General features: G+C 68.5%; 108 protein-coding genes and 1 pseudogene (2 of these 109 running past the window's edge). 55 read left to right on the top strand and 54 right to left on the bottom strand.

The window, feature by feature from the left end:
• Positions 1–744, bottom strand: partial view of a glycogen synthase gene (glgA, locus tag AB0I35_RS20260; protein WP_357397647.1) — the 5' portion only. It extends 423 nt beyond the left edge of the window; only the first 744 of its 1,167 coding nucleotides appear in the window; its start codon is at positions 742–744; the stop codon falls past the left edge of the window.
• 110 nt (positions 745–854) lie between these two features.
• On the opposite strand from glgA, the gene glgC reads away from it, so the two are divergent.
• Positions 855–2,072: a glucose-1-phosphate adenylyltransferase gene (gene glgC / locus AB0I35_RS20255; RefSeq protein WP_357397632.1), complete on the top strand. Its 1,218-nt coding sequence runs from the start codon at positions 855–857 to the stop codon at positions 2,070–2,072.
• Between the two features lie 29 nt (positions 2,073–2,101).
• Here glgC and AB0I35_RS20250 read toward each other — a convergent pair whose 3' ends face one another.
• Positions 2,102–2,734, bottom strand: a complete 633-nt coding sequence (locus AB0I35_RS20250) for an O-methyltransferase (RefSeq protein WP_357397630.1) — start codon at positions 2,732–2,734, stop codon at positions 2,102–2,104.
• A 280-nt stretch (positions 2,735–3,014) separates the two neighbouring features.
• Between AB0I35_RS20250 and sigE the strand changes: the two genes are divergently transcribed.
• The 7 genes from sigE to AB0I35_RS20215 all read left to right on the top strand — a co-directional run bounded on the left by sigE (position 3,015) and on the right by AB0I35_RS20215 (position 9,079).
• Positions 3,015–3,683 (top strand): RNA polymerase sigma factor SigE, encoded by a 669-nt coding sequence (gene sigE, locus AB0I35_RS20245; protein WP_084456750.1) that lies wholly within the window; start codon positions 3,015–3,017, stop codon positions 3,681–3,683.
• Positions 3,684–3,819: 136 nt separating this feature from the next.
• Entirely contained in the window at positions 3,820–4,188 is a 369-nt protein-coding gene (locus AB0I35_RS20240; protein ID WP_067485782.1) for a hypothetical protein, read from the top strand.
• A gap of 10 nt (positions 4,189–4,198) precedes the next feature.
• Positions 4,199–5,737 (top strand): trypsin-like peptidase domain-containing protein, encoded by a 1,539-nt coding sequence (locus AB0I35_RS20235; protein ID WP_357397629.1) that lies wholly within the window; start codon positions 4,199–4,201, stop codon positions 5,735–5,737.
• 33 nt (positions 5,738–5,770) lie between these two features.
• Complete coding sequence (gene tatB / locus AB0I35_RS20230; protein WP_357397627.1) at positions 5,771–6,193, top strand: Sec-independent protein translocase protein TatB; 423 nt, start codon at positions 5,771–5,773, stop codon at positions 6,191–6,193.
• Between the two features lie 182 nt (positions 6,194–6,375).
• Positions 6,376–7,233 (top strand): hypothetical protein, encoded by an 858-nt coding sequence (locus AB0I35_RS20225; protein WP_357152361.1) that lies wholly within the window; start codon positions 6,376–6,378, stop codon positions 7,231–7,233.
• Between the two features lie 116 nt (positions 7,234–7,349).
• Positions 7,350–7,922: a hypothetical protein gene (locus AB0I35_RS20220; protein ID WP_357397625.1), complete on the top strand. Its 573-nt coding sequence runs from the start codon at positions 7,350–7,352 to the stop codon at positions 7,920–7,922.
• Between the two features lie 77 nt (positions 7,923–7,999).
• A complete protein-coding gene (locus AB0I35_RS20215; protein ID WP_357397624.1) occupies positions 8,000–9,079 on the top strand; it encodes an XdhC family protein in 1,080 nt (359 codons plus the stop codon).
• Between the two features lie 47 nt (positions 9,080–9,126).
• On the opposite strand, the gene AB0I35_RS20210 is transcribed toward AB0I35_RS20215, so the two are convergent.
• From AB0I35_RS20210 to dapE, 7 genes are all read right to left on the bottom strand, one after another.
• Positions 9,127–9,792 (bottom strand): hypothetical protein, encoded by a 666-nt coding sequence (locus tag AB0I35_RS20210; protein ID WP_357397622.1) that lies wholly within the window; start codon positions 9,790–9,792, stop codon positions 9,127–9,129.
• A gap of 129 nt (positions 9,793–9,921) precedes the next feature.
• The gene (locus tag AB0I35_RS20205) at positions 9,922–10,860 is read right to left on the bottom strand and encodes a glucosyl-3-phosphoglycerate synthase (protein WP_357397621.1); all 939 of its coding nucleotides are present in this window, start codon (positions 10,858–10,860) and stop codon (positions 9,922–9,924) included.
• Positions 10,857–11,723, bottom strand: a complete 867-nt coding sequence (gene folP / locus AB0I35_RS20200; protein ID WP_357397619.1) for a dihydropteroate synthase — start codon at positions 11,721–11,723, stop codon at positions 10,857–10,859. The genes AB0I35_RS20205 and folP overlap by 4 nt, the downstream gene beginning before the upstream one ends.
• Before the next feature lie 2 nt (positions 11,724–11,725).
• Positions 11,726–13,492 carry a long-chain-acyl-CoA synthetase gene (locus tag AB0I35_RS20195; protein ID WP_357397618.1) on the bottom strand — a complete coding sequence of 589 codons (1,767 nt, stop codon included), beginning with the start codon at positions 13,490–13,492 and terminating at the stop codon, positions 11,726–11,728.
• A gap of 9 nt (positions 13,493–13,501) precedes the next feature.
• Positions 13,502–14,056 (bottom strand): TIGR00730 family Rossman fold protein, encoded by a 555-nt coding sequence (locus AB0I35_RS20190; RefSeq protein ID WP_225278779.1) that lies wholly within the window; start codon positions 14,054–14,056, stop codon positions 13,502–13,504.
• Positions 14,050–14,853: a TIGR00730 family Rossman fold protein gene (locus AB0I35_RS20185; protein ID WP_357397616.1), complete on the bottom strand. Its 804-nt coding sequence runs from the start codon at positions 14,851–14,853 to the stop codon at positions 14,050–14,052. Before AB0I35_RS20185 ends, AB0I35_RS20190 begins: the two co-directional genes overlap by 7 nt.
• A gap of 10 nt (positions 14,854–14,863) precedes the next feature.
• Complete coding sequence (gene dapE, locus AB0I35_RS20180) at positions 14,864–15,964, bottom strand: succinyl-diaminopimelate desuccinylase (protein ID WP_357397614.1); 1,101 nt, start codon at positions 15,962–15,964, stop codon at positions 14,864–14,866.
• Positions 15,965–16,082: 118 nt separating this feature from the next.
• Here dapE and dapD point away from each other — a divergent pair, with 118 nt between their 5' ends.
• From dapD to AB0I35_RS20165, 3 genes are all read left to right on the top strand, one after another.
• Positions 16,083–17,033: a 2,3,4,5-tetrahydropyridine-2,6-dicarboxylate N-succinyltransferase gene (gene dapD / locus AB0I35_RS20175; RefSeq protein WP_357397613.1), complete on the top strand. Its 951-nt coding sequence runs from the start codon at positions 16,083–16,085 to the stop codon at positions 17,031–17,033.
• 135 nt (positions 17,034–17,168) lie between these two features.
• Complete coding sequence (locus AB0I35_RS20170; protein WP_067485760.1) at positions 17,169–17,786, top strand: hypothetical protein; 618 nt, start codon at positions 17,169–17,171, stop codon at positions 17,784–17,786.
• Between the two features lie 138 nt (positions 17,787–17,924).
• Positions 17,925–18,593 carry a molybdopterin-dependent oxidoreductase gene (locus AB0I35_RS20165; RefSeq protein WP_357397611.1) on the top strand — a complete coding sequence of 223 codons (669 nt, stop codon included), beginning with the start codon at positions 17,925–17,927 and terminating at the stop codon, positions 18,591–18,593.
• On the opposite strand, the gene AB0I35_RS20160 is transcribed toward AB0I35_RS20165, so the two are convergent.
• The gene (locus AB0I35_RS20160) at positions 18,590–20,017 is read right to left on the bottom strand and encodes an acyl-CoA synthetase (RefSeq protein ID WP_357397610.1); all 1,428 of its coding nucleotides are present in this window, start codon (positions 20,015–20,017) and stop codon (positions 18,590–18,592) included. The genes AB0I35_RS20165 and AB0I35_RS20160 overlap by 4 nt on opposite strands.
• A gap of 114 nt (positions 20,018–20,131) precedes the next feature.
• Here AB0I35_RS20160 and AB0I35_RS20155 point away from each other — a divergent pair, with 114 nt between their 5' ends.
• Entirely contained in the window at positions 20,132–20,983 is an 852-nt protein-coding gene (locus tag AB0I35_RS20155; protein WP_357397646.1) for an oxygenase MpaB family protein, read from the top strand.
• Between the two features lie 40 nt (positions 20,984–21,023).
• Here AB0I35_RS20155 and AB0I35_RS20150 read toward each other — a convergent pair whose 3' ends face one another.
• The 4 genes from AB0I35_RS20150 to fdxA all read right to left on the bottom strand — a co-directional run bounded on the left by AB0I35_RS20150 (position 21,024) and on the right by fdxA (position 26,048).
• Entirely contained in the window at positions 21,024–22,676 is a 1,653-nt protein-coding gene (locus tag AB0I35_RS20150) for a GMC oxidoreductase (protein WP_357397609.1), read from the bottom strand.
• 215 nt (positions 22,677–22,891) lie between these two features.
• Positions 22,892–24,511, bottom strand: coding sequence for a serine/threonine-protein kinase (locus tag AB0I35_RS20145; RefSeq protein ID WP_357397608.1), 1,620 nt, complete (start codon positions 24,509–24,511; stop codon positions 22,892–22,894).
• Positions 24,512–24,612: 101 nt separating this feature from the next.
• Entirely contained in the window at positions 24,613–25,728 is a 1,116-nt protein-coding gene (gene dapC, locus AB0I35_RS20140; protein ID WP_357397607.1) for a succinyldiaminopimelate transaminase, read from the bottom strand.
• The gene (gene fdxA / locus AB0I35_RS20135; protein WP_022566345.1) at positions 25,725–26,048 is read right to left on the bottom strand and encodes a ferredoxin; all 324 of its coding nucleotides are present in this window, start codon (positions 26,046–26,048) and stop codon (positions 25,725–25,727) included. Before fdxA ends, dapC begins: the two co-directional genes overlap by 4 nt.
• A gap of 439 nt (positions 26,049–26,487) precedes the next feature.
• Between fdxA and AB0I35_RS20130 the strand changes: the two genes are divergently transcribed.
• Positions 26,488–26,802 carry a ribbon-helix-helix domain-containing protein gene (locus tag AB0I35_RS20130; protein ID WP_357397606.1) on the top strand — a complete coding sequence of 105 codons (315 nt, stop codon included), beginning with the start codon at positions 26,488–26,490 and terminating at the stop codon, positions 26,800–26,802.
• 13 nt (positions 26,803–26,815) lie between these two features.
• Here AB0I35_RS20130 and AB0I35_RS20125 read toward each other — a convergent pair whose 3' ends face one another.
• Both AB0I35_RS20125 and AB0I35_RS20120 read right to left on the bottom strand, forming a co-directional pair.
• On the bottom strand, positions 26,816–26,944 hold the full coding sequence (locus AB0I35_RS20125) for a hypothetical protein (protein WP_357397605.1): 129 nt from the start codon (positions 26,942–26,944) through the stop codon (positions 26,816–26,818).
• A 2-nt stretch (positions 26,945–26,946) separates the two neighbouring features.
• Entirely contained in the window at positions 26,947–29,547 is a 2,601-nt protein-coding gene (locus AB0I35_RS20120; protein ID WP_357397604.1) for a bifunctional FO biosynthesis protein CofGH, read from the bottom strand.
• A 150-nt stretch (positions 29,548–29,697) separates the two neighbouring features.
• On the opposite strand from AB0I35_RS20120, the gene AB0I35_RS20115 reads away from it, so the two are divergent.
• Both AB0I35_RS20115 and AB0I35_RS20110 read left to right on the top strand, forming a co-directional pair.
• On the top strand, positions 29,698–30,195 hold the full coding sequence (locus AB0I35_RS20115) for a PH domain-containing protein (protein WP_357397603.1): 498 nt from the start codon (positions 29,698–29,700) through the stop codon (positions 30,193–30,195).
• A complete protein-coding gene (locus AB0I35_RS20110) occupies positions 30,192–31,796 on the top strand; it encodes a PH domain-containing protein (RefSeq protein ID WP_357397602.1) in 1,605 nt (534 codons plus the stop codon). The genes AB0I35_RS20115 and AB0I35_RS20110 overlap by 4 nt, the downstream gene beginning before the upstream one ends.
• Positions 31,797–31,877: 81 nt before the next feature.
• Here the strand turns inward: AB0I35_RS20110 and AB0I35_RS20105 are convergent, their stop codons facing one another.
• Positions 31,878–33,266 carry an MFS transporter gene (locus tag AB0I35_RS20105; protein ID WP_357397644.1) on the bottom strand — a complete coding sequence of 463 codons (1,389 nt, stop codon included), beginning with the start codon at positions 33,264–33,266 and terminating at the stop codon, positions 31,878–31,880.
• 277 nt (positions 33,267–33,543) lie between these two features.
• Between AB0I35_RS20105 and AB0I35_RS20100 the strand changes: the two genes are divergently transcribed.
• On the top strand, positions 33,544–34,278 hold the full coding sequence (locus AB0I35_RS20100; protein WP_357397601.1) for a TetR/AcrR family transcriptional regulator C-terminal domain-containing protein: 735 nt from the start codon (positions 33,544–33,546) through the stop codon (positions 34,276–34,278).
• On the opposite strand, the gene AB0I35_RS20095 is transcribed toward AB0I35_RS20100, so the two are convergent.
• The 4 genes from AB0I35_RS20095 to typA all read right to left on the bottom strand — a co-directional run bounded on the left by AB0I35_RS20095 (position 34,279) and on the right by typA (position 39,486).
• Positions 34,279–34,725 (bottom strand): hypothetical protein, encoded by a 447-nt coding sequence (locus tag AB0I35_RS20095; RefSeq protein WP_357397600.1) that lies wholly within the window; start codon positions 34,723–34,725, stop codon positions 34,279–34,281.
• Positions 34,726–34,812: 87 nt separating this feature from the next.
• Positions 34,813–35,700, bottom strand: a complete 888-nt coding sequence (mshB, locus tag AB0I35_RS20090) for an N-acetyl-1-D-myo-inositol-2-amino-2-deoxy-alpha-D-glucopyranoside deacetylase (RefSeq protein ID WP_357397599.1) — start codon at positions 35,698–35,700, stop codon at positions 34,813–34,815.
• Positions 35,697–37,442: an ABC transporter family substrate-binding protein gene (locus tag AB0I35_RS20085; RefSeq protein WP_357397643.1), complete on the bottom strand. Its 1,746-nt coding sequence runs from the start codon at positions 37,440–37,442 to the stop codon at positions 35,697–35,699. The genes mshB and AB0I35_RS20085 overlap by 4 nt, the downstream gene beginning before the upstream one ends.
• A gap of 139 nt (positions 37,443–37,581) precedes the next feature.
• Entirely contained in the window at positions 37,582–39,486 is a 1,905-nt protein-coding gene (gene typA / locus AB0I35_RS20080) for a translational GTPase TypA (protein ID WP_357397598.1), read from the bottom strand.
• Between the two features lie 124 nt (positions 39,487–39,610).
• Here typA and AB0I35_RS20075 point away from each other — a divergent pair, with 124 nt between their 5' ends.
• Together AB0I35_RS20075 and AB0I35_RS20070 are read left to right on the top strand one after the other, a co-directional pair.
• On the top strand, positions 39,611–39,787 hold the full coding sequence (locus AB0I35_RS20075; RefSeq protein ID WP_166655726.1) for a hypothetical protein: 177 nt from the start codon (positions 39,611–39,613) through the stop codon (positions 39,785–39,787).
• A gap of 53 nt (positions 39,788–39,840) precedes the next feature.
• Entirely contained in the window at positions 39,841–40,131 is a 291-nt protein-coding gene (locus tag AB0I35_RS20070; protein WP_357397597.1) for a 4a-hydroxytetrahydrobiopterin dehydratase, read from the top strand.
• 46 nt (positions 40,132–40,177) lie between these two features.
• Here AB0I35_RS20070 and AB0I35_RS20065 read toward each other — a convergent pair.
• A pseudogene (locus tag AB0I35_RS20065) lies at positions 40,178–41,356 on the bottom strand (mannosyltransferase); the annotation flags it as partial.
• A gap of 319 nt (positions 41,357–41,675) precedes the next feature.
• Here AB0I35_RS20065 and AB0I35_RS20060 point away from each other — a divergent pair.
• Entirely contained in the window at positions 41,676–42,449 is a 774-nt protein-coding gene (locus tag AB0I35_RS20060) for a hypothetical protein (RefSeq protein WP_067485726.1), read from the top strand.
• 144 nt (positions 42,450–42,593) lie between these two features.
• Positions 42,594–42,953, top strand: a complete 360-nt coding sequence (locus AB0I35_RS20055) for a hypothetical protein (RefSeq protein WP_357397595.1) — start codon at positions 42,594–42,596, stop codon at positions 42,951–42,953.
• A 1-nt stretch (position 42,954) separates the two neighbouring features.
• On the opposite strand, the gene AB0I35_RS20050 is transcribed toward AB0I35_RS20055, so the two are convergent.
• From AB0I35_RS20050 to AB0I35_RS20040, 3 genes are all read right to left on the bottom strand, one after another.
• The gene (locus AB0I35_RS20050) at positions 42,955–43,665 is read right to left on the bottom strand and encodes a DUF1906 domain-containing protein (RefSeq protein ID WP_357397593.1); all 711 of its coding nucleotides are present in this window, start codon (positions 43,663–43,665) and stop codon (positions 42,955–42,957) included.
• A gap of 156 nt (positions 43,666–43,821) precedes the next feature.
• Positions 43,822–44,970: a hypothetical protein gene (locus AB0I35_RS20045; RefSeq protein WP_357397592.1), complete on the bottom strand. Its 1,149-nt coding sequence runs from the start codon at positions 44,968–44,970 to the stop codon at positions 43,822–43,824.
• Positions 44,971–45,157: 187 nt separating this feature from the next.
• The gene (locus AB0I35_RS20040; RefSeq protein ID WP_357397590.1) at positions 45,158–45,742 is read right to left on the bottom strand and encodes a CHAP domain-containing protein; all 585 of its coding nucleotides are present in this window, start codon (positions 45,740–45,742) and stop codon (positions 45,158–45,160) included.
• A gap of 345 nt (positions 45,743–46,087) precedes the next feature.
• On the opposite strand from AB0I35_RS20040, the gene AB0I35_RS20035 reads away from it, so the two are divergent.
• Positions 46,088–46,849 (top strand): helix-turn-helix domain-containing protein, encoded by a 762-nt coding sequence (locus tag AB0I35_RS20035; RefSeq protein WP_357397589.1) that lies wholly within the window; start codon positions 46,088–46,090, stop codon positions 46,847–46,849.
• A 22-nt stretch (positions 46,850–46,871) separates the two neighbouring features.
• Positions 46,872–47,195, top strand: coding sequence for a hypothetical protein (locus tag AB0I35_RS20030; RefSeq protein WP_357397588.1), 324 nt, complete (start codon positions 46,872–46,874; stop codon positions 47,193–47,195).
• Positions 47,196–47,200: 5 nt separating this feature from the next.
• Here the strand turns inward: AB0I35_RS20030 and AB0I35_RS20025 are convergent, their stop codons facing one another.
• Positions 47,201–47,506: a hypothetical protein gene (locus AB0I35_RS20025; RefSeq protein ID WP_357397586.1), complete on the bottom strand. Its 306-nt coding sequence runs from the start codon at positions 47,504–47,506 to the stop codon at positions 47,201–47,203.
• 457 nt (positions 47,507–47,963) lie between these two features.
• On the bottom strand, positions 47,964–49,163 hold the full coding sequence (locus AB0I35_RS20020) for a DoxX family membrane protein (RefSeq protein WP_357397585.1): 1,200 nt from the start codon (positions 49,161–49,163) through the stop codon (positions 47,964–47,966).
• Between the two features lie 114 nt (positions 49,164–49,277).
• On the opposite strand from AB0I35_RS20020, the gene AB0I35_RS20015 reads away from it, so the two are divergent.
• Positions 49,278–49,883 carry a class I SAM-dependent methyltransferase gene (locus tag AB0I35_RS20015; protein ID WP_357397583.1) on the top strand — a complete coding sequence of 202 codons (606 nt, stop codon included), beginning with the start codon at positions 49,278–49,280 and terminating at the stop codon, positions 49,881–49,883.
• Positions 49,884–49,944: 61 nt separating this feature from the next.
• Here AB0I35_RS20015 and AB0I35_RS20010 read toward each other — a convergent pair whose 3' ends face one another.
• The 4 genes from AB0I35_RS20010 to AB0I35_RS19995 form a co-directional block, all read right to left on the bottom strand.
• Positions 49,945–50,892: an alpha/beta hydrolase gene (locus AB0I35_RS20010; RefSeq protein WP_357397582.1), complete on the bottom strand. Its 948-nt coding sequence runs from the start codon at positions 50,890–50,892 to the stop codon at positions 49,945–49,947.
• A gap of 190 nt (positions 50,893–51,082) precedes the next feature.
• Positions 51,083–51,271: a DUF1737 domain-containing protein gene (locus tag AB0I35_RS20005; protein WP_357397581.1), complete on the bottom strand. Its 189-nt coding sequence runs from the start codon at positions 51,269–51,271 to the stop codon at positions 51,083–51,085.
• 13 nt (positions 51,272–51,284) lie between these two features.
• A complete protein-coding gene (gene ychF, locus AB0I35_RS20000) occupies positions 51,285–52,364 on the bottom strand; it encodes a redox-regulated ATPase YchF (RefSeq protein WP_357397580.1) in 1,080 nt (359 codons plus the stop codon).
• 195 nt (positions 52,365–52,559) lie between these two features.
• Positions 52,560–53,471 (bottom strand): zinc-binding dehydrogenase, encoded by a 912-nt coding sequence (locus AB0I35_RS19995; RefSeq protein ID WP_357397578.1) that lies wholly within the window; start codon positions 53,469–53,471, stop codon positions 52,560–52,562.
• Positions 53,472–53,804: 333 nt separating this feature from the next.
• Between AB0I35_RS19995 and AB0I35_RS19990 the strand changes: the two genes are divergently transcribed.
• From AB0I35_RS19990 to AB0I35_RS19960, 7 genes are all read left to right on the top strand, one after another.
• Positions 53,805–54,647, top strand: coding sequence for a helix-turn-helix domain-containing protein (locus AB0I35_RS19990; RefSeq protein ID WP_357397577.1), 843 nt, complete (start codon positions 53,805–53,807; stop codon positions 54,645–54,647).
• Positions 54,648–54,651: 4 nt separating this feature from the next.
• A complete protein-coding gene (locus AB0I35_RS19985) occupies positions 54,652–55,062 on the top strand; it encodes a VOC family protein (protein WP_357397576.1) in 411 nt (136 codons plus the stop codon).
• Positions 55,063–55,183: 121 nt separating this feature from the next.
• On the top strand, positions 55,184–57,439 hold the full coding sequence (locus AB0I35_RS19980; RefSeq protein WP_357397574.1) for a carbon starvation CstA family protein: 2,256 nt from the start codon (positions 55,184–55,186) through the stop codon (positions 57,437–57,439).
• Positions 57,436–57,684, top strand: coding sequence for a YbdD/YjiX family protein (locus tag AB0I35_RS19975; RefSeq protein WP_084456758.1), 249 nt, complete (start codon positions 57,436–57,438; stop codon positions 57,682–57,684). The genes AB0I35_RS19980 and AB0I35_RS19975 overlap by 4 nt, the downstream gene beginning before the upstream one ends.
• A gap of 46 nt (positions 57,685–57,730) precedes the next feature.
• Positions 57,731–59,218: an AlkA N-terminal domain-containing protein gene (locus AB0I35_RS19970; RefSeq protein ID WP_357397573.1), complete on the top strand. Its 1,488-nt coding sequence runs from the start codon at positions 57,731–57,733 to the stop codon at positions 59,216–59,218.
• 14 nt (positions 59,219–59,232) lie between these two features.
• The gene (locus AB0I35_RS19965; RefSeq protein WP_357397572.1) at positions 59,233–59,736 is read left to right on the top strand and encodes a methylated-DNA--[protein]-cysteine S-methyltransferase; all 504 of its coding nucleotides are present in this window, start codon (positions 59,233–59,235) and stop codon (positions 59,734–59,736) included.
• Between the two features lie 132 nt (positions 59,737–59,868).
• On the top strand, positions 59,869–60,489 hold the full coding sequence (locus tag AB0I35_RS19960) for a hypothetical protein (protein WP_357397571.1): 621 nt from the start codon (positions 59,869–59,871) through the stop codon (positions 60,487–60,489).
• 27 nt (positions 60,490–60,516) lie between these two features.
• On the opposite strand, the gene AB0I35_RS19955 is transcribed toward AB0I35_RS19960, so the two are convergent.
• Positions 60,517–61,146, bottom strand: a complete 630-nt coding sequence (locus tag AB0I35_RS19955) for a helix-turn-helix domain-containing protein (RefSeq protein ID WP_357397569.1) — start codon at positions 61,144–61,146, stop codon at positions 60,517–60,519.
• 77 nt (positions 61,147–61,223) lie between these two features.
• Between AB0I35_RS19955 and AB0I35_RS19950 the strand changes: the two genes are divergently transcribed.
• Positions 61,224–62,648 (top strand): MFS transporter, encoded by a 1,425-nt coding sequence (locus AB0I35_RS19950; RefSeq protein WP_357397567.1) that lies wholly within the window; start codon positions 61,224–61,226, stop codon positions 62,646–62,648.
• Between the two features lies 1 nt (position 62,649).
• On the opposite strand, the gene AB0I35_RS19945 is transcribed toward AB0I35_RS19950, so the two are convergent.
• Positions 62,650–66,183, bottom strand: coding sequence for an SMC family ATPase (locus AB0I35_RS19945; protein ID WP_357397566.1), 3,534 nt, complete (start codon positions 66,181–66,183; stop codon positions 62,650–62,652).
• A gap of 13 nt (positions 66,184–66,196) precedes the next feature.
• Positions 66,197–67,372 carry an exonuclease SbcCD subunit D gene (locus tag AB0I35_RS19940; protein WP_357397564.1) on the bottom strand — a complete coding sequence of 392 codons (1,176 nt, stop codon included), beginning with the start codon at positions 67,370–67,372 and terminating at the stop codon, positions 66,197–66,199.
• 122 nt (positions 67,373–67,494) lie between these two features.
• Here AB0I35_RS19940 and AB0I35_RS19935 point away from each other — a divergent pair, with 122 nt between their 5' ends.
• Both AB0I35_RS19935 and AB0I35_RS19930 read left to right on the top strand, forming a co-directional pair.
• Positions 67,495–68,643: a DNA recombination protein RmuC gene (locus AB0I35_RS19935; protein WP_067485693.1), complete on the top strand. Its 1,149-nt coding sequence runs from the start codon at positions 67,495–67,497 to the stop codon at positions 68,641–68,643.
• A gap of 51 nt (positions 68,644–68,694) precedes the next feature.
• The gene (locus tag AB0I35_RS19930; protein WP_357397563.1) at positions 68,695–69,516 is read left to right on the top strand and encodes a DUF6542 domain-containing protein; all 822 of its coding nucleotides are present in this window, start codon (positions 68,695–68,697) and stop codon (positions 69,514–69,516) included.
• 52 nt (positions 69,517–69,568) lie between these two features.
• Here the strand turns inward: AB0I35_RS19930 and AB0I35_RS19925 are convergent, their stop codons facing one another.
• A complete protein-coding gene (locus tag AB0I35_RS19925) occupies positions 69,569–70,570 on the bottom strand; it encodes a 4-hydroxy-3-methylbut-2-enyl diphosphate reductase (protein WP_357397562.1) in 1,002 nt (333 codons plus the stop codon).
• 104 nt (positions 70,571–70,674) lie between these two features.
• Here AB0I35_RS19925 and AB0I35_RS19920 point away from each other — a divergent pair, with 104 nt between their 5' ends.
• From AB0I35_RS19920 to AB0I35_RS19910, 3 genes are all read left to right on the top strand, one after another.
• Positions 70,675–71,271, top strand: a complete 597-nt coding sequence (locus tag AB0I35_RS19920; RefSeq protein WP_357397561.1) for a lipid droplet-associated protein — start codon at positions 70,675–70,677, stop codon at positions 71,269–71,271.
• An 84-nt stretch (positions 71,272–71,355) separates the two neighbouring features.
• Positions 71,356–72,636, top strand: coding sequence for an exodeoxyribonuclease VII large subunit (gene xseA / locus AB0I35_RS19915; RefSeq protein WP_357397560.1), 1,281 nt, complete (start codon positions 71,356–71,358; stop codon positions 72,634–72,636).
• A gap of 2 nt (positions 72,637–72,638) precedes the next feature.
• Positions 72,639–72,887: an exodeoxyribonuclease VII small subunit gene (locus AB0I35_RS19910; RefSeq protein WP_067485990.1), complete on the top strand. Its 249-nt coding sequence runs from the start codon at positions 72,639–72,641 to the stop codon at positions 72,885–72,887.
• A gap of 109 nt (positions 72,888–72,996) precedes the next feature.
• Here the strand turns inward: AB0I35_RS19910 and AB0I35_RS19905 are convergent, their stop codons facing one another.
• Positions 72,997–73,563, bottom strand: a complete 567-nt coding sequence (locus AB0I35_RS19905; RefSeq protein WP_357397559.1) for a DUF4245 domain-containing protein — start codon at positions 73,561–73,563, stop codon at positions 72,997–72,999.
• 128 nt (positions 73,564–73,691) lie between these two features.
• On the opposite strand from AB0I35_RS19905, the gene glpX reads away from it, so the two are divergent.
• Together glpX and AB0I35_RS19895 are read left to right on the top strand one after the other, a co-directional pair.
• Complete coding sequence (glpX, locus tag AB0I35_RS19900; protein ID WP_181696587.1) at positions 73,692–74,735, top strand: class II fructose-bisphosphatase; 1,044 nt, start codon at positions 73,692–73,694, stop codon at positions 74,733–74,735.
• Positions 74,736–74,847: 112 nt separating this feature from the next.
• Complete coding sequence (locus tag AB0I35_RS19895; RefSeq protein WP_357397558.1) at positions 74,848–76,254, top strand: class II fumarate hydratase; 1,407 nt, start codon at positions 74,848–74,850, stop codon at positions 76,252–76,254.
• A gap of 51 nt (positions 76,255–76,305) precedes the next feature.
• On the opposite strand, the gene AB0I35_RS19890 is transcribed toward AB0I35_RS19895, so the two are convergent.
• The 3 genes from AB0I35_RS19890 to AB0I35_RS19880 all read right to left on the bottom strand — a co-directional run bounded on the left by AB0I35_RS19890 (position 76,306) and on the right by AB0I35_RS19880 (position 79,384).
• Complete coding sequence (locus tag AB0I35_RS19890; RefSeq protein ID WP_357397557.1) at positions 76,306–77,160, bottom strand: acyl-ACP desaturase; 855 nt, start codon at positions 77,158–77,160, stop codon at positions 76,306–76,308.
• 72 nt (positions 77,161–77,232) lie between these two features.
• On the bottom strand, positions 77,233–77,859 hold the full coding sequence (locus tag AB0I35_RS19885) for an esterase (protein WP_357397556.1): 627 nt from the start codon (positions 77,857–77,859) through the stop codon (positions 77,233–77,235).
• A 184-nt stretch (positions 77,860–78,043) separates the two neighbouring features.
• A complete protein-coding gene (locus tag AB0I35_RS19880) occupies positions 78,044–79,384 on the bottom strand; it encodes a PhoH family protein (protein WP_357397642.1) in 1,341 nt (446 codons plus the stop codon).
• Between the two features lie 322 nt (positions 79,385–79,706).
• Between AB0I35_RS19880 and AB0I35_RS19875 the strand changes: the two genes are divergently transcribed.
• On the top strand, positions 79,707–79,979 hold the full coding sequence (locus AB0I35_RS19875; protein WP_067485986.1) for a hypothetical protein: 273 nt from the start codon (positions 79,707–79,709) through the stop codon (positions 79,977–79,979).
• 1 nt (position 79,980) lies between these two features.
• Here AB0I35_RS19875 and AB0I35_RS19870 read toward each other — a convergent pair whose 3' ends face one another.
• On the bottom strand, positions 79,981–80,394 hold the full coding sequence (locus AB0I35_RS19870; protein WP_067637804.1) for a limonene-1,2-epoxide hydrolase family protein: 414 nt from the start codon (positions 80,392–80,394) through the stop codon (positions 79,981–79,983).
• A gap of 9 nt (positions 80,395–80,403) precedes the next feature.
• Positions 80,404–81,126 carry a TetR/AcrR family transcriptional regulator gene (locus AB0I35_RS19865; RefSeq protein WP_357397555.1) on the bottom strand — a complete coding sequence of 241 codons (723 nt, stop codon included), beginning with the start codon at positions 81,124–81,126 and terminating at the stop codon, positions 80,404–80,406.
• A gap of 139 nt (positions 81,127–81,265) precedes the next feature.
• On the opposite strand from AB0I35_RS19865, the gene AB0I35_RS19860 reads away from it, so the two are divergent.
• On the top strand, positions 81,266–82,453 hold the full coding sequence (locus tag AB0I35_RS19860) for an FAD-dependent monooxygenase (RefSeq protein WP_357397554.1): 1,188 nt from the start codon (positions 81,266–81,268) through the stop codon (positions 82,451–82,453).
• Between the two features lie 34 nt (positions 82,454–82,487).
• Entirely contained in the window at positions 82,488–83,471 is a 984-nt protein-coding gene (locus AB0I35_RS19855) for an LLM class F420-dependent oxidoreductase (protein WP_357397553.1), read from the top strand.
• Between the two features lie 4 nt (positions 83,472–83,475).
• Here the strand turns inward: AB0I35_RS19855 and AB0I35_RS19850 are convergent, their stop codons facing one another.
• The 3 genes from AB0I35_RS19850 to AB0I35_RS19840 form a co-directional block, all read right to left on the bottom strand.
• On the bottom strand, positions 83,476–84,774 hold the full coding sequence (locus tag AB0I35_RS19850) for a hypothetical protein (RefSeq protein WP_357397551.1): 1,299 nt from the start codon (positions 84,772–84,774) through the stop codon (positions 83,476–83,478).
• Positions 84,771–84,986 (bottom strand): hypothetical protein, encoded by a 216-nt coding sequence (locus AB0I35_RS19845; RefSeq protein ID WP_067485666.1) that lies wholly within the window; start codon positions 84,984–84,986, stop codon positions 84,771–84,773. The genes AB0I35_RS19850 and AB0I35_RS19845 overlap by 4 nt, the downstream gene beginning before the upstream one ends.
• Positions 84,987–85,112: 126 nt before the next feature.
• Complete coding sequence (locus AB0I35_RS19840) at positions 85,113–85,700, bottom strand: TetR/AcrR family transcriptional regulator (protein WP_357397550.1); 588 nt, start codon at positions 85,698–85,700, stop codon at positions 85,113–85,115.
• 69 nt (positions 85,701–85,769) lie between these two features.
• On the opposite strand from AB0I35_RS19840, the gene AB0I35_RS19835 reads away from it, so the two are divergent.
• A complete protein-coding gene (locus AB0I35_RS19835) occupies positions 85,770–86,519 on the top strand; it encodes an MBL fold metallo-hydrolase (RefSeq protein WP_357397548.1) in 750 nt (249 codons plus the stop codon).
• A 57-nt stretch (positions 86,520–86,576) separates the two neighbouring features.
• Here the strand turns inward: AB0I35_RS19835 and glyA are convergent, their stop codons facing one another.
• Positions 86,577–87,872: a serine hydroxymethyltransferase gene (gene glyA, locus AB0I35_RS19830; RefSeq protein WP_067485658.1), complete on the bottom strand. Its 1,296-nt coding sequence runs from the start codon at positions 87,870–87,872 to the stop codon at positions 86,577–86,579.
• A gap of 151 nt (positions 87,873–88,023) precedes the next feature.
• Between glyA and AB0I35_RS19825 the strand changes: the two genes are divergently transcribed.
• Positions 88,024–88,167, top strand: coding sequence for a hypothetical protein (locus tag AB0I35_RS19825; protein WP_357397546.1), 144 nt, complete (start codon positions 88,024–88,026; stop codon positions 88,165–88,167).
• Here the strand turns inward: AB0I35_RS19825 and AB0I35_RS19820 are convergent.
• Positions 88,129–89,358, bottom strand: a complete 1,230-nt coding sequence (locus AB0I35_RS19820) for a DUF885 domain-containing protein (protein ID WP_357397545.1) — start codon at positions 89,356–89,358, stop codon at positions 88,129–88,131. The genes AB0I35_RS19825 and AB0I35_RS19820 overlap by 39 nt on opposite strands.
• A 199-nt stretch (positions 89,359–89,557) precedes the next feature.
• Between AB0I35_RS19820 and coaA the strand changes: the two genes are divergently transcribed.
• Positions 89,558–90,490, top strand: a complete 933-nt coding sequence (gene coaA, locus AB0I35_RS19815; protein WP_181696599.1) for a type I pantothenate kinase — start codon at positions 89,558–89,560, stop codon at positions 90,488–90,490.
• Here the strand turns inward: coaA and AB0I35_RS19810 are convergent.
• The 4 genes from AB0I35_RS19810 to AB0I35_RS19795 all read right to left on the bottom strand — a co-directional run bounded on the left by AB0I35_RS19810 (position 90,487) and on the right by AB0I35_RS19795 (position 93,803).
• Positions 90,487–91,572 (bottom strand): hypothetical protein, encoded by a 1,086-nt coding sequence (locus AB0I35_RS19810; protein ID WP_357397543.1) that lies wholly within the window; start codon positions 91,570–91,572, stop codon positions 90,487–90,489. The genes coaA and AB0I35_RS19810 overlap by 4 nt on opposite strands.
• 78 nt (positions 91,573–91,650) lie before the next feature.
• The gene (locus AB0I35_RS19805) at positions 91,651–92,217 is read right to left on the bottom strand and encodes a hypothetical protein (RefSeq protein ID WP_067637819.1); all 567 of its coding nucleotides are present in this window, start codon (positions 92,215–92,217) and stop codon (positions 91,651–91,653) included.
• A 28-nt stretch (positions 92,218–92,245) separates the two neighbouring features.
• Positions 92,246–93,025 (bottom strand): isoprenyl transferase, encoded by a 780-nt coding sequence (locus tag AB0I35_RS19800; protein WP_067485647.1) that lies wholly within the window; start codon positions 93,023–93,025, stop codon positions 92,246–92,248.
• Between the two features lie 136 nt (positions 93,026–93,161).
• Positions 93,162–93,803, bottom strand: coding sequence for a TetR/AcrR family transcriptional regulator (locus AB0I35_RS19795; RefSeq protein WP_357397541.1), 642 nt, complete (start codon positions 93,801–93,803; stop codon positions 93,162–93,164).
• A gap of 100 nt (positions 93,804–93,903) precedes the next feature.
• On the opposite strand from AB0I35_RS19795, the gene AB0I35_RS19790 reads away from it, so the two are divergent.
• The 3 genes from AB0I35_RS19790 to AB0I35_RS19780 all read left to right on the top strand — a co-directional run bounded on the left by AB0I35_RS19790 (position 93,904) and on the right by AB0I35_RS19780 (position 96,738).
• Complete coding sequence (locus tag AB0I35_RS19790; protein ID WP_357397540.1) at positions 93,904–94,305, top strand: Dabb family protein; 402 nt, start codon at positions 93,904–93,906, stop codon at positions 94,303–94,305.
• A gap of 185 nt (positions 94,306–94,490) precedes the next feature.
• On the top strand, positions 94,491–95,138 hold the full coding sequence (locus AB0I35_RS19785) for a hemolysin III family protein (protein ID WP_357397538.1): 648 nt from the start codon (positions 94,491–94,493) through the stop codon (positions 95,136–95,138).
• Positions 95,139–95,256: 118 nt separating this feature from the next.
• Positions 95,257–96,738 carry an adenylate/guanylate cyclase domain-containing protein gene (locus tag AB0I35_RS19780; protein WP_357397537.1) on the top strand — a complete coding sequence of 494 codons (1,482 nt, stop codon included), beginning with the start codon at positions 95,257–95,259 and terminating at the stop codon, positions 96,736–96,738.
• A gap of 117 nt (positions 96,739–96,855) precedes the next feature.
• Here the strand turns inward: AB0I35_RS19780 and AB0I35_RS19775 are convergent, their stop codons facing one another.
• The 4 genes from AB0I35_RS19775 to AB0I35_RS19760 all read right to left on the bottom strand — a co-directional run bounded on the left by AB0I35_RS19775 (position 96,856) and on the right by AB0I35_RS19760 (position 104,439).
• Positions 96,856–98,907, bottom strand: a complete 2,052-nt coding sequence (locus AB0I35_RS19775; RefSeq protein WP_357397536.1) for a thioredoxin domain-containing protein — start codon at positions 98,905–98,907, stop codon at positions 96,856–96,858.
• A 42-nt stretch (positions 98,908–98,949) separates the two neighbouring features.
• Positions 98,950–99,753 (bottom strand): type II CAAX endopeptidase family protein, encoded by an 804-nt coding sequence (locus AB0I35_RS19770; protein ID WP_357397535.1) that lies wholly within the window; start codon positions 99,751–99,753, stop codon positions 98,950–98,952.
• Positions 99,754–99,868: 115 nt separating this feature from the next.
• Complete coding sequence (locus AB0I35_RS19765) at positions 99,869–102,646, bottom strand: hypothetical protein (RefSeq protein WP_357397534.1); 2,778 nt, start codon at positions 102,644–102,646, stop codon at positions 99,869–99,871.
• Positions 102,643–104,439, bottom strand: coding sequence for an HSP90 family protein (locus AB0I35_RS19760; RefSeq protein WP_357397533.1), 1,797 nt, complete (start codon positions 104,437–104,439; stop codon positions 102,643–102,645). Before AB0I35_RS19760 ends, AB0I35_RS19765 begins: the two co-directional genes overlap by 4 nt.
• Before the next feature lie 211 nt (positions 104,440–104,650).
• On the opposite strand from AB0I35_RS19760, the gene AB0I35_RS19755 reads away from it, so the two are divergent.
• The 8 genes from AB0I35_RS19755 to AB0I35_RS19720 form a co-directional block, all read left to right on the top strand.
• Positions 104,651–105,862 (top strand): transcriptional regulator, encoded by a 1,212-nt coding sequence (locus AB0I35_RS19755; protein WP_357397532.1) that lies wholly within the window; start codon positions 104,651–104,653, stop codon positions 105,860–105,862.
• Between the two features lie 144 nt (positions 105,863–106,006).
• Positions 106,007–107,524 carry an aldehyde dehydrogenase gene (gene adh, locus AB0I35_RS19750; RefSeq protein WP_357397531.1) on the top strand — a complete coding sequence of 506 codons (1,518 nt, stop codon included), beginning with the start codon at positions 106,007–106,009 and terminating at the stop codon, positions 107,522–107,524.
• Positions 107,524–107,919 (top strand): DUF779 domain-containing protein, encoded by a 396-nt coding sequence (locus tag AB0I35_RS19745; protein ID WP_067637832.1) that lies wholly within the window; start codon positions 107,524–107,526, stop codon positions 107,917–107,919. Before adh ends, AB0I35_RS19745 begins: the two co-directional genes overlap by 1 nt.
• 256 nt (positions 107,920–108,175) lie before the next feature.
• Positions 108,176–109,549: an ethanolamine permease gene (gene eat / locus AB0I35_RS19740; protein ID WP_357397640.1), complete on the top strand. Its 1,374-nt coding sequence runs from the start codon at positions 108,176–108,178 to the stop codon at positions 109,547–109,549.
• Between the two features lie 83 nt (positions 109,550–109,632).
• Entirely contained in the window at positions 109,633–111,045 is a 1,413-nt protein-coding gene (locus AB0I35_RS19735) for an ethanolamine ammonia-lyase subunit EutB (RefSeq protein ID WP_357397529.1), read from the top strand.
• Positions 111,046–111,143: 98 nt separating this feature from the next.
• Positions 111,144–111,920, top strand: a complete 777-nt coding sequence (gene eutC, locus AB0I35_RS19730; protein ID WP_357397639.1) for an ethanolamine ammonia-lyase subunit EutC — start codon at positions 111,144–111,146, stop codon at positions 111,918–111,920.
• Between the two features lies 1 nt (position 111,921).
• Entirely contained in the window at positions 111,922–113,184 is a 1,263-nt protein-coding gene (locus tag AB0I35_RS19725; RefSeq protein ID WP_357397528.1) for a haloacid dehalogenase-like hydrolase, read from the top strand.
• A gap of 243 nt (positions 113,185–113,427) precedes the next feature.
• A protein-coding gene (locus AB0I35_RS19720) for a phosphocholine-specific phospholipase C (RefSeq protein WP_357397527.1) crosses the window boundary here: on the top strand, positions 113,428–114,787 show its 5' portion. Its footprint extends 713 nt past the window's final position; 1,360 of the gene's 2,073 nt are visible here — the first part of the coding sequence; the start codon lies at positions 113,428–113,430; its stop codon lies beyond the right edge, outside the window.

Here is a 114,787-nt window from a genome sequence, read left to right as displayed (position 1 = left end):
GGCCACTTCCTGCTCGAGTTCCACCGTGTCCGCCGCACCGGCGCACAACACCAGCTGGATGTCGGGGTCGAAATCGGCCGCGGCGGCCAGCAAGTGGCCGACGCCCTTCTGCCGGGTGATGCGGCCGACGAACGAGACGATCGGTAGATCGGCACGCACGCCGAGGCGGTCGAGCACCGGTTGCTCGGAGCCGGTGGGGGCGCCGGGATGCCACACGCCCGCGTCGATACCGTTGTGCACCACGTGAACCCGGCCGGGGTCGATGGCGGGATAGGCGTCGAGCACATCGTGTGCCATGCCCTCGCTCACCGCGATCACGGCGTCGGCCTGTTCCATCGCGTTGCGTTCCGACCACGACGACAAGCGATAGCCGCCGCCGAGCTGCTCGGCCTTCCACGGCCTGCGCGGTTCGAGCGAATGCGCGGTGAGCACGTGCGGGATGCCGTACAGCGCGCCGGCGAGGTGCCCGGCCAGACCCGCGTACCAGGTGTGCGAATGCGCCACATCCACCGCGCCGACAGCGTCGGCCATCCGTAGCTGAGCCGACATCATCTGCAGAGCGGTGTTGGCGGCGTACAGCTCCGGATCGGGCCGGTGCACCACCGCGCCCGTGCGTGGCGCACCCATGCAGTGCACGGTCACCTGGCACAGCGCGTGCAGCCGCGCGGTGAGCTCGGTGACGTGCACGCCCGCACCGCCGTACACCTCGGGCGGATACTCCCGGGTCAGCATGGCCACCCGCAACGGATCCGCGATCGCTGGTTCCCCGTCGGTGCCATCACTCACGCGGTCCAAATTAGACGCTCGGGTCGACATGGGCCACCGGGTGGGCCCGGGGCCTGTACTTTGACAGGGTGAGGAGCCAGCCGCACGTACTCGGGATCGTGCTCGCCGGTGGCGAGGGCAAACGACTGTTTCCGCTCACGGCCGACCGCGCCAAGCCCGCGGTTCCGTTCGGTGGGGCCTACCGGCTGATCGATTTCGTGCTCAGCAACCTGGTCAACGCGGGATATCTGCGCCTGTGCGTCCTCACCCAGTACAAGTCGCACTCGCTGGACCGCCACATCTCCCAGACCTGGCGGCTGTCGGGTTTCACCGGTGAGTACATCACCCCGGTGCCCGCGCAGCAGCGGCTCGGACCGCGCTGGTACACCGGCAGCGCCGACGCGATCATGCAGTCTCTTAACCTGATCTACGACGAGGACCCCGACTACATCGTGGTTTTCGGGGCCGATCACGTGTACCGGATGGACCCGGAACAGATGGTGGCCAGCCATATCGCCTCGGGCGCCGGCGTCACCGTCGCGGGGATCCGGGTGCCGCGCAGCGAGGCGAGCGCGTTCGGGTGCATCGATTCCGACGAGTCCGGCCGCATCACCCAGTTCCTGGAGAAACCCGCCCATCCGCCCGGCACACCGGACGACCCGAACGTGACCTTCGCGTCGATGGGCAACTACGTGTTCACCACCCGCGTGCTCGTCGACGCGATCCGCGCCGACGCGGAGAACTCCGATTCCGATCACGACATGGGCGGCGACATCATCCCGTCACTGGTCGCGGCCGGACAGGCCGCCGTCTACGACTTCGCCGACAACGACGTACCGGGCGCCACCGATCGCGACCGGGGCTACTGGCGCGATGTCGGCACCATCGACGCCTTCTACGAGGCGCACATGGACCTGGTCTCGGTGCACCCGGTGTTCAACCTCTACAACAAGCACTGGCCCATCCGCGGCGCCGCCGAGAACCTGCCGCCCGCCAAATTCGCGCGCGGCGGACTTGCTCAGGAGTCGATCGTCGGCGCGGGCTCGATCCTGTCGGCGGCCACCGTGCGCAACTCGGTTCTCAGTTCCAACGTGATGATCGACGACGGCGCGACCGTGGAGGGCAGCGTGCTGATGCCCGGCGTGCGCATCGGGCGTGGCGCGGTGGTCCGCCACGCCATCCTCGACAAGAACGTGGTGGTCGGCGAGGGCGAGATCATCGGCGTGGACCTGGACCGCGACCGGGAACGATTCGCCGTGAGCAACGGTGGGGTCGTCACCGTCGGCAAGGGCATCTGGGTGGGGTGACGGTCACATCAGCGGCCGGCGCCGCGGGGTCAGCACCGCGAGGCGCAGAGCAACCCGTCGCCGATCGGGATGAGCACGCTGGTCAGGTCCGGATTTTCGGCGATCGCCCGAGTCGCGGCACGCACCGCGGTGGTGGCCGGGTCGCGCTGGGTGGGGTCGGGGACGCGCCCGCCGAGCAGCGCGTTGTTCAGGATGAACGCACCGCCCTCGCGCAGTAATCGCACACCCTGCTCCACGTAGAGCGGGTGTTCCATGGGCGAGGCGTCGACGAACACCAGGTCGTAGGCGCCGTCGGCCAGGCGCGGCAGCACATCGAGGGCGCGGCCGTTGATGAGCCGGGTGCGCGCGGGCGCGATCTCGGCGGTGCGGAAGGCCTCCTTGGCGGCCCGCTGGTGCTCGGGTTCGGAGTCGATGGTGGTGAGGGTTCCGTCCTCACGCATGCCGTCGAGCAGCCACAATCCGCTCACACCCGCGCCGGTACCCACCTCGACGACCGAGCGGGCGCCGAGCATCTGCGCGTACATGCTCAGCAGCGCGCCGACCGAGGCGGGCACGGGCGCGGCGCCCAATTCGGTGGCCCGCTCGCGCGCGTCGAGGAGGACTTCGTCCTCGACGACGGACTCCTCCACATAGGCCAGGTTCCGCTCCACGTTCGATGCCACAGCTAAGAGGCTATGTCACCGACCGGGTCTGTGTATTCAGCGAAGGCGCCCGCGCGGGGTGAGTGTCGGGGTGCGTCAGGATTCTCAGGTGCCACTCAGGGTCTCCACACGTGCCCCATATCGCGACAGGAAATAGTTGCCACACCAGCCGATCGCGGCGGGTACGAGGCGCGGGAACAACCGCAGACATCCGGCGGTTGTTTCTGACAAGACAAGGTCCGCTGACCCGGACCGGTTCGGTTTCGTGCCGGCGGTCCCGAGTAGGAGGTGTCCCATCCCGATGGTAGACACGGCGCGTTCCGACGCCACACTGCCCGCCCAGACCCTTCCCACCGACTTTCCGCCGTCCGTCGAGGACGATCTCGATGCCGAACTCACCGGCACCGCGGCTTTCGACGCCACCGGTGACCGCACGGTGATGCCGTCGTGGGACGAACTGGTCCGCGAGCACGCCGACCGGGTCTACCGCCTCGCCTACCGGCTCTCCGGCGACGCCCAGGACGCCGAGGACCTCACCCAGGAAACCTTCATCCGGGTGTTCCGATCCCTGCAGAGCTACCAGCCGGGCACGTTCGAAGGCTGGTTGCACCGCATCACCACGAACCTGTTCCTCGATATGGTCCGCAGGCGCAATCGCATCCGCATGGAGGCCTTACCCGAGGACTACGACCGGGTGCCCGCCGAGGGACCCACGCCCGAGGACGCCTACCACGACTCCCGCCTCGACCCGGACCTGCAGAAGGCGCTCGACGCCCTCGCGCCGGAGTTCCGCGCGGCCGTGGTGCTGTGTGACATCGAGGGCCTGTCCTACGAGGAGATCGGCGCCACACTCGGCGTCAAGCTGGGCACTGTGCGCAGCCGCATCCACCGCGGGCGCCAGGCACTGCGCGACTACCTTGCGCATAATGGAATAGAGCAGCGATACTCCGCTGACACCTACGCAGGGTGACGGCCGCGAGCGGCCACACCCGGCCTGGTCGGGTTGATGTCGGTCGGAAGGAAGAACACCGCATGAGCGGTCAGCGCCTGGAGGCGGCAGCTCGCGTAACCACGGAGGGCGCCCGCTCATGCCGAGAGGAAACAGCATGAGCGTGGATCCAGCATCCTCAGGTCGCACACCGCGCTTTCAGCCCACCGAGCATCTGGCCAGCGAAGCGATCGCGGCCTACGTCGACGGCGAGCTGCGCATGAACGCCTATCTGCGTGCCGCCCAGCATCTCTCGGTCTGCCCCGAATGCGCCGCCGAGGTCGACGCCCAGCAGCAGGCGCGGATCGCGCTGCGCCGGGCGGGCGAAATCGCCGTCCCACGCAGCCTGCACGACAGCCTCAGCCGCATCCCGCTGGCCGAACTGCCCGCCGCCGCACCCGAACCTCCCCGCCGTAACGAGGCATTTCTCGGATTCCTGACCGATTCGTTCCCCGCAGCCCGGTGGACTACGTGGCGGCGCAAGTAGAGTCACGGGCGTGACAGGCGAATCGACGAATCCCGGATCGACCGACAACTCGGATTCGGCGGCGTCACGGGGGAATCTGCGGCCCTCCGACGCGCCGACCCTCGGCCCGCGTCCGGTGTACCGGCCGCACATCGACAGCCATACCGCGCACGCGTTCCGCCGCCCGAACGGCCAGACGGGTTCGTTCGCCCCGCACGACCCGATGCGCGACGGCAAGCGTTCCGACGACGGCGAACTGGTCGATCGGCGGCCGCCGGACGGTGTGCTCGCCGAGGCGTTCGCCCGCCCCGAGGACTCCGACGAACTCTTGCAACGCGAACCCGATTCCGGCGAACGCAAGATCGTCGTCGCGGGACCGGTGGACCCCTGGCGCGACCCCGCCGCAGGCGCGCGCCTCGGCGCCCCGGCGATCGAGACACCCGAACCCGCCCCGCTGCCTGTCGCACCCAAATTGTCGGCCCGCGAGGTGCTGTTCGGCTCCCGGGTCGCGCCGAAAGCGCTGGCCCTGCTCGCCGTGATCGCGCTCGGTATCGCCGTCGTCGGTGGGCTGGTCGGGCGGATCACCGCCGAGACCGCGTCCACCCTCACCTCGCGCAAGGTCACCCTCCAGCAGAGCGAGAGCTCCGATTCCCCACACGGCAAGATCGCGGCTGTCGCCGACGCGGTGCTGCCGTCGGTGGTGTCGATCCAGGTCATCATCGGTGACGGCGGACCATCCGGCTCGGGTGTCGTCCTCGACGCCGAGCAGGGCTACATCGTCACCAACAACCACGTGATCTCGGCGGCGGCCACCGACAAGTCCGGCAACGCCAAGATCCAGATCGAGTTCTCCGACAACACCCGGGTGCCTGCCCAGATCGTCGGGCGCGATCCCAAGACCGACCTCGCGGTGCTCAAGGTCGACGCCGACAACCTCACCGAGGCGAACCTCGGCCGCTCCGACGACGTGCAGGTGGGCGACGACGTGCTCGCCATCGGTTCACCGCTCGGCCTGGAGAAGACTGTCACCTCCGGCATCGTCAGCGCGCTGCACCGCCCGGTGAGCCTCGGCGGCGAGGGCACCGACACCAATGCCGTGATCGACGCGGTGCAGACCGACGCCTCGATCAACCCCGGTAACTCCGGCGGCGCCCTCGTCGACATGGACGGCAGGCTGATCGGCGTCAATACCGCTATCAAGAGCAATACCGGTAACTCGGTCGGTCTCGGGTTCGCCATCCCGATCGATGTGGTCACCTCCATCGCGCAGACCCTGATCCGCGACGGCAAGGTCAACCACCCGCAGCTCGGGCTCAGCGCGCGCACCAAGGCCGTCGCCAACGAGTTGCGCAGCGGCGCCGCCGTTGCCGACGTCGTGGCTGGTGGACCGGCCGCCAAGGCGGGCATCGTCGAGGGCGACGTGATCGTCAAGGTCGGCGATCGCGTCGTGGAGGGCCCCGACGAACTGGTCGTCGCGGTGCAGTCGCACAAGATCGGCGAGCGGGTGAACGTGCAGTTGATCCGCGATGGCAGGCAGGTGGACGTGCCCGTCACCCTCGAATCCGACTGAGCTGCGACGACGCGCGCCGGGTAACCTGGGATCGTGTTCAGCAACATCGGGTGGAGCGAGATGATGATCCTGCTCGTCGCCGCCCTCGTGATCCTCGGCCCGGAGCGCCTGCCCGGGGCGATCCGCTGGACCACGTCGTCGCTTCGTCAGGTGCGCGACTACGCCAGCGGGGCCACCTCCACGCTCAAGCAGGAACTCGGCCCGGAGTTCGACGAGCTGCGCAAACCGCTCGCCGAACTCAACGAGCTGCGCGGGATGACACCGCGTGCCGCGGTCACCAAGCACCTGCTGGGCGGCGACGACTCGGTGCTGCGCGATCTGGAGAAGGCCGTGCCGGACCGCAAGGAGCTGTTCGGCACGAGCAGCGGAATGCCCGGCACCGGGCCCTCGTTGTCGAAGGCGCCGAAGCCGTTGGAGCACAACGAGCGGCCGCCGATCGACTCCGACGCCACCTGACACCGGCGAACAGACCACACGGTCGTCATTTGCCACCCGGTCGCGCGTACCGCCGATGCCCGCGCCGACCTCGCCGTCTTTGTGGTTGCCGACAGACATTCCGCGATCGGCGTTGTGCGCCAAGACATTCGATGTCAATCGTTATAGACACGAATCGGCGTCCAGCTGTCTAGACTTCGCACATGTCGGCCGATGACGTGGCACGAGTCTTCGCGATCGAAGACAAGGTCGAGAGACTCAAAGCAGCCACCGACGGGGTGGCGGCTGCCCAGCAGACCATCAACGAACTCACCAGGATCCGCCGCGCCGTGATCCGCGAACTCCATGCCGAGGGCTGGACGTTCGCCCGCATCGGTGCCGCCGCCGGCTTGTCGCGGGCGCGCATCCACCAGGTGAGCACCCAGGGTCCGGTGCCCGAAGGGCTGTTCTTCGGGCACGGCACGCTCACCGTGCTGGCCCCGGAGGTCCGCACGGGCAGGCTGCTCGGCGCACCCGATCCGGCGGCCGCGCAACGGCTGGCCGAGCTGCTGCGCCAGCTCGGATTCGTGGCGACGGTCGAGACGTTCCTGCCGGGCAGACCCATCGATCTCAATCGCGACGGCCTGGTAATCCTCGGCGGGCCCGAGCTGTCCCCGAGCCTGCGTCAGCTGGTGGCGGCCGATCCACGACTGCGCCGCACCGTCACCCGCGCGGGCGACACCCGGCGCGGCATCGAGGACCGGGCCGCGCGCCGCGTCTACCGGCCCGGCGGCACCGAACCACACGACATCGCCTATCTGGCCCGGCTGCCCCGCCCCGACCGGCGCGGCACCGTGATGCTCATCGACGGGCTGCACCCGCCGGGATCGCTGGGTGCGATCCGGTTGCTGGCCACCCGGCTGGCCACGCTGCACGAGCGGGCGAGCACCCATCTGTTCTCGGTTCTCATCGCCGTGCGATACGACCGCACGACCGGCGAACCGGTCGATGCGGATCTACTCACCCCGGTTTATCGGCACGAAACCGACCAAAAGTCCGCTGCGAACCGGACTCGCCCATAACTGCATCTAAACAACGGCTACTTTGTGATCTGCATCACGGTAATGTTATAGATCACAACCCGAGCCCGATGGTTAGATTGCTAGCGAGTAACCGAGTGTGAGTAGGTGAGCTTCACATGTTCTCGTCTCCCGAGGCCAATGCCTGCCGGGTCCTGCCCGTGCGCGCGGTCGGCGTCGCGGGCCCCCGGCCTGTTCCCCCGTCCGACATCGACTCTGTCGGCGGTGAGGTGGTCGTAACGACCCACCGCGTGACCTACAGCGACCGTTTGAAGGTCTTCATCGGCCCGCACGAGGACGTGGACAGCTTCCTGCGCCCACTGCGCCGGATGGACGGTCATCAGCGCTTCGCGCTCGATCTGACGGTGCTGCCCGAGCCCATGCCCGCCACCGAGGTGACGGCATCGGTGAGCGCGGCCCGTGGCGATCTGGCGTTGCGCTGCACCGGCTCGGCCGACGCCATGACGCTGCAGCTGCGCACCACGGTCGATCATCTGCCGCGCCGCTACACCCTCGGATTTCCGGGCAGCCGCCTCGGGCTGCCGACGGTGTATGTGCCACACGGCGACGACGACACCTACGTCTACCCGGAGGAGGTCTTCACCGCCGAGTACGCGGCGCAGATCTTCCACGAGTTCTTCCATCAGGGCGCCGTGCCCGCCGGGCTGCAGCACCGCGAGATCCTCGACTGAGCTTTCCCCGCGCCGGGATGCTCGCGGTTAGCTAGGCTGGACCGAAAGGTCACAGTCGGTGGAGAGGCCGGTGGGCGATGCGCGATCTGCTCGGGCAGGTGCTCGATCTGCTCGCCGAGGGGCCGGTGGCGCTGGCCCGGATCGTCGACCGGATCGGCGCGGTGCCACGCGATACCGGGGCCGCGATGGTGGTCACCCCGGATGGTCGGGTCGTCGGCTCGCTCTCCGGTGGATGCGTGGAGGCGGCGCTGCTGGTGACGGCCCGACAGGTGCTCGCCGACGGCTCGGCCTGTGTGGAGCGGTTCGCGGCAGCCGACGAGCTCACCGTCGGACTGCCGTGTGGCGGAGAGATCGAGGTCTTCGTCGAACGGCTCGACCACGCCGATCTTGCGCTGCTCCACGAGCTGCGTGCCGCGCTCACCGCGCACCAGCCCATCGCCTACGCCACGACTCTCGAATCCACCCCGGATCGCCGGCTGCTGCGGCCCGGGCAGGTCACGCCGTGGCGCGGCCTCGACCAGGACGCGGCCGCGCTGCTCACCGCGGGCCACAACGGCATGGTCGGCGCCCAGGACTGCACGCCTGCCGCCACGACCCGCCCCCGCACCTTCGTCCAGGTGTTCCGCTCCCCCGCCCGCATGATCCTGGCAGGCGCCAACGACTACACCCGCGCCCTCGCCACCGCAGCCACTCGACTCGGCTACCGCGTCACCGTCGTCGACGCCCGCGAAACCTTCACCACCCCCGCACTTTTCCCCACCGCCGACGAAGTGGTCGTCGACTGGCCCCACCGCTACCTGGCCGCCGAAGCCGCGGCAGACCGCATCGACGACCGTACGGTGGTCTGCGTCCTCACCCACGACCCCAAATTCGACGTCCCCATGCTGGCCACCGCCCTCGCTCTGCCTGCAGTCGCCTTCATCGGCGCCCTCGGTTCCCGCCGAGCACACAGCGACCGCGTTGCCCGCCTCCGCGACCAGCGCGTCTCCCCCCAGGCCATCACCCGCATCCACAGCCCCCTCGGCCTGGATCTCGGCGCCCACACCCCCGAAGAAACTGCCATCTCCATCCTCGCTCAAATCCTGGTGACCCGGACCAACGCCTCAGCCGAGCCCCTGTCAACCCTGACCGGCCCGATCCACCCGCGAACCACTTGATCCCGGCCGCACAACCGACGGCCGCGCGATCGCCTACCCGCACCGGGTCACCGTGGTCCGACACAGACGACGAAATCCCGCTCCGAGTGGGCGTGCAGCGTCGTCGGCAGTCCCGCACAGTCAGCGGCATCTGCGGGATCCGACGCCGAGCCGACCACCTTCCGCAACACCCGGCCCGCCGCCGCCGGATCCGAGCACGCGACCTGCTGCCAGCGAACCTCGTCGCCGAACCAGCCGACCGTCATCGGACCCACACACTGCCCGGCGGTGACGCGCTGCATAGATTCCTCGATAGCGATCTGATCCCTCAGGTACTCGACGTACACGAGTCCGAGCACGACGAGAAACGGGATGGTGAACCCGAGCGCGCCGATACGCCGGAACAGCGGTTTGCCCGGATCCATCGGCCGATGGCCCCATCCGGTCTCGGGCGCGGGCAACGCCGCGATCCGGCGCCGGGTCCTGGCATTGACGGCGAATCCGCCCAGGTTGTAGAACAGCGATTGCACGCCCCACCACCCGAACCACGCGCTGCCGATGGTGATCTCACGGTAGGTCGCCAACCCGCAGTCGCGGCAGAACGGGCCTTCCTCCGTGGTTTCCACCCGGAAGAGCAGCAGACCCCAGTGGCCGACGAGATCCACATCGATGGCCGGTGACGCTCCGCAATGCCGACAACGGACACAGCCGTTCCACTGAACCTCCAAGGCCACTGAACTTCTTCTCCTGCAAGCTGATCCGCCCGAACCGGCAAACAGTACGGATCAGCGGCGGCGAGGGCAAGGGGTGCGCACGCCGAAGACCGCCTCATCGCGACGACAAGGCGGTCGGAGGGTGGATCGTCAGGCGGCGACCTGTTCGGGGCGCAGCGTTTTCATCGGGGGGCGGTCTTCGAGGGAGACCTCGGTGGTGTGGGGGATGAATTCGCCTGCGATGAGGGGGAATTGGGTGAGGGGGGCGCCGGAGTCGGGGACGCCGCTGCGGCGCAGGGCGGTGCCGAGGATCTGGCGGCTCATCACGCCCAGGTCCGACAGCGGGCGATTGCGGTGGGTGCGCACGCCCAGGTTCACCTGGGTGATGGCGTCGAGACCCAGGCGATCGTAGGTGTCGAGCAGCAGGCCGATCTCCACGCCGTAGCCGGGGGCGAAGGGGACGGCGGTGAGCAGTTCGCGGGTGCCGGCGTATTCGCCGCCGAGCGGTTGCAGCACCTGGACCAGTTCGGGGCGCAGCGCCGCCAGCAGGGGACGGGCGACCAGTTCGGTGACCCGGCCACCGCCGTTGGCGTCGACGGACTCGCCGTGGCGCAGCGGGCGCCGGTAGTAAGCCTTGGACAGGTGGGTGCCGGGCATGGTCAGCAGCGGGCCGAGCAGCTTGGGCACGAACGCCGGATCGGGATCGATGAGATCGGAGTCGACGAAGGCGATGAGGTCACCGGAGGTGCAGGCCAGCGACCGCCACAGCGCCTCGCCCTTGCCCGCGACCGGTTCGAGCTCGGGTACGGCCTCCTCGCGGGTCACCACCTCGGCGCCCGCGCGACGCGCACGTTCGGCGGTGGCATCGGTGGATCCGGAGTCGAGCACGATCAGCTCGTCGACGAGGGTGCCGAGCAGCGGCCGGATACTGGCCACCACGTCGGCGACGGTGTCCTGTTCGTCGAGGGCGGGCAGCACCACCGAAACGGTGCGGCCCGCTTTGGCGGCGACGAGGTCGCCGACCGTCCAGTCCGGGGTGTCCCAGGTGTGGGTAGTGGCCCAGGCGGGCTCGCGGTGTTGGATTTTCATGCCAGACCTCGCAGAGTTCGTGCGGGGGGCCGGATGCCCTGGATTGCGGCGATCATGTCCACGACCCGCCGGGTCTCGGCGACTTCGTGAACCCGGAAGACCCGAGCGCCCGCGGCGGCCGACCACGCGGTTGCCGCCAGTGTGCCCTCGACCCTCTCGGTCAGACCGACACCTAGAGTCTCCCCGATGAAGTCCTTGTTGCTCAGGGCCATCAGCACTGGCCATCCGGTTTTTACGAGACTGTCGATTCCGCGCAACAACTCGAGCCCGTGATAGGTGTTTTTTCCGAAATCGTGTGTGGGATCGATCACGATTCCGTCGCGACGCACCCCAGCCGCCGCCGCGCGTTCGGCCGCGGCGGCCACGGTGGCGGTCACTTCGGCGACCACATCGGCGTAGCGCACCCGGTGCGGACGGGTCCGCGGCACGGCGCCACCGGTGTGGCTGCAGACGATCCCGGCACCCAGGTCGGCGGCCACGTGCACCAGCTCGGGGTCGGCCCCGGCCCAGGTGTCGTTGACGAGGTCGGCACCGGCCGCCACGGCGTCCCTGGCGACCTTGCCGCGCCAGGTGTCCACACTGATCAACAGGTCCGGGTACTTCTCCCGGATCGCCGCGACGAACGGAACCACCCGCCGCGTTTCCTCGTCCGCGTCGACCGTGTCGCCCGGTCCCGCCTTCACCCCGCCGATGTCGACCAGATCGGCGCCTTCGTCGACGGCCCGCGTCACCCGGTCCATCGCCGCCCGGTCGGTGAAGGTGGCGCCCCGGTCGTAGAACGAGTCGGGGGTGCGGTTCACGATCGCCATCACCAGCGCGCGATCGGTCGGCACGGGCCGACCACAGAAGGTGGGCTCAGGCATCGCTATCGCGGAGCTCTACCCGCGGCGACGTCGTCGGCGTAGCCGTCGTAGGCCGCGACGTAGCCCTCGGTCGGTCCGCTGAGCACGTACAGCTGCCCCTCGGCGTCGGCGGCGTAGCCCTGCTTGCGCAGTTCCACCTTGCGGCTCTTGAAGGTGGAGGTCTGCTCGAGTTCGGCGACCACCCGGACGAACAGCGGGATCGCGTAGAGCGGCAACCGCTCGTAGACGGTGGCGGCCAGCCCCTTACCGTCGAATTCGGTGTCGGGGTGCAGGGTGATCGCGGCCATGCCCGCTTTGCCGTCGGTGCCGGGAATGTCCACCCCGAACACCACCGCCTGCTCGACGCTCGGGTGCTGATCGAGCGCGCCCTCCACCTCGGTGGTCGCGACGTTCTCGCCCTTCCAGCGGAAGGTGTCACCGAGCCGGTCGACGAACGCGATGTGCCAGAAGTGCTGGTCGCGCACCAGGTCGCCGGTATCGAACCAGCAGTCGCCCTTCTTGAAGCCGTCGCGGACCAGCTTGGATTCGGAGGCCTTCGCATCGGTGTATCCGTCGAAGGGCTGACGGTTGTTCACCTTCGCCAGCAACAGCCCGACGCCGCCGGAACGCACCTTGCGCAGCTTCCCGTCCGGTCCGCGGCGCGGCTTACCGGTCTCGTCGTCGTATTCGACCACCGCGTACGGCAGCGGACACAGCCCGGCCGTGCGGTCGACACCGAAGGCGTTGACGAAGGCCAGCGGCGCCTCGCTCGACCCGTAGAACTCCACCACTCGGTCGACCCCGAAGCGACGGCGGAACTCGTCCCACAGTTCGGGGCGCAGTCCGTTGCCGACGACCAACCGCACCCGGTTGTTCTCCTCGTCGGGCCGCACCGGCTGGTTGAGCAGATATCGGCACAGTTCGCCGATGTAGATGAACGCCGTTGCCCCTTCGCGGGCGATCTCCGACCAGAACCCGGAGGCGGAGAACTTGCGCGCCAGCACATAAGTCGCCTCGCCCGCGAGCACCGCCGACAACGCCACCGTGAGCGCGTTGTTGTGATACAGCGGCAGGCAGCAGTACAGCGCGTCGTCGCCGCGCAACCGCACACCGAGCCCGCCGAGTCCGGCCATGCTCTTGGTCCAGCGCAGGTGGGTCATCACGCTGGCCTTCGGCATGCCGGTGGTGCCGGAGGTGAAGATCAGGAACGCGCGTTCGCCCGCCGTCACCTGCTCACAGACCGCCGGGTCGGAAGCCGTTGCGCCACGCGCGGATTCGGCGAGTTCCTCGGACATGAGCACGTTCGCCGGTGCCTCGGGCAGCGACTCGAGCGCTTCCAGGCATTCCTCGCCGACCACGACCAGCACGCTGTCGAGCAGACCGATGCTGTGGGCCAGCACCTGATCGCGCTGGTTGTAGTTGAGCAACCCGACGGTGGCGCCGAGTTTGAGCACCGCGAGGACCGTGAACAGCGTCTCGGGACGGTTGGTCATCAGCACGCCGACCACGTCGCCGCGATCCACTCCCCGCGCGGAAAGCACTGCGGCGTACCGGTTCACCTCGCTGTTGGCGGCGCGGTAGGTGTAGGAACGGCCTTCGAAACGCAGGAACACCCGGTCGGGCCGCCGGTGGGCGAGCCGCTGGAAGTACTTGCCGATGGAGGCTTTGTCCTTGGGCCCCACCAGCATTCCCGGTGCGTTGCGCAGCATGCGCGGCGCGTCCATGGCCATGCCCGGCAGCTTCTTGGCCAGGTCCAACACACTGACGGTGTCGCGGGCGTCGTTGCTCACGTCGATCTCCTACCCTCGGGCCGCGGCCGGTGTCAACGCGGCGAACGCGGCTGGCAGGTCGGCGGCCACGACGATGCGGTCGCGCGCCTGCTGTGTGACAATCTTGCGCTCGAACAGCTCGTCCAACCAGCCGAACAGCCCGCGGTAGAAACCGTCGGCGTCGAGCACGACCACGGGTTTGGTGTGTTCGCCCAGGTAGCCGCCGGTCCAGGTTTCGAAGAATTCCTCGAGCGTGCCGACACCGCCGGGCAGGGTGAGGAAGGCGTCGGCGCGTTCCTCCATCAGCTGTTTGCGCTGGCGCATGGTGTCGGTGACGAGCAGTTCGTCGGCGGCGGTATCGGCGACCTCGCGGTGCACCAGGTGCTTGGGGATCACCCCGACGGTGTGCGCGCCGCCCGCGCGCGCGGCCGCCGCGACCGCGCCCATCATCGACACCCGGCCGCCACCGGACACGAGTTGCCAACCGCGACGGGCGATTTCGGTGCCCACCTGGGAGGCCAGGTCGATCAGTTCCGGTTCGGTGGTACTCGCCGAGCAGTAGACGCAGATCGAGTAGCTCACCACTGGTCCTCGGTGCCGAGCCGTTCGATGTCGCCGCCGCGCCCGCCGGTCGCCTCCTTGACGATGCGCACCACGTCTTCGACGCTGTCGGTGACCTGGATGAGGTCGAGATCCTCCGGCGAGATCTTGCCCGAGCCGGCCAGCGAACTGCGCATCCACTCCACCAGCCCGGACCAGTAGGCCGTGCCGAACAGGATGATCGGGAAGCGGGTGATCTTGCGGGTCTGCACCAGGGTGAGCGCCTCGAACAGTTCGTCGAGGGTGCCGAAACCGCCGGGCAGGCAGACGAAGGCCTGCGAGTACTTCACGAACATCGTCTTGCGGACGAAGAAGTAGCGGAAGTTGATCCCCAGGTCCACCCAGTCGTTGAGGCCCTGTTCGAACGGCAGCTCGATACCGAGGCCGATCGAGTACCCGCCCGCCTCCGAGGACCCCCGGTTGGCCGCCTCCATCGCCCCGGGACCGCCGCCGGTGATGATCGCGAAACCGGCGTCGGTGAGCGCGGACCCGATCGCCCGTGCCGCCGCGTACTCCGGGTGGTCGACCGGCGTGCGCGCCGAGCCGAACACCGTGACGGCGGGCGGCACCTCGGCCAGTGCGCCGAAGCCCTCGACGAACTCGGCCTGGATCCGCAGCACCCGCCACGGATCGGTGTGCACCCACTCGCTGTCCTGACGGGTGTCGAGAAGATTGCGGTCCGCGGTCCGTGCTCCCGGCTTGCGTTCGCGTCGGAACATCACCGGCCCACGGAACTTCGGTTTGGCCTTCCCCACCTGTTCATCCACGGAATCGCTCGACATGTCCTCCACGCTACTGGGCACCCGCGGTGAGGTAGGTGCGCAGCATGGCGGTGACGGCGGTGATCTGGCTGAGCGGGACGTGTTCGTCGCGCTTGTGGGCGAGGTTGGGGTCGCCGGGACCGAAGTTCACGGCGGGGATGCCACGGGCGGCGAAGCGTGAGACGTCGGTCCAGCCGTACTTGGCGCGCACTCCGCCGCCGCCGTGGGCGTTGACCGAGTCGATGAGGCTGCGCGCGGCCGGTGCGGTGAGACCGGGCAGGGCGCCGGGCGAGGAATCGGTGACCCGGAAACTCACGTCGAGCCCGTCGAAGACCTCGCGCACGTGGGCGATGGCCTGCTCGACCGTGCGGTCGGGGGCGTAGCGGAAGTTCACGTCCACCTCGGCCACGTCGGGCACCACATTGCCCGCGACGCCACCGGAGACGCGCACCGCCGAGAGCCCTTCGCGGTACACGCAGCCGTCGATGTCGACCTGGCGCGCCTCGTAGGCGGCCAGCCGTTCCAGCACCGGCGCCAGCGCGTGAATCGCGTTCTCCCCCAACCAGGCCCGGGCCGAATGCGCGCGCACACCCGAGGTGCTCAACCGCACCCGCAGCGTGCCCTGGCAGCCCGCCTCGATCCAGCCGCCGGAGGGTTCGCCGAGCACGGCGAGGTCGCCGTCGAGCCACTCGGGCATATCGCGCTCGATGTGGTTGAGGCCGTTGAACTCGGCGGCGATCTCCTCGCCGTCGTAGAAGATGAGCGTGAGGTCGTGGGCCGGGTCGGTGATGGTGGCGGCCAGGTGCAGGAATACCGCGTCACCGGACTTCATGTCGACGGTGCCGCAGCCGAACAGCACCGGCTCCCCGTTCACCTCGGCGGGCCTGCTCGGCACGTTGTCGGCGATGGGCACCGTGTCCAGGTGCCCGGCCAGGATCACCCGGGTGGGCAGGCCGAGGTTCGTGCGCGCCAGCACCACATTGCCATGCCGCTTGATCTCGAAACCGGTGGTCTGCTCGCGCAGCGCCTGCTCGACCAGGTCCGCGATGGCGGCCTCGTCGCGGGAAACGCTCGGCACATCGACCAGGGCGGCGGTCAACTGGACGGGGTCGGCGCGCAAATCGAGAGTCACATCTCGACAGTAGTACGCGGGTACGACGCGGTGTCCGGGTGCGGGAATCGGACCGGGTGGTCCAACGCACAGCCCCCGCGCCACCTCGACATCGATCGACGCGGCAAAATGTGGTCCCGTGAGCACTCAAGGAGCAAGCGCAGTCGGTATCGCCACCATCACCTCGGACGGCACCGTCCTCGACACCTGGTACCCGAGCCCGGAGCTGGGCGAGTTCACCGAGACCGGCTCCCAGCGCCTCGACGCGGCCGACGCGCCGGAGTTCGCCGACCTGCTCGGCCCCGACGAGGCGCGCGGCGTGGAGGTGGTCGCGGTTCGGACCACCATCGCGGACCTGTCGGCGGCCCCCACCGACGCCCACGACGTGTACCTGCGCCTGCACCTGCTCTCGCACCGCCTGGTCCAGCCGCACGGCCTGAGCCTGGACGGCCAGTTCGGCCTGCTCAGCAACGTGGTGTGGACCAACCACGGCCCGTGCGCGGTGGAAGGCTTCGAGCAGACCCGGATCAAGCTGCGCGCCCGCGGCCCGGTGACCGTGTACAGCATCGACAAGTTCCCCCGCATGGTCGACTACGTGGTGCCCTCGGGTGTGCGCATCGGCGACGCCGACCGCGTCCGCCTCGGCGCGCACCTGGCCTCGGGCACCACCGTCATGCACGAGGGCTTCGTGAACTTCAACGCAGGCACCCTCGGCAACTCGATGGTCGAGGGCCGTATCTCGGCCGGTGTCGTGGTCGGCGACGGCTCCGATATCGGTGGCGGCGCGTCGACGATGGGCACGCTGTCGGGCGGCGGAACCACCGTCATCTCGGTCGGTGAGCGCAGCCTGCTCGGCGCCAACGCGGGTCTCGGCATTCCGCTCGGCAACGACTGCGTGCTCGAGGCGGGCCTGTACCTGACCGCCGGAACCAAGGTCACCGCGCCCGACGGCACCGTCGTCAAGGCCGCCACCCTGGCCGGGCAGAACAATCTGCTGTTCCGCCGCAATTCGACCACCGGTGCGGTGGAAGTGGTGCAGCGCTCGGGCACCGGTATCGAGCTCAATGCCGCGCTGCACGCCAACGACTGAATCCCGCATTCGGCAATATCGCATTTATTGCGGTTTGTTGACGACGGGTATCCCGTTGCGGCAAGGCTTTTCGGGTCCGCTAGCTTGAATTCGCCCACCCGGTCGGGGGGCTTTCGAATGTGGAGGGATTCAAGTATGAAGTTCGGAAAGTTCACTACTGCTGTTGTGATGTCGGTTGTCGCGGTGGGGATTACCGCGGCCACCGCCAACGGTCAGCCCGCCGTGGCGACCGAACAGCCCGCGGTGGTGGCTGCGGGGGGCGTGACTTCGGGTGTGAGCAACGGGATCGACTACACCACGGCGGTGTCGCCCACCGACAAGACCATCACCTGGGCGGTCGACAACGGCCGCTTCGAGCTGGCCGCCGACGGCTCGGCCGTGCTGCTGCGCAACGCCGAGGGCGTCACCGTCGACCAGACGGCGCTGCGCTCGGAGGTCGCGGGTCTGCCGATCTCGGTGACCCCGCAGATCGCCGAGGACGGCCGTAGCGTGAAGCTGGCCGCCTCGATGACGCCGGAGGACACCGCGAAGCTCGGCGACATCGCCGAACTGAAGGACATCAGCTCCTACGACCGCCTGATGGCCCAGGTCAACAAGAACCTGCCGGGCATCGCGATCGGTGGCATCATCGGCGCGTTCTTCCCGTTCCTGTGGCTGTTCACCATCCCCGCCGGAATGCTGATCGGCGGTTACGTGATGGGTGGTCAGGAGTTCCTGGACGCGGTGATCGCGTTCGCGACCGGCCAGCCCTGATCCGCTGACGGAAAGGCCCCGCACTCGCTCGAGTGCGGGGCCTTTTCGTTGCCGGGTGACGAAGCCGATACTCGACGCGGGCCACCGGCACGGAGTAGCTTCAGCTGTTATACGGAGTCGTATAACAGGAGGATCGGCATGGCACTTCTTCCCCCGGGCCAACGCGCCGTCGACGGATTCCCCCGCTTCGGTACGCACCTGCATCACCCGCCGCCGCCGGTCCCCGAGCATCCCGTGATCGAGGTCTGCGGGGCCGTGGTCGAGCCCGTCACCATCGCACTCACCGAACTGGCGCAGCTGCCCCGCCGCGAGCAGAAGGCCGACTTCCATTGCGTCGCAGGGTGGTCGGCGACCGGCCTGCGGTGGGAAGGGACACCGTTCCGTGACTTCTACCGTCTGGTGATCGAGCCCGCGCTCGCACCGGGAACGACGATCACCCACCTCAGCTTCGAGGGCCTGGACAAGTTCCGCTCGGTCGTGCAGCTCGAAGACGCCCTCGCCGACGACGTCTTCCTCGCCGACCGGCTCGACGGCGAACCCCTCGACAGCGACCACGGCGCCCCGCTCCGGCTGGTGAGCCCGAAGCAGTACGGGTTCGTCAACACAAAACACCTGTGCCGCATCGAAGTTCACACCGCCGCCCCGCCGGACCCGGACAAGTGGTCGCCACTGGCCTCGCACGCCAGGGCACGAGTGTGGGCCGAGGAACGGCACCGGTACCTGCCGGGGCGCGTGGTTCGTCCGGTGTATCACGCCCTGATCGGGCCGATCCGCCGGCTGAGCGCGCGGGGCAGCACGAACCGCTAGGTCAGCGACTTCTTCTGCACCTTGCCCATCGCATTGCGCGGCAGCGCGTCGACGAAGCGGACCTCGCGCGGCCGTTTGTGGGCCGAAAGCTGGTCGCCTACCTGCGCGATCAGTTCGGTCGCGAGGTCGTCGGAGCCGGCGTCACGGGCGACGACGAAGGCGACGATCCGCTGTCCGAGATCGTCGTCGGGCAGGCCGACCACCGCGACCTCGGCGACCGCCGGATGCCCGAGCAAGGCCGTCTCGATCTCCCCCGCGCCGATCCGGTACCCACCGGACTTGATCAGGTCGATGGACTCGCGGCCGACGATGCGATGGAAACCGTCGGCGTCGATGACGGCGACATCGCCGGTGCGGAACCAGCCGTCCTCGGTCCAGTCACGGGCCGTGGCATCGGGACGGCCGAGATAGCCGTCGAACAGCATCGGGCCACGAACCTGCAGGCCACCGATGCTCACGCCGTCGTGCGGGACGGGATTGCCCGCTTCGTCGCGCAGCCGGGTCTCGACACCGCGCACCGGCGTACCGACCCAGCCCGGCCTGCGTTCACCATCGGCCCTGGTCGACAGGGTGATCATGGTTTCGCTCATGCCGTACCGCTCCACCGGCGCGTGCCCGGTGAGTTCGGCCAGCTTCTCGAAGACCGGGACCGGCAGCGGCGCGCTGCCCGAAACCAGCAGCCGCGCCCGGCTCAATTCCTTGGCCGCTTCCGGCTTTTCGGCGATGCGCGACCATACCGTCGGCACCCCGAAGTACAGCGTTCCCTCGGCGGCGGCGTAGGCCTCGGGGGTCGGCTTGCCGGTGTGGATCAAGCGGCTGCCGATGCGCAGGGGTCCGAGTAGACCGAGGATCAGGCCGTGCACGTGGAACAGCGGAAGTCCGTGCACGAGTGTGTCTTTGCGCGTCCAGTTCCAGGCGTCGGCGAGCGCGTCGAGCCCGGCGGCGATGGCGCCCCGGCTGAGCAGCACGCCCTTGGGGGCGCCGGTGGTGCCCGAGGTGTAGAGGATGAAGGCGATGGCCGACGGGTCGGGCTCGGGGTAGGTGTGCCAGGACCGGGCGTGCAGCCGCACCGGAACCACCGGCAGATCGGTGTCCGTCGGCGCGGCTCCGAGCCAGGCTTGGGCACCCGAATCGCGCAGGATGTGTTCGCGCTCAGCGGTTCCCGCGTCGGGCGGGACGGGGACGACAGTCACCCCGGCGATCAGGCAGCCGACCACGGCGAGCACGGTCCGCAGGGTCGGCTCGGCCAACACCGCGACCCGTTCGGCGCGCCCGATCCGTTCGGCGACCGAGGTGGCCGCACCCAGCAGATCACCGCGCGAGACGGTGGCATCATCGATGGTGACGGCATCGGGAAGGTCGTCCCCGGCGGCGACGGCGAGCGGGTTCAACGAGGCGAGCAGCAGCGGCGGACCGTAGGACATCCGTCCACGCTAGCCCGGCGCGTTCCGGCGGCACGCGCCACCGTCCGTTGACACCCCGACGACAGAATGAGACATTCAAGCTACAACTCTCTCACCGACGAATTGGGGTCAACGATGACCAGCCTCGCGCATTCGCGGTCCAGCCACACCGGACCCGCGGACTTCGACATCCGGGATCACGTCGATGGCGCCGCCATCTTCTTCGGCGCAACGGCGAACGTGATCATGCAGCTCAGTCTGGCCCCGGTCGGCTACGGCGTCGCGGAATCGCGCGTGCACAGCGGAAGCATCATGCTGCACCCCTTCAAGCGCACCAGGACAACCATCACCTATCTGGCGGTGGCGATGATGGGCACCGACGAGGACCGCGCCGCCTACCGGGCCGCGATCAACGGCGCGCACCGGCACGTGCACTCCACGCCCGAGAGCCCGGTGAAGTACAACGCCTTCGACAAGAACCTGCAGATGTGGGTGGCCGCCTGCCTGTACTGGGGCTCGGTCGACCTGATGGAACGCCTGCACGGCCCCGTCGACGACGACACCGCCGATACCTTCTACGAGTACGCCCACCGTTTCGGCACCACCCTGCAGGTACCGCGCGAGATGTGGCCCGCCGATCGCGCGGCCTTCGCCGCGTACTGGACCGAGAACCTGGCCGCGACCAGCGTCGACGACACCATCAAGGCCTATTTCGACGGCCTGCTCGACCTGCGCATGCTCTACCCACCCCTGCGCTGGCCCTTCGCCCGCTTCCACCGCTGGTTCACCACCGGCCTGCTCCCCGCCCACCTGCGCGACGAACTCCGCCTCACCTGGACCGACCGCGACGAACGCCGCCTCGCCCGCCTGCTGCGCACCGTCGGCGCGATCAGCAGCCGCATGCCACGCCCCATCCGCAGCCTCCCCTTCGACGTCACCCTCGCCGACATGCGGCGGCGCAAGCGGCGGGGCAAGCCGCTGATCTGACGACAGGCCGCGAGCTGCCCGCGCGGCTCGCGGCCGGCTCTCACAGATCGTCGGCGATGATCCGTTCGATATTGCGCTCGGCCAGCGCGGTGATGGTGACGAACGGATTCACGCTGGTATTGCCGGGGATCAGCGCACCGTCGATGACGTAGAGGCCCGGATACCCGTGCAGGCGGCCGTAGTTGTCGGTGGCCTCGTTCAGCACGCACCCGCCGAGCGGGTGGTAGGTGAAGTCGTCACCCCAGGTCTTCGTGACGCCGAACAGGTCGGTCCGGTAGATGGTGCCTTCCTTGGCGTTGATCTTGTCGAAGATGCGTTTCGCCGCGTTGATCGACGACTGATTCCACGATTTCTGCCAGTTCAGGTTCACCTTTCCGGTGCCGGAGTCGAAGCTGAACGCCGCACGGTTCGGGTTCTTGGTGATCGCCAGGTACAGACTCACGTAGGTCTCCAGACCGGCGGGGAACGGTGCGACTTCGGCGAAGGCAGGCCCGCCCGGGTCCGCCCAGTTGTCGATGCCGAGGCAGGGCATGGAGGACTGCAGGCTGCCGGTGCCGTCCCACATGTGGTTGGCACGGCCGACCATCACATTGCCGTTGTTGCCCCACTTCTGCCCGACCGCGCCCGCGAGGTCGGGCAGTTTGCCCGTCGCCCGCATCGCCACCAGCAATTTGCTCGTGCCCACACTGCCCGCCGCGAAGAAGACCCGTTGAGCTGTCACGGTTTTGACGGCGACCGTGCCGCCGCTCGAATCGAGCTGGGCCATTTCCACCCGGTACCCGCCCGCGCCGGGCGTGACCGTGGTGACTTTGTGCAGCGGGCTGATCCGCACCTTGCCGGTGGCGGCGGCCGCGCCGAGGTAGGTGCGGTCGAGCGAACGCTTGCCGTAGTTGTTGCCGTAGATCACCTCGCCCGCCAGGGCCGAGCGGGTCGCCGTGCCCACCTGCTCCTTTTTCATGTACTCGAAGTCGTAGACATTGGGCACGAAAGTCCAACCGAAACCGGATCTTTCGGCATGTTTGCGGCCCACGCGCGCGAATTGGTAGCACTCCGCCGATTCGAACCACGTCTTGTCGATGTGGTTGACGCCGAGCGCGGTATTCGCGCGCGGGTAATAGGTGGAATACATCTCCTCGGCATTCACCGACGGCAGGATCGCGGCGAAATTCTCCCGCTTCGGCGTCACCGCCATCCCGCCGTTCACGAGCGATCCGCCGCCGACCCCACGCCCCTGGTACACCCGGATCCCGCCGAAGTCCTCGGAGTCCAGCACGCCTGTGTACCTGTCGATGTCCTTGTTGTACGAGCCGCCCATGAAGTACCCGACCGGCTGATCGGTGCGCTCGCGCAACCAGTACGACCGCCCGTCCGGTTTCAGCACCGGACAGAACACCCGGCCATCGGGACCGGGGGCATCCCACGACATCCCCATCTCGACGATCGCCACGTCCACCCCCGCCTGCGCCAAGCGCAACGCGGCGACCGCGCCGCCGTATCCGCTGCCGATCACCAACGCGGGAACCGTATCCCCGTCGGCCAGCGGTGCGGCGGAGGCGAGCGCCCGACTCCCCACCGTCGCCACCGCCAAAGTGACACCTGTTGCAGCTAGGAACCGCCGTCGCGTGAACCCTCCCACATATCGGCTTCTAACTGGGTTTTCATACAAGAATTCACGCACCGTGCGGCTCCTCATCGAGACTGCAAATGAGAACCTGTTATACCGAGTCATTCGTCCGGCTGATCACAGAACGCCGCGCCCCGCCGTCACCTCGCCGACCACTTCGCCACGGGAAAGGCCATCGCTCCAGGTTCGCCGCTTACGAGGCCGCCATCCAGCGTTGAGGGGCATTGACCAACGTGCGTTTCAGATGTGGGGGCATGGCTGATCCCCTGAGTTGATCCGCCGACTCAGAGTGGGGCTTGTTCGAACCAGGATGCGTAGGTCTCGTCGAAGGTGTGGCCGGGCCAGGAGACCTCGACCAGGATCTCGGCAGTCGCGCTGTGATCGCGCTCCCGCACCGCGAGGGCGAAGGGGGCGCCCGGATCACTCGGGCGGGCGACGGCGACTGCCGAATTTCGCGCTGGGTGGGTCCGGATGTCGTGGACGACGGTGTGGCGGGAGAAATAGTTCTCGACGTCGGCGGCGGACTGGTACGCGGTGAACCAGGTGATGACGCCATCGGCGTCGGTGCACGAGATCTGACGAAGGGGCGCCGGGTCACCGGGGGCGACCACGAACGTGGACGTCGGCGCACAGGCAGCATCGCGCCAGCCACGACCGGCCGGATTCGAGGCGATCAAACTCGGGAACGCCGAGGCGATCGAAGAGTGTTCGCCCCACGTCGGCGGCGGCGGAACACGCTGCGGGCGAACGAATTTCCAGTAGACCGCGCCCGCACCGACAACGCCGACACCGGCGATCACGGCGAGTACGAGCAGACCCACCGCGAGCGCCCGCCATCGAGACGAGACAGCCTTACCCGGAACCTCGGCCGCGCGCGGACGCGTCGCGCGAGCACCCGGATGAGCCGCGGCAGCCGTTCGCAGGTCGGCTGGAGTGGTGGAAGTTGCGGTGGGAGCCGTCGGCCGTGCGGCGGAACCACTCATGGCCGGATAGCGCCGCGTTTCCCCGGGCGATAGCGCCGGTGCGGTGCGCTGTGGGGCGCCGATCAGTGCCGGGGTGGCAGCCGCACCGTCCGATGCCGCAGCCGCCGCCTGACCGAATTCGGCGCAACTGGCGAACCTTTCAGCCGGATCCTTGGCCATGGCACGGCCGATCACCGCGTCCAGGCCGGGCGCCAGACCGCTTACCCGACCCGAGGCCCGTGGCACGGGCTTGGTCAGATGGGCGGCGACGACGGCACCGGGATTGTCCGCGGGAAACGGGCTTTCGCCGGTGAGCAAGGTGTACAGGGAACAACCGAGCGAGTATTGGTCGGATCGATGATCCACGGTCGCACCGGACAATTGCTCGGGCGAGGCGTAGGCGAGCGTGGCGAGGAAGTCGCCGGTGCGAGTGAGCTGGCGGGCGTCGCCGCGCAGGCGGGCGATCCCGAAGTCGGTGAGCAGCACGCGATCCCGGCCCCGGCCCGCGGAGAGCAGGATGTTGGCGGGTTTCACGTCCCGGTGCAGCACACCGCGCTCGTGGGCGTAGTCGAGCGCCTCGGCGGTCTGGGCGATGATGTCGACCGCGCGGGCGGGGTCCAGCGGGCGACCACGGAACACCGAGGCATCGGTGCCGTCCACGTACTGCATGGAAATCCACATCAGCCCGTCTTCGACACCGCGATCGAGCACCGACACGATGCCGGGATGGTCGAGGCGGGCCGACACGTCGGCCTCGCGCTCGAACCGGGCCCGCACCTCCTGGTCCGAATACAGTTCGCGATTCAGCAGTTTCAGCGCGACCCGCCGCGGCAGGCGTGGGTGTGCGGCCAGGTACACGGTGCCCATTCCGCCACGCCCGAGCACCCGCTCGATCCGATATCCGGCGAACACCGTGCCCGCGACCAAATCCACCCCGTGCATGTGTTGCGAGCCTTTCGATCCTGTTCGCGCCGAATTCGACTGTGCGGACACCAACCGATTCGCGCGCTAGACAGGAGGCGCGGCAACCGGATCCGGGCGTCTCAGGAGAGCCGGGCGGCCGCTTCGGCGATGCGTTCGTCGGTGGCGGTGAGGGCGATACGGACATGCTCCGGGGAGCGGGGGCCGTAGAAGTCGCCGGGGGCGGCGAGGATGCCGCGGTCGGCGAGCCAGTCGAGGGTGACCCGGCAGGCCTCGCCACGGGTGGCCCACAGGTAGAGGCCGGCCTCGGAGAAGTCGATGCGGAAACCGGCCTGCTCCAAGGCTTTTCGCAGGGTGTCGCGACGGGCGCGGTACCGCTCGCGCTGGGCCGCCTCGTGGGCGTCGTCGGCGAGGGCGGCGGTCATGGCGGCCTGGATGGGGAAGGGCAGCATCATGCCGGAGTGTTTGCGCACCTCGAGCAGCTCGGCGACCAGTTCGGGGTCGCCCGCGACGAAACCGGCGCGGTAGCCGGCCAGGTTCGAGGTCTTCGACAGGGAGTGGATGGCCAGCAGGCCGGTGTGGTCGCCGTCGCAGACGCGCGGGTCGAGGATGGAGACCGCCTCGCCCTCCCAGACCAGGCCCAGGTAGCACTCGTCGGAGGCGACGATCGCGCCGCGTTCCCGGGCGAAGGCCACCACCTTGCGCAGGTGTTCGACGGGCAGCACCTTGCCGGTGGGGTTGGACGGCGAGTTCACGAAGATCAGCGCCGGATTCTGCGGGCCGATCTGGGTGAGGCCGTCGGCGCGCCACGGTTTCGCACCGGCCAGCAGGGCGCCCACTTCGTAAGTGGGGTAAGCGATCTCGGGGATGACGACGAGGTCGTCGGCGCCGATGCCGAGCAGGCGCGGCAGCCCGGCGATGAGCTCTTTGGTGCCGATCACCGGGAGCACCGCCGCCGGGTCGACACCGGTGATCCCGAACCGGCGCGCCAGCGCGGCGACGGCGGCGGCGCGGAGTTCAGGGGTGCCGTGGGTGGTCGGGTACCCGGGGACGGCCGCGACGGAACTCAGGGCGGCCTGGATCAACGGGTCGACCGGGTCCACCGGTGTGCCGACGGACAGGTCGACCAACCCGCCGGGATGTGCGGCGGCTTTCTGTTTGACCGCGGCGATGGTGTCCCACGGGAAGTCGGGCAGCAGGCTGCTCACCCGGCCACGGGTCGGCACCCCTGTGCTCATTCTTCGGCCATGGGGGGCAGCGCCTTGATGAAGGCCGGGTCGTAGTCGACCTTGCCCACCTTGGTCGCGCCGCCGGGCGACCCGAGTTCGTCGAAGAAGTCGACGTTGGCGTTGATGTAGCCGCTCCACTGATCCGGGGTGTCGTCCTCGTAGAAGATCGCCTCCACGGGGCAGACCGGCTCACACGCACCACAGTCAACGCACTCGTCGGGTTGGATGTAGAGCATGCGGCCACCCTCGTAGATGCAATCCACGGGGCATTCCTCGATGCACGCCTTGTCCTTCACGTCAACGCACGGTTCAGCGATGATGTACGGCACTGCCGTTCTCCTAGTCTGTCCACTGCTGCGGGGGCCAACTCCGCCCCCCAAACCCTATCCCGAACTACACGCTACCCCCAGGTCAGCCTGCCCTAACTCGACGAGCGAACCCCGCTACCCAGTTGTCGCCGACCAGTCACACTCAGTGTAGTACACGGTGTACTACACTGAGTTGGTGCTCGAGATCCTCTGGATCGATGACAGCGAGGCCCACATTGCCGCGCATGGGTTGCACCTGGTGAAGTCGAGCAGGCGACAACACGACCACGGTATCTACAGCCGGGCCGGGAACAGACCACGCTGCTGTTCGGCCGCACGACTGCCGGGCGGTACTTGTTCGTGGTGTCGACCGAATCGATGGACGGCCGCTGGTACGTCGTCACGGCCTACGACATGACACCGAATCAGCGCAAAGTCTTCAACAAGAATGCGAAGTGAGATGAACCAGGACAAGCTGAACGAGCTTCGGGATTACTACGACAACAACGAGACACAGATGGACTCGGTCACCGGCCCCTGGGAGCCCGAGGATGCGCGCCCTACCGGCGAACGCATGTCCGGGTTCAGTGTGCGCCTGCCCGCTGAGGTCCTCGAGCGGGTGCGCGCCCTCGCGGCCGATCGCGGGCTGTCCACCGGCGAATGGATTCGACAGGTAGTCGAGGCTGCGGTCACCGCGTCCGACACCAGCACCCCCCGCGTGGTGGATGTGAACGAGTTGCTGGCGTTCCTCGCCGAGAAAGGCCACGCCGCCTGACCGTAGACAGCAATCATCCGAGCTCCAGCGGGGCGGACGGAGTTCTGTCCCGTTCGGCGAGCTGGTCGATTTCGTCGTCGGTCAGGGTCGCTTCCCTGCCGATGCCCGCGAGCAACGACCCGACCTCCACCTCCGGCGGCACAGTCAGCTCACCGTCAGCGGGAGGGCGCGGGGCGTGCGGTCGACTATCCCGTAGGTGGTGGTTCGTTCGCGGACCGGGCGGTCGATGCCTGCCGCGATCTCGGTGAGTTCGGCGACGGTCTTTGCCGAGCCGTGCTGGGAGCCCGCCATGCGGGAGATGGTTTCCTCCATCAGCGTTCCGCCGAGATCGTTGGCGCCGCCCGAGAGCATCATCTGGGTGCCGACCGTGCCAAGCTTCACCCAGCTGGTCTGGATGTTGTGGATGCGGCCGTGCAGCATGATGCGCGCGAGGGCGTGGACGGCGCGGTTGTCGCGGTTGGTCGGGCCGGGACGCGCGGCGCCCGCCAGGTACAGCGGGGCGCTCTGGTGGACGAACGGCAGTGGCACGAACTCGGTGAAACCGCCGGTGCGGTCCTGGATTTCGCGCAGTACCCGCAGGTGGCCGACCCAATGCTTCGGGTTGTCGACGTGGCCGTACATCATCGTCGAACTCGACGGGATGCCCAGTTCGTGAGCGGTGGTGATCACCTCGATCCAGGCCGAGGTCGGCAGTTTGCCCTTGGTGAGCACCCAGCGCACCTCGTCGTCGAGGATCTCGGCGGCGGTGCCGGGGATCGAACCGAGCCCGGCCTCCTTCAGCGCCGCGAGCCAGTCGCGGATGCTCTGTCCACCACGGGAGGCACCGTTGACGATCTCCATCGGACTGAAGGCGTGCACGTGCATCGACGGGACGCGGGCCTTGATGGCGCGCACCAGGTCGGCGTACCCGGTGACGGGCAACTCGGGGTCGATGCCGCCCTGCATGCAGATCTCGGTGGCACCGTCCACGTGGGCTTCCCAGGCACGGTCGGCCACTTCGTCGGTGCTCAGCGTGAAGGCGTCGGCGTCGCCCTTGCGCTGGGCGAACGCGCAGAACCGGCAGCCGGTGTAGCAGATGTTGGTGAAGTTGATATTGCGGTTCACCACGTAGGTGACCTCGTCACCGGACACCTCGCGCCGGAGCTGATCGGCAAGGGCCGCAACGGCATCCAGTGCCACACCGTCGGCGGTGGCGAGTGCGAGGTACTGGTCGTCGGTCAGGCCCGCCGGGTCGTTCTCGGCGGCGCGCAGCGCGTCGAGCACCTCGGAATCGAGCCGTTCGGGTGCGGTGACGGCCAGGTCGCGGGCGTGTTCGCGAATGGTCTCCCAGTCGCCGAACGCGCCGACCACCTCTTGGCCGAGACCGGAGTCGCTGCGGCTGTCGGTGATGCGTCCCTCGGAGTCGATAGCGGTGTTGAGGTCCACCCGGCCCGCCGAGTCCCACGACTCGTCGGGTTCCTGCCAGGCGAGCCCGACGGGCATCGCCTCGGACCTGGCCAGCCCGGTGGCCGGATCGGTGAGCGCCGCGACGTGCGCGCCGATGCGCGGATCGATCCAGGGGTGGCCCGCGCGCACATATTTCGGATGCGCGGAGGTGCGTTCGGCGAGGGTGAACCCGGCCGCCTCGGTGATCTCGCGCAGCGTGTCGAGATTGGGCCACGGACGTTCGGGGTTCACGTGGTCGACCGTCAACGGCGACACACCGCCCCAGTCGTCGATACCCGCGTCGATCAGGGCGCGGCAGTCGCTGTGCGACACCAGGTTCGGCGGCGCCTGCACCGGAACATCCGGGCCGAGCAGCAGCCTGGTCACCGCGACCGTGGCGAGGAACTCGGCCACGTCGGCGTCGGGCGCGTCGCGCATGGCGGTATCGGACTTCGCCCGGAAGTTCTGCACGATCACTTCCTGGATGTGCCCGAACTCGCGATGCAGCTTGCGGATCGCCATGATCGAGTCGGCGCGTTCGGCGAGCGTCTCACCGATACCGACCAGGATGCCGGTGGTGTAGGGCACCGAGAGCCTGCCCGCGTCGGTGATGGCGCGCAGCCGCACCGCCGGGTCCTTGTCGGGGCTGCCGAAATGGCAGGCGCCCTTCTCGGTGAACAACCGGGTGGCGGTGGTCTCGAGCATCATGCCCATCGACTGGGCGACCGGCTTGAGCCGCGCGATCTCGTTCCAGCTCATCACGCCGGGGTTCAGGTGCGGCAGCAGGCCGGTCTCCTCGAGCACGAGGATCGACACCGCGCGCAGGTAGTCGAGGGTGGAGTCGTAGCCGCGTTCGTCGAGCCACTGCGCGGCCTCGGGCCAGCGGTCCTCGGGGCGGTCGCCCAGGGTGAACAGGGCTTCCTTGCAGCCGAGCGCCGCACCTTGCCTGGCGATCTCGAGTACCTCGTCGGGTTCGAGGAACATCCCCTTGCCCTCGGCTCGCAGCTTGCCCGGCACGGTCACGAAGGTGCAGTAGTGACACTTGTCGCGACACAGCCGGGTGAGCGGGATGAACACATTGCGTGAGTAGGTGATGGTGCGTGGTCTGCCCGCGGATTCGAGCCCGGCGTCGCGGACCCGGGCGGCGCTGGCGCACAGATCGGCCAGGTCGTCGCCGGTGGCGTGCAGCAGGACGGTCGCCTCGTCGACGTTCAACGTGACGCCGTCGCGGGCCCGTCGCAGCGCCCGGCGCATGGCCGAGGCACTCGGCGGGTTCGGCGGAACGCTCGGCAGTGGAAGGTCGCTCACCCCGTCGATCATGCGCTACTTCTCTCCCGAACGTGTGGTGGGCTGGTCACGCCGCCCGTTGCGGGCGCGCGAGGGTCGTCTTCCTCGGCCACAACCTCGGCCGCGCGGGCACATATTCCCGAGCCGGGCGAACTCGTCACACCCTCGTGCCACGATGTCAGCATGTCGTTGCCGCGTTCGACCATCCTCGCCGACCCGGCCTGGCGGCCAAGCCCCAAGGCGAAACTGCTGTGGGCGCTGGAGAACGCCGTCGGCATCGTCGTGCTCGCGGCGGCTCTCGCGGTGTGGATGTTCGTCGACGACCGTCGCGGCTGGCAGCTGGTCGCCGGGCTGGCGCTGGTCGCGCTCGCGGTGCTCGGGCTCGTCGTGGTTCCGCTGTGGCGGTTCGCGGTGCACCGATGGGAAGTCACCGACGAGGCCGTGTACACGCGGGTGGGGTGGCTGGATCAGGAGTCCCGGGTGGCGCCGATCTCGCGGGTGCAGACGGTGGACACCGAGCGTGGCCCGCTCGAGCGGATACTCGGGCTGGCCACGGTCACGGTCACCACCGCGTCGTCGGCCGGGGCGGTGAAGATCAGCGCGCTCGACCTGCCCGTCGCCGAGCAGACGGTGCTTCGGCTGACCGCCATCGCCGCCCAACATCGCGGAGACGCCACATGAACGAGACACCATGGCAGCGGCTCGACCCGCGCATGCTGCTGGTGTATCCGGTCACCGAGATCGTGAAATACATTCCGGTCCTGCTCGGTTCGGTGATCGTCGGTACCACCAGCGGCAATCCGCTGTGGAGCCTGATCCCGGTACTGCTCGTCGCCGCGTTCGGTGTGCTGCGGTGGTTCACCACGACCTATCGCATCGACGCCGATCACGTGCAGTTGCGCACCGGCGTCGTCGGCCGCCGGACGCTGTCGGTACCACGGCCACGGATCCGCTCGGTGGACGTGGAAGCCAATCTGCTGCACCGGGTTCTGGGTCTGGCGGTGCTGACCATCGGCACCGGGACCGATACCGCCAAGGACGAGGAATTCAAGCTCGACGCGCTCGACACGAGCCGGATTCCCACCTTACGTACCGAATTGCTCTCGCACACAGGACGATCCGCAGAACGGCCCGCCGACGACGCCGCGCCCGTCCACGAATCCGGCGTCGAGATCGGACATTGGCGACCCGCGTGGGTTCGGTACGCACCGTTGTCGCTGACCGGGCTGGCCATCGTCGCCCCGATCGCCGGGTTGGCGGCGCAGTACGGGGTGCTCGAGTGGATCGTGAAATCCGCTCCCGCACAGGAGATCGGGCACGACAGCGTCGCCGTGGTCGCCCTCGTGATCGCCGCGATGGTCGTCCTCACCCTGCTGCTGGTGAGCCTCGCCGCCTGCGGGCAGTACCTGGCCACGTGGTACGGACTGCGCGTGCTCGACAACGGTTCGACGCTGCACCTGCGACACGGGCTCTTCACCACCCGCCAGATCACCCTCGACCTGGCCCGCTTCCGTGGCGCCACGCTCAACGATCCGCTGCTGCTGCGTGCGGCCCGCGCCGCCCAGCTGGAAATGATCATGACCGGGGAGAATCCGCGTCAGAAGGTACTCCCCCAGGCGCCGCGCGCGGCCGTCGAACGCACCCTCGACGAACTCCTGCGCACTCATCGACGACCAGCGCTCACCAAGCCGGATTATGCTGTGCCGCAAGGCATTTCCGGCACCATGCTGGGAACGGTCGACTTGATCTCGCACGGTCGCGCGGCACATCGGCGTCGGTATGTGCGGGCGGCCTGGCCGGTGGGCATCTCGCTGGTCGCCATGATCGTGCTCGCTCTGGTCGAAGGTCCACTGCCCGTGTGGATCTGGATCGTGCCCGTGGTATTCGCCGGGCTGATGGCGGCGCTGGCCGAGGACAGGTACCGCAGCCTCGGTCACCGCGTTCTCCCCGCCGATACCGGTCCCACCTGGCTCATCACCCGCAGCGGCAGCCTCGACCGCAATCGCGACTGCCTCGAAGCTCCCGGCATCATCGGCTGGACCATCCGCCAGACCTTCTGGCAGCGCCGCGCCGGCCTGGCCACAGTGGTCGCCGCCACGGCCGCGGGCAAGAAGGCGTATTCGGTGGTCGACATTCCCTACGACGACGCGGTAGCCCTGATCGACGCCGTCACCCCGGGGCTGCAAGGGGTTCGTCGACCCCTCTGCAGCGGCCGAGAACCGGAGGACTTCCGCCCTCAAAGCACCGCTGAACACTCGAGACGCGGCAGCGGCCGGAAGTAGGAGGACTCCCGGCCGCTTGCTTCGTCATGCATCAGGGCTCGCCACGTCCGCGTCGTCCTTGCGGTGCGCCGCACCGTTGCGTCAGACGCCCACCGTCGCCGGTGCCGAATCGGTCTCGGCCTCAGGCTTCTTCACGTCCCGCATCAACACCACGGCGAGTACTGCGGCTGCGATCGAGGCGAGTGCACCCACACCGAAGGTGACCTGCATGGCGGTGCAGAAGGCGTCGCGAGCCGACCCGATCAGCCCCGCGTCTCCGGTACCGAGAGCACCCGCGATGGACTCCCTCGCCGCGTCCGGCGCGGAGTCCGGCATGGCGCCGGCGAAGGTGCCCGCCAGGATGGCGCCGAGCACCGCGACGCCGAGCGCGGCGCCCGCCTGCTGGATGGTGTCGTTGAGTGCCGAACCGACACCCGCGTGGTCCTCGGGGACCGCGCTCATCAGCGCGCCGATCGCGGCGGGCATGGCCAGACCACCACCGGCGCCGAGCAGCGCCATCGCCACGGCGGGCAGGGTGAAGCTCGCTCCGGCGTCGAGGGTGGCGAGGACCGCGAAACCGGCGGCGACCACCACGAGTCCGGCGATGGTGACGATCCGGGCTCCCAGCTTGCCGACCAGCACCGCGCCGATTCCGTTGGCGAGCAGCAGCGTCACCGCCATCGGCGTGAAGGCGAGCGCGGTGCGCATCGGGGTGTAGCCGAGCACGAACTGCAGGTACTGGGTGAGCACGAGCACGAGCCCGCCGTTGGCGAAGGTCACCAACACCAGCGAGAAGCTCGACCCGGTGAAGGTGCGGTCGCGGAACAAGTGCAGCGGAACCATCGGCGAGTCGGTGCGCAGCTCACGCACGACGAAGGCGGCGAGGGCAACGACCGTCACGGCGAAGCCGGCGAGCACACCGGAATCGGTCCAGCCCGCGTGCGGCACCGAGATGATCGTCCAGACCAGCGCCGTCATGCCGACGACGGAGGTGAGCATGCCGGGGAAGTCGGGGGTGCGCCACGGGCCCTTCGATTCGGGCATGAGCACGAGCGCGGCGACGAGAGCGACCACGACGATCGGCACGTTCATGACGAAAACCGACCCCCACCAGAAGTGTTCGAGCAGCACACCACCGACCACGGGGCCGCCGACCAGGCCCACGGTCGCCACGGCACTCCACGCGCCGATCGCCTTGGGTCGTTCGTCGTCGTCGAAGACGGTGATCAGGATCGACAGCGTGCTCGGCATGATGAGCACCCCGCCGATGCCCATCAGCGCGCGCCCGGCGATCAGCAGTTCCGGACTGGCCGCATAGGCCGCGAGCAGTGAGGCCGCGCCGAAGATCACCAGCCCGATGATCATCACCAGCTTGCGGCCGAACCGGTCGGAGAGACTGCCGGAAGTGAGCAGCAGTCCCGCGAAGACCAGCAGGTAGGCGTCGATGATCCATTGGATCTGCTGGGCGCTCGCGCCGAGGTCGGTGGCGATCTACGGGATCGCGACCGTGAGCACCATATTGTCCACGACCAGCACCAGGCTGCTCAGGCACAGCACGATCAGGATCAGCCACCGGCGCGGATCGCGCGCCTTCGTGAGCGTTGACATCTTTGCTCCCCTTTCCGAAGCTCGCCGCACAGTGTGCGGTCAATGCGAACACTGTACGGTTCAGGGAACGACGTACGCAAGAGGAACGTTGTACGGCCACCGAACACTGTTCATGCACCGGCTATGCTGGACCAGACCCGCCACAGAAGAGGAGGCAGCGATGGCAGCGAGCCCGACCGGGATCCCGTCGGTGTGGACCAGGCCGCCCCGCGAACGCCGCGACCAACCCGCGCTGAGCCGCGACCAGATCGTGGCGGAGGCGATCCGCCTGCTCGACGAGGAGGGTTTCGACGCCCTGAGCATGCGCAAACTCGGCGCCCGGCTCGGCGCGGGCGCGACCTCGCTCTACACCCACGTCGCCAACAAGGACGAGCTCCTGGAACTGGTCGTCGACCAGGTGATCGGCGAGGTTGCCGTCCCTGCCCCCGACGGCGACCGCTGGCGCGAGGTGATGCACGAACAAGCCGCCGGAGTGCGCAAGACCCTGCTCGCGCACCCGTGGATCACCGTCGTCCTCAGCACGGCCGCGCTGATGTACCTCGGCCCCAACATGATGCGGCTCACCGACTCGATGATCGCGATCCTCGATGCCGCGGGCCTGCCCGACGACGTGGTCGACATCGCGGGCAACGCCGTCTTCCAGTTCGTCGTCGGCTCATGCGGCGGCGAGGCCGCCATGCTGATGACGATCGCGCAGAGCGGCCTGTCCAGCGAACAGTGGGCCACCCAGGTGCTGGCCGCCAGCGAGGCCGCCGCCCGCCCCTTCCCCCGCCTGCACCAGCGCTACACCGACCAGCTCGCGCGACTGCGGGACAGGCCCGATCCGGCCGTGTTCGACAAGTTCACCCGCGAACTGGACCTCATCCTCGACGGGATCGAGACCCGGCGGGTGTGATCAGCCCGCCGGGTGCGCGCGGGGCGAATTCGCCCGGAAATACAGGTAACCCATGGGCGCGAGCACCCCGCAGGCCAGCAGGAGCAGGGTGCGCCCGTCGTTGCCGAGCATCACGTCACCACCCGGGCCGCGCGAGGCACACAGCAGGAAACCGAAGAGCCACAACACAATCGGGGCGAAGATGAAACCGAGCCGATCGGTGACGGTCGACATCCCGTACACCAGACCCACATTCACCACCCCGGCCAGCAACGCCGCGACCGGCAGCGGGACCGAACCGATGTACAGCGGCAGGAAAAGCACCTCGAGCGCGAGCGTGATGAGCGCGTCGGCCAGCAACAGCACGACGATGAGCCCGGCGACGAGCGGATCGGGCGGCGCGGGCAGACGAACGGCCCGGCGCACAGCGGTGGGCTGAGCGGCCGGCTGGTCGGAGTCGGTCACCATGCGGGCGAGTCTATTCGGCCGGTGTGCCGGGACGTGCCAACCCGACCCGGGCAGCCGGTCGACAGCACCGGAACCCGCGCCAGCGGCTCATTCGAGGCCGGCGAACAGGTCGTGCTCGAACCCGTCGTCGCCGACCGGCCCACGGGTACCACGCACCAGGGTGAAATGTTCCTCCGGCAGCACCGGCAGGGCGATGTTGTTCGACAGCGCGAACTCCCGGCCGCTCGGCGCGAGGCTCACCTGGGTGGCGTGCGCGCGCATGGCCGCACGCTTGGCGGCGAGCACGTCCGGCACGTCGACCACGGTGCTCACCCCGGCGGTGGTCGACATCGCCGCCAGCTCCGCCTCCACGGGCAACCGCCACCCTTCCGGCAGGGCGCCGGGCAGTCCGTCGACGGTGCGGCGGGCGAGGGCGGCGGTGTGCTGGCGCAGCAGGTCGGCGTCGGTCACGGTCCAGTAGAACTTGGGCACGTCGAAGCCCTGTTCGGCGGCCGCGGCCACGGCGGCGGTGGTGACGTGGTGTGCCCGGATGTGGTCGGGATGGCCGTAGCCGCCGCGCGGGTCGTAGGTGACGACCACGCGCGGGCGCAGTTCCAGCAGCACCGCGACGAGTTCGTCGACCGCCGCGTCACCGGAGTTCACGAACGCGCGCGGATGCTCGGCCGACGGCGTGCCCGCCATCCCGGAATCCCGCCAGCGGCCCGGCCCGCCGAGGAACAACGGTTCGCCCGCGTCGAGCGCGGCGAGGGCGGCGGTGAGTTCGCTGATGCGGTAGCCGCCGAGCTGGTCGGCCTCGGCGGCGACCAGGCGCGCCCAGCGCTCGCCGATGACCTCGCCTTCCTCACCGAGCGTGCAGGTCACCACTGTCACCGGCACACCACGACGGCGGTAGTGCGCGATAGTGCCACCGGTGGTGAGGGTTTCGTCGTCGGGGTGGGCGTGCACCAGGAGCAGGCCGCCGGTCTCACGCGTCATGGGATCCTCCGCCACTGTGCCGTATCACCGAAGATGCCTACCTGGATGGCGCCCGACAGTGACGCGCCGTCCACGCGCGGGCCCGCCGCCGCGACGACGTTGTCCTGCACGATCGGCAGCACCGTCGACAGTTCCCACAGTTTCGGCTCGGCCTCGGCGACGATCCGGCCCACGTCGATTCCGCGCAGCGCCTCGTCGATCGACGGTTGCAAGCCCGGATCGCAGACGCCGCCGACATTGCTCGGTGCCTGCCGGTAGGCCTCGGCCGCGGCCAGCACCGGGCCGTCGGCACCCGGCGGCTCCACCGGCGGACATCCGTACCGGGAGGCGAGCACCGTCGCCGGATCACCGCCCGCGAGTTCCCACCCGACGATCGCGTCGACCGACGACTCGGTGAGCTCGCGACCGTAGAGTTCGTCGGCGGGGATGCCGCGCACGGTGGCATCGATTCCGGCACTGCGCAATTGGTCGGCGGCGGTATTGGCGACGGCCAGCGCCGCCTCGTCCTCGGCGACCGCGCCGATGCGCACCGACAAGCCCTTGCCGTTGCGTGCCACCGAACGTGGTTGCGGCGCTGGCGAAGTGGGCGAACTGGTCTGCGGCGTCTCCGGGGCGCGACCGAAGCCCGCCTCGGCAAGCAGGGCGAACGCCTCGTCGGCGTTGAGCCGGGGCGGGGCGGTCGGCAGATAGCCGGGGCTCGACGGTGGAAGTACTTGGGCGCGAGCGGGTTCCACCCAGCCACCGCTCTGCGCCCCGACGGTGGCGAGCAGGGCGGGATCGAGTAGGGCCAGCAGCGCCTTGCGCACGCGCACGTCGACCAGGTCGCCGGAGCGGCCGTTGAGGGTGAGTTGCAGTTCCCGTGCCTGCGGCATGATCGTCGTGCGCACCGCCGGGATGGCGGCGAGTTGCGCCTGGGTGGCGACGCCGCCGTGCACGAGTGCCATCTGCGCGTCGCCGGTGCGCAGGGATTCGGCGAGCTGGGAGGGAGATCCGCCGCGCCGCAACAGGATCTGATCGGGTGCGGCCGGGGTGCCCCAGAACCGGTCGTTGCGTTCGAGCAGGATCTCGTCGCGTCCGCGATCCACGGACTTGATCGTGAAGTTGCCGCCCGACACCGGAATCCGATCCACGAGTCCGCTGGTGAATCCGCCCGGGGAGTCCTTCACCAGGTGCGAGGGCAGCAGGTTCGCGAACAGCTCACGCCATGCCGGGTACGGCTGGGTCAGCGTCACAGTGACCGTTTTGCCCCCACCCGAGGACGCCACGTCGGAGATCAGCCGGTACCCCGCCGGGTCGACCACGCCGGGCTGGGAGATCATCTGCTGCCACAGGAACCGGAAGTCCTCGGCGGCGATCGGCGCGCCGTCGGACCAATTCGCCTGATTACGCAGGGTATAGGTGATGGTGAACGGTTCCTGCGAGGTCACATCGGCCGACACGATCAGCGCCGAGTCGGGCACGAAATCCACCACACCGGGGTGCGCCGGATTGGGTACCGGCCGGAACGGGCTCGGCAACACCATCGAACTCACCGCGTTGGTCGCGGGCGACTGATCCGAACGCAGATGCGGGTTGAATCCGATCCCGATGTCGTCGATGGCGACGACGACGGTGTTCTTGCCCGGCTTGGCCTGGGTGGTCTTGGGCGAATCGGTGCTCTCGATCGGCGGCGGCGGATTCGCGGTGCACCCGGCCACGACCACCGTCGAGGCGATCATCGCCAGCACCATCGCGCGCCACATCGCGCGCCACATCGCGCGCCACCCCGAATTCACCCTGCGCACTCTACTTGACCCCTCGATCCGTTGCCGGACTGCACAAAAGGCGTCGGCCGGGCCCGTTTCCGGTACCCGGCCGACGCCGTGAAACACCTACCGACCGCTAGCTCGAGGCGGCGGCCTTGTCGCGGGCCTTGCGACGCGACAGGTCACGCGCCCGCTCGTTGGCGCCGAGCACGACCTTGCGCACGCGGACCACCTCGGGGGTGACCTCCACGCACTCGTCGCCGGCACAGAACTCCATCGCCAGCTCGAGATCGAGCTGCAGGGGCTTGGCCATGGTCTCGAAGGTGTCCGCGGTCGCGCTGCGCATGTTGGTCAGCTTCTTCTCGCGGGTCACATTGATATCGAGATCCTCGGCACGCGGGTTGATGCCGACCACGTGGCCCTCGTAGGTCTCCGCACCCGGCTCGACGAAGAACTGACCACGGTCGGCCAGCTGGATCATCGCGAACGGGGTGACGGAGCCCGCACGGTCCGACACCAGCGAACCGGTGTGGCGGGCGCGGATCTCACCGGCCCACGGCGCGTACCCGTGGGACACGGCGTTGGCGATGCCGGTGCCGCGGGTCTCGGTGAGGAACACGGTGCGGAAGCCGATCAGGCCACGCGACGGGACGATGAACTCCATGCGCACCCAACCGGCGGCGTGGTTGCTCATCTGCACCATCTTGCCCTTGCGGGCGGCCAGCAGCTGGGTGATGGCACCCAGGTACTCGTCGGGGCAGTCGATGGTCAGCTCTTCGAACGGCTCGTGCACCTTGCCGTCGACCTGCTTGGTGACCACCTGCGGCTTGCCGACGGTGAGCTCGAAGCCCTCGCGGCGCATCTGCTCCACCAGGATGGCCAGCGCCAGCTCACCACGGCCCTGCACCTCCCAGGCGTCGGGACGGCCGATGTCGAGCACGCGCAGCGACACGTTGCCGATCAGTTCCTGATCCAGGCGCGCCTTCACCATGCGGGCGGTGAGCTTGTGGCCCTGCACCCGGCCGACCAGCGGCGAGGTGTTGGTGCCGATGACCACCGAGATGGCCGGCTCGTCGACCGAGATGCGCGGCAGCGCGACCGGGTTCTCCACGTCGGCGAGGGTGTCGCCGATCATGATGTCGGAGATGCCCGCGATGGCGACGATGTCACCGGCCACGGCCACCTCACCGGGCAGACGCTCCACACCGACGGTCTGCAGCAGCTCGGTGATCTTGACGGTCTTCACACCGTCGGCGTTGATCCAGGCCACGTTCTGGCCCTTGCGCAGCTCACCGCTGAAGATACGAACCAGCGCGAGACGGCCGAGGAAGGCCGACGCGTCGAGGTTGGTGACGTGGGCCTGCAGCGGGCCCTCCGGGTCGCCCTTGGGCGCCGGGATGTACTCCATGAGCACGTCGAACAGCGCGTCGAGGTTCTCCGCGGCGGGCGCGGAACCGTTCTCCGGCCGCTCCTTGGACGCCTTGCCCTCACGACCCGAGGCGTAGAGCACCGGCAGGTCGAGCGCGAGCTCGGCGGCTTCGGCGGCCTCGTCGTCGAGATCCGAGGCCAGGTCGAGCAGCAGATCGTGCGACTCCTCGACGACCTCGGCGATACGGGCGTCGGGCCGGTCGGTCTTGTTGACGACCAGGATCACCGGCAGCTTGGCCGCGAGCGCCTTGCGCAGCACGAAACGGGTCTGCGGGAGCGGGCCCTCGGACGCGTCGACGAGCAGGACGACACCGTCGACCATGGAGAGGCCGCGTTCGACCTCACCACCGAAGTCGGCGTGGCCGGGGGTATCGATGACATTGATGACGGTGACGGAACCGTCGGGGTGGTGCCGATGGACGGCGGTGTTCTTCGCGAGAATGGTGATGCCCTTCTCGCGCTCGAGGTCACCGGAGTCCATGACTCGGTCGACCAGTTCGGCTCGCTCAGCGAACGCGCCCGACTGACGAAGCATGGCGTCGACCAGGGTCGTCTTGCCGTGGTCGACGTGGGCCACGATGGCGACGTTGCGGAAATCGCGTGTAGACGACACGCCTGGATCCTCCTGCTGTTGATGTATTTGGCACGCATGAATCTTGCTCGCGGCCTGTTCCAGACTACCGGTACCGAAGTGGCGGGCACGTGTCAGCCTTTGTACTTAGGGTAAGCTAACCCGCGTGGGCAAGGTAAAGGCGAAGAAGGTCTCCAGCCTCAAGCCGAAGAAAAAGTGCTGCCGGAAGAAGACGCGCTGCTTCAAATGCCCCGTCGTCATCATGCGTATGAAGAAGGCCGAAGCCGCCGGTCTGAGCGGTAAAGATCTCAAAAAGGCCCTGAAACAGGCGCGCGCCGCCTGAGCATTCGACGACGGGCGATGCGCCCTGCCCCGATGAGGCGTAGAACTGCAGTCATGGGTACTCCGCTGCTCTCCGACCCCGAGATCACCATCGCCCTGGCCACGCTGCCGGAATGGGTACGCGAGGGCGACGCCATCACCCGCACGGTGAAAGCCCCGAGCTTCCTCGACGGGATCGAACTGGTCCGCAAGGTCGCCACCGCGGCCGAGCAGGCCGATCATCATCCCGACATCGATATCCGTTGGCGCACAATCCGTTTCACGCTCAGCACGCATTCGGCCGGTGGGCTCACCGGGCAGGACACCGCGATGGCGCACACGATCGACGACATCGTCGGCGGCTGAATCAGCCCGCCCGGACCTCCACCGCGCGACGGCCACGCACCTGCGCGGCGAGCGTGTCGCGTCCGCGCCACACCAGCCAGCCGAGCAGCACGAACACCCCGATCACATCCACCGCGCCGAGCCAGGCCAGCACCCACGGACGCGGGATCTCCCAGATCGTCGGCTGCGCGAACGACAGCACCCACGGCACGCCGACCAGCATCGTCAGCACCCAGAACGCGGCGAGCGCGCGCGCCATCCGCTCGGCCTTCAGCGGGCCGTAGAGCAGCCACAACACCGTGGGGATCAGCCACACCCAGTGGTGCGACCAGGAGATCGGCGAGATCATCAGGCCGAACAGCTGCACGAGCACCAGGGTGCCGAGCCGGTCGTCGGGGCCGAGCGTGCGCCAGGCCAGGAACGCCAGCACGGCGGTGAGCAGCACGCCGGCGATCCACCACGGGCCGGAACCCACGTCGTAGCCGAGGATCCGGCTCAGCGCGCCGCGCAACGACTGATTCCAGACCGAACCCACCGGGCCGATCCGGTCGGCGTCACCGAGCAGCGTGCCGAAATAGCGCTTCGCCTCGTGGGCATTGATGAGAAAACTCACAGCGACCGTCAGGCCGAACGCCGCCGCCGACCACACCACGGTCGCCCACCGGCGACGAGCCACGAAATAGAGGCCGGTGATCGCAGGCGTCAATTTGATCCCCGCGATCACACCGACGAGCCCACCGGAGATCCACCACCGGGAGCTGCGCACCGCGAGCATCGCCCCGAACACCAGGAACACATTCACCTGGCCGTAATCGATGGTCGTGCGCACCGGCTCGAGCCACACACCGAGCGCGGTCCAGCCGACCGCGGCGGTGACCCACTTCGTTTCCCCCGCCGTCTTCTTACCGAGCAGCAGTTCGAAACTGATCGCGATCACGCCGTAGAGCGCGGCGACGGTCGCCAGCATCCAGCCGACCGCGACCACCGGGAACGGCAGGTAGTGCAGGGGGAAGAAGACCAGCGCGGCGAACGGCGGATACGTGAACGGCAGCGGGAAATCGGGCGTCTTCTCCGCGTAGGTGAAGTCGTAGAGACGATCGGTGAGCAGCGAGGCCGAACCGTCGACGTACACGTGCAGGTCGACGACGTTGAGCCCATTGGGCGCGAACAGCATCCAGGCCAGCCGGGCGAGCACGGACAGTCCGAGCAGCGCGAGAGCCCATCGGAGGTGTCGGTTCAAGGCCGTGCTTTCGGTCGTATGAAATGGCGCGTACGCGGTGCCAGATCACAATAGTTCGGCGGCCGGCGCCGCGGGTTTTCGGCCCTGGCGGGCCTCGAAAACCGGATCCGGTGATGTTCCTGCGCGACACCGCTGGTCACAGTTGCATCAACGTCCCCACGTGTAACACGTCACAGGGCTAGCTTCGATGCAGAGTATTTTCGGCCGGGATGCGTGTACGGGCCCGGCGGCTGTACAACACGGCAGCGTTGTCCTTAGAGTGACCCCGTCATGGGGACCGACAACCCTCGCCCATCGCAACACCGAGGTAAGGACGGCTGGACAAGTGCTTCGTAGCCGAGCATCGCGGATCGCAACGACCGCTCTCGCCCTCGCGGCAGGCGCCATGCTCGCCGTGCCCGCGTCGACAACGGCCGCGCCCGCCGCGCAGGCGGCCCCGGTCAGCGTGCCGATGGTGCCCGAGGGCGTCCCGGTCGACGCGCTCGCCGCATTCGCGCCCGCTGTGACCGGCCTGATCGCCGGTCCCGCCGATGTCGCGAGCCCGCAGACCGCCCTGCTCGATCAGGCGCGGGTCCTGCTGGCGACCATGAATCTGCCGCCCGCCATCAAGGCGACGCTGGAGCGGATCATCACCTTCCTCGACGGCAGCGGCGGCGGTGGCCCCGACATCCCCGAGAACGGCCCGGTCATCGCGCAGTTCCTGTACCCGACCATCGGCAAGGCGTGCATCGGTGACGGTGCCGACTCGGTCGGCACCGCGCTCGCGGTCCCCGGTCCGGCGCAGCTGCCCCCGCCCGGCCCCGCCGCCGGGCAGGCCGGTTTCGTGTTCACCGCGCTCGGCACCAAGGCGCCGACCGCCGAACAGAACCCGCCGATGACGGTGCAGTGGCTCAACCTCGACACCCGTCAGTCGGGCGTGCAGACGCTCACCGACGAGGCGAAGATCAACCCCGGTGGGCCCGCCACGCTGTCGACCATCGCGAACACCGGTCACGGCCGGGTGGTCGCGGTGATCTCCGGGTCGCTGACCACCGCCGCCGAGGGTGCCGCCCCGCGCACCTGCAACTTCATGCCGACCCTTGGTTTCTTCACCGTGTAGGTCACCGAGACTCGAGCCCGGTCCCGTTCTCGCGAACGGCGCCGGGCTCGCGTTGTTTCAGGGGTGCCCGTCCCCGACGAGTTGTCCGTAATGCTTGGTGCTCGCGGGGTTCCCGCCGGGTATTCGGTGTGGTAGACCGAGATCATGGCGACCATGCGCGGTTCTTCCGAGGACGTTCGGACTGTTCGGAGCCGGCGGTCTCGGCGGTCCATCCTGTCCTATCGATCCGAAGGGTCGATTCTGTCGATCGGGTCGGCGTACTCGGTGTTGTCGATCGGCAGCATCGGATCGGTGCTGTCCGTCGGGTCCGTCGGATCGTTCGGGTCGCTGCTCTCCTCCGGTTCGTTCGTGAGCCTGGGATCGGCGCTGTCGGGACTGTCCCGCTGGTCGCTGCTGTCGTGGCGCGGGGTGTTCGCCGAGCCCGAACCACGATCCGCGCTGCGGGTGATGCCCGAGGACGAGCCCGACATCCGGTCCGGGGCGACCTGCCACTGCCAGACCTAGCTCACCACTGGCCGTAGTCCGAGGCCAGGACGGTGTTCACATCGACGCCGACGCCGTCGATGGCGCGCTTGTCGATCTCGAACTGGTGCAGGTGGGCGTTGTCGTGCACGAAACCTCTCGGGGTGCCCCAATTGTGCTGCCAGAACCAGGAACCGAGACCTGCGGCGAGGGCGCGGTCGATGGTCGGCGTGTTGGCGTAGATGCCGACGAGGTCGGGGCCGAGCACCGACTGCCAGCCCTCGATGTAGGGCGCGATCATCTCGTCGAACTCCTGCTCGGAGGGGTTGTCGTCGATCGAGGCGTAGATCGGGGCGGTGTCGGGGCCGCCTGCGGCCGTGTGCAGTTCCCAGCCGCGTTCGGCGTGTTGTTTGCCCGCTTCGAGGCCACCGCGCCAATCGGCGGTCGGGCCCTTGCCGAACTGGTAGTTCGACACGATCGACAACCCGTGCGCCCACAGGTCTTCCACTTCGCCGGGCAGCAGCGGCTTGCCTTCCATCCACTCCGCACCCGGCCTGCGATCGGAGACGTAGCGGATCACCCCGATGTGGCCCGCGGCCTTGATCGCCGCGGCCGAGGGGACGCCGGCCGCGTAGTCCACCAGGGTGCCGTAGGACTGTGCCGCGGCAGGCGTGGCAGCCAGTCCGAGGCCGAGAGTTGTCGCGGCGGCGGCGAATCCGAAGAACTCACGCCGGGTGACCGGAACAGAACGCATCACAGGACTCCTTCGCGCAACCCGACCACAACCGGCAAGCGAGCCCGGCGCGTCAACCCCGTACGCGCCGGGAGCCTAGAACGTGCGACTCATTTCACCACAGCTCACACCGGCACCGCTAGACCCAGTAATCACAGCAGCACCATCGGTCACAGCTCAGGCGGCGCCGTCGATGGCGGCGCCGACGTCGATGGTCCGGCCCGAAGGGTCGGCGAGCTCGGTACTCACCACCGCGACGACCTGGGCCATCACCTGCTTCTTGATGCCTGCCAGCCGGGCGAGCGTCGCGGCGCGCAAACCCTTCGCGGTGAACTCCATCGAGATGTCCTCGACGGCGGGCGGCGGCACCTCGATCACGATCTGCAGCGGTTCGGCGGCGCGCGCCGTGAGGACCAAGGGGATCTCGAGGTCGGCGCGGTAATGGTTGGCCTTGAGCACGTCGACGGTGATGTCGAGGCCGACCGGCAGGGTCATGTCGAACACCCGCAGCTCGCCGGGCACGGCCGCGCCGCGCTCGACCACGCGCGGTTGCTCGATCGCGCCACGCACGGTGACCGTCGCCGCGCCGCGCGGGCCCTCCGACAGCGGTCCGATCGCGATTTCCCCGCCCGCCATCTGGGCGACCACACTGTGCACGCGGTCGCGGGTGACGATCTGGGTGAAGAAGCGCAGACCGAATTCGCGGTGGTCGATCCAGTCGAAGACGGTGTCGTTGCGGTGCGGGGAGCGGTACCCGTCGAGAATCGCCTCGATGTCGAACACCCGCTCGGCTCGCGCCTTGGGGTCGCTGATGATGGCGTTGACCCGGCCCGCGACCTCGCGCTGAACGAGGCCCGCGATGGGGTCGAGCAGCATTTCCCAGGCGGTGTCGATGGCCTCGGCACGCAGGGTGAAGCTCACGTCCTTGGCCGTCACCGTGCCGACGTCCATGACGAGGAGCAGCGGTGCGGCGGTGCGGGCGTGCAGGGTGAGGGCGATTTCGACGAGGGCGGCCACGCCGAGTTTGCGGCCCCCGAGAATCAGGTTCACCGCGAGTTTCAAGGGGACCTTCACACCGAAGGTGAGCGCGTCACCGGGGTTGCGGGTGACCACCGGGGTGCCCAGGGCGCCTTCGGCGGCGAAACCGGCCAATCCCGCCGGGCCGAGGGAGAACGGACCGATCTGCACACCACGCCCCGTCATGCCCGCGACGGCGGCGGCGATCCGGTCCTCGGTCACCGCGTACCTGACGAATCGCTCGCCGAAATCGGCGTACTCGATCCGCTTCGGGTCACGACGTGCTTCTCCGGTCACCTTCACACGCACATCGAACACGGTACGTGATCGGAATGAGCACCCGGCTGTCGGCGCAACTCCCCCGTCCTGCCGATGAGGGGGAAGCAGGACGGAGGGGTCGGCTGCGGCGCTGCCGGGCGCCGCGTTGTCCATCGTACGTGCACCGGCCCGGTCGTGCCGCGTCGGCGGGGTCGGTTACCTTGCGCGACAGTAACTTTCAGAATCGTCCGTACCCCACGAGGTCGGGCGTTTCGCTCACCTCGATGGTGCGGATCCGGATCGTGCCCATCTCGTTGCCGCCGATGGTGGTGATCGCGTCGCCCTCGGCCTTCAACACGATGTTGGTGTGTTGACCGAGCGGGCTGTCGGGGCCGTAGAGCACCACGTCGCCCATGCGCGGCCGGTACCCCACGTCGGGACGGGTGAACCGGCCGACGGTCTCGTAATACTCCTGCAGCGTGTACACCCCCGGGATACGCCAGGAACCGGAGTTCGGGTTGCTCAGTGGCCTGCCCGCTTCGCGCATGGTCCAGCTGACGAAGTCGGCGCACCACGCCTCCCGCACGCCCTCGGCGTACTTCGGTCCGTCGCCGGGCTTCTCGTATTCGCGGCGCAACACGTCGACCAGCGCGATCTGCTGTTCGTCGAGATGTTCGCTGTCGAGGGCCGGGAACGGCTCACCCCAGTCGTGCTGCCACCACACCAACCCGGTGACCAGCACCGCCGTGGCCGCGAGCACGCCGGAAATACCAAGGATCCATCTGGAACCGCGCCCGGTGCGCCCGGTCTGCAGCTGCGTCATCGCCCCCCGCTTTCATCGGTCTCTGCTTCTTTAGACGAATCGCGAAGGCCGACGGTTCCCTGTACGCGGAAGAATCTCGCAGCGTGGTCCCGGAGCGAATGCGGATCGTGATCACCGGGTGGACCCCTGCGCCACCCGGGTATCGACGCCTCGACAGGGACGGCGCTCTCGGCGCGCGCGACAACCACGCGTGCCGTCCCCTCCGGCGACCGTTCCGCTCCGGAACTACTGATGGACAGCCCGACGCTGCCCCGCCCGGCTGTAAGAATTTTCGCGAACGCCGTACGGTCGGTCAAGCTAGACGACTGTCCCAGTTTGTCCCACCGCAGGAAAGAGGACCGCGACGTGGAAGACCCGCACCTGGCCATCGCCAGGTACCTGCGCGAACGTCGCGAGGCGGCAGGCCTCACCCGCGTCGCGCTCAGCGCGCGGGCGGGCATCTCCCCCGCCCTGATCCAGAAGATCGAACAGGGCTCGCGCACACCGACCCTGGAAGCGCTCACCGCGCTGTTCGACGCACTCGACGTGCCGGCCCTTTTCCGCGATCACCTGGTGTCGCTGTCGCTGGCCGACCGCTACGGCAGCCCGCCGGCCGACATCCCGAGCGACATCCCCACCGCCGATCTCGTGCTGCTCGACTCGATCTCGTATCCCGCCAGCCTGCAGATGTACACGACCTACGATGTGGTCGCCACGAATTCGGCCTGGACACGGTATTTTCCCGGCCTCGATACCAGCACCACGCTGCTGGAATGGATGCTGCTCGACCCGCGTTCACGCGAGGTGATGCTCGATTGGGACAAGCAGGTTCACCTGTGCGTCTACGGATTCCGGGTGATGAGTCCCGGCGTCGTGCCCAAGGAGCGGATCGACCGGCTCTTCGCGGCCTGCGCGGTCGCCGAGGAATGGGAACGGTTCTGGACCACCGAGCCCGACGTGCCCTCCCACCTCGACCGGCCGGTGCAGCGGTTCCGGCACCCCGAGACCGGCGCTGCCGTCGCGATGACCATGCAGGTGCACGACTCGATCGTGCCCCGGCGGGAATGGTCGCTCGTCACCTTCTGCCCGCTTCTCGACGGCTCCGTCCGAGACGCCGCAAACCAGTAGCTGCTCGAGTTAAGCTGCGGCCGTGGCCACACAACGGACAGCGCGCCCCGGCTGGTTGGCCTGGGACAACTACTTCGTCGGCGTCGTCGGGCTCGTACTCGGACTGTGCTTCGGTACGTGCGCGGCGCTGATCGCCGGCCCCGGCCGCAACCTCGCCGCGATCATTCTGGTCGTCCTCGCGGCACTGTGCGTGCTGCCCGCGGTGTTGCGCGCGCTCGCCGAACTCAGCGTGTGGGTGCGGCTCGCGGTGCTCGCGATCGGTTTCGCCCTGCTGCTACCCGCGATCCTGGTGAGCCCCGATGTGCGCGACTGGGCCGCCGAGCGCTGGGAAAAGGCTTGGAAGTAGGTGGCCTACCGCAGGGTTCCCTGCGGCAGCGACAGCAGGAACCGCAGAGTGTTGTTCAGGAACTGCGACGACTGCCAGGCGAAGTAACCGCCCGCGGCACCGGTATCCGAGGAGCCCGCCGCCGAACCCGTCGCCAGGTTCGCCGAACCGGTGGCCGACCCGGTCGCCAGATCGGCCGACCCGCTCGCCGAACCCGAGCCCGGTAGCGCGGCCGCCTGGCCCGCCGAACCGAGCACCCCGATCGTCACCGCCGCCGCGACCAACGCGACTCGAACGGCATACGGCTTGGACGTTTCACGACCGGACAACATCTGATGAATCCCACTCTCCGAAAACAACTGCGAAAGCCCAGTATTCACACCTGAGCGCGGCATCGAACCCGATTCGCCGGGATTAGCCGATCTCCCGCGCGAGTTCCATACTCCGCCATGCGGGGCCGGTCCGACAGACCACGGATATCGGGGCAGATCGTTGTGGGTAGTCCCAAAGGTCAACGGCGGCAAAAGTAGTGCAGGCGTGGAGCCGTGGGTTCGGGGCGTGACCAACTGCCCACGCGGATTCGGTCTCCTACAGCCGACAACACCAACCGCCGCACCGCTGTGGTAGCGGTACGGCGGTTGGGTTCCGCGGTTGTGGAGCGATACTCGGTAGTCGGTACGAGCGCCACCGGACGGCCGGCCGATGTGGCCGAGCAGCCCTCGACGGTGAGGCGGCTGGTCCGCTGGTCGAGCACCCCTCAGCCGTCACCGCTACGGCATCGGCGGGTGCCTATCGGCGGGCGGAGCGCTCACGGACGGCCGATGCCGTTGTCGCGGTGGTCTTTTCGACGAGGTCGGCGAGGTCAGCCGCTGCGGAGGGGAGCGGGCGGCGCTTGCCGTTGGTCAGCTCCGAGCCGCGTTCGCGGGCCAGCTCGGCGGCGTGCTTGCCACGAATCCTGGCTTCTTCACCGCGTTCACGGGCGACCTCGGCGGCGTACTTACCGCGAGCCTTGGCCTCCTTACGCGCGACCTTGGCGGCACGCTTGCCGCGGACCTTGGCCTCTTCACCCCGCTCACGCGCGACCTCGGCCGCCCGCGCGCCACGTTCCCGGGCGACTTCGGCAGCCTCCGCGCCACGTTCCCGGGCGACCTCGGCAGCCTCCGCGCCACGTTCTCGCGCGATCTCGGCCCGTTCCCTGGCGACCTCGGCCAGCTGCGCACCACGCCCTTTGGCGATCTCGACCAGATGCGAGCTTCGGCCACGCGCCTCCTCGGCCACCTCCGGCCCTCGGTCGCGCGCCACCTCGGCGAGGTGGGCGCCGCGCTCGCGGGCGGCTTCGGCGATCTGCGGCCCGCGTTCCCTGGCCAGCTCGGCCAATTGCTCGCTGCGGGCGCGAGCCAGCTCCGCGAGCTGGGGGCCGCGTTCCTTGGCGACCTCGGCCAGCTGCGATCCGCGCGTCTTGGCGGCGTCGAGGACAACCACTCCTTCGTCGCGCACCTGCTCGGCCAGGCTCGGGCTGCGATCCATCAGCTTGTGCGCGGCGCGGCGACCACGCCAGCCCAGCGACGGCTTGCCCTCGGTGTCGGCCGCCGCGATCATCAGGCCGCCGAGCAGGCCGAGGTCCTTCAGGAATCCCGCCCGCTTCACCGCCTTGCGATCGGGGTCGGATTCGGACCAGAAGTCCTGTTCGGTGACGGTGCCCGGGACGACGGTGGCGGCGAGCAGGAAGGCGGCGGGGCGGGGTGCGCGACCGCTTGCCAGCAGCAGACCACCGGCGACCTGCACCATCGCGTTGATCTGCACCATCTTGCCGGGGTCGTCGGGGACCTTGGCGGCCAACGCGTCGGGCAGGCTGTCGCGCCCCTTGTCGGCAAGGGCGGCGGCCGCCTCGGCACGCGGCTTCGAATTCATCAAACCGTTCACTCCGGTGGCGATGAACGTCGTCCCCAGCAGTGTGCGGGCAATGCGGCGGACAGGCCTGATCGGCATGGTCGGGTCCCTTCGTCTGGCTTGTCGGTTCCTCGCTTCCCGCCTTACCCTGTCCCCCGCCGCACAAACGGACAACAGACCGGGCGCCCTGTTTCGCGTTGGTACGGTCGGATCGTGGTAGACGACGCCGTCCGAGCGGCCTACAGCGATTTGCACGAGCTCTACATCGAGGTCTGCGGCTTTCCCGCCGCCGTCGATCCCGAGGACTCCGCTTTCGTCCTGCGCCACCTCACCGAGGGTCCCGTCCTCGACCTCGGCTGCGGGCCGGGGCATTTCACACACATCCTCACCGAAGCGGGCGTCGCGGCCGAGGGCATCGACCTGGTTCCCGAATTCATCGCCCACGCCCGGTCCACCTATCCCACGGTCGCTTTCGAAGTCGGCTCGATCCGCGCGCTGGACAAGCCGAGCGAGTCCGTCGCGGGCCTACTGTCCTGGTTCTCGCTGATCCACATTCCGCCGGATGAGATCGCGGCTGTGCTCACCGGGTTCCATCGGGTTCTCGCCCCGGACGGTCGCCTGGTACTCGGCTTCTTCGACGGCGACACGACCACGGAGCCCTTTCCACACAGGGTGACCACCGCCTACCGCTGGCCCGTCGACACTCTCACCGATGTCCTCGCCCGCGTCGGATTCCGGGAACTCGACCGTATACAGCGGCCGACTGCGGAGCACACGCGAGGCTATGCCGCGCTGGCGGTCGGCAAGGTGCAGGAGTAGGCCTGCTCGCAGTACGTTCACACGGATCGCGGTCGCCTCCTCGGGAGGTTTGGGCACCGCCCTATGCGGCCGACGCGAACAGGGTGCTTTCGGCATCGAACGCGCGAAGGGCCAGCCTGCCGATCGCCGCGGCCACCTGGTTGGGTTGCTCGAGGATCACCGAGTGACCCGCGCCGTCGATCAGCACCAGATCCGAATAGTCGACGGCCGCGGCCATCGCGATCGAATGCGACGGCGGGGTCATCAGATCGGCGCAACCGCACAGCACGAACGTCGGGATACCCGACAGGACGGCGAGCGCGTCGGTGCGGTCGAATGCCTTGAAGGCGCCGAGGAAACTCGCCATCGTCACGATCGGGGTCGCGTTGTGCATGGCCTGGGCCAGGGTGAGCACGCGCGGGTCCACCGTCCGGTCACCGAATTCGGCGGCCCGCACGACCGGTGCGAAAACCTTGCAGGCCAGCAGTTTCGCCCGCTGCATCAGTCGCGGTGCGCGCCGGACCGAGGCCTGGAACACCGCGATGAGCGGATTGCGCAGGAGACGGCCGAAACCGGCGTCGGCCAGCCCGCTCGCCGCGGTCGCGATGAGCCCGACGCCGACGATCCGCGTACCGATCTCCTCGCGATACCGGCGCGCGTAGGTCAGCACGGTCATCCCGCCCATCGAATGGCCGACGAGCACGACAGGGCCGGTCGGGGCGACGGCTTCGAGCACGTCGTGCAGGTCGTCTCCGAGCTGTTCGAGGTTGTAGGTGTGCCGTGGCGCCACGCCGGAACCACCGTGCCCCCGGTGGTCGTAGCACACGATCCGAGCCTGCGGGTGCTCACGCACGAGCACATCCCGGACATCGGTCCACGACTCGCTGCGCAGGCAATGCCCGTGCACCAGCACGATCGTCAGCTCGGCATCGGGGCACCCGTACTCGCGAACCGCCAACGCCACGCCGTCCCCGGCCGTCACCGTGCCACAACGCTCCACCGAGCTGCTGATCATGCTGACGTTCGACATTCGAGCCTCCGGTCCACTTCAGTGACACCATCAACTCTGCGCCGCCCGGCCCCCGATCATCAGTGCCCCGAGTGCTGAGCCCGCTCCCCCGAGGGTGACGTGATCCCCACCATGGTGGACACCCCTACAACAGGCCACGCCTGCGTCGGCTATCTGCAGGCCTCCACCCGAGTCGAACTCGCTGGGAAAACTACGCTGCCGGCGTCGGCTCGTCCCTGGTCCAGAGAATCGCCTGAGCCACGATCACCCGCTCACCGTCGAAGGTCGCAGCCGGCCCACCGTACAACTCGTAACCCATCTCCAGCGCTTCACTGACCCGCCGACAAAAACCCGAATCGTCCGGTCCGGTCAGCAAGCGATAACGAGGCAAACGTTCCACAGCCTCGGCAACGCTAGACGTTGAAGCGGAATTCCACGACGTCGCCGTCGGCCATGATGTAGTCCTTGCCTTCCATGCGGACCTTGCCCGCAGCCTTGGCGGCGGCCATGGAGCCTGCTTCGATCAGGTCGTCGAAGGCGACGATTTCGGCCTTGATGAAGCCGCGTTCGAAGTCGGTGTGGATGACGCCTGCGGCCTTAGGGGCCGTGTCTCCCTGGTGGATGGTCCAGGCTCGGGCTTCCTTGGGGCCTGCGGTGAGGTAGGTCTGCAGGCCGAGGGTGTGGAAGCCGGCGCGGGCGAGGGCGTGCAGGCCGGGTTCGGTCTGGCCGATGGATTCGAGGAGCTCGAGGGCGGATTCGTCGTCGAGTTCGAGGAGTTCGGCTTCGACCTTGGCGTCGAGGAAGACGGCGTCGGCGGGGGCGACGGCGGCCTTCAGCTCGGCGACCTTGGCCTCGTCGGTGAGGACGGATTCGTCGGCGTTGAAGACATAGAGGAAGGGCTTGATGGTGAGCAGCGACAGCTCACGCAGCAGCTCGGCGTCGATCTTCTTGCCCGCCGCGAACAGGGTGGTGCCCTCGTTGAGGAAACCCTCGGCGACCTTGGCGGCGTCGAGCAGGGGCTTGCGGTCCTTCTTGACGCGCGCTTCCTTCTCCAGGCGCGGGATGGCCTTCTCGAGGGTCTGCAGGTCGGCGAGGATGAGCTCGGTCTCGATGACCTCGATGTCGGCGGCGGCGTCGACCCGGCCGTCGACGTGGATCACGTCGTCGTCGGCGAATACGCGGACCACCTGGCAGATGGCGTCGGCCTCACGGATGTTGGCGAGGAACTTGTTGCCGAGGCCCGCGCCTTCGGAAGCGCCCTTCACGATGCCCGCGATGTCGACGAACGACACGACGGCGGGCACGATCCGCTCGGAGCCGAAGATCTCGGCGAGTTGGTCGAGCCGCTTGTCCGGCAACGGGACCACGCCGACGTTGGGTTCGATGGTCGCGAACGGGTAGTTCGCGGCCAGCACGTCGTTCTTGGTCAGCGCGTTGAACAGGGTCGACTTTCCGACATTGGGCAGGCCGACGATTCCGAGGGTGAGGCTCACAAGGACCAGAGTCTACGGGTCCGCGACGACGACCAGCCCCCGCCCCGGCAGCAGGCGGGCGTCCACCGGGCCCGGCAGACCGAGCCGAATGCTGGACATCCGATCACCACGCTGTGGTGGCGGCCCCCTCTCGGGCTTCGCCGCCGCCGGCGCGTGGTGATCGGGTGACCAGCTCGCAATGGCGAGTCCGGCCGTTCAGGGGACGAGGACGACCTTGCCCAGGTTGGTGCGCTGCTCGATGACGGCGTGGGCGGCGGCCGCGTCGTCGAGGGCGAACTCCGCGTGCACGACCGGATGCAGCAGACCGGACGCGTAGTGCTGCCAGACCTCCTGACGCAGGTCCTCGTAGCGGGCGGGGTCGCGCTGGGCGAGGCGGCCGATGCGGAAACCGGTGAGGGTTTTGCCGCCCGCGAGTAGTTCCTCGGTGTCGATCGCACCGCTGCTGCCGTAGGTGACGGCGCGGCCGCCCTCGGCGAGGCCGGTCAGGGTGTTGCCGAGGTCGCTGCCGCCGACACCGTCGAGGGCGTAGTCGGCCTGCTTGCCGCAGTGCAGCTGATCGTAGGTGTACACCTCGTCGGCGCCGAGTTCGCGAACGAAATCGGCTTTGCCCTGGTCGGAGACCGCGGCCACCACCCAGCTCGCGCCGCGCACGCGGGCCAGCTGCACCGCGAGGTGGCCGACTCCGCCCGCGGCCGCGGTGACCAGCGCGGTCTCGCCGTCGCGCGGTGCGACGGTGTCGAGTGCGCCGAGGGCGACGAGCCCGCTGCGCATCAGGGCGACGGCGTCGACGGCGGAGGCGCCGTCGGGAATCGCGGAGGCCTGGTCGACCGAGAGCAGCACGTATTCGGCGTAGGCGTCGGCGTCACAGACGCCGACCACGCGGTAGCCGGCGCTGTACCCGTCGACCCCGTCGCCGACAGCGACGACCTCACCGGCCACTTCGGCCCGCAACGGCTGCGCCACGCTGATGCGCCGGAGCGCCGACAGGGTGACCCCGATCGCCTCCACCCGGACCAGCAGCTCACCGGCACCGGGCACCGGCACCTCGGCCGCGACGACCTCGAGCACCTCCGGACCACTGCTGCGCTCGTACTGAACCCGCCGCATGACACCTCCTACAGAATTGGACGAAGGCGCAAGATTAACCGGCTGACCTCGTGTTTCCACACGCTCCGACCCGTCGAGTGCGATATCTCACCGCATCGATGACGGCACGGAGAGCACCTTCTCGGTTCGGTTACCCGAGCGCGAGCACCCCGACACGTGCGCAACAACGCTCTTCCGCCTCCCCGCGACTCCGACCTGATTCAGGCGCGGGGAGGCTGTCGTCGGCGGCCGGCGGGCACCAGATCGGGCAAGTGGGCCCGTACCCGGTGAGTTACCCCATGTACGTGCGAGACCAGGTCGCGACGAGCACGGCCCCGGCGTAGCGTGACGCGTATGGAGGCGACCACGGAGGTGGTGACGGCAGCCCCCGCGCCGGTTCTGGCCGCGTTCATCGACCGGTATGTGGGCTATCGCATGACGGGCTACGAACCGGGATTGCACCGCGGTCTGCCCTCGCGGCACATGACGTTCATCGTGGCCGCGGGCCCACCGATCGAAGTCGTCGAGCAGACCGACCGGCGTCAACCACCGAGCAGCTACCGCTGTGTGCTGAGCGGACTACAAGCCGCCCCGGCGATGATCGCGCACACCGGTTTCCAGGAGGGCGTCGCCATCGAGCTCACCCCACTCGGCAGCCGTGTGCTGTTCGGAATGCCCGCGAGCGAGATGTGGGATGTGACGATCGAATGCTCGCAAGCTCGAAGGTCTTTGGGCGATCAACTCGCCGACGCTGTGCACGCGCACGATGATTGGCCGAGCAGGTTCGCCGCCTGCGACCGGGCGCTCACAGCGGCGGCCAGCACCGAATCGGTCCCCGGCGCCGAATTGACCTGGGCCTGGCGCACTCTCGTCGGTACTGGTGGCACCTGTCCGATCAATCCCCTCGCCGAACGCATCGGCTGGAGCCGACAACACCTCACCCGCAAGTTCACCGCCGAGTTCGGTGCGAGCCCCAAACTGGCGGCGCGGATCATCCGATTCGAACGGGCCCGCCGCATGCTCGCCAACACGCCGTCGTATGTCTCGATCGCCCAGATCGCGGCCACCTGCGGCTACTACGACCAGGCGCACCTGAATCGCGATTTCGCCGAACTGGCAGGCGTGGCGCCGACAGCATGGCTGGCCGAGGAGATTCCATCCGTCCAAGACCCGGGGGCGGCCGAAGCGCGAGGCTGAGGACATGACTACTTCCACCGACACCCGCGGCGCGGTCTGGCCCTGCCTGGCCTTCACCGACGCCCGCCCCATGATCGAATTCCTCACCACCGCCTTCGGTTTCGAGGCGACCGCCGTCTACGCCCGCGACGACGACCCGTCGATCGTCGAACACGGCGAACTGCGCTGGCCCGAAGGCGGCGGCATCATGTTCAGCTCCACCGGCCGCGACGACTCCCCCTTCTGCACCCGACCACCCGGCGTCGCCAACATCTACCTCGTCACCGACAACCCCGACGCCCTCCACACCCGCGCCACCGCAGCGGGCGCCACCATCATCCGCGAACTGCGCGACGAGGACTACGGCTCCCGAGGCTTCAGCGCCCAAGACCCCGAGGGCAACCTCTGGAGCTTCGGCACCTACGCAGGTGAATGACACCTGAACAAAATTTCATCTTGGGCGCGACGGCGTGTGATCCTGTCCGGCGCGCAGAGCACATCGGCTACGTTGTCGATGCTTCACCCGAGGCTCTGCGCGTTGTACAGGAGTTGAGTCAATGGCGACGACCATCGAATATCTGCGGACCGAACCGGACTTGCCTCCGGTCGGTGTCGTCGATCGCACGCCGATCACGCCCGCGAAGAAGGCAGTGTTCGCGGGGATCGGCGTGCTCGGCGCCGGCGCGTGGACCTATCTCGCGATAGCGCGCGGAGAATCCGTGAACGCGGTGTGGATCGTGATCGCGGCGGTGTGCACCTACGTCATCGCGTACCGGTTCTACGCCCGGTTCATCGAATGGAAGGTGACCAAGCCGCGCGACGACGTGGCCACCCCGGCCGAGATCTACGACAACGGCAAAGACTTCATGCCGATGGACCGGCGGGTGCTCTACGGTCACCACTTCGCCGCCATCGCCGGCGCCGGTCCCCTCGTCGGTCCGGTTCTGGCAGCTCAGATGGGCTATCTGCCGGGCACCATCTGGATCGTCGTCGGCGTGGTGTTCGCCGGTGCGGTGCAGGACTACCTGGTGCTGTGGGCCTCGACGCGCAGGCGTGGCCGCAGCCTGGGCCAGATGGCGCGCGACGAGCTCGGCGCCGTGGGCGGTGTCGCGGCGATCGTCGCGATCCTGGCCATCATGACGATCCTGCTCGCAGTGCTGGCACTGGTCGTGGTGAACGCCCTCGGCGAGAGCCCGTGGGGCGTGTTCTCGATCGCGATGACCATCCCGATCGCACTGTTCATGGGTGTCTACCTGCGTTATCTGCGCCCGGGCAAGGTCGGCGAGGTGTCCGCGATCGGCATCGTGCTGCTGCTGGCCGCCATCGTCGGTGGTGGCTGGGTGTCGGAAACCGAGTGGGGCGCGGACTGGTTCACCCTGTCGCGCACCACCATCGCCTGGTGCCTGATCGCCTACGGTTTCTTCGCCTCGGTGCTGCCGGTGTGGTTGCTGCTCGCGCCGCGCGACTACCTGTCGACGTTCATGAAGGTCGGCACGATCGTGCTGCTCGCCGCGGGCATCCTGATCACCATGCCGGTGCTGAAGGCGCCCGCGGTGTCGGAATTCGCTTCCAGCGGAACGGGCCCGGCGTTCGCGGGCAGTCTGTTCCCGTTCCTGTTCATCACCATCGCCTGTGGTGCGCTGTCGGGTTTCCACGCGCTGGTGTCCTCGGGTACCACGCCGAAGCTGCTGGCCAAGGAATCCAATGCCCGCATGATCGGGTACGGCGGCATGTTGATGGAGTCGTTCGTCGCGGTGATGGCCATCATCACGGCCTCGATCATCGACCAGCACCTGTACTTCGGCATGAACGCGCCCGGCTCGCTGACCGGTGGCACGCCGGAGACGGCCGCCGCCTACACCAACAAGCTCGGTCTCGACGGCCCGGAGGCGACGCCCGCACTGTTCGCCGACGCGGCCTCGGACGTCGGTGAGCAGACGATCATCTCGCGCACCGGTGGCGCCCCCACGCTGGCGGTCGGCATCTCCGAGGTCTTCCACAAGTTCCTCGGCGGCGAATCGATGAAGGCGTTCTGGTACCACTTCGCGATCATGTTCGAGGCGCTGTTCATCCTCACCACCATCGACGCGGGCACCCGCGTCGCGCGGTTCCTGGTGTCGGACGCGCTCGGCAACTTCGGCGGCGGTTTCAAGAAGTTCCGTGATCCGTCGTGGCGGGTCGGCGCGTGGGTGTGTTCGCTGCTCGTGGTCGCGGGCTGGGGTGGCGTGCTGCTGATGGGTGTCAACGATCCGTTCGGCGGCATCAACGCGCTCTACCCGCTGTTCGGTATCGCCAACCAGCTGCTGGCCGCGATCGCGCTGACGGTGGTGCTCACCATCCTCGTCAAACGCGGGCAGTGGAAGTGGGCGTGGATCCCCGGTATTCCGCTGGTGTGGGACCTCATCGTCACCATGACCGCCTCCTGGCAGAAGATCTTCTCCGCCGATCCCAAGCTCGGTTACTGGAAGCAGCACAGCCTGTGCCAGGCCGCCAAGGACGCGGGCAAGGGCTGTCTGACGGCCAAGACGCCGGAGCAGGTGGAGATCGCGATCCGCAACACCTTCATCCAGGGCACGTTGTCGATCGTGTTCGCGGTGCTCGTGCTCATCGTGACCGTCGTCGGCGCGCTGGTGTGCCTGCGCGCGATCCGCACCGGTGAGGTGACAAGCTCCGAGTCCGAGGAGCAGCCGTCGAAGATCTTCTCCCCCAGCGGTTTCGTGTCGACGAAGGCGGAGAAGGACGTGCAGAAGGAGTGGGACGTGCTCATCGCCGAGGGCAAGGTGACCGCGCCCGGATCGGTGCACGTGTCGTGAGTTCGGCCGGGGATGCGGGCGGGCGGTCCATCGGATCGGCCGCCCGCGCCCTCGCGCACCGCGTCTGGACGGGCGCGCGCTCGGTGGCCCGGTGGTACAGCGCGATCAACGGCGGCCAGGACTACCAGCGGTATGTGGCCCATCTGCGCCGCAACCACCCGGACCGCCCGGTCCCGTCCGAACGCGACTACTGGCGCGAACGCTATGCCGAAGCCGAGCGGAACCCCACCAACCGCTGCTGCTGAATAGGTGGCCGATTTCCGCTAGCACCGGGCCGGGTGCGCTGTCATTGTGGACAACGTGACCATCACGGCTTTGGACTTCGAGCGCTGCTACCGAGCGGTGTCGACCCGCGACTCCCGTTTCGACGGGCAGTTCTTCACCGCGGTTCGCACCACCGGCATCTATTGCCGTCCCTCGTGCCCGGCGATCACGCCCAAGCGCACCAATGTGTCGTTCCTGCCCACCGCCGCCGCGGCCCAGCAGGCGGGGTACCGGGCGTGCAGGCGCTGCCTGCCCGATGCCGCGCCCGGTTCACCGCTGTGGAACGTGCGCGCCGACCTGGCCGCCCGCGCCATGCGCCTGATCGGCGACGGGGTGATCGAGCGGGGTGGTGTGCCCGAACTCGCCACCACCCTGGGCTATTCACAACGGCAATTGACCCGGGTGCTCACCACCGAGCTCGGTGCGGGACCGCTCGCGCTGGCCAGGGCGCACCGCGCGCACACCGCACGGCTGCTGATCCAGACCACCGAGATGCCCATGTCGGATATCGCGTTCGCGGCCGGATTCGCCAGCATCCGCCAGTTCAACGACACCGTGCGCGAGGTGTTCGCGGTGAGCCCGACCACGATGCGCACCGAATCTCGCCGCTCACCACGCAATGATGTGGAGGCACCCGCCACACCCGGCCTGCTGACATTGCGGCTGCCGTATCGCGAACCGCTCGATACCGGGTGGCTGTCCTGGTTCTTGTCCGCGCACACGGTGCCGGGGATGGAGCTGTGGGAGAACGGGGTGTACACGCGCAGCCTGCGCACGCCGCACGGGCACGCGACCATCGGGTTGTCGTTCCGGCCGGGACATGTGCGAGCCGAACTGGCCCTGCGGGATATGCGCGATCTGGCGCCGACCGTGGCCAGGGTGCGACACCTGCTCGATCTCGACGCCGATCCGCTGGGGATCGACGAGGCATTGGGGATCACCCCGAACGTCGGCGACATGAGCCCGTTCACACCGGGCATCCGCGTGCCGGGTTGCCTCGACGGACCGGAACTGTTGTTGCGCACCATGATCGGGCAGCAGATCTCGGTGCGGGCGGCGGCAACCCACACCGCGCGCCTGGTCGAGGCGCTCGGTGAACGGATCGAGGGGCCGGTACCGCTGCTGTTCCCCACGCCCACGGCCATCGCCGAACACGGTGCCGAGGTGTTGACCGGGCCCGCCCGCCGGATCGCCGCGATCGTGTCGGCCGCGCGGACCATCGCCGATGGCGAACTGGTACTGCATTCGGGTCGCACCGCCGACGACCTGCGCCGCGACCTGCTCGCCCTCGACGGGGTCGGCCCGTGGACCGCCGACTACGTGACCATGCGCTCCCTGGCCGACCCCGACATCCTGCTCGACACCGACCTGGTCGTCCGCCAGGGCGCCGCACTCGCGGACATCGACCTCACCGACTCCGAACGCTGGGCGCCCTGGCGCTCCTACCTGTCCATGCACCTGTGGAAGACGGCGCTCGTGCAGCGCGGCGCCGTCCCACTGCCCACGTACTCCTGACGGAAAGAGACATCATGACCATCACGCACGCCGACTACGCCACGGTCGGCACGCCGATCGGACCGTTCACCACCCTCGTCGACGCCGACGGCGCGGTCCTGGCGTCGGGCTGGACCGCCGACGCGACCGGGTTGGCCGGTCTGGTGCACACGAGCCTGCGACCGGCCGAACTGCGGCAACGGGATTCGCTGGGCGAGGTCACCCGCGCGGTCATCGACTACCACGCGGGCGATCTCACCGTGATCGACGCGGTGCCGGTGCGCCAGCGATCGGGTGAATTCCTCACGCACGCATGGGAAATCCTGCGCAAGGTGCCCGCGGGTGAGCCGGTCACCTACACCGAGTTCGCGGGGCTGGCCGGCCGGCCCGCGGCCACCCGGGCGGCGGCCAACGCCTGTGCGCGCAATGCGGCCGCGCTGTTCGTGCCGTGTCATCGGGTGCTGCGGATCGGCGGGGCGCTCGGTGGGTTCCGATGGGGGCTCGAGGCCAAGCGGTGGTTGCTCACGCACGAAGGATGAGGGTGCGCCGCGCGCTGCGGCTGGATGCATGTCGCCAAGTGCGAGTACTACGGCCCGGTGCCGCAATAAACCAGTCCAGTATTCGACAATTGGCACTTCCATAAGGGTCCAGTAGGGCGCACGATGGTGCGCATGCTTACTCGCCGCCTGGTCGCCCTGTATGTGGGCCTGTGGTTGTACGGGACGTCCATGGCGGTGATGATCCGCGCCGGGCTCGGTCTCGATCCGTGGGACGTCTTCCATCAAGGCGTCGCCGGGCACGTGCCGTTGAGTTTCGGAATGGTGACCGCGCTGACCGGCGTGGTCGTCCTGCTCGCCTGGATCCCGCTGCGGCAGCGACCGGGACTCGGCACCATCAGCAATGTGGTGGTGATCGGGGTGGCGGTGGATGTCGGCCTGTGGCTCATCCCGGCGGCGGAACAGCTGTGGCTGCGCGTGCTCGCCATGGTTGTCGCCGTGGTGGTGAATGCCGCCGCGACGGTTCTCTACATCGGCGCCGGAATGGGTCCAGGACCGCGCGATGGACTGATGACTGGCCTGGTTGCCCGGACCGGCTGGTCGGTGTGGACGATCCGCACCGGCATAGAAACGTCGGTGCTCGTCACCGGCTGGCTGCTCGGCGGCAGCGTGGGGATCGGCACCGTCGTGTACGCCTTCGGCATCGGACCACTGATCCAGCTGATGATCCCCTACCTCGACGGGCGGCTACCCGGGTTCGAACCGACGACCCGACCCGAACCCGTTCCCGCATAACGCCGGACCGCTTTCGGCAACCCCGGGTCAACCCTCGTCGAGCAGCTGCGCGACGAGCACCTCGGTGGCCCACCGCTGCCACTCCTGCGATGTCCACCCGCGCTCACCGACCAGCAGCCGGTAGGTTTCCGGCGCGGTGAGCGCCAGGGCGATATCGGCCGCGCGTTCCACCGACAGTCCTTCGCGCAGTGCGGCTTTCGTGACCAGCTCGGCGGCGAGCCGTTGCTGGACGATCAGCCGTTGCTCGACATTGGTTCGCCACATCTCGGCCAGCTCCGCATCCGTCGATGCCGCCGAACGCACCACCTCGAGCAACGGTGCGACCCGTGCCAGAATCTCGGCCGCCGCGACGACCTGTAACCGGATTTGTTCGCGCGCGGGTGCGGCCAGCGCCTCGGCGAACCACGGACGATCCATGGTGGCGATCGGCTCGGCATCGCCCGCGATGTCGGTGTCGAGCAATTCGACCAGGATCGCGCGCTTGTTCGCGAACGTGAAGTACAGCGACTGAACGGCCATGCCCGCCCGCTCGGCGATGGCCTTCATGGTGGTCGCCGCATACCCGCGTTCGATGAACAACTCCCGGGCCGCACTGAGCATGCGGGTTCGGTTCGCGGTGGTCTTCGCCGCGCGGACTCCTGCGGTGCTTTCACTCATGCCGAGCATCCTACTTGACTAGAGCGCAACTCTAGTGACACTCTCGCTAGAGTTACGCTCTAGTGAAAGGTGCGGTCATGTCCGACCCTGCTCCCACGGCCTCTCGGGATCGGTGGATCCTGCTGTTGATCACCGCCGTCGAACTCGTCGTCTTCCTCGACACCACCGTGCTCAACGTCGCGCTCCCGTCCATCGGCGCCGACCTCGGGCTCACCGAATCCGGACTCGGCTGGGTCACCAACGCCTACCTGCTCGCCTTCGGCGGTTGCCTACTGCTCGGCGGGCGAACGACCGATCTCGTCGGGCCGCGGCGCATGTTCACCCTCGGCCTCGGGGTGTTCACCCTGGCCTCGCTGATAGCCGGCCTCAGCCCGTCGGCCGCGCTCTTGATCGGAGCGCGTGCGGCGCAGGGTGTCGGTGCCGCGCTGCTGATTCCCGCCCAATTGGCGCTGCTCACAGCGATTTTCACCACGCCGGCCGCCCGCAATCGGGCCTTCGGGGTGTGGAGTGCGATGGGCGCGGCGGGCGCCGCGATCGGCACGGCCGTCGGCGGACCGCTCACCGACCTGTTCGGGTGGCCGTCGATCTTCCTGATCAACGTGCCGGTCGGTCTGCTGGCCCTGGTGGGGGTGGTGCTGCTGCCGGTCGACACCCAGCGGGTGGGCAGCGCGTTGCGTGAACTCGATCTGCCCGGCGCCGTCACCGCGACCACGGCACTGCTGCTGCTCGGCTACGGGATCGGCGCACTCGGCGAGCCGACGCCCGGCACGGGACCGGCCCTGATGCTCGCGGCGGGCGCTGTGCTGCTGGCGATCTTCGTGCTGACCCAGGCGCGCAGCCGCCACCCGTTGATGCCGCTCGAACTGTTCCTGGTCCGCCAGGTGAGTGGGTCGGCGGCGGTCAATTTCCTCGTCGGTGCCGCGCATGTGCCGGTGTTCGCCCTGGTCGCGCTGTATCTGCAACACACCCAGCACTACAGCCCGACCCTGTCCGGGTTGGCGGTGCTGCCGGTGGCGGTGGTCAATATCGTCATCTCGCGGACACTGCTGCCCGACCTGCTCGACCGGCTCGGTGCGCGCTGGGTGCTCACCGCCGGTCTGGCGCTGCAAGCGCTCGCCATGCTCTGGTTCGCCCGGCTCCCCGAGCACGCCGGATACCTCGTCGACATCCTGCCGGGAGCCGTCCTGCTCGGCATCGGGCTGCCTGCCGCGTTCGTCGGCGTCACCGCGCCCGCCGTCACCGCCGTCGGTGAATCCGCGGCGGGCACCGCGGCCGGGATCGTCAACACAGCGGGCCGGATCGGATCGGGTATCGGCGTCACCGCCCTGCTGCTGCTCGCCCAGGAAGTGACCGAATCCTCCACTGCCGCAGCGGGGAACGCCTACCGAGCGGGGTTGTCGGCAGCCTTCCTCGCGGCCGCCGCCCTCGCGGTGCTCGGTGCCGTCCTCGCCGCGACCGCGCTGCGCCCGACGCCCGCGAAGGAGGCGGCTGCGGTCGGGTAGGTCAGGCGACGGTGGTTTTCAGGTGGGAGCCGTTGCGGCCGCGTAGGACGTGGAGGCGGGTGGGGATGCGTTGGCGCATCTCGTCGACGTGGCTGACCACGCCGACTACGCGGCCACCGGCGCGCAGCTCGTCGAGGACGCCCATGACGGCATCGAGGGTGTCGGCGTCGAGACTGCCGAAACCCTCGTCGATGAACAGGGTGTCGAGGGTGAGGCCACCGGCTTCGGCGGCGACCACGTCGGCCAGGCCGAGCGCCAAAGCCAGTGAGGCCATGAAGGTTTCGCCGCCGGAGAGGGTTTTCGCCGATCGGATGGAGCCGGTGTAGTCGTCGCGCACGTCGAGCCCGAGCCCGCCGCGCCTGCCGCGCGGACCGGCCTTGTCCGAGTGGACGAATTCGTAACGGCCGCCCGACATCCGGCGCAATCGCACCGACCCTGCCACCGCCACTTCCTCGAGCCGCGCGGCAAGCACATAGGACCGCAACGACATTCGCCGATTGTTCTCGCCGCGCCCGGCGACCACCTCGGCCAATCCGGCCAGCTCGTCGAATTCTCGTTGCTTGGGTGCGATTCGGTCCACCTCACCCCAGAGCTGGGTACTCAGCTGTTCGAGCTGGGCGACGCGTTCGGTCGCCGCCGACTGCGCGGCGACCGCCGAAGTGAGCGCGTTCTGGGCCAGCGCGAATCGCTGCTCCCATTCGACCGGATCACCCGGAACCCGCTCGGCCACAGCCTGGATCCCCGGCTCGGCCAGCACTGCCTCGGCGTGCGCCCGCGCCCGGTCGGCGGCGGTGAGCTCGGCCTCGATCTCCGCCTGCTGCCGGGCTGTCCGAGCAGCCGCTCCGACGATCTGTGCACAGGCAGTGAGCAAGGCGATGTCGTCACGCGGCGCGACCGGCTCGTCCGCCTGCTCCGCATCGTCGGCCTCCTCCTCGAAGAGGTCGAACAGCGTCGGCATCACCGTGGCAGCCGCGTTCCGAGGCGTGCGAACCGGTGTTTCCGGTGTGTCGGACGTGTGATTCGCGGCCGGTACCTCGGGGGCCGACGCATCTCCGGGGAGGAATCCCGCTGCTGCCGCGAGGTTTTCGACCCGAGTGGCGATGCGGCTGACCGCTGTGCGGGCGGCGGATTCCGCGGTTCGGGCGTCACGCAGGGCGGTGGCCGCGGTGATGAGAGATTCGAGGCGGGCGGCGCGGGCATCGACGGAGGTGTCGGCGCCCGCCGCGGTGCGCAGGCGGGCGGTGAGTTCGTCGAGGCGGGTGCGGGTGGTGGCGATGTTGGCGGTGACGGTGCCGAGGCGGGCGTCGAGGTCGCGGGACTGCTCGTGCAGGGCCGACTCTTCGCTGCGCAGAGTTTCCAGGCGCGCGGTCAGGGCGGTCGCTTGGTTCGCGGTGTCGGTGGCGTCTTCGAAGCGATGCGTAGCGGTGCGGACGGCGTCGGCGAGGGTGACGGGGTCGGCAGCACCACCGCGTGCGGTGAGCGCTTCGATCTCGCGTTCCAGGGTGGCGATGCGCTGGGCGACTCGATCGCGTGCGGCCTCGGCGGTCTGCTCGGCGGCCACTGCGGCGTCTTCGGCGTCCTTGGACACGGCGTCGTCGGTCGGCTTGGCAGGTTCGGGATGCTCGGCGGAACCACAGACCGTGCACGGCGCACCATCGACCAACGCGCCCGCGAGCTCGGCGGCCATCCCCGCCAGGCGCCGCGAACGCAGGTCGAGCACCTGCTCCCGCGCATCGAGGTGGGCGCGGCGGGCCTCGTCGAGCTCGGCCTGCGCCCGGTCCAGCGCCGGTCGCTTGGTGGTCAATTCGACGGCAGCGGCAGCCGAGTCCTGCCATTTCGACAGCTCGTTGCGCAACCCCGGCAGCGCCGCAGCGGCATCGGTCGCCTCCCGCAACTGCTCCTGCGCCGAGGCGATCATCGCGGGCAGTTCCTCGCGCCGTCGCGCCAGCTCCCCGGCCCGCCGCGTCAACCGTTCGGCTTCCGCCTCGTGCGCCCTGAGATCCCCCGCCAGCTGCCTTGCGGTCACCGCCTCGGCCCGGACCTCGCCCAGCACGCCGATCAGCGCGTTCCACCGACTGACAGCCCCGTCGAGATCTCCCGCGACATCCCGCACCGGACCAGCCGCGACGCCCACTGACGACGCGTCGCGCACGCCACCGGCGTTCGCACCATGCACGCCACGGCCGTTCGCACCGCTGCGGTGGTCGGTCTCACCATCGGTATCAGTCGAGCGCGGCCGGACCGACCGCACGTCCTGTTCACGCGAACCGTCGAGCGAAGACGCCATCGGGTCCTCGAGGTGATGGCTCGAGCCGACAGCGGCGACACCCTCAGCTTGCCCTGACCCGTCGACCGTCGAGCGCGCATCCGCAACGTGCGGACGACGATCGGAAGCCGTACCCGCGTCCGATCGCGGGTTCTGTCGGGTCTCATCGGGCTCGTCGGTGATCACGGTCAGCAGGTCGAGACCGGGTAGGTCGGCAGCGGCTTCGGCGCGGAGTTGGGTAGCCAGTTCGGTGGCGGCGGCGCGCGTGGCGGTTTCGGCGCGGCGCAGGTCGCGGACGACGGTCCGGGCCTCGTCGATGGCCTGGACGACCGGTTCGGCGCGACGAGCCTGGTCGAGTTCGCGTTCCAGGTCCGCGCGGTGGGGGGCGGCAGCGGTGTAGGCCTCGAGTTCGGACCTGGCCGCCCGCATCCGGGCATGGAGTTCGGTGACGCGGCGCTGCTCGTCGGCTTCGGCGCGGGCGGCGTCGGACTCCTTCTGGCGCAGTTCGGTGTTCGCGATGGCCTCGGCCAGTTCGTGGCGGGCCGTGGAGAGCAGATCCTGCGACCAGCTCACCGCGTCGGGCAGCCCGACCGATTCCGCGCCGCCGTACCCGGCCGCCATTCCCACCTTCGTGATGAGCCGGTCGATGCCCTGTCTCAGCACCCCGAGTTCGGCTTCGGCGGTGCGTCTGCGATCGGCCAGCCACCGCTCGGCCGTGCCGAAACGCTGTGTGTCGAAGAGCTTTTCGAGCAGCTTCTCGCGATCCTCGTTCTCCGCCCGCAGGAATCGCGCGAAATCGCCCTGCGGGAGCAGCACCACCTGGAAGAACTGGTCGGCGCTCATGCCGAGCAACCGCAGCACCTCGTCGCCGATATCGGTGATGCGCGAGAGGTTTTCGCCGCTGCCGTCGAGCCAGGTGAGTGTGGCCTTGGGCTGGGAGACCCGGGTGCCGGATCCGTCGCGCTTGGGTCGTTCGAACTCGGGCACGCGCGTCAGTCGCAGCTTGCGACCGCCGAGGGTCGCCTCGAGGCTCACCTGTGGTGGGGTGAGCCGGTCGGCGTGGTCGGAGTGCAGGCGTTTGCTCTCACCGCGCGCACCGGGCACCTTGCCGTAGAGCGCGAAGGCGATGGCGTCGAGAACCGTGGTCTTGCCCGCGCCGGTGTGCCCGTGCAGCAGGAACAGCCCGTCGGCGCCGAGCTCGTCGAAGTCGACGACCGTGGTGTCGGCGAAGGGGCCGAACGCGGTCATCTCCAGCCGGTGCAGTCTCACGCGGCGTCCCCGGTCACGCCGACAGCTCCGACGTCAACGGTTCCCGGCTCGGCGGATCGGGCTCGCTCACCGCGGCGGCCAGAGCTCGTTCCACCCATGCCAATTCCCCCTCGGTCGGTTCCCCACGCACATCGGACAGGAAGCTCGCGGCCACCTCGGTGTCGCGGCGACCGTGCACTCGCTCGCGATACCGCAACTCCGGATTGCCTTCCGGGCGAACCCATTCCACGTGCACGGCATGCGGAAACCGCTCCCGCAGCTTGCGCATGGGGTCGACCGGGCGCGCGGTGTCGGTGAGCGTGGCCGACACGTAATGCTCGACCGCACCCAGATGCTCGTCGGCGGTGAGTAGTTCCTCGAGCGTGCCGGTGAGTCTACTGAGTCCCCGCACCAGCGGCAGATCGTGACGGCGTACCTCGGCCAGCCCGTTCTCGTCCAGGTCGAGGATCCACACCGCCTTGCGATGCGAGCTCTCGCCGAACGAATACGGCAACGGAGAACCGCTGTAGCGCACCGACTCCGACAGGGTCTGCGGCGAGTGCAGGTGCCCCAGCGCCACATAGTCGATGCCGTCGAAGGCCGCCATCGACACCGTCTCCACCCCACCGACCGAGATCGACCGCTCCGACCCGGTGGCCGCCCCGCCGACGACGAACGCGTGCGCGAGCACCACCGACCGAGCCCCCGGCCGCCCCTCCAGATCGGCATTGATCCGCGCCATCGCCGCCTGCAGGATCTCCTCGTGCGAGCGCGCCTGCGGCACACCGAGTTCGGCGCGGGTGATCTCCGGCTCCAGGTACGGAATCCCGTAGAACACCACTTCACCGTGGCTGTCGGCGAGACGGACGGATTTGTCGACATCGGCGACCCGCGTGCACAGATGCAGCCCACCAGCGGCCGCGAAGCTCGCGCCCGCACCGAGGCGGGCGGGCGAATCATGGTTGCCGGAGGTGGCGATGATGGTCGCCCCCGCGGCGCGGATGGCTTCGAAACCACGGTTGCACACCGCGATCGCGTCGGCCCCGGGAATGGAGCGGTCGTAGATGTCGCCGGGAACCACCACCACGTCGACGGATTCGGCGGCGACCAGGTCGGCGACGGCCGTGAGTGCGCGCGCCTGATCCGACAGCAGGTCGACACCGTGGAAGGTGCGCCCGATGTGCCAATCGGAGGTGTGCAGGATCCGCATGCCGCGAACCGTAGGCCAGTGCACCGACAGAATTCAATCGACGCACTACAACCGTGTCATTTCGCCGACACGGTTGCCCGGGGATTGCGAACTTGTCGGTGCCCTCGGGCAGTATCGCCGCCATGACCGCTTCGATGCTCGTCGCGCTCGTCCTGGTTTTCGCCGCAGGCCTCGGTCTCGGCTGGTTGGGCCATGCGGCCCGCGGCGGGCAACGCGCCGCGGTCGCCGAGGCCCGGCTCGCCGCCGCCGAGGACAACCAGCGGTTGCTCCAACAGTCGTTGCGTGCGGCGAACGAGGATGCCGCACGCAGGCATTCGGCCGCCGTCGGCGCGCTGGTCGACCCGCTGCGCGACGCGGTCGGCGCGCTCGAACAGCAGATCCGGCAGGTGGAGCACCATCGCATCGACGCCTATTCGGGTCTGCGCGAACAGGTCGCGGGGATGCAGCGCACCTCGCATCGGCTCTCCGATCAGACCGGGCAACTCGTCGCCGCGCTGCGCGCACCACAGGTACGCGGACGCTGGGGTGAGATCCAGCTCGAACGGGTCGTGGAACTGGCGGGCATGACAAGGCACTGCGATTTCGACACCCAGGTCACCCGGGCGGGCGGCGACGACCGGGGCGCGGTGCGACCCGACCTGGTCGTGCGCCTGGCGGGCGGCAGGCACATCGTCGTCGACGCGAAGGTTCCCTTCACCGCCTACCTGGACGCGGCGACCAGTGAGGATCCGGGCGAGCGCACCCGATTACTGACCAGGCACGCCAAGCAGCTGCGCGCCCACGTCGACCAGCTGGCCGACAAGGCGTACTGGGCGGCCTTCGACCCGGCGCCGGAGTTCGTGGTGCTGTTCGTCCCCGGCGACCCCTTCCTCGACGCGGCCCTGACCACCGATGCCGAGCTGCTCGAGTACGCGTTCGGCCGGAACGTGATCCTCGCGACGCCGACCACGCTCATCGCCCTGCTGCGCACGGTCGCGTTCAGCTGGCGTCAGGAAGCCCTCTCGCGCGATATGGCAACGGTGCAGCAATTGGGCAAGGAGCTCTACACCCGCATCGGCAAGGTCGCCGAACACCTCGACACCCTCGGCCTGAATCTCGGTAAGGCCGTAGCGGCTTTCAACGCCGCCGTCGGCTCGGTGGAGTCGCGGGTGCTGGTCACCGCGCGCCGGATGCACGATCTCGGCATCGCCGATCAGGAGCTCCCGGCAATCCGGCTCGCCGAGACCCGGCCCAGGGTGGTGGCCTTCGCCGACGCCGAGGATCGCCGCTGAGTTCTCCGTGCCGCGACCGCAACACGGTCGTCATGCGGTTAGTGTCATAGGGTGGCTGCTTCCCAACGTGCGCGACCCCGGGTGCCCGCGCCGCAACGTTCGATCATGCCCTCGGTGCCCGGCATCGCCGCGTGGGCGGCGATCGCGCTCGCCGTCGGCGCGACGACGCTCGGCTTCCTGATCGACGCGCTGGGCGACGAAGACTTCCCGACCACCACGTTCTCGGTGTTCTATGTGCTCGGGTGTGTGCTCGCGGTCTGCGCGGTGCGGGCTCGTGGCCTGTTCGCCACCATGGTGATGCCGCCGCTGCTGCTGTTCGTCGCTGTTCCGGTGGCCTGTCAGCTGCTCGGCGGCCGTAGCACCACGTCCATCAAGGACGTGCTGATGAACCTGGTCATCCCGCTGGTCGAACGCTTCCCGACGATGGCGCTGGCCACCCTGCTCGTCGCCGTGATCGGTGGCGTCCGGATCGCCCTCGCCAAGCGAGCGCCCGCCACGGCGCGACCGGCGACGGAACGGCGAAGCGCCCGCAAGACCACCAGCCGTCGCCCCGAACCGTCGGCCCGGAACCTGGCCGAGGCCGCGCGCAAGCGGCCGCGGCGGACCGGCCTCCTCGACGACCCGGATACCGAGGTCGATCTGTCGAGCCCGGCGCGTCGCCCGGCGCGCGGCGCCGACCCGAAACGCGCGCCGACCGCCGCACGCACCCGAGAGCCGCGTACGCCACGCGCGGCAGCGGCCCCGCGCGAACCCGAACCGGCCCGCACGAGTCGCAGGCGCGGCGACGCACCACCGCATCCGCAGCCGAACGTGCGCTACCGCGATCGCGCCGATTCCGCCCGCACCGAACGGCGGCGCCCCGACAGCCTCTGAACACACGAAAATCCCCGCCGCGATCCTGGAAGCGGCGGGGATTTCTCGTCTGTCAGCGACGCGCGGGACGCAGCTCGCGCGGCAGGGAGAACACCAGTGTCTCGTTGGCCGTGGTCACCGGCTGCACCTCGCCGAAGCCGTGCTCGGCGAGCAGGTCGAGCACACCGGTCACGAGGATCTCCGGTACCGACGCGCCCGAGGTGACGCCGACGGTCCGCACGCCGTCGAGCCAGGCCGGGTCGATCTCGCGGGCGTAGTCGATCAGATGCGCGGCCCGCGCACCCGCGCCGAGCGCCACCTCGACCAACCGCACCGAGTTCGAGGAGTTGCGCGAACCGACGACGATCACCAGATCACATTCCGGCGCCATCGCCTTCACCGCGGTCTGGCGGTTGGAGGTGGCGTAGCAGATGTCGTCGCTCGGCGGGTCCTGCAGGGTCGGGAACCGCTGACGCAGCCGCTCGACGGTCTCCATCGTCTCGTCGACCGACAGCGTGGTCTGCGACAGCCAGATCACCTTCGCCGGATCGCGCACCGTCACCCGGTCCACGGAGTCGGGGCCGTCGACGAGCTGCACGTGCCGCGGCGCCTCACCGGCGGTGCCCTCGACCTCCTCGTGGCCCTCGTGCCCGATCAGCAGGATGTCGTAGTCGTCGCGGGCGAAGCGCTTGGCCTCCTGGTGCACCTTGGTGACCAGCGGGCAGGTGGCGTCGATGGTGCGCAGGTTGCGTTCGGCGGCGGTCTCGTGCACGGTCGGCGCGACGCCGTGCGCGGAGAACACCACCAGCGCGCCCTCGGGCACCTCGTCGGTCTCGTCGACGAAGATCACCCCGCGCTCACGTAAGGTCTCGACCACGTGCCGGTTGTGCACGATCTCCTTGCGCACATAGATCGGCGCGCCGTGCTGTTCCAAAGCCTTCTCGACCGTCTCGACAGCACGATCGACGCCTGCGCAGTACCCGCGCGGCTCGGCCAGCAGCACGCGCTTGGCACCGGCATCCGCCGCGCTCGCCGAGCGCGTGATACCGACGTTCAAGGGGATTGCCGAGGTCATACTGCACAGCTTACGTGCGTGGCCAGGACCGCCCGAAGGGGCATAGATCACATCAGGGTGGTCGGGATCTTTGCATCACAGCCGCTTTGCGGCAGGCTGGGACCATGTTTCGACCTCCGTTTCTGGCTCGGGTCGCCGCCGGCGCCGCCGTATACGCCTTAGAAGAGACCCGGCGGCTGCCCGTCGCCGCGGTCCAATTCCCGATCACCGCCATCAGTCGCGTGCTGCAGACGACCATGCACGTGCAGCAGTTCGTCACCAGCCTCGCGCTCAAGGGTGACGCCGTGTTCGAGCGGCTCGGCTCGCCCGCGCAGGAGCAGCCGGAGTGGGCGACCTTCGACGAGGATCTCGCGCCCGCCGCCACGACCAACGGTCACGCCAGCAAGTTCGACCTGTTCGCCGAGGACGCTCCCCGGTCCCAGACCAACGGTCAGGCCGTCCCCGCGTCGCTGCTGGTGCTCGAGACCGAGAACGAGACCGTCGAACCCGCCGCCGAGGAAGCGCCCGAGGAGGTCGAGGCACCCGAGGTCGCCATCCGCTACGACTACCCCTCGATGACGCTGGCCCAGCTGCGCGCCCGCCTGCGCATGCTCGGCGTCGAGGAGCTCGAGCAGCTGCTGGCCTTCGAGCAGCAGACCCGCGCCCGCGCACCGTTCGTCACCATGCTCACCAACCGCATCGCCACCGTGCAGGCCAAGTAGCGACACTCCCGCTTCGAGGCGGCCGCGATCCGATGGGACGCGGCCGCCTTTTCGTTTGTCGGTGCCCTCCCGTAGAACTGACATATGACTCAGGACGGCACCGGCACCGCGGCCGCACCGGCGAATTCGGCGGAGCAGCCGTATCCCGTGCGTTCGGTGGCGATCAAGGTCGCCCAATGGATCGAGCGCCTCGGCAGCATCTGGGTGGAGGGGCAGGTCACCCAGATCAATCTGCGCCCCGGTACGCGCACCGCGTTCCTCGTCCTGCGTGACACCTCGGTCGACATGTCGCTGTCGATCACCTGCGACCCGGATCTGTTGCGCCGCCTGCCCGTTCCGCTCACCGAGGGCAGCCGAGTGGTGGTCTACGGCAAGCTGCAGTTCTTCACCGGGCGCGGCACGATCTCGTTGCGTGTCACCGAGATTCGCGCGGTCGGCATCGGTGAGCTGCTGGCCAGGATCGAACGACTGAAGGCGCTGCTCACCGCGGAGGGCCTGTTCGATCCGCGGCTCAAGCGGCCGCTGCCGTTCCTGCCCGCCTCGGTCGGCCTGATCACCGGACGGGCGAGCGCGGCCGAGCGCGATGTACTCAGTGTCGCTCAAAAGCGTTGGCCCGCAGTACGTTTCGTCATCCGCAATACCGCGGTGCAGGGCCCGAGCGCGGTGCCGCAGATGCTGGAGGCGTTACGCGAGCTCGACGGCGACGTGGACGTCATCGTGATCGCCCGCGGCGGTGGCAGCACCGAAGACCTGCTGCCGTTCTCCGACGAAGCCCTGTGCCGGGCTGTCGCGGCGGCGCGCACCCCGGTGGTGAGCGCGATCGGTCACGAACCCGACAACCCGCTGCTCGACCTGGTCGCCGACCTGCGCGCGGCCACCCCGACCGATGCCGCCAAGCGCATCGTGCCCGACGCGGCCGCCGAACTGGCCGGTGTCCGGGAGATGCGCGCCCGGTCGGCGGCCGCACTGCGCGGCTGGGTGCAGCGCGAAGCCTCGGCCCTTGCCCAGCTGCGCTCACGTCCGGTGCTGGCCGACCCGCTGCGCGAGCTGGCACACCGCCACGACGAGGTCGAACGCTTACGCACCGCCTCGCGCCGCTGCATCGACCAGTCGCTGCGCACCGAGTCGACGCGAACCACGCATCTGCGCGAGAAGCTCACGGCGGTCGGCCCGGCCGCGACCCTGGCCCGTGGCTACGCTGTCGTGCAGCGCGTCGCCGGGCCCGAACGCCACGTCGTCCGGGAGATCGACGACGCACCCGCGGGCAGTCAGCTGCGGATTCGCGTCGGGGACGGCGCGATCACCGCCGCCGCCCTCGGCACCACGCGCCTGACCCCGCAGAACACCGACGAGAAGAGGAAGTGACCGTGGCCGACGCCGGTTCCGACAACACCGACACCCTGGCCGAGATCGCGACCTTCGGCTACGAACGCGCCCGCGACGAACTCGTCAACGTGGTGAAGATGCTCGAACAGGGCGGCCTCGATCTCGACGACTCGCTTGCCCTGTGGGAACGCGGCGAAGCCTTGGCCGCCCGCTGCGAACAGCACCTCGCGGGCGCCCGTAAGCGCGTAGAGGACGCGTTGTCGCGCGCCGACCTGGACGCCGACGGCTAGGCCAGTCCACCGAACAGCGGACTCGACCGGTCCGACCGCTGACGACTTCTCCGCAGCGGCCTGCCGAACCCCTTGCTCGACCCGGTCACTCCGGCCGAACTGCCTCGACCTACTTCGCGAGCGGCTGCGCCGCGGTGACCGCCTGCGCGAGCGTGGTGAACGCGGCCTCGTTGCCCGCGCCGGTGATCAGGATGCGGACCGAACCCATGTCGGCGATCCAGGCGGATTCCTCGGTCGGCTCGGTATAGACGACCCACTTCTGCCCGGCGATGTCCTGGGTTCCGGTGGGATAGCGCGACCCGAGTACGTGCCGTGACAGCGCCTCCTCGGTGGCGCTGCTCTGCGAATACCGCATGTAGGTGCCCTGCGGGGTGATGTAGCCGACCGTGCTCACCGGCCCGCCACCGGCGATGCTGATGTTCTCGCGGCTACCGGAGTTCGACACCCAACCCTCCGGCAAGGCCGGTTGACGGATCGGGAACGGCATCGATTTCGCGTCCGAGCGCAGCGCGGCGCCCGCGTCGAAGAACGGGATCTGCCCCTGGGTCGGGCCGTTGGTCGCCACCGTGCACTGGCTGGCCGCACCCGCCAGCACGACCGCGATCAGCACCAACGGAATCAGCGACCAGAACAGATCGCGGTAGTCGTTGAAGATGCGGTGCTTGGTCTGGGCCACGACTACCAGTATCCACTCGGCCCCTGACCTGGCCGCTCAGGGGTCGCGCCGGGAGGTCGTGCACGACCGTGCAGGTTCGTAATGCGACAATTGCCCCCGTATCACCAACGCCAAGGAGGCACTCCGCAATGACGGCATCTTCGCCCGCCCCCAGCCGCCGCGAGGCACCCGACCGGAACCTCGCCCTCGAGCTGGTACGTGTCACCGAGGCAGGAGCGATGGCCGCGGGCCGCTGGGTCGGCCGCGGAGACAAGGAAGGCGGCGACGGTGCGGCCGTCGACGCCATGCGTCAGCTGGTCAGCTCGGTGTCCATGAAGGGCATCGTCGTGATCGGCGAGGGCGAGAAGGACGAAGCGCCGATGCTGTACAACGGCGAAGCGGTCGGTGACGGCACCGGCCCCGAGGTGGACTTCGCGGTCGACCCGATCGACGGAACCACCCTGATGTCCAAAGGCTCGCCCGGCGCCATCTCGGTGCTCGCGGTCGCCGAGCGCGGCGCCATGTTCGACCCGTCGGCCGTGTTCTACATGCACAAGATCGCCGTCGGCCCCGACGCCGCGGGTTCGATCGACATCACCGCCCCGATCGGCGAGAACATCCGCCGCGTCGCCAAGGCCAAGCAGTCCTCGGTATCCGACCTGACCGTGTGCATCCTGGACCGCCCCCGGCACGCCGAGATCATCGAGCAGACCCGCGCGGCGGGCGCGCGTATCCGCCTGATCTCCGACGGTGACGTCGCCGGTGCCATCGCCGCGGCGCGCCCGGAGTCCGGCGTCGACATCCTGGTCGGCATCGGCGGCACCCCCGAGGGCATCATCGCCGCCGCCGCGCTGCGCTGTCTCGGCGGCGAACTGCAGGGCATGCTCGCCCCCAAGGACGACGAGGAACGCCAGAAGGCGATCGACGCGGGTCACGACCTGGACCGCGTGCTCTCGACCACCGATCTCGTCTCCGGCGAGAACGTCTTCTTCTGCGCCACCGGCGTCACCGACGGTGACCTGCTGCGCGGTGTCCGCTACTTCGGTGGCGGGGCCTCGACCCAGTCGATCGTGATGCGGTCGAAGTCGGGCACCGTCCGCATGATCGACGCCTACCACCGTCTCACCAAGCTGCGCGAGTACTCCTCGGTCGACTTCGACGGCGACGACAGCGCCAACCCCCCACTGCCGTGACGTAGACGAGAGCCCCGGAATCCCCGGGGCTCTTTCTATTCCTGCCGACGGTGTGGGATTTTGCGCGGGTGTGGGAGCCCCATTCCCGGGGTTCTCGTCCTAGTGTCGAGGTATGGCTGACGACGACGCGCAGTACCGCATCGAGCACGACACCATGGGGGAGGTTCGCGTCCCCGTCGACGCCCTGTGGCGGGCGCAGACGCAGCGGGCGGTGGAGAACTTCCCGATCAGTGGGCGCGGGCTCGAACGGGCACAGATTCGGGCGCTCGGGCTGCTGAAAGCCGCGTGCGCCCAGGTGAACAAGGATCTCGGGCTGCTCGATCCGGTGAAGGCCGAGGCGATCATCGCGGCGGCGAACGAGATCGCCGACGGCCGTCACGACGATCAGTTCCCGATTGACGTGTTCCAGACCGGTTCGGGTACCAGTTCGAACATGAACGCCAACGAGGTGATCGCGTCGATCGCGGCGCGGGGCGGCGTCACCGTGCACCCCAACGACGACGTGAACATGTCGCAGTCGTCCAACGACACCTTCCCCACCGCCACCCACCTGGCCGCCACCGAGGCCGTGATCGCCGAACTCGTTCCCGCACTGGAGCATCTGCGTCTCGCGCTGCTGGACAAGTCGCAGCAGTGGCACACCGTCGTGAAGTCCGGCCGCACCCACCTGATGGACGCGGTACCGGTGACGCTCGGCCAGGAATTCGGCGGATACACCCGCCAGATCCAGGCCGGTATCGAACGCATCATGGCCACTCTTCCGCGTCTGGGTGAGCTGCCCATCGGCGGCACCGCGGTCGGCACCGGCCTCAACGCGCCCGCCGGATTCGGGGCGAAGGTCGTCGCGGAACTGGTGCGCGCCACCGAGATCGATGCCCTGCGCGAGGCGCGCGATCACTTCGAGGCCCAGGCCGCCCGCGACGGGCTCGTCGAGGCCTCGGGTGCACTGCGCACCATCGCGGTGAGTCTCACCAAGATCGCCAACGACATCCGCTGGATGGGTTCGGGCCCGCTCACCGGCCTCGGCGAACTGCAGCTCCCCGACCTGCAGCCGGGCAGTTCGATCATGCCCGGCAAGGTGAATCCCGTACTGCCCGAAGCGGTTACCCAGGTGGCGGTGCAGGTGGTCGGCAACGACGCGGCGATCGCCTTCGGCGGCGCGAGCGGTGCGTTCGAGCTCAACGTCTACATCCCGGTGATGGCCCGCAACCTGCTCGAGTCGATTCGCTTGCTGGCCAACGTCTCCCGTTTGTTCGCCGACAAGTGCATCAGCGGGCTCGTGGCGAACGAGGAGCACTTGCGCACCCTCGCCGAGTCGTCGCCGTCGATCGTCACCCCGCTGAACTCCGCCATCGGCTACGAGGAAGCGGCCGCGGTCGCCAAACAGGCACTGCGCGAGAAGAAGACGATCCGCCAGACCGTCATCGATCGTGGCCTCACCCCGGACAAGCTCAGCGTCGAGGAACTCGACCAGAAGCTGGACGTGCTCGCGATGACCAACGTCGACCGGAAGTCCTGAGACAGCACGACGGCCGCCACCTGGGAAGGTGGCGGCCGTCGTGGGAACAGATCAGGCCAGGTGCGTGAGTTCCGCGCGAGCCTTTTCGCCTTCTTCGCCGAGGTCGGTGCGGGTGAAGATGTTCCAGCGCTGCAGCAGCGGCTTGAACACCAGCTCGCCTTCCTTGGCGGGGTCGTAGATGCCCGCTTCGGCCAGGGCTTCGTCGCTGGAACCGCCGCCGGGCAGGTCGACCTGCGGCACCCGGAACGCGGCGACCTGGTCGGCGATCGCGCGCACACCCTGATCGGGGACCAGGTCGAGCGCGGCGGAGACGAGGACGGCGAAGAACTCGGCCTGCAGTTCGTCGTCGACGGCCAGCTTCTCGGCCATCGCGGTGACGATCGGGTTCTCACCGAGGGCGGCGGTGTTGCGGTGCCGGATCGCGGCCGCGGCCTCTTCGAAGGCGCAGGTGGCCAGCACGTCGATGAGGTGCAGCGGCGGCCGGTTGAAGCCGGCGGTCATGTGCGCCATCCGCGCCCGCTCCAGCGCGACGGGGTCGACCGCGCGGGTGAGCATCAGGTAGTTGCGGAGCATGATCTCGTGGCGGTTCTCCTCCGCCGTCCACCGGCCGACCCAGCGCCACCACGGCCCGGTACGCAGGTACTTGCCCAGCTCCCGGTGGTAGGAGGGCAGGTTGTCGGCGACGAGCACGCTCACCGTGAGCGCCAGCTTGGCGGTCTCACTGAGATCGGACTGGTCCGGCGCCCAGTCGGTGCCGCCGAGGAAGGCGAAGTTGCGCCCGTCCGACCACGGCACGAGGTCGTGCGGCTGCCAACCCTCGGCCGCGTCGATGTGCCGGTTCAGGTTCGTTTCCACCACATCGGCGAGCGCGTCCAGCAGTTCGCGGTCGGTCAAAGTTTTCTGCACGCAGCCAACCTAGTACTTCGCCGTCGGGCGCGGGGACCCAAGGGGTGAACCGGTCCCCGCGCCGCGGCGCGGTTACTTCGGGGTGACGGTGGTCTGGCCGCCGACCCAGGTGATGGTTCCGCCGGTGAAGTCGCTCTGCTTGCCGCCGGGGATGTCCTTCTCGTCGCTGGTCGGGTAGCCGAGGGTGCCGTTGGCGCCGCCGTTCTCCTCCCAGGCCTCACGGATCTCGCCCCACACGATGTGGGCGCCGGTCTCGGGGCTCCAGTAGACGGTGCCGCCCTCGAAGTCCTGGTACTGGCCGCCGTTGGGGCCCGATTCCTGGGCTTCCTCCGGCGCGCCGAGCGGGCTGGCGGCGCCACCGGCGGCGACGTACTTCTTGTACACCTCGCCGGAGACGGTGATGTCGCCGTTGGGGCCGGAGATGGTGGTCGACTCGCCCGCGGCGGTCGCGGTCGAGGTGGCGCTCCCGGTGCCCTCCCCGGCCTCGGTGGTCGCCGTGGCCGACCCGTCGGTGTGGTCGGCGTGGTCGGTGGTCGTCTCCGAACCGGCCCCGCCGGGCAGGGTGGTGATCACGCTGGAGATGGCCGAATCGACCTTGTCGTTGCTGTCGTCGTCGCCGCAACCCGCGGCGAGCAGCAGTCCGGTGGCGGCGACCAAGGCGGCGCCTCCGGCGGCGGTACGTCGAGCGAAGTGGTTCATATCCATCCTCTCGCGAGTGGCCCCCCGGGGGCACCGCCCCGGACATGGAGCCTGGCCGACATCCGCAACGGCCCGGCAGAACAGTGTTCGCCGAGCCGTTGCTGGAAAGGTGTCGCCGCGGATAATACCCACAGTTCGCCGATATCAAACGGATTCGGGCCGGTGACGCGGCCCGATTGCCCGATTACGCGTTGGGACCGTACTCCTCGAGCATTTCGGTGACGAGCGCCGCGATCGGCGACCGCTCACTGCGGGTGAGCGTGATGTGCGCGAAAAGCGGGTGCCCCTTGAGCTTTTCGATCACCGCGGCCACACCGTCGTGCCTGCCGACGCGCAGATTGTCACGCTGGGCCACATCGTGGGTGAGCACCACCCGCGATCCGGTCCCGAGCCGGCTCAACACGGTGAGCAGCACATTGCGTTCCAGCGACTGCGCCTCGTCGACGATCACGAACGAATCGTGCAGCGACCGGCCACGGATGTGGGTCAGCGGCAACACCTCGAGCATGTCGCGGCTGAGCACCTCGTCCATCACCTCGCGGCTGGCCAGCCCGTCGAGCGTGTCGAAAACCGCCTGGGCCCAGGGGCCCATCTTCTCGCTCTCCGAACCGGGCAGGTAGCCGAGTTCCTGCCCGCCCACCGCGTACAGCGGACGGAACACCACCACCTTGCGCTGGGTGCGCCGCTCGAGCACCGCCTCGAGCCCGGCGGTCAGCGCGAGCGCCGACTTACCCGTGCCCGCACGGCCACCCATCGACACGATGCCGATGCTCTCGTCGAGCAGCAGGTCCAGGGCGATGCGCTGTTCGGCCGAGCGACCGTGCAACCCGAAGGCCTCACGTTCGCGCACCAACTGCACCCGCTTGTCGGCGGTGACCCGTCCCAGCGCGCTGGAGCTGCTGCCGAGCAACCGGATTCCGGTGTGGCAGGGCAGTTCCCGTGCCTCGTCGAGGTCGATCACCGACTCGCTGTAGAGCTGGTCGATCTGGGAGCCCGCGACATCGAGTTCGACCATGCCGCTCCAGCCGGAGGTGACCACGTCCTGGGCGTGGTATTCGTCGGCTGCCAAGCCGACCGCGCTGGCCTTGACCCGCAACGGGATGTCCTTGGAGACCAGCACCACGTCCTCGCCCTCGGCGGAGAAGTTCAGCGCACAGGCCAGGATGCGGGAATCGTTGGTCTCGGAGCGGAATCCGGCGGGCAGGACCGAGGCATCGGTGTGATTGAGCTCCACCTGCAAGGTGCCGCCCTCGGTGCCGATGGGCAGCGGCTGATCGAGCCTGCCGTGCTGCATGCGCAGGTCGTCGAGCATGCGCAGAGCTTCCCTGGCGAACCAGCCGAGCTCGTGGTGGTGCCGTTTGGCCTCCAGCTCGCTGATCACGACCAGCGGCAGGATCACCCGATGTTCCCCGAAGCGGGTCACAGCCCAGGGGTCGGACAGCAGGACAGAGGTGTCGACGACGAAAGTCTTCAGACCGGAACGCGCGAGGCGAGCCCCTTTCTTCGAGGCCGAGGCCGTGTGCATCGCGTGAGCGGAAACGGAGCGTGCAGCAGTCACGGTGGGCTCCTTATGTGTTCGCACGGCACCCGCGCGAACGATCTCGCTGGACCGGTCCGTCCTTGTAGGTGGTTTGTCAACCACCACGAGGGCCGGGTGCCGGCCCCCTCGTACTGAGTAGCTCAGTCACGGTCAGGACCTCCCGTACGAATCACACCGACGCGATCCGCATCTTCGACGCTACCGCCGAACCCGCTACGGCGCTGCCGGTCCGGCACACGTGTCCGTGAATTCGAGGTTAACCAGCATGGTCGCCGCCGTTCGGCGCGTCGAGCGCTACAGTCGTTGCATGGCCGATGACCAGGATCTGGAGAAGCTGTCGTCGAAGGAACTGCACGACCGCGCGGTGAAAACGGCCGTGCGGCGCGGCGATGTGAAGTTCCTGTGGGACCTGCTCAAGGCGATTCCCGCGGCCCAGGCCGAGGCGGGCGATCTGGGCGAGAGCGAGGCCGACATCAAGTACGTGCTGCCGATGCTCGACGACTACATCCACGCGGGCGACGGCAAGATCGCCGAAGTCCTTCGCCCCACCTACCTGGACTATCTACGCAAACACCAGTAGCTCAGCGGCGGGTGAGCGCCTTGGCCACCCCGACGATCGTGCCGCGCAGCACATTGCCCTTGCTGAAGTGGTCGTCCCACAACACGATCCGGCCCGCGCGGATCTCGAAGGTGCCGGTGACCCAGAACCCGATACGCACCGGCCCGAACCGCAGATAGTCGGTGCGGTCGGTGAGCACGATGTCGCCGTCGGCGGCGATGTGGTGCATCTCGGCCCAGAAGCCGAGCGCCGGACGGTCCAAGCCGCGCAACACCATGGCGACCCGGTCCTTGCCCCGGATCGTCGGCAGCGAGGTGTTCTTCCAGACGATCTCCGGATCGAGGAGTTCCAGCGCCTCGTCGACCGCGTCGATCTCGAGCGCGGCGAAGAATTCGCGCACCACGGTGACGGCGGGTTCGGGGAGTTCCTCGGTCATGGTGTGAGCCTAGGACTTCGACGGCTCGTGGGCCAGAGCGGCGCGACGTTCGATCAGGGCGGCGATGCCGTCGAGGATGCGGTCGATGCCGAAATCCAGGGCGTTGTCGCGGCCGTCGGCGGCCGCTTCCTCGGCGAAGGCGGCGCGGACCCGCGGGTAGCGCTCGGCGGCTGCGGTCATCATCTGGGCGAACTGGTCGGTGAAGTGATCCGCCTGCTCGCCTGCCGGGACCTGCTGGGCAAGGCCGCGAGCGTGGCTGTTGAGCAGGACGATGGTGTCGAGCTGCTCCGGGCCGCTGAGCCCGGTGTGCGCCAGCGCGGTCAGCGCCGATTCGGTCCAGGCCATTTCGTTCGGACCGAAGGGGCGAAGACCACGGGCGAGGTCGATGGTCCAGGGGTGGGCGCGGTAACTGTCATGGATGGCGTTGGTCCAGCTTCTCAGGGCTGCTCGCCAATCCTGTAGCACCGCTGAGCTTTTCGGTGGTTCGCCGATGGCTTCGTCGAGCATGAGCGCCGTCAGTTGCTCCTTGCCGGGAACATACCGGTAGAGCGACATCTTGGTGAAGCCGAGACGCTCGGCCAGGCGCTGCATCGAGAGAGCAGCGAGCCCTTCGGCGTCGGCCAGCGCGATCGCCTCGCCGACGATCCGGTCGAGGGTGAGCGCGGGTTTGGGCCCCCTGGTCGGACGCTGGGCGGTGCCCCACAGCAGCTCGACGGTGGTCGGTGACGGCATCGGCCCTCCTTTCGCGCTCAGGATACCGGCGATCTGCGTCCGCCGGAAACAGATCTTGACGAAGAAACAGTGTCCTCCGTACACTTTTTAGTGTCCGACGGAAACAGATTACGGCGGACACTGATCCCGAGGAGCTTTCATGCCCAATCGGACCGTCCTCATCTCCGGTGCGAGCATCGCCGGACCGGCCCTCGCCTATTGGCTGCGGCGGTACGGCTTCGACGTCACCGTCGTGGAGCGCGCTCCCGCGTTGCGGCCCGGCGGTCAGGCGGTCGACTTCAAGAACGGTGTCCACCTGGAGGTGCTGCAGCGGATGGGCATCCTCGACACGGTGCGTGCGCGCCGCACCGGCACCACCGACCTGATCTTCGTCGACGCCGACGACCGTGAATTGGCGGTCATGTCAGGCGATTTCACCGGGGGCGCACTCGAGATACTGCGGGGCGACCTGGCTGCCGTCTTGTACGAACAGACCAGGGACACAGTGGAATACGTCTTCGGCGATACCGTCACCGCGCTGTGCGAAACCGAGTCCGGCGTTTATGTCGAGTTCGAGCACGCTTCGGCCCGCACGTTCGATCTCGTGGTCGGCGCGGATGGAATCCATTCACGGGTACGGCGTTTGGCCTTCGGCCCGGAATCGGACTTCGTCACCCACCTCGGCTACTACTACTGCGTGGCGGGGGCGAGCCGCTGGGCCGACAAGTCGGTGCCGCGCGAGCGGGCCGAGGGATACGCCCACAACGTGCCCGGGAAACTGGCCGTCGACGGTGGCCCCAAAGCACAACAGATGTATATGTTCGCCTCCCCCGAACTGGACTACGCGCGCACCGACACTTCGGCCCGACGTCGCATCATCCGTGCGGCTTTCGCCGATGTGGACTGGCACGTCCCACGCATGCTCGCCGAACTCGACGAGCTGGACGAGGTCTACCTCGACTCGATCAGCCAGGTCCGGATGAACGGCACCTACACCCGTGGCCGTGTCGCCCTGCTCGGTGATGCCGCCTACGGCAATACCCTGGCCGGCTTCGGCACCGGCCTCGCGCTCGTCGGTGCCTACGTCCTCGCCGGTGAACTCGCCTCGGCCGCAGGTGATCACGAGGCCGCGTACCGTGCCTACAACCGGATCATGAAGCGCTACGCCAAGATCGCGGGGAACTCCAACACCGGCCCATTTCTGGCCCCGAAAACCGCGGTGGGCATCAAGGCCCGCAACTGGTTCCTCGGCTCGCGCTTGTTCGGCCTGATGCTGAAGTACGGCGACAAGGCGGCCAACGACGTCGACCTCGTCGACTACTCGCGATCGATCCGGAGCAGGGCTTGACCTGGAGTGCGCTCCAGGTCATAGGCTCGGGCGCATGAGCATTCGTCTCGGTTACCAGATGCCCAATTTCAGCAACACCGCCTCGATCCGCGAGCTGTTCCCGACGGTCGTCGCGCAGGCGAGGGAGGCGGAAGCGGCCGGCTTCGACGCCGCCTTCGTGATGGACCACTTCTATCAGCTGCCGTTGATCGGTCCGCCCGACGCGCCGATGCTCGAGGCGTACTCCGCGCTCTCCGCGCTGGCCACGGCTACCGACCGAATCCAACTGTCCGCCTTGGTGACCGGCAACACCTACCGCAACCCCGCGCTGCTCGCCAAGACGGTGACCACCCTCGACGTGGTCAGTGGTGGACGCGCGGTGCTCGGCATCGGGGCAGGCTGGTTCGAGCTCGAACACCAGCAGTACGGCTTCGAATTCGGCACGTTCACCGAACGTTTCGAGCGCCTCGAGGAGGCGTTGCGGATCATCACGCCCATGCTGCGCGGACAGCGACCCACCTTCGACGGCAAGTGGTACCGCGCCGAGAACGCGATCAACGAGCCGCGCCTGCGCGACGACCTGCCGATCCTGCTCGGCGGCGGCGGTGAGAAGAAGACCTTCGCCATGGCCGCGCGCTTCGGCGACCACCTCAACATCATCTGCAACGCCTCGGAGCTGCCGCGCAAGGTGGCCGCGTTGCGACAGCGCTGCGCGGAGGTCGATCGCGACCCCGCCACCCTCGACACCAGTTTCCTCGCGTTCGTCATCGCCGACGAGGACGGCGACCGGGCCCGCAAGATCCAGGCCGACATGATGTCGCAGGTCGGGATCGACGTGGCATCGATGAGCGAGGCGGAGCTCCGCGAGAGCGTCGTCGACCGTCAGTTCGTCGGCACACCCGACGATGTCGCCGAGCAGATCAAGGACCGGGTGCTCGATCAGGGTATCGACGGAGTCATCGTGAACATGGTCGCCAACGGCCATGAGCCGGGCATGGTCGAGGCGGTCGGTCGCGCCCTGCTTCCGCTGGTGAAATGAACCGTCACCAGGCGGCGAACTCGCCTTCGCCGCGCTGCCGGATCTGCTGACGACGACGGAAGAAGACCTCTTCGGCGCTCGACTCGGTCAAGGCGTTCGTGATGGTGCCGAGGCGGGTGTCGTAGCGGTTGGTGCGGATGTGACGGTCGATGCCCGCCTGCCATTCCGGTGGCAGGCGGGACCAGATGCCGGCCACCCGTGTCTGCGCCGCGGGCTCGGACTCGGCCAGCAGTTGCAGCAGGGCGGGCCAGTAGGTGGCGTCGGTGGCGTGGGCGGGTAGCGCGGCGATGGAGGCGGGGCTGAGCTCGGCCAGCGTGGCGGCGATCCGGCGGCGGGCCGGTTCGCTGAGCCGGGCCGACAGCGCGAACAGCCCACGCCACGGGTCGGCTTCGGTCCGGCCGTCGAGTGCGCGCACCAAGCGGGTCAGCACGCCGGGGTCGGCCAGTTGTGGGTTGGTCGACAAGGCCCACAGCGCAACGGGATTGAGGCGCCCGATCAGGGTGAGCAATGCGATCGAGGCGCTGCGGTCGACCGCGGTCAGCAGGAAGCGGCCGATCTCGTGCGCGGCGCCGCGCCCGAAGAAGATGTCACCCAGCTTGGCGGCGACCTCGGGCTCGACCTTGCAGAACAGCGCGAGCATCGCATGGTGCAGCGGGGGTGGACCGGCCAGCACCGTCTGGAGCATGCCGGGCACCCGGTCGCGTGGGCCCGCGAGCAGTTGCCGCACGATCCGGCTGAGCGTGTGCGCGGGGTAGGCGTAGGCGGCGGTGTAGACCAGGCCCGCGTCGTCGAGGACGGTCTCCTCCAGCGCCGCGATCAAGGGTTCGTTCACCACGGACAGGAACCGGGCGGCGGTCACATAGTCACGGCGGCGCAGCAATTCGTTGATGATGAGGGTGATCGGCTCGGGCCTGCCGTACCGCATCAACTGCTCGAAGACATTCGGATCCAGATACGGCGCACCGTCGGCCGCGTACACGGCGTCGACCATGCACAGCGCCTGCGCGCATTTCTCCGGATAGTGAATGCCGACCGCACCGAGAAACCTGGCCGCGAGCACCGGCGGAACCACCCGCTCGAACAACGCCACTCCGAGACCGACCGGGAAAATCGGCACCACCGGGGTCACCCGGCGAAAGGTGTCCGCGTGCTCGGCGTGCAACGCGTACAGCATCTGCTGCTGGATCGCCGACAGGTGCGCCGCGCCGAGCCGCGTCAACGGCGCCAGATGCTGCGGCGAAACCCCCAAAGTGCGCGCCAGCACCACCAACTGGGTCTGAGCCTCGAGCTCGGTCTCGATCATCGCTCACCGAAGATGATCCGCCGCGAAGCCCCACGCAACGGCGCGGGCATCGCCGACAACGCGGCATCGATAGCCCGATGCAACGCCCGATGCTCGTTCTCCCGAGCGCCCCGAAACAGCCGCAGCAACTCCCCGGCCTCGGCCTCCGTGAGCAACTCGAAGGCAGGAACCACCCCACCCACCTCGCGCGCCAACTCAGCTCGACAGTCCATATGAGTCGACCATGCCCCATGCCCACCCCAATGTGTACCGTTCGGAACTTTTTCTGTGAGTGGTGACAACAGAACCGACGACCGGTTGTCCGATCGACCTTCAGGGAATTTGCTCGATGGGGCCGATCAACTTCTGGTTGGGAGGTGGGCGGCGAGGAGTGCGTCGAGCAGGGAATTCAGGGGTGGCCAGGGGAAGCTGGGGCGGTCCAGGCGCAGCGTGACCAGGCCGTGTAGGGCGGCCCAGAGGCAGGTCGCGGTGAGCATCGGGTCATCAGCGCCTCCCGCGGCGGTCGCCTCGGCGAGCACCTGGAACGCGGCGCGGCCGTGGTAGTTGCTGCTGTCGGGTTCCCAGCCCGGCGCGCAGGCCGAACTGAACAACACGCGATAGCGGCCCGGGTGGTCGAAGCCGTAGGCACAGTACGCGCGAAGAACGGCGGCCAGCCGTGCGCACGCGTCGGCGTTCTCCGGGACAGACAGTGCCGCAGTGAGTTCGGCGAACCACAGCACCCAGATGGCATCGAGCAGATCTGCCCGGTCCGTGAACTGCAAGTACACGCTCTGCGGTGCGACACCGGCTTCCCGGGCGACAGCGCGCAGTGAGAGAGCCTCCTGACCGCTGTCCTCGAGCAGCCGGGCGGCCGCGCCGACGAGTTCTTCGCGTAGCCGCGCACCTTCGCCGCGGCGATTCCGATCCCGAGCCGCTTTCCCTGTCACCTTGACAAGATAACAGGACGGGTGTCCACTGACAATTGTCAGTAGACACCCGTCTTGTTAGGAATTCCCTTGTCTGTCAGTGTTTCTCGGATAGTCCATGCCAGCGTCCTGCTCGACTTCGGCGGGGCGCGGATCCTTACCGACCCCTGGTTGTCGGAGCGCCCGTTCTACTACCAGGGCGAGCAGCGCAGCATCGCCACGGCGACCGATCTACCGGAACTCGCCGGTGTCGTGATCAGCCACGCGCATTACGACCATTGCGATCTCGATGCCCTGCGCGGCTATCCCGACAAGAACGTACCCTTCGCCGTCGTCCGCGGGCTCGCGAAAAGTGTTCGTGCGGCGGGCTTTCGCAACGTCACCGAGCTCGATCCCTGGCAGAGCACACATCTGGGCCCGGTGGAGGTGACGGCTACACCCGCCGAACACGGCGTGCCGGAGGTGACCTTCGTCTTGCGCGCGGACGGCCGGACGGTCTTCTTCGGCGCCGACACCTTGCGCATCGATGCGCTCGACGAAATAGCCTCGCGTTTCGGCGAATTGGATCTCGCCCTACTGCCGATCAACGGCCTGCGGATCCGCCCTGCTTTCAACCGCCAGGTGGTGATGGATGCCGCCGAGGCCGCCGACCTGGCCCGCGTGCTACGGCCACGGCTGGCGGTGCCCATCCACTACTCCTTCACCAGTGGTCCGCTCGGCAGCCGCCTCATCACCAAGGTGGCCACGCGGGATCCGGAGGTCTTCCGCGCCGCGGCACGCGATATCGCCCCCGACACCACCGTGGAAATCCTGGACCCGGGCGTCGTGCTCGCGTTGTGAAAGACGAACGCCCTCGCAGACCCGGAGTCTGCGAGGGCGTTCGAGAGTATCCGTCGATCAGCCGAGGAGGCGCCAGTCTTCCAGGCCCTGGTAGAGCGGGACGCTCTGGGCGAGCTTCGAGACGCGACCACGCAGGGTCTCGGTGTCGGAGGTGCCGGCGAGGGCGGCGGCGATGATGTCGGCTACCTCGGTGAACTCGGTGTCGCCGAAGCCGCGGGTGGCCAGGGCGGCGGTGCCGATGCGCAGGCCGGAGGTGACCATCGGGGGGCGCGGGTCGAAGGGGACCGCGTTGCGGTTGACGGTGATGCCGACCTCGTGCAAGAGGTCCTCGGCCTGCTGGCCGTCGAGTTCGGAGTTGCGCAGGTCGACCAGGACCAGGTGCACATCGGTGCCGCCGGTGAGGACCGAGACGCCCTTGTCCTTGACGTCGGCGCCGGTGAGACGTTCGGCGAGGATGCGGGCACCGGAGAGGGTGCGGACCTGGCGGTCCTTGAACTCCTCGGTCGCGGCGATCTTGAACGCGGCGGCCTTGGCGGCGATCACGTGCATGAGCGGGCCGCCCTGCTGACCGGGGAACACCGCGGAGTTGAGCTTCTTGGCGAACTCCTGCTTGGCCAGGATCAGGCCGGAGCGGGGGCCGCCGAGGGTCTTGTGCACGGTGGAGGACACCACGTCGGCGTAGGGCACCGGCGAGGGGTGCAGACCGGCGGCAACCAGACCGGCGAAGTGCGCCATGTCGACCCACAGGTAGGCGCCGACCTCGTCGGCGATCTCGCGGAACTTCGCGAAGTCCTGGTGACGCGGGTAGGCCGACCAGCCGGCCACGATCACCTTCGGCTTGGCGGCCTTGGCGATGTCGCGGACCTCGTCCATGTCGATGCGGTGGTCTTCCTTCGACACACCGTAGGAATGGACGTCGTAGAGCTTGCCCGAGAAGTTCAGGCGCATGCCGTGGGTGAGGTGACCGCCGTGCGCGAGATCGAGGCCGAGCAGGGTCTCGCCCGGGTTCATCAGCGCCATCAGCACCGCGGCGTTGGCCTGAGCGCCGGAATGCGGCTGCACGTTGGCGAACTCGGCGCCGAAGAGTTCCTTGGCGCGGTCGCGAGCCAGGGTCTCCACCACGTCGACGGCCTCGCAGCCACCGTAGTAGCGGCGGCCCGGATAACCCTCGGCGTACTTGTTGGTGAGCACGGAACCCTGCGCCTGCAGGACCGCGCGCGGCACGAAGTTCTCCGAGGCGATCATCTCGAGGGTGTCGCGTTCGCGGGCGAGCTCGCCCGCCATCGCGGCGGCCAACTCGGGATCGAGCTCACCGAGAGACTGGGTATTCACCGAAGCGGTCGTCTGCGTCACGACCCTCAGTCTATGGGCCGGGTACGCACGCCCCGGCACGGGGATAGCGCAACGGCGCCGCGCCCGCCACCCGGGAGACGCGGCTCACACCGTCCTGACCAGGTTCGACAGCCGTGGAACAGGGTTTTCACCGGTAACGTGCGGCCCCCGGGTGACCGATGACACAGGTGTGAACACGCTGCCCGTCATCACCCCTGCCGTCGCTCCGTCGAACCCGATCGAGGCGCTGCTGCTGCACCTGGGCTACCTCATCTGCTCACTGATGAACCCCGGCGGTTGCGCCGTCATCCAGTAGGCGCCGGATCGCCCCCGGTGTGAGTGGTTCGTCCAGCAGGCGCCCGAACCGTTCGATGCGGTCCTGGGCGTCGACCGCCCCGTCGAGCCAGCCGCCGAGCAGGCGGTAGCCCTCCACATAGGTGCTGATGTAGGCGCGCCACAGCGGGGAGGACAGGAACCGCAGCGACTGACGGGCCCGCTCCGGCGTCGCGAGACTCCAGCGCTGCAGGAACTGTGCCACCTCGTCGTGACTGCGGTGCTTGTCGTGCAGCAGCAACGCCGCGTCCTGGCGCACACTGAGCAGTTTCGCCGACGCTGCCGAGAACCGTTCGGCGCGTTCGCCGTCGAAACGCAGCCCCAGGTCGGCGTAGATCTCCTGCGCCCACACACCCCAGCCGGGCCCGACGATCGACTGCAGCGCGAGGTCGGCCAGGCCCTCGGCCATCAGGCACTGCGGTGTGTTGACCAGGAACAGCGTCTGCTCGTCCTCGCCCGCCGCGACCAGTCCGGCCTCCTTGCGGCAGTGCTCGGTGTGATGCCCGGGGTAGGACTCGTGGGCGATGAGGGCGGGCAGGTGCGCCATGTGCTGTTTGAGGTCGGAGTTGATGGCCACCGTCGAGCGGTAGTTGCCCAGGTAGTAGTTGAAACCGGACCACGGTTTGTCGCCGACCACCTCGTAGGTGACGTGTTCGTGGTCGGGCAGCGGGTACCGCGCGCGGACCCGTTCGCGCAGGGCGCTGGAGAACGCTTCCACGCATTCGGGCAGCCGTTCGGGCGGGATCTCGTCACCGCGCCGGTAGGCGGCGACCCGCTCGGCCAGCGGTCCGTCGCCGCCGAGTACCTCGTCCATCAGGCGATGCGCCTCGCGGTAGTCGTCGGGGTCGCCCGGTGTGATGTCGACGTCGAAGTACGCGCGGACCTCGTCGACGAAACCGATCTCCTCACCCGCGAACTTGCGCGCCGAACATTCCATCGCCACCAGGTGGGCGTCGAGGAACTCGGTGCGCTCAGGTGAGAGCCCGGCGTCGGGCAAGGCCGCGCGCAGGTCGACGGCGCGCCGGACCAGGTCGGCGGGTACGGGCGCGGCGGCGTTGTCGATCTCGCGGCGCAGCGCCGGATCGCCGGTATAAGCGTCGACGAAGCCGGATTCGAGCCGATCGAAAGCCAGTCCGAGCCGCAGGTATTCGGTGACGAACGGATGAGACCCCATGCGCCCGACCTTACGTGGTGAATTCGAAAAGCGGGCCCTACCTCGTGGTTGTTACTAGTTACCGACGGGTAGCCAAACCCCCCGTTGCGCACGGACGACCGGCACGGAGCACAATCGCCGCATGCGGTCAGAGTTATCCCGGATCTCACCGAACGGGCAGCCCAGCTGTGCGTGTTTGCCCGAACGGAGCGTCGGGTAAGTGGCACGGATGAGCGAGCCGAGCCCGTACGTGGAGTTCGACCGGAAGCAGTGGCGCACTCTGCGCAAGTCGACTCCCCTGGTCTTGACCGAGGAGGAATTGACCGGACTACGCGGCCTCGGCGAGCAGATCGACCTCGAGGAAGTCGCCGAGGTGTACCTGCCGCTCGCCCGCCTGATCCACCTGCAGGTCGCCGCACGTCAGCGACTGTTCGCCGCCACCGCGACGTTCCTCGGCGAGAAGCACCCCGACAAGCAGGTGCCGTTCGTGATCGGGGTCGCAGGCAGCGTGGCGGTCGGCAAGTCGACCACCGCGCGCGTGCTGCAGGCGTTGCTGTCGCGCTGGGATCACCACCCGCGCGTCGACCTGGTGACCACCGACGGATTCCTCTATCCCACAGCCGAACTCACCCGCCGCGGCATCATGCACCGCAAGGGTTTCCCGGAGAGCTACGACCGGCGCAAACTGCTGCGCTTCGTCACCGAGGTGAAATCGGGCGCCGAAGAGGTGTGCGCGCCGGTGTACTCGCACATCTCCTACGACATCGTCCCCGACGAGAAACACTGTGTGCGCCAGCCCGACATCCTCATCGTCGAGGGCCTCAACGTGCTGCAGACCGGCCCGCGCCTGATGGTGTCGGACCTGTTCGACTTCTCCATCTACGTCGACGCGCGCATCGAGGACATCGAGAACTGGTACGTGCAGCGCTTTCTGGCCCTGCGCAAGACCGGCTTCGCCGACCCGAACGCCCACTTCCACCACTACGCGGGCTTGGGCGACGAGCAGGCCACCGCGGCCGCGCGCGACATCTGGAACTCCACCAACCGACCCAACCTCGTCGACAACATCCTGCCGACCCGCCCGCGCGCTACCCTGGTGCTGCGCAAGGACTCCGACCACACCATCAACCGGCTGCGCCTGCGCAAGCTCTAGATCGGCGACCCGAGCGAGACCACTTCGGTCGCCAGTTCCGAACGCGCACCGCCCTTTTCGACGACGAGCACGCCCTGCGGGGTATCCCGCGCCGCGAGCGGCTCACCGCCGACCACCTGGATGACGGTCTGCTCGGAGCGGGCGAGCATGTCGATCACCGGTTGCTCGGCGACCGGCGCCCAGCCCTGGGCGGCCGAACGCAATCGGTCGACCGTGCTGGTCGCCCCGGCCACATCGGCCCATTTGCGCACCGCGACGCTGATGACGTTGTCGCCGCTCCAGCGCGGGTTGTAGACCGTCGAGCACTCGCCGGGGACCGAGGGCAGGTCCGAGACGGCGTTGCTTCGCACGTCGATGGTCGCGACGAAACCGATGCCGCAGGAGGAACTGCGCGCGGTGGTGCCCGCGAGCACGAAGGTGTGCCCGTCGGGTCCGGCGGCGGCCGAGAGCTCGGAATCGATGCCGGGCACCCGGCCCAGCGGCAGGATGGCGTCCGAGCCGATCGCGTAGAGGTGGTTCTTCTCCCACCACAGCCCGCGGGACTCCGACCGTGCCAGCAGCACGTACTCGTCGGTGGCCGCGACCAGGCGGGCGCCGTCCCAGTTGCCACCCGAGAGCGGGCTCGGCGAATCCGGGAGCACGATGTCGCGTTCGGGCTCGGCGGGGGTGGTGCCCGCGAGGTCCTGGCTCATGATCTGGCCGGGCTCACGCCACCAGCCGACCACCGCGTCGCGCAGGGCGACCGCGTCGGTGCAGTCGCATTCGGTGCGCGTCACGGAACCGTTGTCCACACTCAGCGCGACGAGTGTCTTGGACGCCGTCTCCACCGCGAACGCGAACGCACCATCGCGGGTGAAAGTCACCGGCGCCGCCGAATAGCCGAAATTGCCCGACGCACGCAGTGTTTCGGCGCCGCGAACGACAACCAGCTCACCTTCGGTTCGATACGCGAACACCCCGGAACGATCCGGCTGCTGGTTCGGGGTGATGACCGGCGCTGGCGTGCCCTCGACCCCACACCCGGCTACCAGACCGACCGCACCGAGCGCCGCGATCCACGCACCTGCACGCGCAACTCCCACCGCTGTCCCCTACCTGTGTCGACGGGTCCGTTCCGGGCAGCAGCCTAGCCCGCGCACCACCGGAACCGGGGCGACTCGTCACAACTTCCAGGCCGCGTCCAACCTGGTCGCCACATCGATATTGCGCACCGCGGCGATCTCGGGCTTGCGGATCTCCTCGGACATGTACCGGGCCACGAACCGGCGGATCTCGTGATCGACACTGGCGAGCACCCGCAGCAATTGCCCGCGCTTGGTGGAACTGGCCACGTTCACCCGCACATCTCCCGGACGCGGTTCGGCGATGTCGATGACCACCCGCAGCGGGTCGGCCGTGCGTGCCGTCAGATGCAGGTGCACGGTGCCGTCCACCCGGAACCGCGACCTGTCGACCGCGAGGTCGACCACCAGATCCACATGCAACGGGATCGTCAGCTCGAAGGAGATGAAGGCGTCGACGAAACGCAGAATGCGCGGCTGACCCAGCTCCACCTGCGCGGTGACCTTCGCCAACCGGCCCGGCCCCACTCCGATCGGGCCGAAATCGAAAGCGGCACCGGTGAGCTCACCGAACGCGTCCGCGATGCGCTGCTCGGAGACGGCGTACTCGAGAAAACGCCTGCCGAACTCCTCATAGCTGATGTAAGACGCCTCATCAGGTTCCACGAACGCGACAGTACGCGAGGACTACGCCTCAGACCCCGAAGCGACGGTGCCGCGCCGCGTAATCACGCAGCGCGCGAAGAAAATCGACCCGCCGGAACTCGGGCCAGTACGCCTCGGTGAACCAGATCTCCGAGTACGCGCTCTGCCACAACAGGAAACCCGAAAGCCGCTGCTCCCCAGAGGTTCTGATCACCAGATCCGGGTCGGGCTGACCCGAGGTGTACAGATGCTGGCCGATCGCGTCGACCGTGATCGACTGCACCAGATCCTCACCCGACTCCCCCGCCGCGATCTCCTGACGCACCAGCGAGCGCACCGCGTCGGTGATCTCCTGCCGACCCCCGTACCCCACAGCCACATTCACGTGCACACCGTCGCGCCCGCTCGTGCGCTCGGCCGCCACCCGCAGCCGCTTGGCGATCAACTCGGGGAAACCGGCGAGCGAACCGACGATCCGCACACTCCAGTTCTGCTCCGGCGCCGACAACTCCTCGACCACATCGGTGATCACCTCGAACAGCGTCTCGAGCTCCTCGGGATCGCGGCGCAGGTTCTCCGTCGACAGCAGGTAGACGGTCACCATCTCGATGCCCTCGGCGGCACACCAGCCGACCAGCTCGGCGATCTTCAGCGCACCGACCCGATGACCGTGGCTGACATCGGTGAACCCGTTCTCACGCGCCCAGCGTCGATTCCCGTCGCACATCACCGCCACGTGGCGGGGGTGCTGCTTGTCGGCCAGCTGCTTGGACAGCCTGGCTTCATAGACGCGGTACGGCAACCCTCGCACCCGACCGAAAAACTCCACGCCCGCACCCTACGCCTGGGCCGCCTCCCCGTGACTTTTGCCGGTCGTGGGTGCGGGGTGAGAGGCCTGCCGGGCCGGCGGTGAGGAGGTGCTCCGGTTTTGGGGTGGCTGGGAAGTTACCCATGTTCTTGCGAGATCAGGGGGCGGCTTTTTCGGGATCTGTGAGGTAGGCGCGTAGGAAGGTGTCGGTCGCGGCTTCGGCGACGGCGCGTAGTTCGGTGGCCGGGATCTTGCGCGCGCCCATGTGTGAGCGGGCCTCGAGGGGGCCGGTGAGCAGTGCCAGGTACTGCTCGGCGGCCGTGTCCGGGTCGCAGGCACGCAATCGGCCCGCCAGCGCCAGCCGGGCCAGTCGGTCGGCCAGGGCTTCGCGCAACCGGACCGAGGTGCGCTGCTGCACCTGCAGGGCCAGGTCGGCGAAGTCCTCGGCTCGGGCGTAGGCCAGCCGGTGCAGGGATCGGCCGCGCTCACTCGCGCACACCTGCAGCAGCCGGTACGCCGAGTCGAGGAACGCCTGCCGCGGATCGTCACCGATGTCGCGCAGGGTGTCCACGGCCGCAAGGGTTTCCGCGCTCACCACATCGGCCGCCGTCAGCAGCGCCTCCCGGAACAGGGTGCCCTTGTCGGTGAGGTGGTTGTACACGGTCGGCTTCGCGACACCGGCCTCGTCGGCGATCTCCTGGACACAGGTCTGGGCGTACCCGCGCCGCGCGAAGACCGCGAACGCGGCCGCCAGAATCTGCTGCCGCTTGTCGATACGACCCCGCGCCGGTGCTGCCACTCGTCAAGCCTACCGCCACGGATTAGCCCACCGGTTCAGCCTTGCTGTCTTACCAGTAAGTACTCTAAATTGAACTGTCAAGTTCATTTCAGGAGGATTCATGCTTGTCCACGTGCTTCGATTCCGGTTCCGCGACGAGACCACCGAGGAACAACGCGACGAAGTGCTCGCCGCCATGCGCCGCACCGCCGCGGTCGAATCGGTGAGCTTCGCGACCGTCGGCCAGAACCTCGGCAATCCCGCCGAAGGCCTCACCCACGCTTACTGCGTGGGCATCGAGGACCTCGACGCCCTCGAGCGCTACATGCACGATCCGGTCCACCTGGCAGGCGATCCACTCATCGCACCGCATTTCGCCGAACTCGTCATCGGCCCCGACCTGTCCGACGACATGGATCCCGAGCTCGGCGCCGAGATCAGGGCCATGCACGAACGTAAGGCCGCGATGTACCCGGAGTGGGCCGAGTTGATGGCCACCATTCCCGAGGTCCGCTTCGCCTGACCACCCCTGCGACGCGCGGCGGAATGACAGCCGCACCGGTGGGAACGAGGCCGGATTCTCTTTGTGTGGTTGTCGGCACCTTCGGCGGTGGTGAGCGGGGGGCTCCCGTACCGTTGAGGCGTAACTTACGGTTCCGTAGGTTTTGACTGGGAGGTGTCGTGGAGGCGGTCGGTAGCGATTCAGGGGTGCCTGTCGCGCTGGTGAAGCCGCGGTTTCGCGGGTGGATTCACACCTGGGCGTTCGCCGTGGCCGTGGTCGCGGTGGCGGCGCTCGCGGTGGCCGGGTTCATGCGCTCGGGCACGGCCGGGTGGGCGACCGTGGTCTACGGGGTCGCGGTGTGCGGGCTGTTCGGCGTGAGCGCGGTGTACCACCGGGTCACCTGGGCCAGCGTGCGGACCCGGGTGCGGATGAAGCGGCTGGATCACTCGATGATCTTCGTGTTCATCGCGGGCAGTTACACCCCGTTCGCGGTGCTCGGCCTGCCCGACAGCACCGGGCGGACCTTGCTGATCGTGGTGTGGGTCGGGGCACTGGCGGGGGTCGCCCTCAAAGTGCTGTGGCCGACCGCGCCCAGGTGGGTCGGCGTGCCGTTGTATCTGCTGCTCGGGTGGGCCGTGGTGCCGGTGGCGCCGACTCTCCTGCACAACGTGGGGGTGCTGCCGCTGGTGCTGCTCGCCATCGGCGGGGTGATCTACAGCGTGGGGGCCGTGCTGTACGCGACGAAGTGGCCCAATCCGTGGCCGGACTTCGGGCACCACGAGTTCTTCCACGCGGCGACCGTCGTCGCGGCGCTGTGCCACTACATCGCGATCTGGCTCGTCGTGCTGGGCTGAGCGGCGTGCGTGCGCGGTGTCCTCGGCCGTGCCTTCTATGCTGGACAGTTGTGTCGATCATTCGCGCGGCTCGCCCCGCCCCGTCCCCCTCACGGGGTGCGGTAGACGGGTGTGCGCGGTGAACCGGCTGGTCCGCTGGCTACTGCGGTCACACTGGGGGCTCGCCCTCGTGGTCATCACCGCCAACTTCGTCGGCGTCGGCGCCATCTTCCTCATCTCCTGGGCCGGTGGCGTGTTCAGCCGGGTCGGCGACGATTGGCACGACGCGGCCTGGCTCATCGCGATCTACCCGGCCTTCGGGTTCACCGTCGGTATCGGCCTCGCGATCTACGACCGCCGAAAACACCTGCGCTGGCTCGACGAGGGACGCAAACCGACACCGGACGAAGCTCGCCAGCTGATCCGGCTGCCGGCCGCGATCACCGTGCGCGCCGTGGTGATCTGGCTGCCCGGCATCATCCTCACCGTGTGGCTGGTCGACCGGTTCACCGACTACCACAACACCATCGTGATCGGGGCGGGGTTCGTCCTCGGCGCCCTCGAATCGGCGGGCGTGATCTACCTGATCCTGGACCGGCTGATCCGCCCGACCGTCCCCATCGTCGCCGCCGTCCTCGGGCCCACCGTGCATCCGAGTGCCACGGTGCTGGTGCGCGTGCTCGTCACCTGGGCGGTGTCCGGTGCGCTGCCGGGGCTCATCGTCATCGTGGTGCTCAGCGACCACACCACCCCCGCCGCCGACCGGGTGCGGGCGGCGTGGATGTTCTCGATCGTCTCCGTGGCCGTCGGCGCGCTCGCCACCGCGCTGCTCGCACGCTCGGTCGCCACCCCCATGCGCGCCATGTACCGGGCGCTGGACCGGATCACCCGTGGGGAACTCGATGTGCGGGTGTCGGTCGGCAGCGCCAGCGAGATCGGGCGGCTCGAACACTCGGTGAACGAACTGGCCACCACCCTGCGCGAACAGGCGCACATGGAGGACGTGTTCGGCAAGCACGTCGGCTCGACAGTCGCCGAGCGCGCCCTGGCGGGCAGCGCCGACCTCACCGGTGACGTGCGAGTGGTCTCGGCGCTGTTCATCGACGTCACCGGTTCGGTGCGGCTGTCGGCCGAGATGGAGCCGGTGGAGTTCGTGCACAAGCTCAACCGTTTGCTGGCCACCGTGGTCGCGGCCACCGAGGACAACGGCGGCCTGGTCAACAAATTCCAGGGCGACGCCGCCCTGTGCATCTTCGGCGCGCCCTCGGCGCTGCGCGACAACGCCACCCCGGCCCTGCGCGCCGCCCGCCGCATCCGCGACGAAGTGGTGGCCACCGGGGAACTCGACATCGGTATCGGCGTGGCGAGGGGCAAGGTGTTCGCGGGCGACGTCGGCTCCGATACCCGCCTCGAGTTCACCGTCATCGGCGACGCCGTCAACGAGGCGGCCCGACTCACCACCGTCGCCAAGGAAGTGACGCGGCGGGTGCTGGTCAGCGATGACGTCGTGCAGGCGTCCGCACCCGCCGAACGCGCCAAATGGAAGCGGCACAAGGACCTTCGCCTGCGCGGCATCCCCGGGCGCACCCGGACCTGGACCGATATCCCACCGACCCGCTGATCGGCGGCACCTGCCGGCCGGCCCGCTGCGACTCGAATTCGCGTGTGCCACAAGGGCGCGGGGCGACGGTCCAGCCCACTCGCCGACAAGACCAGGCCGCTGCGACCGAGGCCCCTGTCAGGTGCGCAGAGCCAGAGTCAGGTCCGCGGGGTCGGTGACGGGGAGGTCGCAGATCGTGCCTCGGCAGACGTAGGCGGCGGGGTGGCCGTCGACGAGGGGGCGGTCGGTGAGCAGTGGGGCGGCGTCCGGGGGTGCGGCGAGCACGATCGAGCCGCCCGGTGCGGCCGTGCGGGCGGCGGCGAGGAGTTCCATTGTGGCCGAGGTCTTTTCGGTCGCGGCGATGGCCACCTGGAACGGGCCGCGGACGGCGGCTTCGGCGACGGCGAGCCAATGGCCCGCGGTGCGTGGGGCGCGATCGAGCAGGAGCGCGCCTCGGGCGAGGGTGTGCTCGGCCAGCTCGCGGTAGTGCACGGCGCGGTCGGGGCCGGCGACGGCCGAGGCGGTGAGCAGGGCCTCGGCGAGGGCGGAGGTGCCCGAGGGGGTGGCGCCGTCGATGGGGTCGCGGGGGCGGGTCACCAGGGTTTCGGCGTCGTCGGCGGTGTCGAACCAGCTGCCGGGACGGTCGGGGTCGGCGAAATGCTCGATCGCCGAGTCGAGGATCACCTGGGCGGCGGCGAGCCAATCGGGTTCGCCGGTGGCCTGGTACAGGGCGAGCAGGCCGGTGGTGAGCCAGGCGTAGTCCTCGAGCACAGCGGGTGGGGCGCCCGCGACACCGTCGAGAGAGGCGCGGCGCAGGCGTCCGTCGACGAGGTGCACGTCGAGCAGGAAACGCGCGCACCGCACGGCCGCCGCCACCCAGGACGGTTCCTCCAGTGCCGCACCGGCTTCCGCGAGCGCGGTGATGGCCATGCCGTTCCAGGCGGTGACCACTTTGTCGTCGCGCGCCGGTTGAGGACGCTCGGTGCGGACCTGGAACAGCTTGGCGCGCAACCGATCGAAACGAGCCGACTGTTCGGCGTCGACCGGGTCGCTGTGGCGGGTGAGCACGGAGGTGCCCTGTTCGAAATTGCCCGCCGTGGTGACACCGAACGCGTCGGCGGCCCACATGCCGTCGAGCGGGCCGAGTTCGCCGACCAGCTCGGCGGGCGTCCACACATAGGTGGCGCCCTCCACACCCGGGCCGCCCGGCTCGAGCTGGGTGTCGGCGTCGAGCGCGGAGGCGAAACCGCCCTCGGCGGTACCGAGGTCGGCGAGCAGGAATTCGACCGTCTCGCGGGAAACCCTGTGCGGCAGCGATTCCAGTGGGGTTCTCGGCGCGCGTCTGGCCAGGTGCGCATAGGTGCGCAGCAGCAGTGCGTTGTCGTAGAGCATCTTCTCGAAGTGCGGCACGAGCCAGTTCGCGTCGACCGCGTATCTGGCGAACCCGCCGCGCAACTGGTCGTAGATACCGCCGCGCGCCATCGCCTCCGCGGTGCGCTCCACCAGGTCGAACACGGCCTGGTCGCCGGTGCGTTCCCAGTGCCGCAGCAGACCCTCGAGCATCGCCGACGGCGGAAACTTCGGTGCCCCACCGAATCCGCCGTGTACTCGATCCTCGTCGGCGGCGACGGCGAGGACGGCCTTGTCGAGCAGCTCCGCGGTGAGGGCGATCTCGCCGTCGGGCAGGCCGGTCGCCTGCGCCCGCAGGGCCTCGGTGACCTGGTCGGCGGCCTTGTCCACCTCGTCGCGGCGGTTGCGCCACGTCTCGGTGATGGCCGTGAGCAACTGGGTGAACGACGGCATCCCGCCGCGTGGCTGCTTGGGGTAGTAGGTGCCGCAGTAGAACGGCGCACCGTCGGGGGTGAGGAAGCAGGTCATCGGCCACCCGCCCTGCCCCGTCATGGCGACGGTCGCGGTCATGTACACCGCGTCCAGGTCGGGGCGTTCCTCCCGGTCGACCTTCACGCACACGAAGTCGGCGTTCATCTGCTCGGCCGTCGCCGCGTCCTCGAACGACTCGTGCGCCATCACATGGCACCAGTGACACGACGCGTACCCGACCGAGAGCAGGATCGGCACATCCCGCTCGGCCGCCTCGGCCAGTGCATCGGCATCCCACTCCCGCCAATGCACCGGATTGTCGGCGTGCTGACGCAGATACGGCGAAGTCGCGCTACCCAACCGGTTCACGCTGCCAGCGTGCCACACGTGCCGAGACAGTGCCGACAACCATCAGCGGCGGGTTCCCATTGCGCGAACCGTCATGGTGGCCACGGCGACCAGCACGGCGGCCACCGCGACGAAAACGATCTGCGGCCGATCCGTCGTCGCGTCGCCGGCCAGCAGATACCCAGCGATATTGATCAGCCAGTGCCCGATCGAGGCGACCAGCACACGCTGGCCGAGACTCCCCGTGCCCAGATAGCCGAGCACCATCGCGAACGCCATCGTCGCCACGAAGAAGCAGCCCGCGACCACCGGCCCGGCCGTGAAGGCCTGGACATGCCACAGCGCCCACACCACCCCGGTCACCGCCACCGCCCAGAACCGGGCCATCCGAAATTCCAGCAGCGGCTGCATCACGCCACGCCACCCGATCTCCTCGCCGCCTGCCCCGACCAACTGCACCACGAGAAACACGACAAAGGGCACGCCTCCCACGGCGGCGGGCCCGACCGTGGCCGTCCCCGACACCACCGCCGCCGCCATAACCAGCGACCAATACCCGACACACACCACGACCATCGCCGCGACATTGCCCGCCAGCCGCCGCCCGGAGAGCGCAGCGGGATGCACCCCGGCGACGGTCCTGCGAAACATCAGCCATGTCACCAGCGCACCGACCGTAGGGGCGAACTGCACCAGCGACAGCACCGCGGGGGTGATTTTCGAAAGGGGTTGCATCGCAGGGAAGATCACCGAAGCGCCGAGAGTGGTCACCGCGTAGACACCGAGCGCGGCCCCTACCTTCGACCCGCTCGGCGAGCGCGTCACATCGGCTCGATTCGGGGAGATGACGTCGTCGGTGCAAGGCACACGACCACCGTGCCCGCCATAACCCGGCCACACATCACTCCACAGTCCGGTCGAATTGTTGTACCGCAGCGGTATTGACAACTATTCGGCTGCGGCACCAGGCCGTGTCAACAGGTCACTCCTCCTTCGGCTGTGGGCGACGCTTGGCTTCGATGCTGGTGAGCAATGCGGACAGTTCCGTGACCACGGGCTCGTGTCGGGAGAGACGGGCGATCGACGACCGCAACACCGTCGCCGCGAGGTCCGCTCGCGCGGCGGCCAGATGTTGCTGAGCCAGGAACAGGGACGCCATGCCCGCTACTGCGTGATAGCCGGCGGAATGCAGGGTCTCCTGCGCACGCACCGTCTGTTCGAGTGCCGCGGCGGTGTGCCCACGCGCGAAGAGCACATGCGCGGCGGCCAGGTCGAGACGCGCGGCATGGTCGGGGTCGGTGGCCTCGACCGCCCGTGCGCGCTCCAGGGCCACCTCCGCCGCGTCCACCGCGCCGGCCCGCACGTGGGCTATCACCTCCTTCATCCGAAGAGTGCGCAGCACGCGCGGGGTCTGCGGCACCTCTGCGCTCAGCTCCGCCGCCGCGCGGAAGTCGGTGGCTGCCGCGCCCGGGCGGCCGAGCCGCAGGAGCAGTTCGCCCGCCTGGCTGTGCGCGTACAGCGCGCTGGGGCGTCGATCGGCGGCCAGCGCCTCGTCCACGAGGGTGTGGTATTCGCTGACGGCACCATCGAGGCGGCCGAGTTCGCGTAACGAGTCAGCCAGGACGCTGCGACCGGTCACCATCGTGGCGGCATCATGGAGCGGACCGTTTCGGCGGGCACGATCGGCCCACGCGCACACGTATTCGCTGTGCCGGTTGGCTTGTTCCCAGTCGCCCATCGCGGCGCACACTTCGGCGAGCTTCACCCAGTCGGCCCGCTTCGACATGCCATGAATATCGAGCGCGTCGTGTTCATATGCGGCGAAGGATAATTCGACGAGCGCCTCCTTGTCGCGCCCAGCGCTGTGCAACGTCTCACCGCGCAGCCGCCGCAACCCAGCGATCACCAGTCGTCCGGCATGCGGCGGTAACGCAGCCTCGCACCGGTCGAGACTCTCGAGCAACGCCGGCCAGTCCTTGGTTCTACCGAAGAAATCGCCGAGCTTGTTCAGTACCTCCCTGGCACGGAAATCAGCGCCACCCGCAGCCAGCGCGCAGACCGCGGCAATGTACTCGGCGGCAACCGATTGCGCGCCGTCATCGCGCCACTTCCGCATACCGGCCAATTGATAGCGCGCCTCTCCGAGCAGCCGCGGATCGCCGATCACCTCCGCGCGGCGAACGACGTCCTCGAGCAGCGGATACCCGCTGCCATCGCGCTCGAGCTGGAACTGCAACGCGGCCATGATCACCTCCGCGTGACCGATGGATACCGGATCAGCTCGGTCGCGAAGCCGTTCCAACGGCGCGGACAGCTCCTCCAGTGCCTCGGCCCAACGCTTTTCGACTCGCAACCGGTTGGCCGCGACCACCAGGCACAGGTCGCCGCGCAGGAGTTCGCCCGCCGCCGTGAACGCCGCGGCGGCTTCGCGGAGCCGAGGTAGGGTCGTGGCGTCACCGGCGCGGCGCGCCTTCAGTTCGAGGATGCCCGCGGCGACGGCCGCGTCGGTCGACTCCCCGACCAACTCGACGTATTCATCCGCCTCGTGCACGAACCCCCGCTCGAAAAGCCAGCGCGCGGCGTGCACGGCGACGTCGGGTGGGCACCCGATCGGCGACACCCGGTGCAGGACCGGTCGCGCGCCGGGCCGCAACGGCAGGAATTCGAGGATCGGAGCGGCCGACAGTCTGCGCGTGACCTGCTCGGTCTGCCACCTCGTTCCATTGCGCGCGTCGAACTTCGCGGCCAGTGCCAGCGCCTCGGTGCGCAGCTCGAAATACCTTTCCGACAGCGTTTTCGTCGGGTGTTTCTTGCCTGCGCAACCACGGCACGGTACGGCCTCGGGTCCGCGACCGAGGCTCACCAGGCGCCCGAGGGCCACCGCGCTGCTGGTCGCGAATTCCATTCGGCCGTACGGACGGCTCAACGTCGTGAAGTGGCACATGCGCCGCTGGTAGCGATCGAAAGCTTCCTCCTCGTTGCCTGTCAGCGCGAGGAATTCGATGATCTTGCTCGGGTACTCGTAACGCCACGGGCCGCCGTCGTCGAACCCACGATCCATGCGCTGGAATATCTCGGCGACCCGTTCCGGAGGCAACCGGGTGGCCCAGAATGGGAGCATGTGCGCTTCGATCGGCGCGGATGTCACGGCGAAGGTCAGCCGGCCGTCGAGCACCGGCTCGGCGAGGGCGAGCGCCCGCTCGATCGAGGCGGGGTCACCGCGATGAACCAGCCGTTCGATCTCGTTCTCGAAGTCCCACATGTCGTTCGGTCGTGGACCACCGGCCAGGTGCCATTGCCGATAGGCGTTCTCCTCGGCGACCCAATCGCCGCGCACGAAAGCCAACCACCGTTCGGCCGTGTGCAATCCAGCCAGGCTGTGCCCGTGCGCGGCGAACCGGCGACGCATATCGGCATGCAGCCCGGTTACCTGCTCGACGCTGATCTCGGGATACTCCGCCATGGTGGTCACCGTGCGCACGTACCACGAGCGCAGCGAGTACTCCTCGTGTGGGCCGAAATCCGCCGGGCGGCTGTCGAAGTCGGCCAGGCACCGGGCGAACAACGGAAAACCCTTCTCCCACTGCCCCGATACGCAATGACGATCGGCGAGGTCACGCCGCGCACGGAAGGCCAATCGGTGGTAGCCGCCCGCTTCGGCGTGCGCGATGATCTCCGTCAATTCGTCCAATGCGGCCTGATGCCAGCCCGAATCCAGCGCGCGATAGCGGGTTTGCAGTTCAGCTTCGCTATAGCTCATCGGATCGCGTCCTGTCCACGCATCGCCCACTGCAGCAGGCCGCTGAACGAGCGATTCATCAGCGCACTCTCAGTGGCTCCGAGCGGATGTCTGCCCTGCAGCAACGCCTGCGCGAACAACGACTCGATCGCGAGGCCGATCAATCGGGGGTCGGTGAGCGCGAGCAGTGTCATCACGATGGGATTGCGCAGATTCAGAACCAGTTGGTGGGTACCGTCGGGTGGATCGGCCGGTTCGACAACCGCCAGGACATCGGCCCACAGACCGTCGGTCCGTGCCCTCGTCTCGCCGCGCTCCCGCGAGCGATATACCTCCCGGTCAGCAAGGAACAGCGCGGGAAGTTGCGCCGGATCGAAGGATTTGGCGACGGGAACACAGTCCAGCGGTGCGAGAGTTCGACGCGCATGACCGAGGATGTACGCCACGCGCGGATCGTCCTCGGGCGCCGCGTCGAACCGGGTGGCGAGCTCGGCGGGATCGAGACCGCGGACGACGAGTGCCGGGTCGAGATTGGTCAGCCGGTTCATGAGTGCCGCGTCGTAGGTGTAACCGCCATTGATCAGGCCGATGCCCTGAGCGGCGGCGACGGAGGCCAATTCGCGGAATTCGTCGGCGGTGGTGGTGTATCGGACAACCGGACTGCGGCGACAGAACTCCGCCAGCGTCAGCGGTCCCCAACCAGTCTCCATCGGCCACCAGTCGAAGACCAACCGCAACATCGCGTCGTCGTGCAGGGCAAGGGCTTTCACGCCGAGATGGTGGACGGAGAGGAAGGCGTGCAGCGTGGCCGGGTCGGTCACCGACAACGTCACCAGCCAGTCACGGATCCGGCTGTCGAGGGCGCGACGGGTGGCGTCGAGCAGGTCGTCGGCGTACAGGGATTCGCGACTGGCGGTCGGACGCAGTTCGGCGGTGTCGACGACGCAGCGCGCAAAAAATGCCCACTCCGGCAACAGGTCGGCCACCTCGTCACCGAGCAGCATTCGCCGCAGATAGACACGATGTCCGCCGCGCCCAGCGGGATTGGCGGACATCGGCAGGATAAATGCCACGCCTGTCAGCCCGACCTCGGCCACCGCGAGGTCGAGGCAGTCCAGCGGCCGGAAGCCGAAGGTCTGTTCGGCGTAGTCGTACAGCGCCGCCGTTCGCTCGGCGGCCGTAGGGTAAGGAACCTGCCACGGCAACGTCCCAGTGCTCACCGGTGTACCGGCGACCGCCATTGGAACAGGAACCAGCCCACCGAATTTCCGCGCGAGCTCGAGGACGGTCGCGTACTCGAACCAGCGGCCGTGGTCGGGCCGCGGTGAAAGCACCACGGTGGTACCGGGTTCCGGGCGTTCGACCGCCGCGCGGGTGACGGAGTACTGGCCCGAGGACCGGCCGAGCCATTCGAGCGTCGGTCCACCGCGTGCCGACCTGGTCAGCACCCGCACGTGATCGGAGACCAGGAAGCACGACAGCAGTCCGATACCGAACTGGCCGAGGAACTCCTGACGGGTGAACCCGAGCTCGTCGCGCTTGGAGCTGTTGCCGATGGTGACGAGGAAGGTGTGCACCTCGTCTTCGGTCAGCCCGATGCCGTTGTCGTGGATCCGTAGGGTGCCGTCACCGGTGTGCTCGATCGTCTCGATGTCGATCCGGCCCGGCCACTGCGGGTGGAGCCCCTGCCGAGCCGCGATCGCGTCGACACCGTTCTGCAGCACCTCCCGCAGAAACACCTGCGGACTCGAATAGAGGTGATGGCTGAGCAGATCGACGATGCCACGCAGATCTACCTGGAATGACCGTTCCACTGTGAATGCCCCCCGGCAGGTCGTTGATTCTGACCCGATCATTCTGCCGGTCGGCTGCCGCCCCGCCTACTCGACCGCCGCCGAAGCCCGACGCGACCGACGGACAGTGGTTGGGCCGATCCCTGGCACCACCCCGAAACGGCTGTTGGGCGGGGCATAGGTGGGGCATTATTGGGGGCGAAGACCCTGATAGCGACCGAACAGGAACCCCATGCCACCGCAGCTGACGCTCTCCGCGCAGCGGGCTGCGCTGGAGCGGGAGTGGGCGCAGTGGGTGCCCGCGGGGGAATCGGCGCTCGGGCGGAGTTCCGGGGTGCGGGCCGAGGTGGCGCAGTCGTGGTTGCGGTCGTTGCGGACGGTCGATCCGGGGCGCGATTGCGCGCCCGAGAGCGAGACCGATATCGGGCCGAAGTGGGCCGAATCGCCGCTGCGTGGGCCGCTGAGCGAGTTGAAGGACCAGTTGCACAGCGTGGCCGACGACGCGGGGTACGTGGCGGCGGTGACCGATGCTTCGGGGACGATTCTGTGGACCTACGGCGGGCCGGTCATGCGGCGGCGGGCCGAGCAGGTGAACTTCGCGCCGGGCGGGCGGTGGGACGAGGCGCACATGGGGACGAACGCGCTGTCGCTGGCGTTGCGCACCGATCGACCGCACACCGTGTTCTCGGCCGAACATCTGGTCGCCGCCCTGCACGGCTGGGTCTGCTACTGCGCGCCGATCCGCGCCGCCGACGGCACACTGCTCGGCGTGCTCGACCTGTCGACCACCTGGAAGCGCTCCCACCCGCTGGCCATGGCCACGGTGCGCACCATGACCAGTGCCATCGAGGCCAAACTGCACGCGGCCACACCGGCACCAGCTGGCATGCGGCTGACCTGCCTCGGCACGGGCCGGTTGCTGCGCGACGGCACTCCGATCCGGTTGCGCCCACGTCAGCTGGAGATCCTCACCCTGCTCGCGCTCAGCGACGACGGCTACAGCCACGAACGCCTGCACTACGCCGTCTACGGTGACCGCGCGGTCGGCGCGAGCACCCTGAAATCGGAGATGTCGTATCTGCGCCGCGCCACCGGCGGCGACATCACCAACCGCGTCTACCGCTTCACCACTCCCCTGTCCTGCGACGCGCTCGACGTGCTGCGTGCCCTGGAATCCGGCGACCTGGACACCGCCGTCCGGCTGTATCACGGTCCGCTGCTACCGGATTCGGAAACCCCCGGCATCACCGAATGGCGCGACTACCTCGCCGTCGCCATGCGCAACGCGGTCCTGGCCAGCCCCGATCCCCACCACGCCCTCACCTATGGTGAAGCGGCCCCCGACGACATCGCCGTCCACGAACACGCCCTCGCCCTGCTCCCCGCCCGCGACGCCCGCCGAGCCGTAGCCACCGCTCGTCTGCACAGCGCGCAGAGGGCATAGCGCACCGCAGCGCAAGAGGCAATTTTCCGGGCCGGGAACACCCACCCCGCGTGCCATGGATCTTTCTCTCAACGTTTCATCAACCCTCGGGGTGGATAGTGATGGGCGTCACGCACAACCGGAACCAGCGAGGAGTTTCCGCACATGATCTACGCCAAGCCGGGCGCCGAGGGCAGCATCGTCAGCTACGCCCCCAGGTACGACAACTTCATCGACGGCAAGTGGGTTCCGCCGGTCGAAGGCCGGTACTTCGAGAACACCTCCCCGGTGGACGGTCAGCCGTTCTGCGAGATCGCCCGTTCCACCGCCGCCGATATCGAGTTGGCTCTCGATGCCGCGCACCGTGCCGCCGACGCCTGGGGTGCCACCTCCGCCGCCGAGCGCGCCAATATCCTCAACAAGATCGCCGACCGCATCGAGTCGAATCTCGAGGCCCTCGCTGTCGCCGAGACCTGGGACAACGGCAAACCGGTTCGCGAAACCCTCGCCGCCGACCTGCCGCTGGCGGTGGACCACTTCCGCTACTTCGCCGGGGTGCTGCGCGCGCAGGAGGGCGGGATCAGCGAGGTCGACGGTGACACCATCGCCTACCACTTCCACGAGCCGCTCGGCGTTGTCGCCCAGATCATTCCGTGGAACTTCCCGATCCTGATGGCCACCTGGAAGCTGGCGCCCGCGCTGGCCGCCGGTAACGCGGTGGTGCTCAAGCCCGCCGAGCAGACACCGGCCTCGATCATGAAGGTCGTGGAGCTGGTGGCGGACCTGCTGCCGCCGGGGGTTCTCAACGTGGTCAACGGCTTCGGTGTGGAGGCGGGCAAACCGCTCGCGTCGAGCCCGCGGGTGGCGAAGGTGGCGTTCACCGGCGAGACCACCACCGGCCGCCTCATCATGCAGTACGCCAGCGAGAACATCATTCCGGTCACCTTGGAGCTGGGTGGCAAGAGCCCCAACGTCTTCCTGCCCGATGTGATGGCGGCCGACGACGACTTCCTCGACAAGGCCGTCGAGGGTTTCGTGATGTTCGCGCTGAACCAGGGCGAGGTGTGCACCTGTCCGTCGCGCGCGCTGATCGCGTCGTCGATCTACGACGAGTTCATGCAGCGCTGCGTGGAGCGCACCAAGGCCATCGTCAGCGGCAACCCGCTCGACGAGGCGACCATGATCGGCGCGCAGGCCAGCAACGACCAGTTCGAGAAGATCCTGTCCTACATCGACATCGGTAAGAAGGAGGGCGCCGAGGTACTCACCGGTGGCGCGGTCCGCGCTGTCGACGGGCTGGACGGCGGCTTCTACATCGAGCCGACGATCTTCAAGGGCAGCAACGACATGCGCGTGTTCCAGGAGGAGATCTTCGGCCCGGTCGTCGCGGTGACCACCTTCGACTCCACCGACGAGGCGCTGAAGATCGCCAACGACACCCTCTACGGCCTCGGCGCCGGCGTGTGGACGCGGGACATGAACACCGCCTACCGGCTGGGCCGCGGGATCAAGGCGGGTCGGGTGTGGACCAACTGCTACCACGCCTACCCGGCGCACGCGGCGTTCGGCGGCTACAAGAAGTCCGGCATCGGCCGCGAGAACCACAAGATGATGCTCGAGCACTATCAGCAGACCAAGAACCTGCTGGTGAGCTACTCGCCGCAGAAGCTCGGCTTCTTCTGATGGTGCGCCGCGTCGACCTCACCGACAAGGCGGCGACGCTGCTCCGGGACCTGACCGGGCTGCACGGCCCGGTCATGTTCCACCAGTCCGGCGGCTGCTGCGACGGCAGTTCCCCCATGTGCTACCCACGCGGTGAATTCCGCGTGGGCCGCTCGGACGTGCTGCTGGGATATCTGCCCGGTGACATCCCGTTCTGGATGAGTGCGGACCAGTTCGAGTACTGGAAACACACCCATCTCACCGTCGACGTGGTGCCGGGCCGGGGCAGCGGTTTCTCGCTGGAAGCCCCCGAGGGCGTGCGGTTCCTGATCCGTTCACGCCTGCTCACCGACGAGGAGGTGGCCGAACTGGATTCCCAGCCGCCGCCACCCACCGGTGACACCGTTTCACCGTAATGTGAAACACCAACTATCACACTGTTTTCGCAGGTCGGCGGCGCGCGATACGCGCCGCTGATCTGTGGGATCCACGGCCGTAACAGTCGTCAACCATTCTTCAACCCTCGACGATCATCGTTGCCGTCGCTACGCGCTTGCTTGTTGATGAGGAGCTTTACCTGTGAGTACCGACGCCGTTCCCGCGCCAACCGCCGACCCACCCGCCGACGGTTACCTCGCCAAACGCACCGCCCAACCACCCGTCGACGACTATCTGGCCAAACGCACTCTCCGGTCCGGCACCGCGGGCTGGGTGCTGCTGGCCGGTCTCGGCGTGAGTTACGTGATCTCCGGCGACTATTCCGGCTGGAACTTCGGCCTGGCCGAAGGTGGCTTCGGTGGCCTGCTGATCGCCTCGGTGATCATCGCCGGCATGTACCTGGCGATGGTCCTCGGCATGGCCGAGCTGTCCTCGGCGCTGCCCGCCGCGGGCGGTGGCTACACCTTCGCCCGGCGCGCACTCGGGCCCTGGGGTGGATTCGCCACGGGCACAGCAGTTCTCATCGAGTACGCGATCGCGCCCGCCGCCATCGCCACCTTCATCGGCGCCTATGTGGAATCGCTCAACCTGTTCGGGATCACCGACGGCTGGTGGGTGTACCTGGCGGTGTACGCGCTGTTCATCGGCATTCATCTCGGTGGCGCCGGTGAGGCGCTCAAGGCGATGTTCGTGATCACCGCGATCGCACTGGTCGGCCTGGTCGTGTTCGCGATCGCGGCGGTCGGCCGGTTCGATGCCGCCAACCTGACCGACATCGCGCCCGACGCGGCGGCCACCGGCTCCTCGGCGTTCCTCCCGTTCGGTTACCTGGGGATCTGGGCGGCGATCCCGTTCGCCATCTGGTTCTTCCTCGCCGTCGAAGGCGTGCCGCTGGCCGCCGAGGAGGCCCGCGAACCGGAGAAGAACGTGCCGAAGGGCATCATCGTGGCGATGCTGATGCTGATGGTCACCGGCGCGGTGGTGCTGTTCCTGGTGACCGGTGCGCTCGGCGCCCAAGACGCCTCCGCCTCGGGCAACCCGCTGGTCGAGGCGCTCGGGGACAGCCCGGCGGCGAAGGTCGTCAACTACATCGGCCTGGCCGGACTCGTTGCCAGCTTCTTCTCCATCGTCTACGCGTACTCGCGCCAGACCTTCGCGCTCTCCCGCGCCGGATACCTGCCCACCAGCCTGTCGGTGACCAACTCCCGCAAGGCGCCGGTGCTCGCGCTCGTCGTGCCCGGCATCATCGGCTTCGCCCTCTCCCTCACCGGCGAGGGAGCCATGCTGCTCAACATGGCCGTGTTCGGCGCGGCCGTGAGCTACGTGCTGATGATGGTGAGCCACATCGTGCTCCGTGTCCGTGAGCCGAACATGCCCCGCCCCTACCGGACCCCCGGCGGCATCGCCACCACGTCGTTCGCGCTGGTGATCGCGGCCGCCTCGGTGGCGGCGACCTTCCTGGTCGACCCGAAGGCGGCGCTGTTCACCCTCGGCGTGTTCTGCGCCTTCATGGCCTACTTCGGCCTCTACAGCCGCCACCACCTGGTCGCCAAGTCGCCCGACGAGGAATTCGCGGCACTGGCCGAAGCCGAGCAAGAGCTGGAATAGATCCACCGTCCGCGGCACCCGGCAGCGATCGCATGCTGCCGGGTGCCGCCCGACCCCGATCCGCGAAAAGGAGGCTGCACCCGATGACCGTGTATCGCAGCTCTGTCGGCGCCACGACCTATATCTTCGACGGCCTGATCGATCTGCTGGCCAAGGCCACTCCCGAGCGCAGTGGCGATCAACTGGCCGGCTGTGCCGCGGCAACCGATGCCGAACGAGCGGCGGCGCAGTGGGCGCTGGCCGAGGTGTCGCTGACCACCTTCCTCGACGAGGTAGTCGTTCCGTATGAGACCGACGAGGTCACCCGGCTGATCATCGACAGCCACGACCGCACCGCCTTCGCCCCGATCGCGCACCTCACGGTCGGCGGGCTGCGCGACTGGTTGCTCGCCGTCGCCGCCACCGACGACGCCGCGGACACGCTGGCCGCCGTCGCGCCCGGGCTGACCCCGGAAATGGTGGCGGCGGTCAGCAAGATCATGCGGAACCAGGATCTGATCGCGGTCGCCAAGGCGGCCGTGGTGACCGCCGGATTCCGCACCACCATCGGTCTGCCGGGCCGATTGAGTACGCGTCTGCAACCCAACCATCCGACCGACGATCCGCGCGGGATCGCGGCCGCGACCCTCGACGGCCTCCTGCTCGGCTGCGGTGACGCCGTGATCGGCATCAATCCCGCCACCGATTCCCCGCAGGCCACCTCGGATCTGCTGCACCTGCTCGACGAAGTGCGCGTGCGTTTCGACATCCCGACCCAGTCGTGTGTGCTCTCCCACGTGACCACCACCATCGGCCTGATCGAGGCGGGCGCACCGGTGGACCTGGTGTTCCAGTCGGTGGCGGGCACCGAGGGCGCCAATGCCGGTTTCGGCGTGAATCTTTCGCTGCTGCGTGAGGGCAACGAGGCCGGCCGCTCCCTCGGACGCGGCACCGTCGGCGACAACGTGATGTATCTGGAGACCGGCCAGGGTTCGGCGTTGAGCGCGAACGCCCATCTCGGCGTGGGCGATCGACCCGTGGACCAGCAGACGCTGGAAACCCGCGCCTACGCCGTGGCGCGCGACCTGCGTCCGCTGCTGGTGAACACGGTGGTCGGATTCATCGGGCCCGAATACCTCTACGACGGCAAACAGATCATCCGGGCCGGATTGGAGGACCACTTCTGTGGCAAACTGCTCGGCCTGCCGATGGGTGTCGACGTCTGCTACACCAATCACGCCGAGGCCGACCAGGACGACATGGACACCCTGCTCACGCTGCTGGGCGCGGCAGGCTGCGCCTTCGTCATCGCGGTGCCCGGCGCCGACGACGTGATGCTCGGATACCAGAGCCTGGCCTTCCACGACGCCCTGTACGCGCGCCAGGTGCTGGATCTGCGTCCCGCGCCCGAATTCGAGGCGTGGCTGGCCGGACTCGGCATGCTCGACGCCAAGGGCCGGATCCGGCAGGTGGAACCGCTGTCCTCGCCGCTGCGAGCCCTGGCGGCGAATCGATGAAACCCACCGCCACGAAACCAGTTCTGCGCATCGTGCGATCGACCCCCGACCCGAGAGGACACGCAGTGGGCGAACCGACACCGGACCAGCGCGCGGCGGTGGCCCAGGAGTTCTGGCGTGAGCTGCGGCGCAGCACCCAGGCCAGGATCGGGTTGGGCCGCACCGGTGACGCGTTGCCGACCACCGATGTTCTCGCGCTGCGGGCCGCGCACGCCGTCGCCCGCGACGCGGTGCACGTCCCGCTGGCGACGGACGAATTCGCCGCCCGGATCGCGAGCGTGGGCTTGGGCGATCCCGTGACGGTGCGCAGCCGGGCGGGCGATCGTGCCGAGTACCTGCGCCGACCCGATCTCGGGCGGCTGCCCGCCGACCTGTCCGCCGTCGAGAACACCGGCGCGGACATCGGTTTCGTGCTCGCCGACGGCTTGTCCTCGCGCGCGCTGACCGACCACGGCGCCGGGCTCTTGACCGCGCTGGCCGAGGAACTGTCCGATCGCTACACCCTGGCCACACCGGTGATCGCCACCCAGGCCCGGGTGGCGCTGGGCGACCACATCGCCGAGGCCATGGGGGTGCGCACCGTCCTGGTGATCATCGGCGAGCGCCCCGGCCTGTCCGTCGCCGACAGCCTCGGCGTGTACCTGACGCATCTGCCGCGCCCCGGCCGTGCCGACGCCGAGCGCAACTGCATCTCCAATATCCACCCACCCGACGGCCTCACCTACGCCGACGCCGCCCGTGTGGTCGCGACTCTGGTCGCGGGCGCGCGTGCGCTCGGCCGCTCCGGCGTCGACCTCAAGGACACCTCACGTGCCGACAGTCTCGGCGCCGACATCTCGACCACCGCTGCGGCGCTGGAGAACCAGGACCACTGACATGAAGAAGATCTCCGCCCTCGCGGCGGTGGCGATGACGGCTGCCCTGATGGCCTCGACCGCCTGCGGAACCGACGAACCACGCTCGGCGTCCGAGGGCTGTTCGACCCTCGACGCGGGCCAGGTCTGGTACGGGAACAACCGGGAGCGCGTCGCCCGGTTCATCGAGGAGACCGGCCGGTGCGGTGCCGCCGATGCCGGTGCGGCGCCGCTGGCGCTGTTCGATTGGGACAACACGGTCGTGAAGAACGATGTCGGTGTCGCCACGTTCTACTGGATGCTGGCCAACGACAAGGTCTTACAGCCACTCGACCGGAACTGGACCACCGTCGGCGCGCATCTGACCTCCGACGCCGCGAACGCCCTCGCCGCGGCATGTGGTACCGCCGAACCGAACACCCCGCTGCCCACCGCCACGAACACGGCCTGCGCCGACGAACTGGTCGCGGTAGCCGACAGCGGAAAGACCACTTCGGGCAAAGCCGCCTTCGGCGAGTACGACCACCGCCGCACCGAACCCGGCTACGCCTTCGTGGTCCAGCTGATGCGTGGCTACACCGAGGCGCAGATCACCGACTTCGCCCGGGCAGCCCGTGCCCAGAACCTCGCCGCGCCCGAAGGTACCAAGCAGACCATCGGCACCACGAAGGTGGACGGCTGGGTGCGCTACTACCCCCAGATGACCGACCTGACCCGGGTGTTGCGGGACAACGGTTTCGACGTGCGCATCATCTCGGCCTCGGCCGAACCGGTGGTCAAGGTCTGGGCCGAGGAACTGGACATCCCCGGTGACCGGGTGATGGGCGTTCCCCTGCTGGCCGACAACGGGGTCTACACCGGGCACTTGCCCGGCTGCGGCGATGGGGGGATCGATCAGGTGATCACCTACATCGACGGCAAGCGGTGCCGGATCAACGAGCAGGTGTTCGGCGTCCGGGGCGCGGCGGCCTTCCAACAGCAGCCCGCCGACCGGCGCGCCGTCTTCGCCGCCGGCGATTCCGACACCGACGTGGTGTTCCTCGGCGACGCGACCGGCCTGCGCCTGGTCATCAACCGCAACAAGACCGAATTGATGTGCAACGCCTACGGCTCGGATGACGGCAAGTGGGTGGTGAACCCGATGTTCCTCGGCCCCAAGCCGAGAAAGTCCGAGCCCTACCCGTGCGCGACAGCCGGTTTCATCACTTCGTCGGGGGCGGGCGCGCCGTTGCGCCGGGCGGACGGCAGCGTGATCCCGGACCAGCAAGACCTCGTTTTCGGGTGAGCGTCGGGTGGGCCCCGAACCCCGGGCCCACCCGTTGCCGTGCTGTCGCCGCGACGTCGATGTGCTGTCGCACAGTGCTTCTGCCCGTCATGCGCGGGACGAATAACACCATTGTTGGACATATTTCGTTCATCACGCGTCCCTGGACGCGTCATGCGCCGTGCCTAACGTCGCGTCCCTGCCGCGCACCGCGCGAATTCCCCGCAATCGATACCCCCGCGCATCCCGCGCAGAAGGACCAGCATGGACCGTCGCAAATTCCTGTCCTCGGCCGCCACCATCGGCGGAGCCGCCGCCGCGTTCTCGCTGTTGCCCCCGAGCATCATGCGAGCACTCGCCGCGCCGGCCCCCACCGGTGGGCTCGAAGTCGTGCAACACGTGGTGATCTTCATGCAGGAGAATCGCTCCTTCGATCACTACTTCGGCGCCTCGAAAGGCGTGCGCGGGTTCGCGGACCCGAATGCGATCCAGCTGCAGGTCAACGGGAAGTCGGTGTTCCATCAGCCGGACGGTTCCGGTGGCTTCGTGTTGCCCTATAAGACCGACAGCCACAAACTGGCGGGCACGCCGCACTATTGGAACGACGGACATCAGGCGTGGAACAAGGGAAAATGGGACAACTGGGTTCCGGCCAAGGGCGCACACACCATGTGCCACTACAACCGCAACGACATCCCCTTCTACTACCAGCTGGCCGACGCCTTCACCGTCTGCGACGCCTATCACAGCTCGGTGATCGGTTCGACGTCACCGAACCGCAGCTATCACATCAGCGGAATGATCGGCAACGAGCCGGACGGCACTCGGGCGATCGGCAACGCCGCGTACTCCGAGGACACCCATTCCGGCTACACGTGGACGACCTACCCCGAACGATTACAAGCTGCGGGCGTGTCGTGGCGGGTCTTCCAGGAGTGGGACAACTTCCAGAACAACAACGTCGAGTTCTTCGCCACGTTCAAGGCGGTCGCGCGCAAGGTCGTCGGGCCGCTCGGCTTCCAGAGCATGAATTCGTTCTACGGGAAGGTTCGCGGTGCCACGAGCGCGGAGCGGACCACGTTGCTCAACGCCATGAAGGCCGAAGTGGCCAAGCTCTCCACCGCTGATCGCGCGCTGTTCGACCGCGGCCTCGACCGGGTCGACGCCGGTCAGGTCGCCGCCAGTTTCCGCGCCGCGGTCACCGCGGGCGCCCTGCCGAAGGTCTCGTGGATTCTGGCACCGACGAGCCAATGCGAGCACCCGGCGTCGGACGGACCGAGCACCGGCTCGGAACTGGTCTGGCAGGTTCTCGATGCCCTCGCCTCCAACGAATCCGTCTGGAACAAGACGGTCTTCCTGCTCAATTACGACGAGAACGACGGTTACTTCGACCACGTCCCCCCACCGATTCCGCCTGCCTCGGAAACCAGCGAGTACGTCAACGGGGTGCCGATCGGTCTCGGCGCGCGGGTCCCGATGACCGTCGTCTCACCGTGGAGCCGCGGCGGCAACGTGTGCTCGCAGCTCTTCGACCACACCTCGGTCCTGCAGTTCCTCGAGCGGGTCACCGGCGTCGAGGAAACCAATATCAGCAACTGGCGACGATCGGTCTGCGGTGACCTCA

Source organism: Nocardia sp. NPDC050378 (genome assembly GCF_040655675.1).
Classification (GTDB): domain Bacteria; phylum Actinomycetota; class Actinomycetes; order Mycobacteriales; family Mycobacteriaceae; genus Nocardia; species Nocardia coubleae.
Note: the sequence above shows the minus strand (reverse complement) of the source record. Positions and strands in the feature narration are given on the sequence as shown.

What these genes read in the sequence shown, in the direction of transcription:
- AB0I35_RS19950 (WP_357397567.1), top strand. Translation starts at nt 61,224, where the DNA reads ATGTCCGACCCTGCTCCCACGGCCTCTCGGGATCGGTGGATCCTGCTG.
- AB0I35_RS20085 (WP_357397643.1), bottom strand. Translation starts at nt 37,442, where the DNA reads ATGTGGCGCGCGATGGTGCTGGCGATGATCGCCTCGACGGTGGTCGTG.
- AB0I35_RS20110 (WP_357397602.1), top strand. Translation starts at nt 30,192, where the DNA reads ATGAACGAGACACCATGGCAGCGGCTCGACCCGCGCATGCTGCTGGTG.
- AB0I35_RS20155 (WP_357397646.1), top strand. Translation starts at nt 20,132, where the DNA reads ATGACCAGCCTCGCGCATTCGCGGTCCAGCCACACCGGACCCGCGGAC.
- AB0I35_RS19860 (WP_357397554.1), top strand. Translation starts at nt 81,266, where the DNA reads ATGCCCAATCGGACCGTCCTCATCTCCGGTGCGAGCATCGCCGGACCG.
- AB0I35_RS20220 (WP_357397625.1), top strand. Translation starts at nt 7,350, where the DNA reads ATGTTCTCGTCTCCCGAGGCCAATGCCTGCCGGGTCCTGCCCGTGCGC.
- AB0I35_RS19820 (WP_357397545.1), bottom strand. Translation starts at nt 89,358, where the DNA reads ATGGGGTCTCATCCGTTCGTCACCGAATACCTGCGGCTCGGACTGGCT.
- AB0I35_RS19855 (WP_357397553.1), top strand. Translation starts at nt 82,488, where the DNA reads ATGAGCATTCGTCTCGGTTACCAGATGCCCAATTTCAGCAACACCGCC.
- AB0I35_RS19935 (WP_067485693.1), top strand. Translation starts at nt 67,495, where the DNA reads ATGACCGCTTCGATGCTCGTCGCGCTCGTCCTGGTTTTCGCCGCAGGC.
- AB0I35_RS19885 (WP_357397556.1), bottom strand. Translation starts at nt 77,859, where the DNA reads ATGAACCACTTCGCTCGACGTACCGCCGCCGGAGGCGCCGCCTTGGTC.
- AB0I35_RS19845 (WP_067485666.1), bottom strand. Translation starts at nt 84,986, where the DNA reads ATGGACTGTCGAGCTGAGTTGGCGCGCGAGGTGGGTGGGGTGGTTCCT.
- AB0I35_RS20150 (WP_357397609.1), bottom strand. Translation starts at nt 22,676, where the DNA reads ATGAGGAGCCGCACGGTGCGTGAATTCTTGTATGAAAACCCAGTTAGA.
- AB0I35_RS19995 (WP_357397578.1), bottom strand. Translation starts at nt 53,471, where the DNA reads ATGCGGCGGGTTCAGTACGAGCGCAGCAGTGGTCCGGAGGTGCTCGAG.
- adh (WP_357397531.1), top strand. Translation starts at nt 106,007, where the DNA reads ATGATCTACGCCAAGCCGGGCGCCGAGGGCAGCATCGTCAGCTACGCC.
- AB0I35_RS19940 (WP_357397564.1), bottom strand. Translation starts at nt 67,372, where the DNA reads ATGCGGATCCTGCACACCTCCGATTGGCACATCGGGCGCACCTTCCAC.
- AB0I35_RS19790 (WP_357397540.1), top strand. Translation starts at nt 93,904, where the DNA reads ATGCTTGTCCACGTGCTTCGATTCCGGTTCCGCGACGAGACCACCGAG.
- AB0I35_RS20240 (WP_067485782.1), top strand. Translation starts at nt 3,820, where the DNA reads ATGAGCGTGGATCCAGCATCCTCAGGTCGCACACCGCGCTTTCAGCCC.
- AB0I35_RS20050 (WP_357397593.1), bottom strand. Translation starts at nt 43,665, where the DNA reads ATGCGTTCTGTTCCGGTCACCCGGCGTGAGTTCTTCGGATTCGCCGCC.
- AB0I35_RS20145 (WP_357397608.1), bottom strand. Translation starts at nt 24,511, where the DNA reads ATGCACGGGGTGGATTTGGTCGCGGGCACGGTGTTCGCCGGATATCGG.
- AB0I35_RS20205 (WP_357397621.1), bottom strand. Translation starts at nt 10,860, where the DNA reads ATGAAAATCCAACACCGCGAGCCCGCCTGGGCCACTACCCACACCTGG.
- dapC (WP_357397607.1), bottom strand. Translation starts at nt 25,728, where the DNA reads ATGAGCACAGGGGTGCCGACCCGTGGCCGGGTGAGCAGCCTGCTGCCC.
- AB0I35_RS20120 (WP_357397604.1), bottom strand. Translation starts at nt 29,547, where the DNA reads ATGATCGACGGGGTGAGCGACCTTCCACTGCCGAGCGTTCCGCCGAAC.
- AB0I35_RS19725 (WP_357397528.1), top strand. Translation starts at nt 111,922, where the DNA reads ATGAAGAAGATCTCCGCCCTCGCGGCGGTGGCGATGACGGCTGCCCTG.
- AB0I35_RS19925 (WP_357397562.1), bottom strand. Translation starts at nt 70,570, where the DNA reads ATGACCTCGGCAATCCCCTTGAACGTCGGTATCACGCGCTCGGCGAGC.
- AB0I35_RS19965 (WP_357397572.1), top strand. Translation starts at nt 59,233, where the DNA reads ATGACCATCACGCACGCCGACTACGCCACGGTCGGCACGCCGATCGGA.
- AB0I35_RS20130 (WP_357397606.1), top strand. Translation starts at nt 26,488, where the DNA reads ATGAACCAGGACAAGCTGAACGAGCTTCGGGATTACTACGACAACAAC.
- AB0I35_RS20225 (WP_357152361.1), top strand. Translation starts at nt 6,376, where the DNA reads ATGTCGGCCGATGACGTGGCACGAGTCTTCGCGATCGAAGACAAGGTC.
- AB0I35_RS20095 (WP_357397600.1), bottom strand. Translation starts at nt 34,725, where the DNA reads ATGGTGACCGACTCCGACCAGCCGGCCGCTCAGCCCACCGCTGTGCGC.
- AB0I35_RS20100 (WP_357397601.1), top strand. Translation starts at nt 33,544, where the DNA reads ATGGCAGCGAGCCCGACCGGGATCCCGTCGGTGTGGACCAGGCCGCCC.
- sigE (WP_084456750.1), top strand. Translation starts at nt 3,015, where the DNA reads ATGGTAGACACGGCGCGTTCCGACGCCACACTGCCCGCCCAGACCCTT.
- AB0I35_RS20165 (WP_357397611.1), top strand. Translation starts at nt 17,925, where the DNA reads ATGGCACTTCTTCCCCCGGGCCAACGCGCCGTCGACGGATTCCCCCGC.
- mshB (WP_357397599.1), bottom strand. Translation starts at nt 35,700, where the DNA reads ATGACGCGTGAGACCGGCGGCCTGCTCCTGGTGCACGCCCACCCCGAC.
- AB0I35_RS20040 (WP_357397590.1), bottom strand. Translation starts at nt 45,742, where the DNA reads ATGACGCAGCTGCAGACCGGGCGCACCGGGCGCGGTTCCAGATGGATC.
- AB0I35_RS20160 (WP_357397610.1), bottom strand. Translation starts at nt 20,017, where the DNA reads ATGTCCTACGGTCCGCCGCTGCTGCTCGCCTCGTTGAACCCGCTCGCC.
- AB0I35_RS19920 (WP_357397561.1), top strand. Translation starts at nt 70,675, where the DNA reads ATGTTTCGACCTCCGTTTCTGGCTCGGGTCGCCGCCGGCGCCGCCGTA.
- AB0I35_RS19960 (WP_357397571.1), top strand. Translation starts at nt 59,869, where the DNA reads ATGCTTACTCGCCGCCTGGTCGCCCTGTATGTGGGCCTGTGGTTGTAC.
- AB0I35_RS19755 (WP_357397532.1), top strand. Translation starts at nt 104,651, where the DNA reads ATGCCACCGCAGCTGACGCTCTCCGCGCAGCGGGCTGCGCTGGAGCGG.
- AB0I35_RS19880 (WP_357397642.1), bottom strand. Translation starts at nt 79,384, where the DNA reads ATGCACACGGCCTCGGCCTCGAAGAAAGGGGCTCGCCTCGCGCGTTCC.
- AB0I35_RS19895 (WP_357397558.1), top strand. Translation starts at nt 74,848, where the DNA reads ATGGCTGACGACGACGCGCAGTACCGCATCGAGCACGACACCATGGGG.
- AB0I35_RS20170 (WP_067485760.1), top strand. Translation starts at nt 17,169, where the DNA reads ATGAAGTTCGGAAAGTTCACTACTGCTGTTGTGATGTCGGTTGTCGCG.
- AB0I35_RS19765 (WP_357397534.1), bottom strand. Translation starts at nt 102,646, where the DNA reads ATGAGCTATAGCGAAGCTGAACTGCAAACCCGCTATCGCGCGCTGGAT.
- AB0I35_RS20185 (WP_357397616.1), bottom strand. Translation starts at nt 14,853, where the DNA reads ATGTCGAGCGATTCCGTGGATGAACAGGTGGGGAAGGCCAAACCGAAG.
- AB0I35_RS20070 (WP_357397597.1), top strand. Translation starts at nt 39,841, where the DNA reads ATGGGTACTCCGCTGCTCTCCGACCCCGAGATCACCATCGCCCTGGCC.
- AB0I35_RS19735 (WP_357397529.1), top strand. Translation starts at nt 109,633, where the DNA reads ATGACCGTGTATCGCAGCTCTGTCGGCGCCACGACCTATATCTTCGAC.
- AB0I35_RS20055 (WP_357397595.1), top strand. Translation starts at nt 42,594, where the DNA reads ATGGCGACCATGCGCGGTTCTTCCGAGGACGTTCGGACTGTTCGGAGC.
- glpX (WP_181696587.1), top strand. Translation starts at nt 73,692, where the DNA reads ATGACGGCATCTTCGCCCGCCCCCAGCCGCCGCGAGGCACCCGACCGG.
- AB0I35_RS19955 (WP_357397569.1), bottom strand. Translation starts at nt 61,146, where the DNA reads ATGAGTGAAAGCACCGCAGGAGTCCGCGCGGCGAAGACCACCGCGAAC.
- AB0I35_RS19980 (WP_357397574.1), top strand. Translation starts at nt 55,184, where the DNA reads ATGGCGACGACCATCGAATATCTGCGGACCGAACCGGACTTGCCTCCG.
- xseA (WP_357397560.1), top strand. Translation starts at nt 71,356, where the DNA reads ATGACTCAGGACGGCACCGGCACCGCGGCCGCACCGGCGAATTCGGCG.
- AB0I35_RS20010 (WP_357397582.1), bottom strand. Translation starts at nt 50,892, where the DNA reads ATGTCGAACGTCAGCATGATCAGCAGCTCGGTGGAGCGTTGTGGCACG.
- AB0I35_RS19850 (WP_357397551.1), bottom strand. Translation starts at nt 84,774, where the DNA reads ATGATCGAGACCGAGCTCGAGGCTCAGACCCAGTTGGTGGTGCTGGCG.
- AB0I35_RS19745 (WP_067637832.1), top strand. Translation starts at nt 107,524, where the DNA reads ATGGTGCGCCGCGTCGACCTCACCGACAAGGCGGCGACGCTGCTCCGG.
- AB0I35_RS20215 (WP_357397624.1), top strand. Translation starts at nt 8,000, where the DNA reads ATGCGCGATCTGCTCGGGCAGGTGCTCGATCTGCTCGCCGAGGGGCCG.
- folP (WP_357397619.1), bottom strand. Translation starts at nt 11,723, where the DNA reads ATGCCTGAGCCCACCTTCTGTGGTCGGCCCGTGCCGACCGATCGCGCG.
- AB0I35_RS19865 (WP_357397555.1), bottom strand. Translation starts at nt 81,126, where the DNA reads ATGCCGTCACCGACCACCGTCGAGCTGCTGTGGGGCACCGCCCAGCGT.
- AB0I35_RS20115 (WP_357397603.1), top strand. Translation starts at nt 29,698, where the DNA reads ATGTCGTTGCCGCGTTCGACCATCCTCGCCGACCCGGCCTGGCGGCCA.
- AB0I35_RS19985 (WP_357397576.1), top strand. Translation starts at nt 54,652, where the DNA reads ATGACTACTTCCACCGACACCCGCGGCGCGGTCTGGCCCTGCCTGGCC.
- AB0I35_RS19990 (WP_357397577.1), top strand. Translation starts at nt 53,805, where the DNA reads ATGGAGGCGACCACGGAGGTGGTGACGGCAGCCCCCGCGCCGGTTCTG.
- AB0I35_RS20020 (WP_357397585.1), bottom strand. Translation starts at nt 49,163, where the DNA reads ATGCCGATCAGGCCTGTCCGCCGCATTGCCCGCACACTGCTGGGGACG.
- AB0I35_RS20025 (WP_357397586.1), bottom strand. Translation starts at nt 47,506, where the DNA reads ATGTTGTCCGGTCGTGAAACGTCCAAGCCGTATGCCGTTCGAGTCGCG.
- AB0I35_RS19870 (WP_067637804.1), bottom strand. Translation starts at nt 80,394, where the DNA reads ATGACCGAGGAACTCCCCGAACCCGCCGTCACCGTGGTGCGCGAATTC.
- AB0I35_RS19875 (WP_067485986.1), top strand. Translation starts at nt 79,707, where the DNA reads ATGGCCGATGACCAGGATCTGGAGAAGCTGTCGTCGAAGGAACTGCAC.